Source organism: Nicoliella lavandulae (assembly GCF_037546185.1).
GTDB classification, from domain to species: domain Bacteria; phylum Bacillota; class Bacilli; order Lactobacillales; family Lactobacillaceae; genus Nicoliella; species Nicoliella lavandulae.
Window position 1 is genome coordinate 980414 of record NZ_JAWMWH010000001.1, and the last position, 115343, is coordinate 1095756.

Sequence of the window (115343 nt, forward strand, 5' to 3'; positions counted from 1 at the left end):
CGTTGGTCCAGTTGGTTATGACGCCGCCCTGTCACGGCGGAGATCACGAGTTCGAGTCTCGTACGGACCGTTTTTTGATAATATCAAAAATTAAATATTTACCCTAGCAATTTTTTTGGCTCGGTAGCTCAGTTGGTAGAGCAACGGATTGAAGCTCCGTGTGTCGGCAGTTCGATTCTGTCCCGCGCCATTTACGGAGGGGTAGCGAAGTCTGGCTAAACGCGGCGGACTGTAAATCCGCTCCTTCGGGTTCGGTGGTTCGAATCCACTCCCCTCCATTTTTAGGGATATAGTTCAAGGGCAGAATACCGGTCTCCAAAACCGTTGATGTGGGTTCGATTCCTACTATCCCTGTTTTAATGCTATGGCGGTATTGGTGAAGTGGTTAACACATCGGTTTGTGGATCCGACACGCGTGGGTTCGATTCCCACATACCGCCCTTTATTTTGGATTTATTGATTCAATTTAGATTAGGCTTATCCCATAATTATTTGCATTAAATAGTTTTACATGGCGGTATAGCCAAGTGGTAAGGCAGAGGTCTGCAAAACCTTTATCACCGGTTCAAATCCGGTTACCGCCTTTATTATTCATTTTGCCGGAGTGGCGGAATTGGCAGACGCGCTGGACTCAAAATCCAGTGACCGTTTAGGTCGTGTGGGTTCGAACCCCACCTCCGGTATAAATATAAAAAGATGACGACATCATTTATTGATGTCGTTTTTTTGTGTCTAAAAATTTAATTGATATATAATATAACTATAATTATTAAAAATCGTGGAGGGGTATTATGTCGCTTTTAAATCATGAATCAATTCCGCACCAAATTGAAGTGCGAGGAGCCAAGGTTAATAACTTAAAGAATATTAATGTTGATATCCAATTAAATGCCTTTACTGCAATTACTGGAGTGTCAGGATCTGGAAAATCATCATTAGCAATGGGGGTTTTATATGCAGAGGGGGCTCGGCGTTATTTAAATGCACTTTCGACTTATACGCGTCGGCGAATCTCACAAGTTGGTAAAGCAGATGTGACGGAAGTTAAATCGTTACCATCTGCGATTGCATTAAGACAACGACCGACCGTTCCTAATGGTCGATCTACCGTTGGAACAATGTCTGAAGCAATGAATGTGATTAGATTAATGTTTTCTCGATTAGGTTCGCACGTTTGTCCGAATGGGCATCGTCTTGCACCCACGATTAAAGTTTCACAGGTAATGGATTTAGTCGGTAGCGATGAAATGGGCAAACTAACCTGTCCAACGTGTGGCGTTAAATTTAAAGTTCCTAGTGCCGAAGACTACGCATTTAACTCAGCGGGAGCGTGTCCAAAGTGTGAAGGAACCGGGGTCGTTCGCAGCATTGTTAGTGATCAATTAGTTCCTGATCCCAATAAGACCATTTTAGACGGTGCTGTGGCATCGTGGCGGCTTCCAGGACGTAATTTCATGCAATGGGTAGCACAAGCAGCAGGGGTGCGAATTGATGTTCCCTTTAAATCATTGTCCGAACGTGAACGCGAGATTGTATTTCATGGTCCGGTAAAAACATATGCAATTAACATTCCGACTAAAACTGGTAAGGGATTTCATATGGATAACGCGAAGTACGAAAATGCATATGCAGCAGTGGAAGATAGCTTAAAAACAACTAAAAACGAAAAGGCCATTCAACGATTAAATCGTTTCTATGAATTTCAAACCTGTCCGTATTGTCATGGGCAACGGTTTAACCCTAAGTTGTTAACAACGTTACTAGTTGATAAAAATATTGCTCAAGTAGCCAATTTAACCATTGATGAATTAATGAAATTTATGCAATCAATAAAAGCATGGTTACCTAATGATATGGATACGTTAGCTAATAATTTAATTGGCGAGTTGAAAGATACTTTAACCCCACTAATCGAAATGGGATTAGACTACTTAACTTTAGCCCGTGCTGGTAATACCCTTTCCACTGGGGAACTACAAAGAATTCAACTTGGTCGTACTTTACGTAGTCAGACAACTGGTGTTTTATATGTATTAGATGAACCTTCAATCGGACTACATGCTGCTAATGTAACCGGCCTAATTAAAATTTTTCGGCGCCTAATATCGCAAGGTAATACATTAGTCGTTGTTGACCATAACACTCGTGTAATTGAGGCGGCAGATTATGTAGTTGAAATTGGTCCCGAGGCAGGACGGAATGGTGGTACAGTTGTTGATCATGGAACGGTTGCTGAAGTAAAACATGATAAGCATTCATTGATTGCGCCGTTTTTAAATGGAACTGCTAAGGATATTGTGCGAAAACAGGCATCAGCAGATACGATGTTTGACTTCGGGACATTAGAAATTGACATTGCCCACCGAAATAACTTAAAGCATGTGGATGTTAAAATTCCTAAACAACGGATGTCAGTAATTTCTGGCTTTTCTGGGGCCGGTAAATCAACGTTGGCGTTTGATGGCATTGTAACAGCAATGAACAAGCAAAAGCAGCATCAAGCACTACCAAGTTATATTACTAAATTTAATAATGCTGGGTTGACTAACTTAGTTCAAATTGACTCTACGCCGATTGGTAAAAATGTACGTTCAACAGTGGCCACTTATTCTGGTATTTTAGACATTATTAGACCTATTTTTGCGAAAACTGATTATGCTAAGCAACATCATTGGAATGCAGGCCGGTTTTCATATAATGTCAAAAGTGGAGCATGTCCTAATTGTGATGGAACTGGAGTAATTTCATTAGACATCCAATATTTACCCGATATGACAATGCAGTGTCCGGTCTGTCATGGCAAGCGTTATTCAGATGAAACATTGAAAGCTAAATGGAATGGCTATTCAATTGCTGATGTATTACAGCTTTCAGTTGAACAAGCACTACCAGTCTTTAAGACCGTGCCTAAGGTGGCATCAATTTTAAATGCGTTGATTGAAATGGGGTTAGGGTACCTTATTTTAGGTGAAAGTACCCCCATTTTATCTGGTGGTGAAGCGCAACGATTGAAGTTAGTTACTCAAATGGGTCAGGATCAAAGCGATACGTTATTTATTTTCGATGAACCATCAGTCGGTCTGCACCCGAAGGATGTACAAGTTTTAAACCATGTGTTTAGCCGCTTAATTGATAATGGCGCAACGGTATTAGTAATTGAACACGATTTAGATGTAATCATGAATGCGGATTATGTCATTGACCTGGGCCCTAAGGGTGGCTTATTAGGGGGAAAAGTGGTGGCTACTGGGACTCCTCAAGCGGTCGCTGATAATCCAAATAGTATCACTGGTAAGTATTTAAAACAGCATTTGGAATTGTTCGATTAAATCGCTCGCTGCTTTTAATTAGTTAACATTTGTGATAATCTAATATAGTTATGAGTCTATTCCCGATAGGATTCACATCTGTGAAGCTGCCTTGTAACCAAAATATTTAGGGGGAATTATTAATTATGAGAGAAAAACATTTATTTACTTCAGAATCCGTTTCTGAAGGCCATCCAGATAAAATTGCGGACCAAATTAGTGATGCAATCTTGGATGCACTTTTGGCTAAGGATCCAGATGCACGGGTGGCGTGTGAAACTTCCGTAACAACTGGATTAGTATTGGTATTTGGTGAAATTTCTACAACTGCTTATGTTAATATTCAAAAGGTAGTTCGTGATACGATTAGAAGAATTGGTTACACTGATTCTTCATTCGGTTTTGATGCTGATACCTGTGCAGTAATGGTAGCGATTGATGAACAATCACCTGATATTGCTCAAGGGGTCGATGATTCTTTAGAAACTAGAGAAGGGTCCGAAGATGACATTTTGAACCAAATCGGTGCTGGTGATCAAGGAATTATGTTCGGGTATGCAATCGATGAAACACCTGAATTAATGCCATTACCAATTGCGTTAAGCCATAAGTTAATGCGTAAAACCGCGGAACTCAGAAAAAATGGCTCAATATCATACCTACGGCCTGATGCTAAGGCGGAAGTAACGGTTGAATATGATGACGATAACCATCCCATTCATGTGGATACGGTGGTCATTAGTACTCAACACGATCCAGAAGTTAGCTTAGACCAAATTAGAACTGATATGATTAACAAAGTGATTAAAGAAGTAATTCCTAGCGAATTATTAGATGACACTACTAAGTACTTTATTAATCCTACTGGCCGTTTCGTAATCGGAGGTCCTCAAGGAGATGCCGGACTAACCGGCCGTAAGATCATTGTTGATACTTATGGTGGAGCTGCCCATCATGGTGGGGGTGCCTTTTCTGGTAAGGATGCTACTAAGGTGGACCGTTCTGCTAGTTATGCTGCTAGATACATTGCTAAGAACATCGTTGCTGCCGGGTTAGCACACAAACTTGAAATTCAATTAGCATATGCAATTGGTGTGGCCCAACCGGTATCTATTTCTATTGATACCTATGGGACTAGTGATATTTCAGAAGAAGCATTAACAGATGCGGTTAGAAAGATTTTCGACTTAAGACCAGCTGGAATTATTAAGATGTTGGACTTAAAACGACCAATCTATGAAGCAACTGCTGCTTATGGTCACTTTGGTAGAACTGATGTAGATCTACCATGGGAACATACCGATAAAGTTGATGAACTAAAAGCATTGTTTAATAAATAAGCGAATTATTAAAAAACTCCTAATTGAATTATCGATTAGGATGTTTTTTTATCGTTTTGGTTAGGTGAGTAAATGAATAACGGAAAAAAGAATGAAACAAATACGATGATTGTGACAACGTCATTGTTCGTAGCGACCTTTTTAAGTGCAATTGAGGGAACAATCGTGTCAACTGCAATGCCAACAATCGTGGGTGAATTACATGGCGTGTCCCTAATGAATTGGGTATTTTCAATTTATTTATTGACCAGTTCAATTGCCACCCCCATTTATGGTAAACTATCAGATTTATTAGGACGTAAACGGGTATTAGTGGCTGGATTATCAGTTTTTATAGTTGGTTCCCTACTGTCTGGGATTACCAGCAGCATGGAAGCCTTGATTGTTTGGCGTGCCCTGCAGGGACTGGGCGCGGGGGTAATTTTACCCGTTTCATATGCAATGATTGCAGATATTTATCCATTTGCTAAACGTTCTAAGATCATTGGACTAAATAGTGCTGGCTGGGGAATATCAGCAGTAATTGCGCCACTATTGGGTGGTTTTATTGTTGATACATTAGGGTGGCGTTGGATCTTTTTAATAAACATCCCAATCGGCTTGATCACAATGGGGCTGATTATTTATTACTTTAAAGAGACGATGGTCACTCGTAAACGAGTATCAATTGATTACTTAGGGACCATTTACTTAACGGTCGTTTTGTTATCGTTGATGTTAATGATTCAAATTCTAGGTGATAAGTCGGTGGGACTATCTAGACTGGCATTTTTATTTCTAATTTGTTTTGCTAGTATCGTTTTATTCATTCGACGTGAACATTCATTTATTGATCCAATTATTCCGATGGGGATGTTTAAACATGGCTCATTTGTGGCACAAAATGCAGTTGCATTTTTCATTAGTGGCTTTGTGATGTGTATTGAAGTATATGTTCCCAATTGGATTCAAGGAATTAAGGGTTTTAAGGCCTCAATTGCAGGATTAGCCCTGACGCCTAGTTCTGTTCTATGGGTGTTAGGATCATTTGCTTCGGGCTGGTTGATTACTAAAATTCATTCCAAGTATGTTACGACTGTCGGAATTGGCTTTGTCCTATTAGGGAGCATTATTTTTGTTCTAGCTAACCAAACCTTATCGTTAAGCTGGTTTTTTATCACCACGGCCCTTAGCGGGTTTGGATTTGGGATCGTAATGACGAACACGACGGTAATTGTGCAACAAAAGGTTTCTGATTATGACGTAGGCGCGGCTACGTCATTTAACGTCCTTTGTCGTACGTTAGGCCAAACATTATTTATTGCCATCTTTGGAATCTTCATGAACACCTCGTTACGTGTAGGGGTATTACAAATCGATGGAGCATCGATCAAAAAGGTCAATAAATTGATGAGTCCAGAAACGGCAGTTTTATTACCAGCTAAGTTAATTCCTAGTTTAAAAACCATTTTATTTAATGCATTGCATAACGTGTTTGTGGTAGGGATGGTAGTTGTCATGATTGCGTTGATCATTAATCTATCCTATCACCATCTAAAAAAAGATGAGGCCTAATTGATTGGCTTCATCTTTTTTGGATGGCAATTAAAATGGGTGGTTGATTCACTTGATTGATGAATTGATAGTTTAAAACGGTGTATTGTTTTTGATCCAGTTGTTCTACGAATTGAATTACGGTCTGCTTTTCTGCTGGGCCGCCGGGATGTCCATAGTATAGGACTAAGGCAACGATACCATTTTTTGTCAAGCGACTTAAGCATGCTTTAACGGCTGGAATCGTTGTATCAGCAGTAGTGATCTTTTGATGGTCACCACCTGGTAAGTATCCCAGATTAAAAATGGCAGCAGCAATTGGAGTATCAATTGGGACAACTTGATCGATATTTTCGTGGCCAGTTTGAAATAGTTCCACTGGCTGCATTAAATGTGCAGCGTTCAATCGCTTTTCTGTGTTATCGATGGCTAATGCTTGGATATCAAAGCCATAAACATGACCGTTTTTACCAACTTGATCGGCTAAAAAGGCGGTGTCATTGCCATTACCTACGGTACCATCAATAACGATATCACCGGATTGAATGACTTGTGATAGCAAGGTGTGGCTAAAGTATAATGCGGGTTGTAGCTTCATTGTCAGGCTCCTTTATGGATTAATAATTAGATTATGATTAAATTATGATTGCTTTTATGCTTCAACTTTGCTATTATAACATTAATTAAATAAATAATTGGATGCGAAATAGTAGCTATCCTAATTTTTTCAGAGACTAAATGGTTAGTGTGAATTTAGACTATTAGCTAGTGAACTCATCGCAGGTAATTTTAATTGAAATTGATAATTAGTAAATTAAAACGTTTTCCGCGTTATGGAATTAAGTGCTTTACAAATGTAAAGAATTTAGGTGGTACCGCGGAATGATCGTCCTATAGAAAGTTTTTTCTATGGGGCGATTTTTGTTTTAAATTTAAAAGGAGGAAGTTTTATATGCCTTACGATCATCTTGATATTGAAAAGAAGTGGCAACGTTACTGGGACAAACACCAAACTTTTGCAACCGGTGATGATGAAAATAAAGAAAAATACTATGTACTAGATATGTTCCCTTACCCATCTGGGAAAGGATTGCACGTTGGACATCCGGAAGGTTATACTGCGACTGATATTATGGCGCGGATGAAACGGATGCAAGGTAAGAACGTTTTACATCCAATGGGATGGGATGCGTTCGGACTTCCTGCTGAACAATATGCATTGAAGACTGGTCATCATCCAGGTAAGTTTACAGAAGAAAACATTGCGCATTTTAAAGATCAAATTAAGGCACTTGGCTTTTCGTATGATTGGAATCGAGAAGTTAATACAACTGATCCTAAGTATTACAAATGGACGCAATGGATTTTTGAACAACTATACAAGAAGGGCTTAGCTTACGAAGATAAAATCGAAGTTAACTGGGCCCCAGACTTAATGGGTGGAACCGTTGTGGCGAACGAAGAAGTTATCAATGGTAAAACTGAACGGGGTGGTTTCCCAGTTTATCGGGTTCCAATGCGTCAATGGGTCTTGAAAATTACTGCATATGCTGATCGTTTGATTGACGATCTAGATGACGTGGACTGGCCTGAAAGTATCAAGGAAATGCAACGGAACTGGATTGGTCGGTCCGTTGGGGCTAGTGTTGACTTTAAGGTCAAGGGCCATGATGGTAAGCAAGTAGAAGTCTTTACTACCCGTCCAGATACTTTATTTGGAGCTACTTACATGGTGTTAGCACCTGAACATGAGTTAGTGGATCAAATTACTACGCCTGACCAAAAAGCAGCCGTTGAGGCCTACAAGAAGGAAGTTTCCACTAAGTCTGACCTTGAAAGAACCGATTTAAATAAGAACAAGAGTGGGGTCTTCACCGGAGCTTATGGCATTAACCCAATCAACGGTGAAGCCATTCCAATTTGGATCGGTGATTACGTTCTTTCCTCATATGGAACTGGTGCGATTATGGCTGTACCAGCCCACGATGATCGTGATTACGAATTTGCTACTAAGTTTGACCTACCAATCAAGCCCGTAATTGAAGGTGGCGACATTGCTAAGGAAGCTTACACTGGTGATGGAGTTCACATTAACTCTGGATTCTTGGATGGAATGGATAAAAAGACTGCGATTAAAGCAGCTATTGATTGGTTAACTGAACATAAAGTCGGGCATAAGAAGGTCAACTACCGGCTTCGTGATTGGATTTTCTCCCGGCAAAGATACTGGGGTGAACCAATTCCAGTTATTCACTGGGAAGATGGTGAAACCACATTAGTGCCAGAAGATGAATTACCATTGAAGTTACCAAATACTGATAACTTGAAACCATCTGGAACTGGTGAAAGTCCATTAGCTAACGTTTCCGATTGGGTTAACGTGGTCGACAAGAATGGTCGGAAGGGTAAACGTGAAACGAACACCATGCCACAATGGGCTGGTAGTTCATGGTACTACCTTCGCTACATCGATCCACATAACGATAAAATGATTGCAGATCCTGAAAAACTAAAATACTGGCTACCAGTTGACCTATACGTTGGTGGTGCTGAACATGCGGTATTGCACTTACTATATGCTCGTTTCTGGCATAAAGTACTTTATGACCTTGGCGTCGTTCCAACTAAGGAACCATTCCAAAAGTTAGTTAACCAAGGAATGATTTTAGGAACGAACCATGAAAAGATGTCCAAATCAAAAGGGAATGTAATCAACCCTGATGACATTGTGCAAGAATATGGGGCCGATACATTACGTCTTTACGAAATGTTCATGGGTCCATTGACGGAAGCTAAGCCATGGAGTACTGAAGGAATTAATGGTTCTTATCGTTGGTTGAAGCGGGTATGGAGATTATTCATTGATGATAATAACCATCTTCGTGACCGGGTTACTACCATTAACGACGGAACGTTAGACAAGATTTACAATCAAACCGTTAAGACCGTCTCAAATGATATGGAACAAATGCGCTTTAACGTTGCAATTTCACAAATGATGGTCTTTATCAACGAAGCGTACAAAGCAGACAGTCTACCACTAGAATATGTTGAAGGATTCATTAAGATGCTTTCACCAATTGCGCCTCATATTGCTGAAGAATTATGGAGTAAGTGTGGTCATGATGAAACAATCGCATATGAACCATGGCCTACCTACGATGAAAGCAAACTAGTAGAATCAACCGTTCAAATGGTCGTTCAAGTGAATGGTAAGGTTCGGACTCACATTAAAACTGATTTAAAGGCTGATAAAGATGCAATTGAAAAACAAGCCTTAGCTGATCCAAAGGTGAAAGAATTTACTGATGGTAAGACGATTAGAAAGGTAATCGTAGTGCCAGGTAAGATTATTAATATTGTTGCTAACTAATGGATATATTTAGTTAATTTAAAAAGTTCGCTATTAAAGCGAGCTTTTTTTGTAATTAAATTTATCATTATTTATGGAGTAATGTATTGCTATCAATTTCTGGATTGATGTAAAATAGATTAGTTATTGTATCAAAACTAGAAATCGATTAGAAAGTAGGAAATTAAATATGCAAGAGAGTGAACGCGAAGATGAAGTAGAACTAGCAACGGGGGATGATAGTTCTAAAGATACGATGCTAAAGGGATCGGCCTGGATGACGGCCGGTAGTATCTTGTCTAGAATCCTAGGGGCCGTCTATATTATTCCATGGCGAATATGGTTCGCTTCATTCTTCTTTCAGGCCAATGCATTGTATGTTCAAGGATACAACGTATATGGCGTGCTATTGATTGCCGCCATTGCTGGAATTCCATCGGCTGTGGCCAAACAAGTGGCCCATTATAATACCTTAAACGAGTATGGGGTTGGCTTTAAGTTATATAAACGGGGCTTGCTATTATCGATCAGTACTGGAATTGTATTCGCGTTACTATTGTACTTTGGAGCGCCGCTGTTAGATAACGGTGATAAAAACGTTATCCCCGTAATGCGTGCGTTATCGTGGGCCATTTTAATCATTCCAACAATGAGTTTGACGCGTGGGTTCTTCCAAGGTTACCAGGATATGGCGCCTTCTGCTATTTCACAATTTGTGGAGCAATTAGTCCGGGTTGCATACATGTTGATTACGGCATTATTGATCATGCACCTAGGGGTCATTAAGGGCGATTGGATCACGGCGGTTTCTCAGTCTACGTTCGCAGCGTTCATGGGGGCTGTTGCCGGACTATTGATTTTAGGATATTACTACTTCAAACGTCGTCATTATTACCGCAATTTAGTGGCTAATAGTAATAATCAATTAGAAGTTAAAACGACCCAGCTATATAAAGAAATTATTCAACAGGCCGTTCCATTCATTATTTTGGGGGCCGGCGTTTTAATTTTTCAATTAATTGATCAATTTACGTTCTTTGATTTAATGCGGATTTTCCGTCACTATCCAGAAGTAGTATTACAAAAATTATTTGCTATTTATGCTGGAAATGCCAATAAGTTAGTTATGATTACGATCTCATTGGCATCCGCATTAGCAATTACGGTAGTGCCATTGTTATCTAAGGCCTACACAAGTAAGGACTATGAAGGAATTCGTCGTGAAATTATTAATGGATTGATTTTATTTGAATTTATTATGATTCCTTCTGCATTGGGGATGGCTGCCATTGCGGGACCGCTCAATCGCTTGTTTAACGGGACTGGCTATGGGCATTTATCTGCTAACATCCTTACATTTTACTCAGTGGTGTCAATTATTTTAGGATTATTTACGGTAATTTCTGCCATTATGCAGGGGATTTATCAAAATAAACTAGCGGTGAAATACTTCATCATTGGAACCATTGTTAAGGTAATCTGTCAAATTCCAGCCATTGCATTATTTGGGACTTTCGGCCCCTTAGTTTCCACTTCACTAGGGTTCATTGTTACCAACGGTCTAATCTTACGCTCATTGACTAAGCAGTTTAATATTCGTTACCACTTGGTCGTTAAGCGGACGAATCAAATTTTATTATTCTCCATTTTAACTTATTTAGCCGCTTTGATTGGTGTGTTCGCATTTAACTGGTTATTAGGGCATGTTATGGACATTAACGGAACGATTGGTAGTGGAATCGTAACCTTCATATCTGTAATGATGGGTGGCGGAGTTTACATCTACCTAGTTTTAAAAACCAGAGTTGCCGATCGCGTAATGGGCGCAAGAGTTGGTAGATTGCGTAATAAATTGCATATTAAATAAAAAAGAATCGACAGTTGTCGATTCTTTTTTATGCTTCATTTGCCTTCATAAATTCTGGAATGTGGTGAATAATTTGGTGAGGTAGGACTACGTATTGGTGTTGAGCTAACTCGTCGGCAATTGCACTGTGTGCATATACTGCGGATGCAACTGCTAGGTCAACATTGCTAAATTGAGCCACGAAACCACCAATCATCCCCGCTAGTGTATCCCCCATTCCACCAGTTGCTTGAGCTGGGGTCCCAGTTGTATTTTCAAATACATCATTGGCAGTGTAAACCTGGGTATGGCTAGATTTTAATACTACAGTGGCGTTCAGTTGATCACGGACTGCCTTATTTTTATCCACGTCTGCTTGATCTGGTAGTGAGATTCCAGAGAGTCGCTTCCATTCCATTTGATGAGGAGTAAAGATTAAATGCGCCTTGGGTAAGCTAAGGTGATGGGTTGCGATTAATGTAATTGCTGAACCATCAATGATAATCTTTTGGTCGGGTTGAACGGTATCTAATACGGTTTTTAAAATATTTAATGCATCATCATCAGTGCCTAGTCCACAGCCAATTACAATGACATCAGCGCCACTAACGCTACTTTTGAGCATTGCTTCGTCATGGTAATCAGCAACCATGGCTTCAGGCAATTGGGCGTGTAAACTAGTCCGATTGACGGGATCGGTTAAGGTGGTCACTAAGCCGGCCCCTGAGTAAACAGCAGCCATGGTCGCCATAATAATGGCCCCCCCAAAGTTTTGACTACCTCCGACTAGGGTAATGTGACCGTAAGTTCCCTTAAAGCTATCTGTTGGTCGAATTCGAATGGTTTGTTTTGCAGTTGCTTCTGTAATGTATTTCATCATTTCCACCTCTTAAAATTTATTATAGCATTCTAGTTTCACGACTTGAAACATGTTAACTTAGGTCAGTTATGCTAAAATTGAATATAGTTACATAAACTAAGGAGGTTGTTTAAATGACAATTGATTGGAAACAAAAAGCAAAGGATTATCAAGCTGATTACCTAGCTGATTTAAAGGCATTAGTCGCCATTGATAGTGAACGGGATGACGAACATGCTAGCGATGAATTTCCCCTAGGTCCTGGTCCTGCCGCTGCGTTAACTAAATACTTAGAAATTGGTAAACGAGATGGCTTTAAGACTAAGAACTATGATAATTTAGCTGGCTATATTGAATACGGTGAGGGTGATCAAACCCTAGGAATTTTAGTGCACGCTGATGTGATGCCTGCTGGTGAAGGTTGGAATACCGATCCGTTTGAATTAACCATTAAGGATAATGTTGCTTATGGTCGTGGTACCTCTGATGATAAAGGGCCTGGATTAGCAGCCTACTACGGTTTAAGAATGTTAAAGGATGCTGGCATTAAGCCTAAGTTCAAGATTCGGTTCTTAATTGGGACGGATGAAGAAAGTAATTGGACTGGCATCAAGCATTACTTAGACTTAGAACCAGCTCCTGACTTTGGGTTTTCACCTGATGCTGAATTCCCAGTAATTAACGGTGAAAAGGGTAATACGACGTTCATTACTAAATTTGTTGGTCATCAAAAGGGTGAAGAAGACACTGAATTTACGTTACGGAGCTTTAAGTCTGGATTACGTGATAACATGGTTCCACGGGATGCCGAAGCAGTGTTAGAATCCGATGATAATGAAAAGGTATCCGATGCATTTACTAAGTTCTTGGACCAATACCCAGTTAGTGGAGACTCCCAAGTAACCGATGAAGGCCTTCATTTACATGTGATTGGTAAATCGGCCCATGGAATGGAACCAGATGATGGATTAAATGCCGGGACTTATCTAGCATTATTCTTAAGCCAATATCAATATGCTGGAGATGCCCAAGCATTTATCTCATTTATAGCTAATAAGTTACACGATGATTCCAGAGCACATAAGTTAGGCATTAACAAAACTGATGATGTGATGGGTGACTTAACCATGAACGTCGGAATTATGCGTTTTGACATCAAAGATGGTGGAATGGTCAACACAAACTTTAGATATCCTAAGGGAATTGGACCTAAGGAAATTGAAGCCGGACTAGTTGCTGGTGCAAATGGTGGTTCTGTATCACAAGAAGATGACATGGCACCACACTATGTACCAAGTGATGATCCAATCGTGCAAAAATTAATTGCCGTATACAAAGATTTAAGTGGCGAAACTGAAGCGAAACCCCACGTTGTTGGTGGTGGTTCATTTGGTCGCTTAATGGATCGTGGAGTTGCGTTTGGGGCATTGTTCCCATGGACTAAGAACACGATGCACCAAGCTAATGAATTTCAACCAATTGATGATTTAACGTTAGCAATGGCCATTTATGGGAGCGCATTAGCTGCATTAAATGAATAATTAATAAATATGGGATGCAGAAGCATCCGTTAAGATACTATTGTGCTAGATAAAAGGGGCTTCGAATTTAATCGAAGCTCCTTTTAATATTTACGGTTTTAAACCACATTTAGTCATCAAAAAACACCCTAAGTTGATATTGATCTTCGGGTGTCATACATAATGATTAAATTTTATACTTGGTTACGGCAGCATCGATTTGGGATAATACAATGGGGAGATTATCAGGATCTGATAGGTCGTATGTTTGCAAGTCGATTTTAACTTTAGGACTTTTATCATATTCTGCAAACCACGTTTGATAGGCTTGCCAGAGTCGGTAGTAATAATCCTTTAGTTCCGGGTGGGCATCGATTTGTTCAAAGGCACGGCCCCGTTTCTTAATGCGCTTTAAAACTGTATCAAAGTCAGTATAAACATAGACTAATAGATTGGGATGTGCCTGGGGGATGGCATTTAAATCATCTAGCATGTTGTTTAGTAGCCCCTGATAAACATCCCATTCAGAATCTGAAATATTACCATCAAGATGATTTTGCTTGGTAAATAAAGCATCCTCATAAATTGAACGATCTAAGATGTTGTGGGGAGCATTTAATGCCCGTTTGATCATTTTAAAACGTTTATTTAGAAAAAAGATTTGGAGTAAGAATCCATAACGCTTAGGATCTGCATAATAAAGTGGTAGGACTGGATTATCACCTACTGGTTCGAAGAATGGTCGACTATTAAAATGCTTGGCCATTCGATCGGTAAGTGTAGTTTTACCGGATCCAATCATTCCAGATGTAATTATCAAAATTTAAACTTCCTTTACTAATATAGAAGGCATTTAACAAATTTGTTAAATGCCAACAGTGATTTTACTTATTTTGATTTGATTGATCATTTGAATTAGAACTATCGTTGCTTTGGTTAGTTGCTAATAATCCCTTGATGTCAGTTAGTAACTGATCAGTAGTACTCATCTTGGAACTGGTATCGCGTTTAGTAACGCGGTTAACGATTTTTACAATGATGAAGACTACGAAAGCAATGATTAAGAAATTAATTACAGAGTTGATAAATAAACCATATTTAAAGTGGGCTTTACCAACCGTTAATACTAATCCAGATAAGTCGATCTTTCCCAGAAAAATCCCAATTAATGGATTGATTAAATTAGCAGTTAATGATTGAACAATAGCAGTAAAGGCTGACCCAATAATAACCCCGACGGCTAAATCAATTACACTACCACGTGCAATAAATGCTTTAAAATCCTTTAGCATAATAACTCTCCTTTGTTTAGTATCGTTATATAATATATAATATATTCTAACAGAAAAAAAGCAAATCGAATAACTTTGCTTAGAAATGGTGATTATTTGAAGAAAAAAGACTACATTCGCTTGACAATATTTATTATAATTGCTGTTTTATTGACGTTTATAGTAACCTTAAATTTAAAATTAAGTGAGATGCAACTTTTTATCACTTGGTTGGTTATCTTCTTTATTTTACAGATAATCCTGACAACCGTAATTATTGTAAAAACTAAACGCAGGCTAAAGCAAGAACAAATAAAAGCTAAAGCCAAAGAAAGGATTGATGATGATTTATAATCAACGACCATTGATAAAATTAGTTAATTGGACCCTCAAGTTGAGTTTAGTTCTGATAGTTGGGGGCTTATCACTAACGTTAGCTACCAATACTAGCAACCAAGCAACGGCGATAGCTGCCACTAAGGCTAAAAAAACGGTCAAGGCAGTTAATCCCAAGCAACAACAAACGGTTAACTTAGTCTTACAGCCGAATAGCGCTAATCAATTAAATGAATATATTAATCAAACGGTAACCCCCGGTAATCCTAATTATCGAAAGTACTTAACTCCACAACAATTTGCTGATACTTATGGTCAATCTAATGATAATATTCAAACGATCAAAAACTATTTTGAGCAATATCAATTAAAAACTAAGGTATATGCTGGTAACATCGTTTTAAAACTTACGGGAACCACTAAAAATGTTGAACGCGCATTTCACGTTAAATTAAACAATGTTAAGGTAATTGGCAATAGTTATCAAAAGCCCAATCATAATTATAAGTTACCTGCGGCGATCAGTGCGAACGTATTAGGTGTTTTCGGATTAGCGAATAATACCTATGCTAATCCAGCCAAGGATTTATCAGCTCATTTAACTAAGACTGAAAATGAAATTAACACTAATCAAGGGGCCCCACAAAAGTTTATGGATCGGTATAATGCGGGAGCTTTATACAAGAATAATCACGTTGGAGCTGGACAAACGGTTGGAATCATATCGTTTGCTAAGTTCAAACCTAATGATGCGACCAAGTTTTGGAAGTACGTAGGGATCCCGGTGAAAAAGAACCGTATTAAGGTCTATCATGTGACAAAGACCGCATATAATGGTGAAGACGAAACGGCAATGGATGTTGAACAAGCTGGTGCAATGGCGCCCAAGGCTAACTTAAATGTATATGTGGGGAATCCATCTGCTTTGGGGATGCTTAATTCACTTGCAACAGCGTTAGCTCAAAATAAGGTCGATACGTTATCGATCAGCTGGGGCCAAAGTGAAAATCAAATTACTACCCAGTTGAAGCTAGGCATGTTACCTAAAAACTATAATCAAATTATGAACCTATTATTTCAACAAGCTGCGGTTCAAGGAATTAGTACTTTTGCATCGACTGGTGACAATGGTGCTTACGATGGAATGGGTGAAAATCGTTATCCTAAATTAACAGTTGATTCACCAGCTAGTTCTCCGTACGTTACTTCCGTGGGGGGCACGACCTTACCACGTAAATATACGATCAACGGTAAGAAGGTGGTCATCGAACACGAACGGGCATGGAGTACAGATTTTATGTATCCACGTTTTGATAATCAACCAACCATTAACCCTAGTATTAACCCGCAAAAGTGGGTCAGCAGCTACTTTGCGGGTGGCGGGGGTGGATTCAGTACCTTGAATTCAGTGCCAGACTACCAAGCTGGTTTTAGTGGTGTAGGGACTTATCGAGCTGCCCAAGTTTGGAAGTATAAAGATGGTTATCTGAGCCGCCTTAAAGTTCCACAAATTATAACTGGAACGAATAGTGGTCGAAACCTGCCTGATATTTCAGGGAATGCTGATCCAAATACCGGCTATGCTAGTTATCATAATGGTAATTTTTACACTACCGGTGGTACTAGTGTTGTAACGCCTCAAATGGCTGGGATGGCAGCGGTTATCAATAGCGCTCAAGGGAAACGAATGGGCTTTTGGAATCCTCAAATCTATCGCTTTGCCCAAACTAACTATTCTCCATTTACCCCACTCGAGAGTGCTAATAATAACAGTAATCTTTACTATACTGGTCAACCTGGTAAATTGTACAATCAAGCTACCGGGTTAGGAACCATTAATTTTGGTAAATTAAATGATGCTTTTTCAGCTCAGCAATAAAAGCAGCGTCCTAGATGGGCGCTGTTTTTTTACGTATTTTTTATTGATTTTTTACAATAACACGAACTTTAAATGAAAAAATAATATGTATTGTTCGTGATTTATATTGACGTTCGACCTAAGGATTGGTATTATAATAGTACCAAAACAACAAAGGAGACTTTTCGATGGAAGTTGCACTCGTAATGGGGTCAATATCTGATTGGCCAGTAGTAAAGCAAACCGCAGCAATGCTTGATAAATTAGGGGTTAGCTATGATAAGCATGTTATTTCAGCACATCGGATGCCCCAACAATTACAAGCATTCGGTAGCCAAGCAAAAGACGAACATTATCAATTGATTATCGCCGCTGCTGGTGGTGCTGCCCATTTACCTGGAATGATGGCTGCTAATACGACATTACCAGTAATTGGGATTCCAGTTAAAACCAAGGCCCTTAACGGTGTTGATTCATTACTATCAATGGTTCAAATGCCTTCTGGGGTTCCAGTTGCGACGGTTGCCATTGGTGATGCTGGTGCTAAAAATGCTGCCATTTTAGCGGCACAAATTATCGCCTTGCATAATGACACCGTTAACCAAAAATTAGTTCAATTCAGACAAACTCAAACTGAGGAGGCTATTAAGAGTAATGACGAACTCGATTAAGCAAATCTTACCACCAGCCACCATTGGCATTTTAGGTGGAGGCCAATTAGGCCAAATGATGGCACTATCAGCTAAGTCAATGGGCTACAAAGTGGGCATTTTAGATCCAACACCCCAAGCACCAGCGGCCCAAGTATCTGACTTTCAAATTGTTGCTGATTATGACGATGAAGATGCATTAAAAGAATTAGCGCAAAAATCAGATGTATTGACCTATGAGTTTGAAAATGTTGATCAAAAAGCCTTAGCTAAGGTGACTGATTATGTTGATGTCCCTCAAGCAATCGATGAACTAACCATTACTAGTCATCGACTTCATGAAAAAGATTTTCTATCGAAAAATGGCATTCCAGTAACTGAATATGCTGCTGTTAACACTGCTGATGACTTAAAACAAGCGGTTGCTAACATTGGATATCCTGGAATCGTAAAAACGTGTGAAGGTGGATATGATGGTCACGATCAAATTGATATTAATGATGAAAGTGATATCGATAAGGCAGCGGCTGAACTAAACCATCGCGAATGGATTTATGAAAAGAAACAACCATTTGAAAAGGAAGTTTCCATTATGGTAACGCGGGATGTTTCTGGAATGAACATTCCATTCCCATTGAGCGAAAACATCCATAAAAACCATATTTTACACACTAGTATTGTGCCAGCACGAGTTGATGATGCAGTTCACGAACAAGCAAGCGATATTGCCGTTAAAATTGCGGATCGTTTGGGCTTAGTTGGTGTATTAGGAATTGAATTTTTCTTAATGCCAAATGGTGAGTTATTAGTCAATGAATTAGCACCACGGCCTCATAATTCTGGCCACTACTCAATTGAAGCATGTAATATTTCCCAATTTGAAGCCCATATTCGAAGCATTTGTGGGTTAGAAATTCCAACGATTCGCCAAGATCACAAGGCAGTGATGGTCAACTTATTAGGGGATGATTTGACGACGGCTCGTCAAGCACTACCTACTAATCCATCATGGCATTTTCATGATTATGGTAAGGCAGAAATTAGACCTGGTCGTAAGATGGGCCACATTACCGTTATTGGTGATTCATTCGATCAATTATTAGAACAAGTTAATCAATTTAAATAAGGAGTTCATTATAATGTCAGCATTAGTTGCTTCAGGTAAAACCAAAGAATTATATACAACCGACGATCCAAAGGTACTAAGAGTTCACTATACTAACCACACCACTGCTGGTGATGGTGAACGTAATGAAATGATTCCAGACAAGGGTGCCGTTAATAACGAAATTTCCAGTTTGATTTTTGGCTATTTAAATCAAAAGGGTGTTGCAACGCACTTTGTAAAGCAATTGGATGCCACTGATCAATTGAACCTTAGTGTGAAGATGATTCCACTTGAAGTAGTAGTTAGAAACCTATCTTCTGGCCACTTCCAAAAGCGGTATGGAACTGAATATTTACAACCACTAAGTCGTCCCGTTGTTGAATACTTCTTTAAGAGCGATGAACTCCATGACCCAATGATCAATGATTCTGCTGCTGAAGCATTGAACATTGCAACTGAAGCGCAATTAAAGACGATGCGTGAAACCGCACTTAAGGTAAACGACTTAATGAAATCATTATTTAAGTCGATGAACATTATCTTGGTGGACTTTAAGATTGAATTTGGCATTACTGACGATGGTCAAGTAATCCTAGCTGATGAAATTTCACCAGATTCATGCCGGTTATTAGATGCTGATACTAAGCAGTCCTTAGATAAGGACGTGTTTAGAAAACAAACTGGTGATATGATGACCGGTTATCGCGAAATCTTAGACAAATTAAAAGCCACACTTAAATAAGGAGAGACGCTAGTCATGTATTTAGCTCAAATTTACGTTACCCATAAACCATCGATTTTAGATCCTCAAGGTGAAGCAGTTAAGAATGCATTACACCGTTTAAACTACACTTCAATTGAATCCATTTCACAAGGAAAGTTCTTTGAAGTTACGATTAATGCTGATAGTAAAGATGAAGCAGTTAAGACGATTGAATCCATTTGTAAAGATCTTTTGGTTAATCAAAATATGGAAACATATAGTTACGAAATAAAGGAAGGATAGATCCCAATGAAATTCGCTGTAATTAGTTTTCCCGGTTCTAATTGTGATTTAGATATGTATCACGCAATTAACGATGCTCTCGGTGAAGAAGCTGATATGGTTAGTTCTAATGAAACTAACCTTGATAAATATGATGGTGTTTTGATTCCTGGTGGATTTTCATATGGTGATTACTTACGGAGTGGTGCCATTGCTCGTTTTGCACCAGCAATGGCTGCCGTTAAGAAGTTAGCTGAAGCTGGCAAACCAGTCCTTGGGGTCTGCAACGGCTTCCAAATTTTAGTTGAAGCTGGTTTATTACCTGGCGCACTTCAAAACAACACTAGTATGGAATTTATTTCTGATTGGGCACCTTTAAAGGTGGTCAACAATCACACGATGTTTACTAATGAATATGCTAAGGACCAAGTGATCAAGGTCCCAATTGCCCATGGTGAAGGTAATTACTACTGTGATGATGAAACCCTTCAATCATTGAAGGACAACCACCAAATTGTCTTTACGTATGAAGATAATCCAAATGGTAGTCGGAATAACATTGCTGGGATTACTAATAAAGCTGGAAATGTCCTTGGCATGATGCCACATCCAGAAAGAGCAGTTGAATCCATTCTAGGTGGGACAGATGGCTTAACGCTTTTCAAATCAATCTTAAATCAGGTTAGGAGCTAATAACATTGCAAAAACAAGTGGAATTATCCCCCGAACAAATTAGAGACCAAAAAATCTACCGTGAATGGGGATTGACCGATGGTGAATATGATTTAATCGCAACTAAACTTTTAAAACGTTTACCTAACTTTACAGAAACCGGTTTATATTCTGGAATGTGGAGTGAACATTGTTCATACAAGAATTCCAAACCAATCTTACGTAAGTTTTGGACCAAGGGTTCCCGCGTCATTCAAGGACCTGGTGAAGGGGCTGGAGTGTTAGATATTAATGATGGGCAAGCCGTGGTATTTAAGGCTGAAAGTCATAATCACCCTAGTTTCGTGGAACCATATGAAGGAGCTGCAACTGGAGTTGGTGGAATCATCAGAGATATCTTCTCAATGGGTGCTAAGCCAATTGCATCATTAGATAGCTTACGGTTCGGTGAATTAAGTAACCCTAAAAACCGGTTCCTATTAGATAAAGTAGTTGCCGGGATTGCTGGTTATGGTAACTGTATCGGAATTCCAACCGTTGGTGGTGAAATCAGTTTCGATAAGTGTTATGACGGAAACCCACTTGTAAATGTAATGTGTGTTGGTTTGATGGATCAAGCTGACATTGAAGCAGGTCGTGCCCATGGAACTGGAAACTCAATCATTTATGTTGGGGCTAAAACTGGTCGGGATGGAATTAATGGGGCAACCTTTGCTTCTAGTCAATTCAGTAAGGAAGAAGAATCTGACCGCTCAGCCGTTCAAGTTGGGGATCCATTTATGGAAAAGTTATTAGTGGATGCTTGTTTAGAAATTACCCATCACCACAGTGACATCTTAATTGGGATTCAAGATATGGGTGCTGCAGGTTTGGTTTCATCATCTGCTGAAATGGCTGCCAAGGCTAACAGTGGGGTTGACTTAAACCTTGACTTAGTTCCACAACGTGAACAAGGGATGACCCCTTATGAAATCATGCTTTCTGAATCACAAGAAAGAATGTTACTTTGTGTTAAGAAGGGTGAAGAACAAACTGTCTTGGACGTTTTCGAACGGTATGGATTAGATGCCGTGGTCATTGGTCAAGTTAATGATGATGGTCAATACAGATTGTCACAACACGGGAAGTTAGTATGTGATATTCCAACTAAGACGCTAGTGGATGATGTTCCAGAATACACCCATCCATTGATTGAACCTAAGCGGCTTAAAGAACCAGCACCAGCATTCAAACCTGAATTTGATAGTTTGGATGAAATGTTGAAATCAATGCTTGGTGCTCCTACGATTGCTTCAAAGAAGTCAGTTTACCAACAATATGATAGCCGGGTACAAGCAAATACGGTCTTAGCACCTGGTAGTGATTCCGCAGTGGTACGGGTCCGTGGAACTAAGAAATCACTTGCTATGACCACTGACTGTAACGCACGTTACATCTACTTGGATCCATATCAAGGTGGTCAAATTGCAGTGGCCGAAGCGGCACGGAATATTGTAGCTAGTGGAGCACTACCAATTGGTATTACTGACTGTCTTAACTTCGGAAATCCAGATGATCCAGAAAGCTATTATGAAATGAGTAAGTCGGCCGAAGGAATCGCAAAGGCATGTGAAAAGTTTGATGCACCCGTGATTGGTGGGAACGTTTCGCTATATAACGAAACCGATAACCAAGCCATTTACCCAACTCCATTGATTGGAATGGTTGGTTTAATCGAAGACAATGATTATATTACAACTGCAAGCGCTAAGGATGCTGACGAATTAGTTTATGTTATCGGAAAGACTTATGATGACTACAGTGGTTCAGAAATTCAAAAGATGCTTGCTGATCAAATTAGTGGGAAGGTTGAACACTTTGACTTAGCAGTTGAAGCTGCCAACCAACAATTAGTGCATACCTTAATTGTTAACCACTTAGTAGATAGTGTCCATGATGTTAGTGAAGGTGGGTTAGCAGTTTCACTACTGGAAACGCTATTTGATAACTCACTTGGGTTTAAGGGTCAAACTGACTTAACCCGTGAACAACTATTTGCTGAAACTCAATCACGGTTTGTGGTTACGGTTCCTAAAGCTAACCAAGCCGCATTTGAAGGCAAGGCTGGCGACAAAGCAACCTTACTAGGTACGACCACTGATGATGGTGAAGTTGATTTACAACTAAGTAACGATCACTTAAATGCTGATGTTAAAGAATTGAAACAGATTTGGAAGGAAGGGCTCTCATGGCTAATGAAGTCAAAAGTTTAAATGATGAATGTGGAGTGTTTGGAATTTGGGGGACGGAAGATGCTACCCGCCTAACTTATGATGGATTACACGCACTTCAACACCGTGGTCAAGAAGGGGCAGGAATTGTCTCAAATGACCACAAAGAATTGCATCGTTATCGTGGATTAGGACTATTAGCGCAAGTCTTTGAAGATCCGCAAACCCTTGAAATTCTAAATGGAAATTCCGCATTAGGGCATATTCGTTATGCAACTGCCGGTAGCCATAGTATTAAGAATGTTCAACCATTCCTATTTGAAAATACTAGTAACCATTTTGCCATTTCACATAACGGGAACCTAACTAACGCTGATACGTTAAAGAAGGAACTTCGTGAAAAGGGCGTTAAGTTCCAATCAGATTCAGATAGTGAATTACTTGGGGACTTAATTGAAGTTAGTGACAAGCCTAACTTCATCGATAAGCTTAAGGAAGCTGCTAACCGCCTTAAAGGTGGCTTTGCGTACGTTTTAATGTCTACTGATGCTATGTATGCAATCTCAGATCCAAATGGTTTACGTCCATTGGTAATGGGGAAGCGTGATGATGGTAGTGTGGTTATTTGTAGTGAAACTTGTGCCTTAGATCAAGTTAAGGCTAAATTCATTCGCGACCTAGAACCTGGTGAATTAATTAAAGTTGATCAAGATGGCATTAAAATTGATCATTACACTACGGATACTCAACTAACCGTTTGTTCAATGGAATATATCTACTTTGCGCGCCCTGACTCAGTTATTCATGGAGTTAGTGTCCACGAAGCGCGTAAGCGCATGGGAGCACAAGTAGCCCGTGAACATCCCGTAAAGGCCGACGTTGTAATCGGTGTTCCTAATTCTTCACTATCTGCTGCCATTGGTTATGCTAATGAAAGCGGGATTCCTTATGATATGGGAATGATTAAGAACCAATACGTGGCACGGACGTTTATTGAACCCACCCAAAAGAAACGGGAACGGGGCGTATCAATGAAGTTATCAGTGGTAAAACCAGTGATTGAAGGTAAGGATATCGTCTTAGTTGATGATTCCATCGTACGGGGAACCACTAGTCGCTACATTGTTCAATTACTACGTGATGCTGGTGCAAAGTCCATTCACGTTCGGATTGCATCGCCTGACTTGAAATTCCCATGTTTCTACGGAATTGACATTCAAAAACCAAGTGAATTAATTGGGGCTAACTACAGTGTTGATGGCATCCGTGATCAAATTGGTGCTGATTCACTAGGGTACCTAAGTGTGGATGGCTTGATTGATTCAATTGGTTTGAAGTGTGACAACCAATACCATGGTTTATGTACAGCTTACTTTGATGGTAAGTACCCAACCCCACTTTACGATTACGAAGATATGTACAAGCGTGAAGCAAAACGTTTACACCTATATGAAGGGATGGATTAGTAAATGGCTGACCAATATAAAGAAGCCGGAGTTGATATTGAAAGCGGCGCCAAAGCAGTTGATCAAATTAAATCAATTGTTAAGGCTACCCAAGATGCCAATGTAATTGGTGGAATTGGCGGCTTTGGTGCTGAGTATAGCTTAAAGGATAGTTTTGCAAAGTTTAAAAATCCAGTATTGATCTCCGGAACTGATGGGGTCGGAACTAAGTTATTACTAGCGATTCAAGCGAACGTGCATGACACGATTGGGATTGATTTAGTTGCCATGTGTGCCAACGATATTTTAGCCCAAGGGGCCGAACCATTATTCTTCTTAGATTACGTTGGCATTGGTAAGTTGAATCCGGATCAAATGAAATCAATTGTCCAAGGAGTAGCGGATGGTTGTAAACAAGCTGGTCTATCATTAATTGGTGGTGAGATGGCTGAAATGCCAGGCATCTATACCAATGGTGACTATGACTTAAGCGGCTTTGCTGTTGGAATCGGGGATAAGGATCAATTACTAGGTGCCGATAAGGTTCAAGCAGGCGATGTCTTAATTGGACTAGCATCTAGTGGTGTTCATTCAAATGGTTTTTCCCTGGTACGGAAAATCATTAAAGATGCCGAACTTGACTTAAATAAGATCTATCCAGGATTTGATCAACCATTGATCAATGCGTTATTAGCGCCTACTAAGCTATATTACCATGCGGTCAATCCTTCAATTGAAGCGAATTTGATTCATTCGATCGCCCATATTACCGGTGGTGGAATTGCGGATAACCTTGCTAGAAGTATTCCAGATCATTTAACAGCTGAAATTGACCGGAGTGCCTGGCAAGTTCCACAATTATTTAAATCGTTACAAGAATGGGGCCATTTAGATACTGCGGATATGGACCAAGTCTTCAACCAAGGAATTGGAATGGTCCTAGTGGTACCTAAGGCCAACGTAGCAGCGGTTAAAGCAAACTTAGATGCTCAATCGCAAGCATACTATCAAATTGGTAAGGTGGTGAAGCGTGATGGCGCAGCAGTCAACATTAAATAAGAACCTTCCAGTCGCCATTTTTGCTTCTGGTAACGGAACTAATTTTGAAGCCATTGCTAAGGCGGATTTACCGATTGATATTAAATTATTAATTTGTGACCACCATGATGCATATGTGTTAACCCGGGCCGCTAAATTCGGGGTGCCAGCGCTAATTGTGGAAGCCAAAAAGGGCATTACGAAACAACAACGTGAATCCATTATGCTTACCCACTTAAGAGCAGCTGGAGTGCAGGCCATCTTTTTGGCTGGGTACATGCGAATTATTGGCCCCACGTTATTAGATGCATATCCTAAGAAAATTATTAATATTCATCCAGCATTATTACCTAACTTCCCAGGATTACACGGAATTGAAGATGCATACGCAGCTGAAGTCCCTGAAACTGGGGTTACGATTCACTATATCGATTCTGGAGTCGATACGGGCCAAATTATCGCCCAACAAGCGGTGGTGAGAAAACCTGACGACAGTATCGATGATTTAGCAACTAGAATTCATGATGTGGAACATCAATTATATCCAAACACGATTTTAGACTTAATTAAAAAAGGAGTTCTCTAAATTGAAAAAGTTAGCATTGTTAAGTGTATCTGATAAAACTGGAATTGTTGATTTTGCCAAGCAACTAGAAGCCAGAGGTTACGAAGTCGTTTCCACTGGGGGAACCCTAAAGGCACTACTTGATGGTGGCGTTGATGCCATCTCAGTTGAAAAGATTACCAACTTTGATGAAATGTTGGATGGTCGGGTTAAGACCTTACATCCACGGATTCACGGTGGAATTCTTGCTAAACGTGATAATAAAGAACATATGAAACAAATTGCGGACCAAGGCATCGCACCAATCGACTTAGTTTGTGTTAACTTATACCCATTTAAAGAAACGATTGAAAAGCCAAACGTAACTGATGAAGAAGCAATCGAAAACATTGATATTGGTGGTCCTTCCATGCTTAGAGCAGCTGCTAAGAATAGCCAAGACGTAATTGTAATTACCGATGTTAATGACTATGCTGAATTCATTAAACGTTATGACGATGATCAACTAGATGCTGATTATCACCGTCATTTAGCAGCAAAGGTATTTAGACACACCGCTGCTTATGATGCCTTGATTGCCAAGTACTTAACTAAAGAAGAATTCCCAGAAAAGCTAACTTTAACTTACGAAAAGGTTCAAGATATGCTTTATGGTGAAAACAGTCACCAAAAGGCAGCTTATTACAGTGAACCAATTCCAGAAAAATACTCACTAGCCAATGCAAAACAATTGCATGGTAAGGAATTATCATACAATAATGTCCGGGATGCTGATGCTGCATTAAGAATCATTGCTGAATTCCCAGACCAACCTGCCGTAGTTGCTCTTAAGCACATGAACCCATGTGGAATCGGGACTGCCGATGATTTATTAACGGCTTGGAACTTAGCATACGAATCAGATCCAATTTCCATTTTTGGTGGAATTATTGCTTTGAACCGCGAAGTGGACTTAGCAACTGCTGAAAAGATGCATGAAATCTTCCTAGAAATCGTGATTGCGCCTTCATTTACTGACGAAGCTTATGATGTATTAGCTAAAAAGAAGAACATTCGACTATTGACCCTACCATTTGGCCCAATTGATAAGCATGAAAAGGACGAAGTTAGTGTGCTTGGTGGAATGTTAGTTCAAGAACGGGACTTACTTCATGAAACACCAGCTAACTTTAAGGTCGTTTCCAAGGTTCAACCAACTGAAGCACAATTAAAGGCACTTGCCTTTGGTCAAAATGCAGTTAAACACGTTAAGAGTAATGCGATTGTGGTGACAACTGATAACCAAACTCTAGGGGTTGGTGCAGGTCAACCGAACCGGATTGATTCAACTAAGATTGCAATTGACAAAGCTAAGGATAAGCGCAACTATGATCAAGCAGTGCTTGCTTCCGATGCATTCTTCCCAATGGATGATTGTGTTGAATATGCTGCTAAACATGGAATTAAGGCCATTGTTGAACCAGGTGGTAGTATTAAGGATAAAGATTCAATTGCCAAGGCTGATGAATTAGGGATTGCCTTAGTATTCAGTGGCGCTCGTCACTTTAAACACTAATATTGGTTTAGGAGAGATTAGGATGGAAAATTGGCTGTTAGTTGGTTCTGGTGGTCGTGAATATTCAATGGCCCAAAAATTGGTGGAAAATGGGAACCGGAATGTATACGTTGCCCCAGGGAACCCAATGATGGACCAGATTCAAAACGTTGGGACCATTGACTTAGATGAAATGGATTTCGATGGATTAATTGAATTTGCTAAAAATAATCACATTGATTGGACCCTAGTTGGGCCAGAAGCACCACTATCCAAAGGAATCGTTGATGCGTTTAGAAATGCTGGCTTGAATATCTTTGGGCCATCTAAGGTTGCTGCTCAACTAGAAAGTTCTAAGGCATATGCTAAGCAGATTATGGCTAACCAAGGCGTTGCCACTGCTGCATACCAAGAATTTAATAATGCTGATGCTGCAATTGAGTATGTAAAAAAAGGGTCCTTTCCAGTGGTGATCAAGGCCAATGGATTAGCAGCTGGTAAGGGTGTGATCATTGCTGAAGATGAAGCTAAGGCAGTCGCCTCAATTAAGCATCTGTTTGAAACTAAACCTAATTCAGAAGTGTTAATCGAAGAATTTATGCAAGGCCAAGAGTTCTCATTCATCGTAATGGCAAATGGGACTCAAGTGGTTCCCATGCAAATTGCTCAAGATCATAAACGGCTTTTGAACGGTGATAAGGGTCCAAATACTGGTGGAATGGGTGCTTACAGCCCAGTACCTCAATTTGATCAATCAATTATTGATGGCGCGATGAATGACATCATTAAGCCCGTTTTATTGGAAATGCAAAATCAAGGCCATCCCTTTACGGGCTTCCTATATGCCGGGTTGATTCAAACTGCCCAGGGAACCAAAGTAATTGAATTTAACGTTCGGATGGGTGATCCAGAAACGCAAGTCATTTTACCACAAATGGAATCAGATTTTGGAACGGTCATTGAATCATTGATGGACGGTGATCCGATTGAACCAGTTTGGCAACATGGTCGGTTTTATCTTGGGGCAGTCATTGCTGCTGCTGGGTACCCAGGGCCCCATAAAGATCATTTACCACTACCCACGTTTGCTGACGACATTCACGTTAGTTATGCTGGGGTGGCAAACGTTGATGACCAATTGGTTAGTCATGGTGGTCGGGTCCTAATGGCAATTGCTAGTGATGCAGATTTAAAGCAAGCACAACGCAAAGTCAATCGAGCACTTCAAGAGTCAGTGAATACTGATGACTATGAATACCGAACCGATATTGGTAGTAAAGCATTTAAATAACATTAAATAGAGCTGGGTGAAAATAATCTGGCTCTATTTTTGTTGTCTTTTAATGTAAAACTTGGCATCATATAACTTATATACTTAAAGTTAGCGGGTGAAGAAATGGAAACGATTCGTTTAAATAATATGCAGTTTCACGCTCATATTGGGGTGTTACCCGAAGAGCGAGTAGTGGGGCAAGATATTCAAATTGATGTAATAATGAAGACTAATTTTTCAGACTTAATAACTTCTGATGACGTAGCCGATACGCTAAATTATGGGTTAGTATTTGATGAAGTAGCCGACGTAGTGGCTAATAGTCGGGTTCAATTAATTGAAACATTAGGTGCGAATATCATTAACGAAGTAAAAAAACACCATGGTGATCAATTAGCGCGATTGATCGTTAAAATTCGAAAACTAGGGCTACCAATTGATGGGGTCTTGGATAACGTTGAAATTGAATTAGAAGGGTAGAATAAATTGACAATTGCATACTTAAGTCTAGGCAGTAACCTAGGCGATAAATTAAGTGAGCTCCAAGCAGCCATTGATTTATTGAATCAAAATAAAGCGGTTCACGTTACTAAAGTTTCAGATGTTTATCAAACTTCACCCGTGGGTGGGGTAAAACAAGATGATTTCTATAACATTGCAGCCCAAATTGATACGACATTGTCGGCATCGTTGCTATTGGAATTAATTCATAAGATTGAACATCAATTACATCGGGTCCGTAAAATTCACTGGGGACCTCGGACATTGGATATTGATATTATTTTATTTGGTGATGCTCATATTCATACTGAAGATTTAATCATACCGCATCCGGAAATGAATAATCGCAAATTCGTTCTCCAACCGATCATCCAAATTTATGATGGCGATGATTCTAAAATGCAGTCGGCATTAAATCAGATCCACGGCCAAGAAATTGAAAGTATGGGGAGTTTGATCAAACTATGAATGAAGAAAATCAAAAAATAATTGAAGATTCCGTGAAAAATATTTTACGTGCGGTTGGTGAAGACCCAGAACGTGAGGGACTATTAGAAACCCCCAAACGAGTTGCTAAGATGTATGGGGAGGTCTTTTCATCCCTAAACAATAAATTTACCAACTATAAGGTCTTTAACTCTGATGTTGAAGATAATGGGACCGTTATCGTTAAGGACATCCCATTTTATTCAATGTGTGAACACCATCTATTACCATTTTTTGGCAAGGTCACAGTTGCATATGTACCCAAGGATGGGAAAATTATCGGCTTAAGTAAAATTCCACGGTTAGTAGACTTTGTTGCCAGTCGGCCAAGTGTTCAAGAAAATGTTACGCATCAAATCGGAGTAGAATTAGACCGGATCTTACATCCCCAAGGGATCGCCGTGATTGCTGATGCTAGACATATGTGTATGGAAATGCGGGGCGTTAAAAAGCAAGCCGGCAGCACCAGAACAACTTATTATCGAGGCGTATTTAAAGACCCGGTTAATAAGCGTGAATTGTTAGACGAAATCAGGTTGAGTTAATTGAAGTCAATTGATCAACAATACCAAGCCGAACTAAACAAGGTCCATACCGCGATGAAATACGATGGATTGAAGCGTGTGCAGTTCTTACAACAAATTGTAAAACAACAGGTCAAGAATTATCCTAAAGCAACAGTGATTCGAGTGAGCGGGACCAATGGAAAGGGTTCTACGATCACGATGATCAATAATGTGTTACTGGCAGCCGGCCATCGCGTTGGAATGTTTACTAGTCCATATTTAGTGGATCCACTATCCCAAGTGAAGGTTAATGGGCATCGGATTACCCAGCAGTTATTCTTACAAGCAGAACATACGGTCAAGACGATCGTTGATGCCTTAGGGTATGATTTTCACCGTGATGTTTCTGAATTTGAGAGTTGGTTTTTAATTGCCGTACAGGTATTTTTAGATCAACACGTTGAATTTATGCTATTAGAATGTGGAATGGGCGGACAACTCGATGCCACTAATGCAATCGATCATTCTGACTATAGTTTGTTCACACTAATTGGTTTGGATCATTTTAAGTTTTTAGGCAACACAATTGAAGCAATTGCTAATACGAAGGCGAAAATGATTCGGCCAGGTGAACAGGTAATTAGTTATCCGAATCAACGGCCAATCGTCCAACAAATCATTGACCAAATCGCCACTGCTCAACAAGCCATTGTCCATGTTGCTAATGAAATTAAAGTCGGCGCACCGCAAATTATTAAAACTCCTTTGCATTACCAATGCACCGTTCGAGTCGATGGGCAATCTATTCCTATTAACTTACCATTAATGGGGGCGTTTCAACTAGCGAACCTTCAAACGGTCGTTGAATGGTGGCGAGTGTTTAATACGACGGCTGAGACGCCAATTAGTGTCTCGGCATTGCAACAAGGAATTGCACAGACTAAAATAATAGGCCGGTTTAGTCGCCTATCAAATGGTTGGATCGTCGATGGGGCTCACAATCGTGATGCCATTAGGGCCTTTGTCAACACGGTCAATACCTATTTTGTTGACGCTCCTAAAGTCATCATGGTGGGGTTCTTAGCTGATAAGGAAGTGCAGTGGTGTGTACATGAGTTAAATGCTTTAGCCAACACAACGTTTATTACCGTGACCCCAGCTAATCATGACCGGGCCCTTACAGCTAGTGATTTAGCGGATTTATTTAAACGCGATCCAGCAATTCAAGCTGGCCGCAATCAAGTGCGTAACGCGGGCTCGATTGCCCACGGAATTGATATTTTTAATCGAACCACCCCCGATTCAGTTAAACTAGTAGTCGGTTCGTTTTATACCATTAGGGGAATTATCGAATCGTTAAGAGGAGCGAGTCATTCAAATGAAGATTAAAGAACGATCCATGCATAATCAAAATGATCTAATTAACATTGTGGTTGAAGATTTTGATCATGATGCTAAGCTATTGAGCAATTTAGACCAACTTTACATTAACTACCACGTAGCAGCGAATTTAGAAATGGTGCTTAGTAAGATTCAGTTAAAACAATTAATTGAGCTGTTAGGAGACCAAGCTTTTGATGCAGCCATTATTAAAGCCCTTGATACGATTTATCAACGGCATCAAATTATTCTTGCTGGGCGTGACTTTAAGTTAGATTTGACCACTGATCCAGCAATCATGGCGATTTTAAATACTAGTCCAGATTCATTTTTTGATGGGGATGCGACCTTAAATGATAAGAAGATTTTAAGTAAATTAGAATCATTTATGGCCAATAACACTAAGATTATTGACCTAGGTGGCCAATCCACCCGTCCTGGCTATGAAGAAATTACCCCAGAACTAGAAATTAAGCGGACCGTGCCATACATTAAAATGATTAAGCGCGCGTTTCCAGAAGCCATTATTTCGGTAGATTCATATAAGCCAGCGGTCATTAAGGCCGTATTGGATGCTGGTGCAGATATCATTAATGACATTAATGGGTTTGAAGATAATCAGGCTAAGTTAGATTTGGTGGCTGAATACCATCCAGCTTTGATTGCTATGTACAATAATCGAATCAGTAAGTGGTCCGTTGCCGAAATCCAATCATTCTTTACTAATCGGAAACAAGTGTTTGAACAAATCGGATTGACTGATCAAAACTGGGTCATTGATCCGGGCGTGGGCTTTTTAGATCAAAATGATCAAAATACTGACGTAGAACTAATTCGGACGTTACGCGGTCTTAGTGAAATGAACATTCCCACTTTAATCGCGATTTCACGAAAGAGCATGTTCAAACGGTTATTTGGCATTGACGCTTCTGAAAATATCTGGTCAACCTTAGTGGCTGAATTAATGATGGTTCACATGGGCGGCCAAATTATTCGGGTCCATGATTACAAGGAAACGAACTTAATGCTGAAGATGAGAAAACAACTTGAATTTCCAAAGGTGGCAGATTAAGTCATGGATGCAGCAACAACTTTAATTAATTTGTTGACGCGCTTAAATGCTTCCAATTATTCAATTGATGCTAAGGCTTATCAACAGGCACTTGCATTTATTAAGGCTAATCTAAACCACTTGGCAGATCGTAAGAATATGGCGGGCCATTTAAGTGCCAGTGCATATGCGTTTCAAGATGACCGAATTTGGTTCATTAAGCATCCCTATCTACACACGATCTTATTGCCCGCTGGCCACGTAGAACCAGGCGAAATGCCCTTACAAACTGCCCAACGTGAATATCGAGAGGAAACTGGGTTTGCTACCCATATGATCGACGACGGATTGTCCGGGCTACGGGATGTTAACATAATAAAAATTCCGGCTAACCCAATTAAAAACGAGGGTGCCCATATCCATGTTGATTTGCGATTTGAATTGAAGATTAGTGATCAAATTCGGCAAGCAGCAGAACTGCCTAATTTTTTGATCGGACGCACCGAGGCACCAGGTGAGTTTCATAAGTACTTCGACATGCATTAACGATAACAATAAAAAAGAAAGACATTTGTCTTTCTTTTTTAAGCGCTAATTAATGCCCCAAGCAGGATTCGAACCTGTACTTGATAAATCAAACAGCGACCTGAACGCTGCGCGTCTGCCAATTCCGCCATTGGGGCAATCTAAATTAGATTTTACTATAAATTACAATTAATTGAAAGTTTGTTTATGATTTTAGTTGCTAATTATTTAGAAATGTTTATTATGAATATATGGAGAAAATGGTTACTTACGAATGGCGATTTTGTTAAGAAATAGCAACGTTAGTAGTTAGTAATTAATTTTTTTGATACAATTAGTATTTAGACAATTGTTAAAAATAGATAAAGAATATGTAATTTTAATTAATAAAGGGGAAAATTAATATGTGTGGATTCACTGGTTATGTAAATCAAAAAGACATCCCTAGTAACACGATTGTGAATATGGCTAATCGGATTCGGCATCGTGGTCCTGATGATGAACAATACTTTCAAGATAATAATATTTCAATGGGATTCAGAAGACTCTCATTTCTTGATTTAGCTCATGGTGGGCAACCAATGTTTAGTGAAGATAATACTAAGGTCCTCACTTTTAATGGTGAAATTTATAATTATGAATCAATTCGCGAAGAACTAAAACAACTAGGATACCAATTTAACACGGACGTTGACTCTGAAGTATTAATTCGTGGTTATGAAGCTTGGGGTCCAGACCTGCTTAAAAAGCTTCGCGGTATGTACGCGTTTGTCATTTATGATAGCAAGAACCAAGAAGTGTTTGGAGTTCGTGATCATTTCGGAATCAAACCACTTTACTACTATGATGATGGCGATGCATTTATGTGGGGCTCTGAAATCAAAGCATTTTTAGATAACCCTAAGTTCAAGAAGGAATTAAATTTAGATCTCTTACCAATTCATTTGAGTTTTGAATTTATTCCATCTCGCGAAACTATGTTTAAGAATGTTTACAAGGTAATGCCTGGTCAGTACTTTATTCATAAAATTGGTGGTGAAACCGAAACCCACCGTTACTTCCAATTTAATTATGACCACATTGATGAAAACCAAACCATCGATGGGGATGCAAAGCAAATTAGTAAAATTGTGAAGGATTCCGTTGAAAAACACATGATTTCAGATGTACCGGTTGGTAGTTTCTTATCTAGTGGGGTAGATTCTAGTTACGTGTTGAACGAAGCTTCTAAGTTAAAGCCAATTCAATCATTCTCACTTGGGTTCAAGAACTCGAAGTATAGTGAATTGGAATGGTCCACTGAATTTGCTAAGGAAATTGGCCAAAAGAATACGCCAATTTACATTAACGGAGACGATTACTTCGACTTCCTTCCAACGATGATGTATTACATGGATGAACCTCTATCTAATCCATCTGCAGTTCAATTGTATTACTTATCTAAGCGGACTAGACAAGACGTTAAAGCAGCGTTATCTGGTGAAGGGGCCGATGAATTCTTTGGTGGATACAATACCTATCTAGAAGCCTTTCCATTTGAACGCTATCAAAAGTGGGTGCCAAGTCCAGTGCGGAAAGGGCTAGCATCAATTGCTGAAAAGCTACCACGGTTCCATGGCCGGCGGTTCTTAATTCGGGGCGCCCAACCACTAAGTGAACGTTATTACCGGGTTAATTACGTCTTTAATTATGATGACAGAAACCGGGTCTTAAAGGATCCATCGATCAATAAGGACTCTGGTCAATACACTAAGCACATCTTTGATGAAGTTAGTGATAAGGACGAAATGACTCAAATGCAATACTTTGATATCAACACGTGGTTGCCTTACGATATTTTGCACAAGGCTGATCGGATGAGTATGTGTAACTCACTTGAAGTTAGAACGCCATTGGTTGATAAAAAGGTGGCTGACTTTGCTGCTACCATGCCAATCAAGACTCGGATTCATAAAGGTGAAACCAAGGTTTCATTACGGCGGGCTGCATTAGCTGCACTTCCTGATAAAGTGGCCAATAAGGAAAAATTAGGATTCCCATCCCCAATTGCATCATGGATGAACATGCCTAAATTCCACCAACGCATTGAAGAAGCTTTCACATCAGATGTAGCACAACAATTCTTCAATGTGGATGAACTACAAAGAATTGTGAAGGAACATGCTGATGGTAAGTCCAATATGCAAAAGATCTTTACAATTTACACTTTCATTCTTTGGTACCAAGTATATTTCCCTGAAAATACTTCTGCTCACACCATCGATAAAGTGCATAAGACAAAATAATTTTGGGTTCGGAAGGATGAATTGCAGTTGGCTTTAAAAATTGCAGAAATTACGACACTATTAAAGGAACATGCGCTGTTGGAATCAGTTACCGTTGCCAATGAACAAACTCAATTTGCGGGGGTCGAATATGATTCGCGGGCCGTTACTGATAATGACCTATTCTTTTGTAAGGGAAATTTTAAACCAGCTTATTTGACCAGTGCGCAACAAAATGGGGCCACTGGTTATGTTGCTGAACATTCAATGGATAATGACGAAATGACCGCCATTATTGTTAATGATGTTCAAAAGGCAATGGCGTTATTAGGTGCAGCCTTTTATGATTATCCGCAAAACCAGTTATTTACGATTGCCTATACTGGAACCAAGGGGAAGACCACTTCGGCGTACTTTACCCATCAGATTTTGCAGCAATCAACTGCGGATAAAACAGCGTTATTTTCAACCATTGATACGGTGGTAGGGAACCAACCAGATCAACGGTTCAAATCCCACTTAACAACGCCTGAATCATTAGATATTTTTAAAAATATGCGTGCAGCCGTCGATAATGGGATGACCCATTTAGTCATGGAAGTTTCATCTCAGGCGTATAAAAAGAATCGGGTCTATGGATTGCACTTTGACGTCGGGATTTTCTTGAACATTTCACCTGACCATATTGGGCCAAATGAACATCCTACATTTGCTGATTACTTACACTGTAAGGAACAGCTACTGGTCAATTCCACGGTTTGTATCATCGATGCGCAAACTGATTATCTAAATGATGTATACCAAACCGCTAAGGCGACTTCGCAACCATCAGATATCTATTTATTTGCCCGGCGGAATGCGCCCATGCAATTAGCATTACCAATCGATGTTGAATTTGTTAGTACTTCGGATACATTGAACGATAATGAGATTGAAGTGACCGCTGATGATCGCTTATCATTAGCTGGACACTATCAAATCGCGATTGCTGGTGATTATAACGAAGCCAATGCTACTGCCGCTGCAATTGCTGCTAACATTGCTGGTGCTGATCGTGCACAGATTGCAAATGGGCTGGCCCATGTTTTGATTCCTGGTCGAATGGAGAGCTATCGTAGCCATTCTCACGGGACGGTATATGTTGATTACGCGCATAACTATGCTAGTATGCATGCGCTATTGAGTTTCTTAAAGCGTGAAAATCCGACTGGTAAGGTCATCGTTGTTGTTGGGAGTCCTGGTAACAAGGGTGAAGACCGTCGCGAAGGCTTTGGCCAAGCGTTGACTGAAAGTGCGGATGTTGCATTTTTAACCACTGATGATCCGGCTTTTGAAGATCCAAAGACAATTGCGATGGAAATCGATGCCCATATTGATCACCATCAAGTTCAGGTGCATATGGTAATGGATCGTGAGCAAGCCATTGCAGACGCCATTCAAATGGCGGGCCCAAATGATATGGTAGTCGTAGCCGGTAAGGGACGCGATCCGTATCAAAAGATTAATGGTGTCGACGTACCATATGCAACTGATTCAGTAGTGGTTAAAAATATCTTGAAGGGGTTCTAAATAATGAGTGAAACAACGTTTACGCCTATTTTACTGGGCAGTGATTTTAATTGTTACGGGATGGCCCGATCACTATATGAAAAATACGGTAAGCCAGTCAAAGCATATGCTGAAATTCAACTAGCGCCCACCCGATTTACTAAAATCGTTGATTTGGAATTAATTCCAGGCTTTAGTGAGGATCCAACTTGGATTGAATCGATGCGTAAACTAAAGCAAAAATATGCTGATCACGATGAACCAGTGATCTTGATTGGTTGTGGGGATGGTTATGCTGAATTAATTTCAAAACATAAGGATGAATTGTCCGATGTATTCGTATGTCCCTATGTTGACTATGATTTAATCCGGCAGTTGAACAGTAAGGAAAACTTTTACAAGACTTGTGATCGTTTTAATTTGCCATACCCTAAGACCAAAGTTATTACTAAGGCAATGTATGAAGATCACGAACCAATTGAGCAACCATTTGGTTATCCAGTGGCCTTAAAGCCAACTAACAGTGTTGAATGGTTAGACGTTCATTTTGAAGGTCGTAAAAAAGCCTTTGTAATCAAGTCTGAAGAAGAATTTAAATCAATTATTGGTAAGATTTATGATAATGGATATACTTCTGATCTAATCTTGCAGGACTTTATTCCAGGTGATGATAGTAACATGCGAGTACTGAATGCGTATGTGGATAAACACCACCATGTCAAGATGATGTGTTTAGGCCATCCACTCCTAGAGGATTGTGCACCATCTGCAATTGGAAATTATGTCGCGATCATTCCAGAGTATAATCAAGGCATTTATGATCAAATTCAAAAATTCTTAGAGGATATCCAATTTACTGGTTACGCTAATTTTGATATGAAATATGATGTACGTGATGGGTCGTTCAAATTGTTTGAAATTAACCTACGTCAGGGACGGAGTAGTTTCTTTGTAACGCTTAATGGGTACAATTTAGCCGATTGGGTAGTTCAAGACTATGCGTTCGACTCATTGAACCATCAAGCTACTGTATATGCCAATCAAGACCCAAGTAAGTATTATTTATGGCTAGGGGTCAGTGTCAATGTCTTTAAGCGATACGCAAAAGACAATGCTGATAAGCAAGCAGCACTACAATTAATTGATAAGCATCAATATGGAACGACTTTTTGGTACGCTAAGGACCGGAATTTAAAACGGTGGGCGTTAATGAAATGGATGTTCCATAACTACAGTAAGAACTTTGATCGTTACTTTGCCGTAAATAAGGAGTAATTCAAATGAAGCATTTCTTCACCATTATTGGAGGAATGGGGACCGAAGCGACGGAGAGTTACATTCATCTATTGAACCAAAGAACTCCAGCGCATCGTGATCAAGACTACTTGAACTATATTTTAGTTAATCATGCTACGGTTCCGGATCGGACGGCTTATATTTTAGACCATAGTCAACCAAGTCCCTTACCGGATTTAATTGATGATATTAAACAACAGTCGTTGATGAATCCCGATTTCTTTACGTTGCCATGTAATACGGCTCATTATTTTTATGATGAATTACAGGCACAGACCAAGGCGCCGATTTTGCATATGCCAAGAGAAGCCGTTCAAGAAATTAAACATCAATTTCCCCACGTTAAACGGGTGGGATTGATTGCAACTAATGGAACGCTTCATGATGGGGTTTACGATCATGAAATCAAGCAGGCGGGCTTTGAACTGGTTAAACCGACTGAAATGATAAAAGCTGAGACCATGGAATTAATATACAAGTATATTAAAGAACAGGGGACGGTCAATGCAGAATTGTACCATCGAATCCTGGATCAAATGGTTAATGAATTGAACAGTGAAATTGTTATTTTGGGGTGTACCGAGTTATCATTAGCCCAAGAAAAGGCGGGCAACCATGATTATCCAATTATGGATGCCCAATCAGTGCTAGTTGATCGAACCATTGAATTAGCAGAAGCAAATCGAAACCAATAATAAAAAAACAGTTAACGCCGGTTATGGTAGTTAACTGTTTTTTTACTTTAATGCGATGAATTGGGCAATGATTGCAGCGATGATGATCAATGCTAGGCCGAACTTATTTGCTCTAGTTAAAGTTTGCGCTTCAAACTTACGGTAGTTAATTTCAATTGCAATAACGGATGCAATGCATATCATATCACTGATGATAACCGCAGCAGCACTATGATGAAAAATTCGAATGCTAATCACAAATTGACTACTAATGATTAAAAAGTAAAATAATCGTGACCAAATCAATGATTGAATCACTCGTTTAGCATAGTTACGAGTAAAACCAGTAACTAATGAAATGATTAGAAATCCCCAGAGGGTAAAGTTTAATGTGACCCACATGTTGAGGCTCCTTTCTGATGATTGAATACCCTTATTTTACCATAATTAGCTATGGCAATATTTTATTTATGCAACTTTATTAAATTTATGTTAGAATAGTTCTAATCGTTACATAATTAAATAAATGAAGGAGCGATATTTATGACAAGAAAAATCGGTGTTATTGGTAGTGGACATGTTGGATCAACGGTGGCACATTATATTGTCGCAGCCGGCTTTGCGGATGAATTAGTGATGATTGATAAGAATGAAGCTAAGGTCGTCTCAGATGCAGTGGATCTACGGGATGCAATGCCTAATTTGCCTTTCCATACTAATATTACGGTTAATGATTATTCAGCATTAAAGGATGCTGATGTCATAATTTCAGCAATGGGGAACATTAAGTTACAAAGTAGTGAAGCATCTGATCGATTCGCTGAACTACCATTTACTAGCGAACAAGTTAAGTCAATTTCTGAAAAGATTAAGGAATCTGGCTTTAACGGTGTTATCGTTGATATTAGTAACCCATGTGATGTTATTACCTCCTTTTATCAAAAGTACACAGGACTACCTAAGAACCAAGTAATTGGAACTGGGACATTATTAGATTCTGCCCGGATGTTACGTGAAGTTAGTGAAGAATTACATGTTGATCCTAAGTCAGTTCATGGTTACAACTTAGGGGAACATGGGAATTCTCAATTTACCGCTTGGTCAACCGTTAGCGTCTTTGACAAACCAATCACTGAAATTGCTAAGGAAACTGATTTAGACTTAGCAGCATTAGATGATGGGGCTCGTAAGGGTGGTTTCAAAGTCTTCAGTGGTAAACAATACACTAACTATGGAGTTGCTACGGCAGCTGTTCGATTAGCTAACGTAGTTTTAAATAACTCATTGACCGTACTACCAGTTTCTAATTACCAACCAGACTTAGACGTTTACTTATCATACCCTGCTGTTGTTGGCCGGAAAGGAATTGTAAAACGGGTCCCATTGAGTTTAACCGATGAAGAACAAGCTAAATTACAAAATTCAGCTGACTTTATCAAGGCTAATTTAAAAAAATACAGTGAATAATCAAAAAACGCTTATTAACTACTGACTTTTCCGCAATCATATGCTATACTTGTTTGTGTATTGCGGGTATAGTTTAGTGGTAAAATATGAGCTTCCCAAGCTTAGGTCGCGAGTTCGATTCTCGTTACCCGCTTTTATCGGAGATCGATAAACTAGTTGATGATAAAAGAGTAGTACGAAATTAGCAGTGCCTAGCGAGTTCGGGAGGGTGAAAGCCGAATCATTGTTAGTTCGGAAAGCGTGCTTTTTAGACACTTAAATTAAAATATAAAGCGGATAATCATATCAATTAGAGTGGTACCGCGGATAACCAATCCGTCTCTTGCAAATTTTTATTTGCAGGAGACTTTTTAATTAGATGGAGGATCGAAAAAATGACTGATTACAAACAACAAGTTGCTGATACAATCAAGCAAGCCATTGGTGACGGTGTATTAGATGATGCCGTTATTTTTGATAAAATTGAACGACCTAAAAATTCGAAGATGGGGGATTTTGCGTTCCCAGCCTTCGTATTATCAAAGGTATTTAAGAAGGCCCCTCAAGCAATTGCTGAAGAATTAGTGGGCAAAATTAATGGTGATGGGTATGAAAAAGTAGTTGCGACTGGCCCATATGTAAACTTCTTCTTAAGCAAGCCTGAATACAGTAAGAATGTGTTAGAAACCGTTCTTGCTGAAAAGGGTAACTATGGTCAAAACCAAGATGGTCAAAATGGAAATGTTCCAATCGATATGTCATCACCAAATATTGCTAAGCCAATTTCAATGGGTCACTTACGTTCCACTGTAATTGGGAATTCAGTTGCCAATATTTTAGCTAAAAATGGATACCATCCAATTAAAGATAACCATTTAGGTGATTGGGGAACTCAATTTGGGAAGTTAATTACAGCTTACCTTAAATGGGGGAATGAAGAAGACGTTAAGCGTGATCCAATTAACTACTTAGTTAAATATTACGTTCGTTTCCACAAAGAAGACGTTGATCACCCTGAACTAGATGATGAAGCAAGAGAATGGTTCAGTAAGCTAGAACATGGTGATGAACAAGCAATCAACCTTTGGAAATGGTTCCGCTCCGTTTCACTAGAAGCCTTCAACCAAATCTACGCTAAACTAGGGGTTAGCTTTGATACTTACAATGGGGAAGCATTTTACAATGATAAGATGCCAGAAGTAATTGAATTATTAAAGCAAAAGCACTTGCTAAAGGAATCCCAAGGTGCGCAAATCGTAGACCTAAGTAAATATGATTTAAATCCAGCCTTGATTTTAAAGAGTGATGGGGCATCACTTTACATCACTCGTGATATTGCCACTGCCATTTACCGTGACCGTGAATATCATCCAGCAATGAACTTATACGTAGTTGGTTCTGAACAAACTTATTACTTTAAGCAATTAAAGGCCGTCTTAGAAGAAATGGGCGTTCCATCTGCCAAAAATCTACACCACATTCCATTCGGATTGATTACCGTGAATGGTAAGAAACTATCTACTAGATCTGGTCGCATCATCCTATTAGATGAGGTTTTAAATGACTCAATTGCCCTTGCTAAGAAGCAAATTGAAGAAAAGAACCCGAACTTACCAGATAAGGATAAGGTCGCTCAAGAAGTTGGGGTAGGTGCCATTATCTTTGGTGACTTGAAGAACGATAAGATGGATAGCATTAACTTCGTCTTAGAAGAACAACTACGCTTCGAAGGGGAAACTGGTCCATACGTTCAGTACTCCCGCGTTCGGGCTGAAAGTATTTTAAGAAAAGTGCCTGATTTCGACCCAGAAACAAGCAGTCGTGATTTAGATGATCCTGAAGCTTGGGAAATCGTGAAGTTATTAAATGACTTCCCTACGATCGTTAAAACAGCCTGTGCTGAATTTGAACCATCTGTAATTGCTAAATACTCATTGAGATTAGCTAAGGCGTTCAATAAATACTATGCTCATACTAGAATCTTGGATGACGTTGCCCAACGTGATGCTCGGTTATCATTAGTTAAGAGTGTATCGATCGTATTGAAGGAATCACTACGGTTACTTGGGGTTAAATCACCTGACGAAATGTAATGCTCATCAATTAAATTCTGAATTAACGTATAGCGTTGATTCAGAATTTTTTTATCTAAATTTTTAAATTTACCTTTAAATTAATAACCTAAATATTAAGTATGGTACAATTAAAACTAATATTTGAGGGGAGCGAGATGCCTTTAATGAAACAAAACCAATCGCGTCAATTTTGGGCGACGGTCAGTCCCTATTGGCGAAAGTTTAGAATCATTCGTAAACGTATTTGGCAACGGTATCATATTAACCGTTGGCTGATCGCAATCATTTTGGGAATTACATTCTCAATGAGTACCTATCTGACCTTTGTGGCGAAAACCATGGATGTACAAAACTTAAACTCATCTTTAAAGCGGTCGACCGTTATTTATGACGTTAGCAATAAAAAAGCGGGTGAGCTATATGCGCAAAAGGGAACGTATGTAGGAATGAAAAACATCTCCCAAAACGTACCCAACGCGATTTTATCGACTGAAGATCGCAATTTCTATAATGAGCATGGCTTTTCCTTGAAGGGCTTTGGCCGAGCCGGATTATTATGGTTCAAGAATAAACTCTTAGGTAATAATTACATTAGTGGTGGGGGTAGTACCATTACCCAACAACTAGTAAAAAATGCGTATCTATCCCAAGAGCAGACCTTTTCTCGAAAGTTGAAGGAATTATTCATTTCAATTCAAGTCGAAAACGTCTATTCTAAAAACCAAATTTTAACGATGTACATGAATAATGCTTACTTTGGTAATGGTGTATACGGGGTAAATGATGCTTCAGAGCGCTATTTTGGAACATCGGTTAAGAACTTACCGGTGCAAGACGCTGCCGTTTTAGCTGGGATGCTAACGAACCCTAGCGGCTACAACCCCGTTGATCATCCTAAATTAGCTCTGCAACGACGCAATACCGTGTTAGATTTAATGGCTGATAACGGTAAAATTACGCGGGCTGCGGCTAGTCGTTATAAGGCCATGCCAATTACGGTTAGTGATAATTATAGTTATAAAGATAGTTATCGCTATCCATATTATTTTGATGCTGTAATTGATGAAGCGATTAATAAATATGGCTTATCTGAAGCTGATATTATGAATCGCGGGTATAAAATTTATACCAACTTAGATCAAAACCAGCAGGCATCAATGCAAACGAACTTTAACGATGCAAGTATGTTCCCACAAAATGCTGCTGATGGCACGAAAGTTCAGGCAGCATCAATTGCAATGAATCCACAAACTGGTGGCGTCTCAGCTGTAATTGGGGGCCGCGGTAAACACGTCTTTCGGGGCTATAACCGCGCTACTCAAATGAAGCGCCAGCCTGGTTCAACGATGAAGCCATTGGCGGTGTACACGCCTGCGATTGAAAGTGGTTATAACTTTGATTCAGAATTAGTGAATGAGAAAAAATCATACGGTAAAAACCATTACACTCCTAAAAACTACAATGATCAATATACTGGAAAAGTGCCGATGTATGAAGCCCTATCGCAAAGTATGAATGCACCAGCAGTATGGTTGTTGAACAAGATTGGGGTGCAAAATGGTTATAATTCGGTCAAGAAGTTTGGCATTCCAATTACGAACAGTGATAAGAACCTATCATTAGCATTAGGAGGCTTATCAACTGGGGTGTCACCACAACAAATGGCTAGTGCCTATACGGCATTCGCAAATAATGGAGTGGCTACGAAACCGTTTTACATTCGTAAAATTGTTGATTCGGCTGGTAACGTCATCGTTGATAATACTAACCATGTTTCTAGTAAACGGGTGATGTCATCAGGGACCGCCAAAAAAATGACTAGTATGATGCTAGACGTCTTTAATAACGGGACGGGAGTTGATGCAAAACCATATGGTTATGAAGTTGCCGGTAAGACCGGAAGCACAGAAGCTGATGCTACGGGAGATACTGATGCTACTCGGGACAAATGGATCATTGGATATACCCCAAACGTTGTGGTAGCAACCTGGGAAGGTTTTGATGATACCAATGGTAATCATCATCTAGAAAACCTAAGTGGAACCGGAATTGGTCCATTGTTCAGAAGTGAAATGGCATCCATTATCCCAACGACTAAGCAAACCCAGTTTAATACTCAAGATGCCCAATCGATTGTTGATGCGCAAAATAATCAATCATCATCTAATAGTAACATTTGGGATAACGTTAAAAAGAGTGGTAACTCTGTTGGCAAGAGTATTGAAAATGGTTTTGATGCAGTTAAAAAACAAACTGGTAAGTGGTTTAATGACGCTAAGAGTTTCTTAGGTGGCAATTAAAATAACGAAAAAAGCATTGCAGCGATAATTCTGCAATGCTTTTTATATGTACAAAAAAAGCGCTAAACTGCACTGCACCCCAAAGTTTGTACAAAACTTTGGGGTGTTTTTTTGTGTCTAAATATAAAGTAGAAGATAAATTAAATGTAATTAACGCATACCTAAACGGTATGGGATCGCAAATGGTGGCTAGAAACTTTGGAGTTAAAAGTAGAAATACTGTTTTATGTTGGGTTAAGAGTTACAAAAAACATGGACTAAATGGTCTTAAAAAAAGAAAGAATATAATCGAATACTCTACCAAAGAGAAACAATATATATTAAACTGGATGAAAACGACTAAATCATCTTATCCAGAGGCAGCTTATCATTTTAATATTCCTTCTCCATCAACTATCTGGACTTGGGAAAAACGACTAGAGCAAAAAGGTATTGATGGTTTATTGTCCCGAAGGGAAAGAAAAGCCATGACAAAAAGGAAAACTAACAAAGCCGAATCAAACAATACTAATACCGATAAAGAAAAATTGAAGAAGATTGAAGAAGAAAATTTAATGTTGAGAATAGAGAATGACTTCTTAAAAAAATTGAGGGCCTTAGACGACGAAGAAGACCAGAAGTAATTATTAAAATAATCGACGAACTAAGGCTGAAATACCATACCACTAAAACATTAATACTAAAGGCATTAAGGATATCTAGAAGTACTTATTATTATATTAGATCAATCCAAAATAAGCCTGATAAGCACGCTGAAATCGCTAAAATTATCAAGGATATTAAAGATAAAAATAAATCCTACGGATATAGAAGAGTGTGTTTAGAATTAACTAATCGTGGATACCGTGTTAACCACAAACTAGTATTAAAGATAATGAAAAAGAATAATTTACTATCTTCATCATATTCAAGAAAAACACGTAAGTATAATTCCTATCGTGGTCAGGTTGGAAAACTTAAATCAAATCAATTAAATCGAAGATTTAATACTGACAGACCATATCAAAAGCTCTGTACTGATATCAGTGAATTCAGATATGGAAATTGTGATATTAATCATCGTATTTATCTTTCACCTATTATGGATTTATTTTCTGGTGAAATAATATCCTATAACATTAGCAGCCATCCAAATATGAACTGTGTTATGAAACCGTTGAAAGAAGTTATTCAATTAGTTAAGGATTTACCATACAGAACGACAATTCATAGTGATCAGGGAGCTCAGTATCAAAGTCATATCTGGCAAAAAGAGCTTAAGAAGAATAAGATATTTCAAAGTATGTCCCGTAAGGGGAATTGTATAGATAACTCACCTATGGAATCATTTTTCCATATTATGAAAGCTGAAATCATGGACTGTAATTATGACTTTAAAGAAGATTTAATGTCGTCAATGAAAATATGGATTGATTATTACAATAATCATCGTATTAAAACAAAACTAGGCGGAAAGTCACCGGTTCAATACCGGAAACTTTCCGCCTAGGAAAAACAATATAATAATGTACAACTTTTGGGGTGCACATCAAACGCGCTTTTTTATTATTTGCTTGATGATGAACTAGAAACGTTAATGTAGCTAGCAAGAATATCCTTTAATTGAGCATCCTTAATATCAACATTACCGTTCTTCAAGATCTTAGCAACGATATTGTGGAGCTTAGTGCTGTCTGACATTTCAGCAGTCACGATTTGATCCTTTAATTCACTGATGTGATCCTTGTAGTTACCCTTAGCTGGGTGGTTAACCATTTGGATAACTTGGTAACCGTAAGAAGTCTTAACCGGGGTCTTAGTGTAGTCACCCTTGTTCTTAAGTTCATAAGCAGCCTTCTTGAATGCGGAATCAAGTGAAGTTGAAGTGTTATCGAATGCAGCCATCCGACCACCATTGTTCTTAGTAGAAGTATCAGTAGAGTACTTCTTAGCTAAGCTAGCGAAGCTCTTACCACTCTTCAATTGACTAATTACAGTTTCAGCAGTTGACTTCTTAGCAACTAAGATAGTGTTAACCGTAATCTTTGGTTGGTAACTCTTGAATTGCTTCTTCAAAGTAGCATCTGAGAAGTTAGTGTTATCCTTAACGGCAGCTTCAAGAAGTAAATTATCTCTAATTTGACTCTTGAAGGAAGCGTTAGTTAATCCTTGTTGTTCAAGTACGGCACTAAATTGTGAACCGTATTGATTCTTGTATTGGTTAAATACAGAATTAACTTTGGAATCCTTAACTTGGCTACCATAGTTCTTTTCTAGAACCTTGTTTAAAATCATTTGTTGAAGGACTTGTTTACCATTAGAAGTTTCCTTCATACTACTGTAGTATTGGCTTTGAGTAATCTTACCACCATTAGTAGTAACAACTGCAGTGCTACCACAGGCTGCTAAGGTTAAACTCAAAAACAATCCGGCTACTCCGACTAGCCATTTTCTCATAAAAAAAACACATCCATTTCATACAAAATTGTAAGTATTTAATTATTTAACAAGTACCAATATAACATAATTAACCATAATGGTATAACTGTATTTGCTACCTTTAACAAAAATTAAATGAAACGACTACTTTAAACGGTTGATTGCGTCGTTGATCTTATCTAAATGGGGTTGAATTTCAAATGTATATTCGTCCATTCTAGATTGCATATCGCGAATAACTGGCTGGGCACGTTGTAATTCCACCTTGAATTTAGCTAGGGCATCGTTAAATTGAGCCTTATCACGGTTGAACTTTTGCACTTGCTCTGTTTTTTGCATGATGAATTGCTTACTATTTTCAAAGAAGTGTTGTGGAGATTCACGATTAGCGATTAAATAGACGGCTAATGCTCCCGTAGCACCGCCAGCTAGTTTTAATAAACCTTTCATTATGATTCCTCCATTTGTTCTTTAATTGCGTGGGCGATTGATTCGTACTTTGCATTGTCGTACTTACTAGAGTTATCAGTAAAGTGCATGCTAAAGCCATCGTCCTTAGTGTAGCGAGGAATGAGGTGGAAATGAGAGTGAAATACTGATTGATATGCTAATTCACCATTGTTATTAACAATGTTCATTCCCTTAATATCTGGGCTGAATTTACGGATTGCCCGTGCAATTTTAGGAATTCTAGCAAAGACTTGGCTCGCAAATTCACTATCGTATTCATAGATATTAGGAACATGCTTTTTAGGAATGACTAGGGTGTGGCCAGGGGTAGTTTGAGATATATCTAAAAAGGCCTTTACAACGTCATCTTCGTAAACGGTATAACTTGGGATATCGCCACTAATAATTTTACAAAAAATACAATCGTTCATATTCATTACCTGCCTTATCGTTTATTAATTTAATTATACACTATGCGAAAATGCTTTGGAAAACCAAAGGGTTATGATGTCATTATGCTATAATATAATTAGTAGAATATAAAGGAGGAATTAGCTTGTCCTTACAGGTAAAAAACGTTGTGGGAGGATATTCCCAAGTTCCAGTTTTAAAGGATATTTCATTCGACGTTCGTGATGGTGAATTAGTCGGATTAATTGGTTTGAACGGGGCTGGGAAATCAACGACAATTAATCATATTATCGGATTGTTGACCCCATTTTCTGGTACGATCGATATTAACGGCTACCAAATTGCAACAAACAATCAAGAATATAAAAAACAAATTGCATATATTCCTGAAATTCCAGTGTTGTATAACGAACTAACGTTAAAAGAACACATTGAGATGACCATTATGGCCTATCAACTAGATCATGAGAAAGCATGGCAAAAAGCACATTCATTATTAAAAACGTTTCGGTTGGATAATAAGTTAGATTGGTTTCCGGTGGATTTTTCTAAGGGGATGAAGCAAAAAGTCATGATCGTCTGTGCGTTTTTAACGGATGCTCAAATGTTTGTGATTGATGAACCGTTCTTAGGACTAGATCCATTGGCAGTTAATGACTTATTAGACCTAATTAACGACCGTAAAAAGCAGGGATGTAGCATTTTAATGTCGACCCATGTGTTAGATACGGCGGAACGATTCTGTGATCGATTTGTATTAATTGATGATGGCCACATTGAAATTGAGGGTAGCTTAGCAGAACTAAAAGCTAAGTTCCCAGATGCGGGTGATTCATTGAATAATATTTATCTTTCCTTAGCAAAGGGTGAGTTAAAATGATTGATCTATTTAAAACGCGATTGGGCCAACATCTTACAGAAATGGTTAAATACTTACGGTATGTGTTTAATGACTTCTTTGTTATTGCGTTGCTATTTTTAATTGGTGGATTGGGGTTATCTTATTCTAATTTACTAAAGCAACTGCACACCGGACTATGGTGGCCTGCTTGGATTGTGCTCATCGTTTTATTAGGAGCGCAGAGCTTTAACCATTTAGCTACGTTATTAAAACCCGCAGATCGCGTCTTTTTATTGCCACGTGAAGTGGAAATGAAACAGTATCTAAATCACGCGTTTAATTATAGCTTTATGGTAGCAGCTTTATCGCAAGCTGCGGTTTGGTTCGTGTTGATTCCGTTTATTCGAACCACGTTAGCATGGAACTGGACACAGTTATTGTTGCTATTAGTTACAATGGTGCTTCTTCGGGGTGTTGACTTTCAATTGGTCATTAACCAAGCGTACCCCGTAAAACACGTACGTGCTGGTTGGCATTTCACACTTTACCGCTGGATTGCAACCGTAGTGATTTTGGGTGCCTTTATGATGCAATTAGCTTGGTTCGGATTTGGATTAGGCCTGTTAAACTTGGTTGTCATTCTTTGGGTTAATGCCAAAATTGATAACCGCTCATTAAAATGGGACTTCTTAATTGAAGCTGAAGATGCCAGAATGCTATCACTTTATAAGTTCTTCAACCTATTTACTGATGTTCCAGATGTTAAACGGGCTACTAAACGGCGGCGCTATCTTGATTGGTTAGTTAATCGGATTCAAGCAACGCCTCAGAATATCTATTTATACTTGTATGGACATTCAATCGTTAGAAATGGTGAGTACAGTGGATTACATTTACGACTAACGTTAATCGGGGCGGTATTATTATTTGGAGTTAGCGGTCTATATCTCCCCATCTTAATTAGTTTATTGTTTATTTATCTAATTGGGTTCCAATTGATTCCGTTCTACTCTAATTTTGCTGGCAATGTGTTTACCCATATTTACCCCGTATCAGATGAGTTACAAATTAGTAGTTTCAAAAAAATTATTTCAATCTTATTGTTAGTTACAGCTGTAATTTTTGCGGTAATGGCATTCATTGGAAGTCATTCACTGCTGACCGGTGGGATTACTTTAGGATTTAATCTCATCGAAGTTTGGTTCTTAGTGAACCGAATGATTCCCAAACGAATTCAAAATAATTTAAATTAAAAGGAGCAAGTTATGCGCGTAAGACATAAATCATGGGCGAAACCATATATTGAATCCCATCCCGAATTAATCGTTACTAATCCCGAAGAATGGGTAGGTAAATGGGATAGTCGGTTTCCAAAACAACAACCATTAAACCTAGAAATTGGGATTGGTAAGGGTCAATTCATTATTGAAATGGCTAAAAAACATCCCGAAATTAACTTCATTGGAATCGAACTCCAAGAATCAGTGATTGCCGTCGCATTACGGAAGTTAGTGGATGAACAATTAACGAACGTTCAACTAGTGGAAACTGATGGGGCATTAGTAAATACACTATTTAAGCCCAATGAAATTGATAAAATGTATTTAAACTTTTCTGATCCATGGCCAAAAAAACGCCATGCTAAACGTCGTTTAACTTCATCTGCCTTTTTAGGTAGTTATAAGGACGTCCTAAAAGACGGTCATCAATTAGAATTTAAAACTGATAACCGGGGTTTGTTTGAATATTCATTGATTTCATTGAATCAATTTGGCACTAATTTCGAATATGTATCTCTTGATCTACACAATAGTCCAGAACAAGAGGATAATGTTGAAACTGAATATGAAGCTAAGTTTAGTCAAAACGGTCCCATCTATAAAATTGTGATTAATTTTAAAACCGAGTAGCGGGTTGACTACCGGCATGGTAGAGACTAGTGATAATACCGTTTTGATTAGCCCTAAATTGATATTGAACGATGGTGTTTTGATCTAAAATGTTAATGCCACCTAGATAGTAGTTCTCCGATAGGAGCATGTATTTGGGCGCCAGCCATGTGCCATAAATATTTTGATTGGCAAATCGCTGATTGATCTGACTGTAGATTCTCTTTTCAGTTCGAATCCGCCATTCTTTTCTAATTGATAGGGCCGTGCCGATCACAACGACCCCAGCGAGTACACTGAACTTCGTTTTGTTTTGCAAAAATTACACCTGATTTCTATTGAAATTAACGCTATATTATTATTATAATCAAAACGAACGAATTTGCCGATGAATTAAGTTATAATAATGATTACGATTAAAAATATGGGAGTGATAATCATGGAAGAATTAGCACCAATGAATTTAGAACAATTAACGACCAAGATCGCAAAAGGTAAGTACATCTTATTTTTCACTGCGACCTGGTGTCCTGATTGTACTGTAATTAAACCAGCAATGCCAGAAATCGTTGCTAACCATCCTGAATACACGTTCTTATCTGTTGATCGGGATGACAACATTGACTTGGCAGCTGAATTGAATATTTTTGGGATTCCAAGCTTCGTCGCATTTGAAGATGGTAAGGAAATCGGTCGCTATGTTAATAAGGAACGCAAGACCCAAGCCCAAGTAGAAAGTTTTATTGACTCACTAGACTAATAAAAGGAATGATAAATTAATGATTGCAAGTTATAACCCTTCTCAATTAGGTGACGTTTTAATCGTAGTATTACGTCCAGATGCAGCCGAACAAACGACTGAAGTAAAGGGAAATGTAGCTAAAATTGCTGATGCTAGTAATGGACAAGCCTTAGGGTTCAACATCTTTAATGTTAGCGAGGTCTTACCTGATATTAAGGACCATAATGGTCAAGTGTATTTAGATGCAGCTGACGTTGATAAATTAAACCAAGTACTACAGGAGAATGGTTTTAGTGATCAACTAACGGTTGATCATGACCCTAAATTTGTGGTGGGATACGTAAAATCAGTTGAAGCCCATCCTAAATCTGACCATCTAAAGATTACTGAAACTGAAGTTGATGGTGGTCAAACCCTTCAAATCGTCAGTGGTTCGCCTAATATGCAAGCCGACATTAAAGTCGTGGTTGCAAAGGTTGGAACTATGATGCCAAGTGGACTAATTATTTGGCCTGGTGAATTAAAGGGTGTTGAAAGTGATGGAATGATTTGTTCCGGACGGGAACTAAAGATTCCAAATGCCCCACAAAAGCCAGGAGCATTGATTTTACCTGATGACTATCAAGTCGGGACCAAATTTGATTTTGCAAAGGCACAGGGACTATTTTCATAAGGAGTTTTGGTCACTCCTTTTTTATACATAATCTATTATTTAAAGTGATTAAGGGTGAATAAAGATGAACCACTATGATGGACCAGCGTTTTACCGACGCTTTTTAAATAAAAATAAACAACTAAATGACCAAGCCAGTTATTCTAATAATAAAATGACCAACAGCAGTCGACGAACAGCAACTAGTGCGCCTGATTCACAGCAGGGCGGCAACTTTCGGACCAATGGTGAAAACATGATTGCTAAGATGACTAGTGCTTTTCAACCCAAGGGGAATTATGCCAAGCGCAAGTCAGCTGATAACTATCTGAATGAATCGAAATTAGGTCGTTATTATCTTCGGTTGATCAATGAATTAGCTAAGTCAGATGCAGATTGTACGCTATTTGATGATGGCATTGATACGCGGGCGAATTCTGATGTGATTCAATTTGGGGATGTTGATGAAACACCTGAGAGCATCGTTGCTAGTCAAACTCCATTAGCAGGGCCAAGTAGTGCTGAACGATCGAATCAATCATTTGAAGCAGCAGTAGCTAGTCACTATGCTCAATCCACTAGTGATGAGGAATATTATCAACGAATTCATAATGCTGATGTTACTGATGACTCTAAGGCTGAATCTGACGCGGCTACTCAAATTAATTCGGTTGCTCCTCGATCATCTGAATCGGGCCGGCATTTTAAATCAGCTGCGGTTAGTTCAGCGCCGATGGATGATACGAAGTCAGCGGATGAATCACACCACGCAGGATTCAGTTCACATGCTAGTGAACAAGCAGCTCAGTCTGATCATGATAATAACTCGAACGAATCGGCAGTTGTATCAAGTGAAGCTCCACAGTCAATGGATGAACACCCCCAAGTAAATAAAGCCGAACATAAGCCTAAACGAGGATTAGGGCATTCACTCTCATCGATTTTAGATAATGAAACAGATGCGCAAAAGGACGTTGAGTTTTTTAAAGATGAACTAGGGACCCCTAAGTCATCTGTTGCTGAATCAGTGGTTCAAGCGCCAGCGACCAAAAGTGATGTAGAACCTCATCAGGTAACTAGCGCTTCTCATGATGATGAAAATGCGCCAGGGGTCTTTCCGGTTGAGAATACTGATCATGAGACCCTCAGCAGTGGTACTGAATACGATCAAGGATATCAATTCCCCCAATTTTCACTATTGAACGAACCCCAACGCAGTGATGATGAAGACCTAGATGATTGGATTATTAAACAATCTGAAATCTTAGATCGGACCTTGCACGCATTTCATGTAAATGCTGAGGTGGTGGACTGGACGAACGGACCTACGGTAACTCAGTTCCAAGTTAAACTAGCACTAGGGGTTAAAGTTAGCAAGATTACGAACCTAAATGATGATTTGAAATTGGCACTAGCTGCCAAGGACATTCGAATTGAAGCACCCATTCCTGGTCGGACCACAGTCGGGGTTGAAATTCCGAATCCAAAGCCTAGACCAGTGATGTTATCTGAAGTATTAGATGATGATGCCTTTCGACAAGCTAAGTCTGATTTAACGATTGCACTAGGGGTGGACTTAACTGGTAAGCCCCAAGTTACTGATATTGCTAAGATGCCCCATGGCTTAATTGCTGGGGCGACTGGTTCTGGGAAGAGTGTGTTCATTAATAGTTTGTTGGTCTCACTATTGTATAAAGCCACGCCTGCTCAGTTAAGATTGTTATTGATTGATCCTAAAGCGGTTGAATTGGCTCCTTATAATAATATTCCACATCTATTAGCACCGGTCATTTCAGAACCGAATGAGGCTTCAGCTGCATTAAAATGGGCAGTTAAAGAAATGGATGAACGCTATGAAAAATTAGCAGCAGCCGGCGCCCGTAACATTGAACAGTTTAATGAAAAGGCGGATGAAAGTAACCAACCAGCATTAAAGATGCCATATATTGTTATTATCATTGATGAATTGGCTGACTTAATGATGGTCGCATCCACTGAAGTCCAAGATTACATTGTTCGAATTACACAAAAGGCACGGGCAGCTGGGATTCATTTAATCGTAGCGACCCAACGGCCAAGTGTTGATATCGTAACGGGAACCATCAAAAATAATATTCCGACCCGAATTGCGTTTATGGTTTCTAGTCAAGTTGACTCCCGCACGATTATTGATACTGCCGGAGCTGAACGGCTCTTGGGGAAAGGTGACATGCTCTACTTGGGTAACGGAAAGAGTCAGCCACTGCGGATTCAAGGAACGTTCGTTACTAACGATGAGATTGAACGCGTGACTGCTGCGGTACGGACTCAGGGAACGCCTAAGTATGCCTTTAACCCTAAGTCGTTACTAAAGAAGGTCAACATGGTTCAACAACAAGATGAAATTATGCCGGAAGTATTGGCATACATTGCTAAGGAAAAGACGGTTTCAACATCGAAATTACAACGCGTCTTTTCGATTGGGTACAATCGAGCGGCTAGTTTGATTGATGACTTAGAACAACAGAATTATATTTCAGGACAGCATGGTTCTAAGCCACGGGAAGTTTATCTGACCGAAGATGATTATAAAAAATTAAATCTTTAATTAAAAATCAAGTAAATTTTTAAAAATACTGCTATGATTAAAGTTGAAAAAATAGGGGGATTAAAAAATGGATAAAAACACAATTTATCATTTTGTAGGAATTAAGGGAACTGGGATGAGTGCAATGGCATTGATCTTGCATGATCAGGGCTATCAAGTGCAAGGATCAGATATTGATCAATACACATTTACCCAACGGGGATTAGAACAAGCAGGGATTAAAATCCTGCCATTTAATCCAGATAACATTCATGCTGGATTAACGGTGGTTGCTGGAAATGCCTTTAACGATGACCAACCAGAAATTGCCAAAGCACGTGAAATGGGCTTGACCATTTATCGTTACCATGAATTATTGGGTGAAATGATTAAGGGATACACTAGCATTGGAATTGCTGGAGCCCATGGTAAAACCAGTACAACTGGATTGCTAGCGCACGTTTTAAGTGGAATTTCACCAACTGATTACTTAATCGGTGATGGAAGCGGTAAGGGGGTTCCAGATGCCCGGTTCTTTGTTTATGAAGCCGATGAATACCGTCGTCACTTCTTAGCAACTAGTCCTGATTACGCAATCATGACTAACATTGACTTTGACCATCCTGATTACTACACCGGGATTGAAGACGTATTTGATGCATTTCAAACTTTTGCTAATCAAGTTAAAAAGGGTATCTTTATTTGGGGTGATGATAAAAACCTCAGAAGAATTAAGGCTTCAGTGCCGATTTACACTTATGGAACTAATGACGATGATGATTTTAGAGCAGTTAACATTAAGCGGACTACTGAAGGTTCACAATTTGATGTCGTTTACCATGATAAGAACCTGGGAACGTTTAAGATTCCATTGTTCGGTGAACACAATATCTTAAACTCATTGGCTGTAATTGCGGTATCATACTTTGAAGAAGTTAACTTAGATGAAATCCGGCGTGAATTATTAACCTTTAAGGGTGTTAAACGTCGTTTTGCTCAACGTAAGGTAGCTGATATGGTGATCATTGATGATTATGCTCACCACCCATCTGAAATTAATGCAACTTTAGATGCAGCCCGGCAAGAATATCCAAATAAGGAAATTGTCGCAGTGTTCCAACCCCATACGTTTAGTCGGACCATTGCATATTTAGATGATTTTGCTGCAAGTTTAAGTAAGGCGGACAAGGTATATGTCACAAAGATTTATGGTTCACCTCGTGAAAAGTCCGGTGCAGTTTCTAGCCAAGACTTAGTGGATAAAATTACTAAGGACGGTGGCTTGATCAAGGCTGAAAACGTATCACCACTACTTGATTATAAGAATGCGGTAATCATCTTTATGGGTGCAGGAGACATTCAAAAGTATGAAAAGATTTACGAAAACTTGTTAAATGATTTACGGCCAAATGTAAATTAATGGTTAAAATGATTTAGTCCTTGCAATCATTTTGATATAATAGTATAAACAATGAAATTGAATTAATGAAAAGAGGGATTATTTTGAACAATTTTGATCAACCGACCGAAAGAAGAAGTGTTAACAACGCAGTTGGCTTAAACACTTTCTTTTCTCGAGTATACGGCTGGATGGGTGCCTCAGTTTTGATTTCTGCCCTAGTTGCGTTCTTCGTAATTAATGCCGGCATTTCAATGTCTGGTGGTGCTGCCATCGTATTAATTATTGTATGGGCAGTGATTCCATTCCTGATCCAAGGTGCGGCAATGCGCTCAGCTGGATTAGGGTTAGCCCTGTTGTTTGTTTATTCGGCAATGACTGGCTTCGTATTTTCTAACATTTTGATGGTTTATACGAATACTTCAATTGTTGCAGCATTTGTTTCAAGTGCTAGTTTATTCATTACGATGAGTATCTATGGGTTTGTTACGAAACGTAGTTTAGCTAAAATGGGAACCATTTTAATTGCGGCATTGATTGCAATCATTGTGGCATCAGTTATTAATATCTTCTTGCATATAGGAGTATTATCATTGATCATTTCAATCATTTCAGTAATTATCTTTACTGGATTAACTGCATATGATACGCAAATCCTAAAGAATTTCTACAACCAAAATAGTGATGAAAGTACTGCAACTGCAATTGCTATTGGGGGCGCATTAACGCTCTACATTAACTTCATTAACTTATTCTTGAGTTTACTACAAATCTTTGGAATGGGTGACAATCGCAACTAAGCTTGCGTGATTCAAAAGAGACTACCGATTAATTTATCGGTGGTCTCTTTTTTAAATCATTCCAATTTGTTATATAATATTGAAAGGATAAAATTCGTTAAAAAATTAAGGAGATTTTACATGGCTGATAAGAGACTTCTATTAATCGACGGGAATAGCATTGCATTTAAGGCTTTTTATGCGCTCTTTCAATCTGTTGATCGATTTACTAATCATGAAGGGTTACACACAAGTGCTATCTATGGTTTTAACACCATGCTTGATAACATCTTAACGGCAGTGCAACCAACGGCAGCTTTAGCAGCATTTGATGCTGGCAAAGTGACTTTTAGAACTAAGTTATATGATGACTATAAGGGAGATCGTAAAAAGACCCCAACGGAACTAATTGAACAATTTCCATACATTAAGGAATTACTCAAAGATCGCGGAATTAAAAGTTATGAATTAGCTAACTATGAGGCTGATGACATTATTGGGACGTTATCGAAACAAGCAGAAGCAGCTGGCTATGAAGTGACAATTGTAACTGGTGATCGTGATTTAACCCAGTTGTGTTCTGATCATGTTACAGTTAGCGTTTCTAAAACGGGGGTCAGTGAAATTGACCATTATACTGCTGATTATGTAAAGGAACATTTGGGCATTACGCCTAAACAAATTATTGACTTAAAGGGGCTGCAAGGAGATACCTCTGATAATTATCCTGGGGTGACTAAGGTAGGTCCTAAGACCGCGGATAAGTTGATCAAACAATTTGGCTCCATTGAAAATTTATATGATCATATTGATGAAGTCACTGCTAAAAAATTAAAGGAACACTTAATTGAAGATCATGACCAAGCATTGTTATCTAAGCGATTAGCAACCATTGACTGCAATGCCCCTGTAACCATTGGCTTAGATGAATTAGAATATATGGGTAATCAAGACGAAGCCTTAATTGCATTTTATAAGCGCATGAATTTTAACAAGTTCTTGAGTCAAATGAACTTGCAATCTGAAATGCCAACGATTGAATATACAATGATTGATGCTGATCATTTAAATGATGTAAAGCTATCCGGTGCCGTGACCTTATACCTAGGAATGGACGGTGATAACTACCACCAAGCACCATTTGTTGGATTTGTTATTGGGGATGGCGATCATTGGTATGTGAGTCGGGATGTTGAATTACTTAAATCAGCACCATTAAAGGATCGCCTAACTGACGATCAAACGCCAATTAGCGTGTTTGATGCTAAGCGGGCATACGTAGGATTAAATCGGCTAGGCATTAAGTTGAACCACGTCGATTTTGATATGCTGTTAGTTTCTTATCTTCTCAATACCAATGATAATAGCAACGACCTTAGTAAGGTTGCTAGTAAACATGGCTACTATGGAGTTAAATCTGATGATGATGTCTATGGAAAAGGAGCTAAGCGTTCGATTCCAGAAGATGATCAAACGCTATTTGACCATTTAGCATCCAAAGCACTTGCGATTTCGGCATTAAAGGATAAAATGTTTAAAGAATTGGATGAACATGATCAAACTAGATTATACCAAGAAATTGAACTGCCAATTGCGTTCGTATTAGCTAGAATGGAAATTCAAGGGATTACTGTTAATCGAGATCAGCTGATTTCGATGGGCAGTAAGCTATCAGAACGAATTGCCGAGTATGAACAAGCCATCTATAATGATGCTGGTCAAGAATTCAATATTGGATCGCCAAAACAACTAGGTGAGATTCTATTTGAGAAGTTACACTTACCAGTGATCAAAAGAACCAAGACGGGATATTCCACCTCAGTGGATGTTCTAGAAAAATTAGCTCCCGAGGCACCGATTGTCGATAATATTTTAAAGTATCGTCAATTGTCTAAAATTGCTTCGACCTATGTAGATGGATTATTAAAGGTGATTTATCCTAGTGATAATAAGGTCCACACTCGTTACTTACAAACATTGACCCAAACGGGCCGGCTGTCATCTGTTGATCCTAATTTACAAAATATCCCAATTCGCACCGATGAAGGACGCCAAATTAGACGGGCGTTCGTACCTAGTCATCCGGGTTGGCAAATTTTTTCATCTGATTATTCACAAATTGAGTTGCGGGTCTTAGCTTCGATCAGTGGCGATACCAATATGCAAGATGAATTCAATCATAATGATGATATTCATGCGTCAACGGCGCGGCGAATCTTTGGGTTACAGTCTAACGATGAAGTTACACCTGAATTAAGAAGACAAGCTAAGGCAGTTAACTTTGGAATCGTGTATGGGATTAGTGACTTTGGTTTGGCTAAAAATACGGGAATTAGTCGTAAGGATGCCAAACAATTTATTGATAAATACTTTGCTGAATATCCAAAGGTCAATGAATACATGCAAAATGAAGTTAAATTTGCCCATGCTAACGGCTTCGTCGAAACGATTACCCACCGGAGACGTTATTTACCAGATATTCATTCCCGTAACTTCCACCAACGTTCGTTTGCAGAACGGACTGCTATGAATTCACCTATTCAAGGGAGTGCGGCCGATATTATCAAGATTGCCATGATCAATATGGAATCAGCATTGGCGGGGATGCAAGCGAAGATGCTATTGCAAATCCATGATGAATTAGTGTTCGAAGCTCCAGCAGAAGAAATTCCAGTATTAGAAAAACTGGTGCCAAAAGTAATGGATTCAGCTGTTAAATTACAAGTACCATTGCGTGTGGCCAGTCATCATGGGCCAACGTGGTACGATGCAAAATAAAAAAGATAAGAGGGTTAAACAATGCCAGAATTACCTGAAGTAGAAACCGTAAGAATCGGATTAACAGAATTAGTGCAAGGCGCTACCATTAACAATGTTGATGTTATCTATCCTAAGATGATCAATGTTTCATCAGCTCAATTTATTGATGCATTAACTGGGAGTACCATTGAAAAAATCGACCGGCGTGGAAAATACTTACTCTTTCGTTTGAACAATGGATACACCGTTGTTTCACACTTACGAATGGAAGGAAAGTACGATGTTGAAAAAGATGGGACTAAACCAGACAAACATACCCATATTATTTGGCATCTAACGGATGGTCGTGAACTTCGTTATAATGATAGTCGTAAGTTTGGGCGAATGTATTTAATTAAAAATGGTCAGGAAAATACATTGTCCGGGATTGGTACGATTGGACCGGAACCAACTAGTGATCAGCTTACTTTTGAATACATGAAACGAATCATGAACAAGAGCCGAGGCAAGATTAAACCGTTCCTATTGAATCAAGACCACATTGCAGGACTTGGTAACATTTATACCGATGAAGTGCTTTGGATGAGTAAGATTCATCCAGAACAAATCACGAATTTGATTACTGATGATCAAATTCGGGAATTACGGCAAAATATCATTGATGAAATTGCAGCAGCAATCAAGGGCCATGGAACTACGGTTCATTCATACTCCAATGCATTTGGTGAAGCTGGTCAATTTCAAAGTCAATTGCATGTTTACGGCAAGAAGGGCCAACCTTGTGAACGTTGTGGTACGCCGATCGAAAAGATTAAGGTGGCACAACGAGGAACTAGTTTTTGTCCTAATTGTCAACGAATCGTGACTGCTAATGACTAAGTTAGTTGGGCTCACTGGTAGCATTGGCACTGGCAAATCGACCGTTAGTAAGATGTTTGCGGAAGCTACGGTCCCGATTATTGATGCGGATTTAATTACTCATGATCTACAAAAGGCAGGGACTGATTGTTACCAGGCATTAGTGAATGCATTTGGGCCATCGATTGCTGGTGGGGATGCAATTGATCGGAAGGCGTTAGGCCAATTGGTGTTTAACGATGCGACCCAATTGCACCGCCTTAATCGGGTGATGGATCTTTATATTCGCCAAGCAATCTTAAATCAAATTAATGATTACGAACATAAAGCCGTGCCGTTGGCAATATTGGATGCGCCATTGTTATTCGAAGCAGGGTATGAAGGATATGTTGATACAACTGTCTTTGTGAGTTGTGATGTTGATAAACAAGTTCAACGCATTAAATTACGTAACCACGTTGATACTGAGACGGCAATGAATTTAATCGATCAACAATGGAGTCAACAAATTAAGCAATCATTATCTAAAGTAGTGATTAATAATTCTGGTTCGATTAGTCAAACTAAGCAACAAGTGTTAAAATTATTGGAAAACCTATGTTAAAAACGATGAGGTGATTAGTGATGAAATGTCCCCATTGTCATAAGAATAGTTCAAGAGTAGTCGATTCAAGACCTACCAATGATGGGACCGTCATCAGAAGAAGACGTGAATGCGAAAACTGTGGTTATCGTTACACCACGTTCGAACGAGTAGAATCAGCACCATTATTAGTGATTAAGCATAATGGTAATCGTGAAGAATTTAACCGTGATAAGATGTTACGCGGCATTATTCGCTCGGCTGAAAAACGGCCTGTTTCAATGGACTTAATGACGCAAATTGTTGATAAAGTAGAAAGTGAAGTTCGCTCGCGGGGTGAAAATGAAGTTTCTAGTCAACTAATTGGTGAGTACGTAATGAAAGAATTAGCTGATGTAGATGAGATTGCTTACATCCGGTTTGCGAGTGTTTACCGGCAGTTTAAAGATATGACAGTTTTTTATAATGAAATGAAGGAAGTTATGAACCGCGATCGCGGTAAAGATTCGAAGGATAATGATAAATAATGAACAATGATTGGAATCAAAATGATCCGAAAACAGGGTTTATTGTTACCAAGAACGAACGACTTTCAAACCTAGCAAGCGAATCGATCGATTGGTTGTACCAACCCGTAATTGGGGTCACAGCCACTGCGTTGATTCGCTTGCTTTGGCGATACAGTGAAGATCAAACGAATCCATACGTTCAACGGCAACACTATGAATTGTTTTCTTTTTTACAAATTGATGCAAAAAAATTCAATGAATGTCGAGGCCGCTTAGAAGGGGCTGGATTATTAAGAACGTTCGTTCAAAAAACGGACTCCAAACCAGTTTTAATTTACCAGTTAATCCCACCGCTGAGTAACCGGGCATTTTTTGACGATGACTTATTAAGTCTGGCATTATTGGAAAACGTAGGCGAAGCCACTTATCAAAAGCTTGCGCAACGGTTATTGATCAAGCCATTTGAGATGGATGATGCTGAAGAGATTACGCAAAATTTCTTAGATTCATTTCAAATTGATGCTGATCAAATTACTGATCAACCACAGTCAATCGTTAATTTAAAACATGATTATGATTTAAATAAACCAAACGATGATGATGATGTAAAACGACCATCGCCGAACTATGATCATCGTGATTTTAGTTTTCAATTAGTACTGGATTGTCTTAAGAGTTCCTACGTCAACGTTGAACAAGTTAAACGGCAATATCAATTAATCATTAACGAACACGAGTTATATGGTATCGATGAACTAAAAATGGCTCAACTTATCATGCGGGCCACTAATATTCGTAATAATGTGTTTTCTCCTGATAAGTTAAAATTATTGATTAGTCGCCAATACCAAACGAATAATCAGTCTGTTAAAACTGTTGTTGAAGAATCAAATAATGAAAAAAATAAGACTGATTTTGATGCCAATGACCGTAGTTTAATCAAGGCGGCTGATTATTATGCACCATTAGAGTTTATCAATCGTTTGAAGGAGTCTAAGAATGGCTTCGTTACCCAAAGCGAAGAAAATATGGTTGCAAATTTAGTTGATCAACGGATTATGTCGACGGGTGCGGTTAATATGTTGGTCTATCATATTATTGTCAATCAGGAAAAGCCCCAGTTATCAAAAAATTTATTTGACTTTATTGCTAATGATTGGGTTCAAAAATATCACGTTAAAGCGGCAACGGATGCAATGAATGCTATTAAAGCATATAATCGTAAGCAAAAAGAAAATAAAAAATTAGGTCATTATGGTCGTTCGAACTACCGTAAATCCAATGGTCAGCATAAAGATTTGCGGCCAACTTGGATGAAGGAAGGTTTGGATAACCAAGTTATTAAACCAGTAAGTGAAGAGGAACGTCGCGCAGTTATAGCTAAAATAGAAAAAATTAGAAACAAAAAATAGGAGGTGGCAAATTGAAGGATTTAAAAACTGAACTAAGGCATGCAATTAATGATAAGTTTGGTGATAAGTTTAATTATCAATCGTTAATGCGAGAAGCGTATAATGATCCAGATGTTCAAGCATTCGTAAAAGCACATTCAATTAGCAATGAATCCATCCGGCGCTCAGCGTCTAAAATTTATGAATATGTTCAACAAAAGAATAAATCAGCTAATCATGATGGATTAATTCCAGGTTATCATCCTAAATTAGTTTATAATGGGCAGATGATTGATGTTACTTATGTTCCGACATTAGCAACGATTGAAAAACAAAAGTCAAAGCAATTAAAGGAACGAGTTAAATCGATTGCGATGCCAAAGGTCATTCAGAATGCAAGTCTTAATGACTTTGACTACAAAAATAAATATTTTTCAACTCGTTCACCGATAATGGTATATGCTAGTAATTTCACTTCTGACTATCCGGAAACTGATCATTTTATCCCTGGAATGTATATTTCTGGTTCTTTTGGGATTGGGAAAACGTTTCTTATTGGTGCGATTGCTAATGAATTGGCTGAAGATGGAATTTCATCATTACTAGTTCATTTTCCCAGCTTCGCACATGAAATGAAGGAATCCATTAGCGATAATACTGGCGGTGCTAAATTAGATGCAGTAAAAAAAGCACCAATATTGATGTTAGATGACATTGGGGCAGACTCAATTTCTGATTGGGTTCGAGATGAAGTATTAGGATTGATTTTAGAATATCGAATGCAAAATGAGTTGCCAACGTTCTTTACCTCTAATTACACGATTGATGATTTAAAGGATGCTTACTTATCTGGTCGGAATAATGATGAGACCCGTGCAAATCGAATTGTTGAGCGAATTCGTTTTTTATCCCGTGAATTTCAGATGCAGGGTGATAATCGTCGCCGTAAATAAAAACGGTCTTTTGCTTGACATCCACCCTAAATGATAGTTTAATGATAAATGTAATCTTTATTAATGCAAAAGTGTTTGAAGACATGGTTTATGAATTTGAATTTATTAGGGAAGTGGTGCGTTTACTGGAAGTGCTACTAATTCAACCATAAGTTACCACTTCATTGACTGCTTAGTGGAAATGCTAAGTCGTTTGGTTAACGTTAGATACCGAATTAAGGGTTTACGGACTTATTTCCGTGAATATTTGGGTGGAACCGCGCTTATAAAAACGTCCCATGGTTACTGATATGATTTATCGGTGATCATGGGGCGTTTTTTCATTAATAAAGAAAATTAAAAATTAAGGGAGATCATAAATATGGCTCAACTTTCATTTGAATTTCCAGACGGTAGTGTAAAAGAATTCGACGCTGGAATTAATACAGAAGATATCGCAAAGTCAATTTCAATCAGTCTTGCTAAAAAAGCAGTGGCTGGTAAAGTTGATGGTGAAATGGTTGGATTAAACACCCCTCTTGAAAAGGGTGGCAAAATTGAAATTATTACTAAGGACTCTGCAGAAGCATTACCAGTGCTTCGTCGGACCGCTGCCCAATTACTAAAGGCTGCATTAGCAGATACATTTATGGGAATTCGTTTTGGTGAAAGTACTGCTGATGAAGATGGCTTCTTTGTTGATACTGACAAGGAAGATCGTCAAGTTAGTGCTGATGAATTAGATGGCTTAGCTGAAAAGATGGACGCATTAGTAAAGGCTGATGTTAAGTTAGAAACTAAGGTATTATCATTAGATGATGCTTTAAAGCAAGTTGATGGTGATCCATACCAAGCTAAACTAGTTCGTAAGTTAGCTAAGGATGATAAAGTGGTCTTCTACCAAATTGGTGATTACTTAGGCTTAGGCGAAGGGGTCGTACTACCAAGTGCTAAGCCACTTAAGTTCTTTAAGTTACTTTCAGTTGCGGGTGCATACTGGGAAGGTAAATCATCTAACCCAATGTTACAAAGAATCTTTGGAACTGCTTTCTTCAAGAAGGATGATTTAGAAGCAGACCTAAAGCAACGTCAAGAAGCCAGAGAACGTGACCACCGGGTAATTGGAAATCAACTTGATTTATTCTTTGTTGATCCAAAGGTCGGTGCTGGTTTAGCTTACTGGATGCCAAATGGGGCTACGGTTCGTCGAGTAATCGAACGCTACATTGTGGATAAAGAAGTTAACAGTGGTTACCAACACGTTGTTACGCCAGTGCTAATGAACTTAGATGTTTACAAGACATCTGGTCACTGGGCTCACTACCGTGAAGACATGTTCCCACCAATGGACATGGGTGATGGTGAAGAACTTGAATTACGGCCAATGAACTGTCCAAGTCATATTCAAATCTATAACCACCATATTCGTTCATACCGTGACTTACCAATGCGAATTGCTGAATTAGGGATGATGCACCGGTTTGAAAAGTCAGGTGCTTTAAGTGGTTTACAACGGGTTCGTGAAATGACATTAAATGATGGTCACACGTTCGTTGCTCCTGATCAAATTCAAGAAGAATTTAAGAAGATCTTGCACTTAATGATGGATGTTTACAATGACTTCGACATTAAGGAATACCACTTCCGGTTAAGTTACCGTGATCCTAAGAATACTGAAAAGTACTTCGCAGATGATGAAATGTGGAACAAGTCTCAATCAATGCTTAAGGGTGCCATGGACGAATTAGGCCTTGACTACGTTGAAGCTGAAGGGGAAGCTGCATTCTACGGCCCTAAGTTAGATGTTCAAACTTACACTGCATTAGGAAACGAAGAAACCCTATCAACGATTCAATTAGACTTTATGTTACCTGAACGGTTCGATCTACATTACGTTGGTGAAGATGGTAAGGAACACAGACCAGTTATGATTCACCGTGGAATTGTTTCTACGATGGAACGTTTCGTTGCTTACTTGATCGAACAATACAAGGGTGCCTTTCCAACTTGGTTAGCACCAAAGCAAGTTAAGATTATCCCCGTTAGTGAAGAAAAACACGGTGATTACGCTCGTAAGGTAAACGAACAACTACGTAAGTTAGGCATTCGTTCAGAAGTTGATGAACGGGCTGAAAAGATGGGTTACTTGATTCGGGATGCTCAAACTCACAAGATTCCTTACACATTAGTGGTTGGGGATGAAGAAGTTAAGAACAACAATGTGTCAGTTCGTCGTTACGGTCATGATGACAGTAACACAGCTTCTGTTGCCGATTTTGAAACTCAAATTAAGAACGATATTGATAACTACTCCCGTGAAAACTAATTCTTCCTTGACGAATTAGTTAAAAACTGGTATAGTTACCATATAAATAAAAAGCAGAAGCGTCCCGCTTCTCGCCTTAGTGATTTAAATCGCTGGGCAAATGTACGGTATAAAAATCTGATTTTAATCAGATTAAAAAGCGGGTGCCTTTGTGCGCCCGTTTTTTTCTGCTTTTTAAAATATTTGGAGGTGGATTACCATAGCAAACGATATGATGGTTAATGAAGGTATCCGGTCCCGCGATGTTCGTTTAATTGATGCTAATGGCGAACAACTTGGTGTTAAGACTAAGACTGATGCGTTAAAGTTAGCCGAAGATGCTAACCTTGATCTAGTTCTAGTTGCACCAAAAGCTAAGCCGCCAGTTGCGAAAATTTTAGATTACGGTAAATACCGTTTCGAACAACAAAAGAAGGCTCGCAAATCTCGCCAAAGTCAAAAGACGATTAGCGTAAAAGAAATTCGTTTGAGTCCAACTATTGATACGAACGACTTTAACACCAAATTAAAACGGGTTAAAACGTTCTTGAGCAAGGGTGCCAAAGTTCGGGTTTCAATTCGATTCAAAGGTCGTGCAATTACCCATAAGGAAATTGGTCGCGATGTTTTAAACCGGATGGCTGATGAAACCAAGGACGAAGCAGTAGTTACCCAAAGAGCTAAAATGGAAGGCCGGAGCATGTTCTTGATGCTTGCCCCAAACGATAATGAAAAGAAATAATTATTAATTTATAATTATTACTATTTTTTAAGGAGGAAATTCATAATGCCTAAGACTAAGACTAACCGCGCCGTGGCAAAACGTTTTAAGAAAACTGCTAAGGGTGGTTTAAAGAGTGCTCATGCTTTTACTAGTCACCGTTTCCACGGTAAGACTAAGAAGCAACGTCGTCACTTACGTGGAACTCGCGTAGTTTCTGAATCAAATGCAAAGAAGTACCTTAAGTTATTAAAATAATTTAATCTGAGAACCATTATTTAGGAGGAATTCAATATGCCACGAGTTAAAGGTGGAACCGTTACACATGCACGTCGTAAGCGCATGCTAAAAGCAGCAAAGGGATACCGCGGTGCTAAGAGCCGTTTATTCAAGACTGCTAAAGACCAAGTTATGAAGTCACGTACTTATGCTTTCCGTGACCGTCGTAATAACAAAATCAACTTCAGAAAGCTTTGGATCGCACGTATCAATGCTGCTGCAAGAATCAATGGTTTAAGTTACAGCAAACTTATGCACGGTTTGAAGTTAGCTAATATCGAAGTTAACCGTAAAATGTTAGCTGATTTAGCTGTTAACGATGCTGATGCATTTAAGGCATTAGCTGAAGCTGCTAAAAAAGCTTTAGCATAACAGAAACAAAAACTTTCACCAAACATTTTACTTGGTGGAAGTTTTTTTCATCTATTTAATAATCAACGTGTTCATTCACGTTGATTTACATAATTTTTTAACTATGAGGGGACGCTATGATAAAACAATTTAAACCAACGTGGATGGTCAATGCAATTTACGATTTACAACCAGCGAAGCTTAAATCGATGGGTATTAAAGCTGTTTTTACTGATCTGGATAATACGGTTATTCCGTGGAATAATCCAGATGGCACTCCTCAATTACGAACTTGGTTAGCTGAACTAGCTAAGTTCAATATTAGATTGGTTGTAATTTCCAATAATAAACACGCCCGCGTGGCTCGCGCAGTGCATAATCTCGAATTAGAATTTATTTCCCGGGCATTTAAGCCATCTCCAAGTGGGATTAACCGTGCGCTAAATCGTTATCATTTACGAAATGAAGATGTGATTATGGTCGGTGATCAAATTTTAACTGATGTTTGGGCTTCCAATAACGCCCACGTTCGAAGTGTGTTAGTAAAACCACTAGTTGATAGTGATGCTTGGGTAACTAAATTTAATCGAAAGTTAGAAATCATTATCATGAAGGCATTAAGAAAACGCTACCCTGATTTAAAATGGCAGGAGGAAATTAAATAATGGAAGATGAATTACGTTGTGTTGGTTGTGGAGCTTTAATTCAAACTACTGATCCAAATGGATTGGGTTATGTCCCAGCTTCCGCACTCAAAAAAGCATTGGATAATGATGAAGATATATATTGTAAACGGTGCTTTAGATTAAGACATTACAATGAAATTTCACCAGTTAGTTTGACAGATGATGATTTCAGAAAATTATTAAGTCAGATTCAAGATACGGATGCATTGATTGTGTACGTGGTTGATATCTTTGATTTTAATGGGAGCTTAATTCCAGGACTACATCGGTTCGTTGGTGCTAATCCAATTTTAATGGTTGGTAATAAGTCTGATTTGTTGCCAAGCTCATTTAAACGGAGTAAATTAACTGATTGGATTAGACAACAAGCTAATAAGAATGGAATCAGACCAATCGGAGTCCAATTAGTATCAGCTAAGACCAATGATTCAGTCGATGATTTATTGAAAACGATTGATGAAAAGCGCAAGGGCCGCGATGTATATGTGGTCGGTGTAACTAACGTGGGTAAATCAACGTTAATCAATCAAATTATTCGTCAAAGTACTGGAATTAAAGAATTGATTACTACTTCGAGATTCCCAGGAACTACGTTAGATAAGATTGAAATTCCATTGGATGATGGAAAGGCAATTATTGATACGCCCGGTATTATTCATGCGCAACAAATGGCGCATTACTTAAATGGTAAGGACTTAAAGATTGTTGCGCCCCAAAAGAAGATCAAACCCCGGTCTTATCAATTGAATCCAGAACAGACATTGTTCTTTGGTGGGGTGGCCCGTTTTGACTACGTAAGTGGTGACAAGAAGTACGGGTTCACCGCCTATGTAGAAAATAATTTATTGGTCCATCGGACGAAACTGATTAATGCTGACGCATTTTATGAAAAACACCTAGGTGATTTATTAACGCCGCCGAGTGGTGATGATTTAGCTGATTTTCCAGCACTAGTGCGCCATGAGTTTAAAACAACTGAAAAGAGCGACTTAGTGATCGAAGGATTAGGATGGGTAACTGTTCCAGCTGGGGTAGTAGTTGCTGGTTGGGCCCCTAAACAAGTGGCCGTTTTAATTCGACGTTCAATGATATAGGAGGATTTAAATGAATTTAAGAGGAAAGCAAAAACGTTTCTTAAGAGCAAAGGCCAACCGGATGCGGCCATTGTTCTCAATTGGTAAGGAAGGTTTAAGTGATACATGGTTAACGCAGGTTAACGATGCACTTAACCGTCGTGAATTGATGAAAGTTAATATTTTACAAAATTCAGCAGTTGAACCACAAGATGTTGAAGAATTTGTTGCTGCAAATAGTGAAATTCAAGTTGTACAAAAGATTGGTCGAACGGTACTCTTATTTAAGATTGCTGATCAAGCTAAGTACCGGCATGTATCTGAGGAAGTTAAACAGGTTTAGGGGTCTAAAATGAGTAAGGTCGTATATCAAAATAATGTTAAAACATTAACTCAATTAATTCACCGCCGTGAAGGTGGCCAAAATATTGGGCTGTTAGGTGGGACCTTTAATCCAGTGCATACGGGCCATTTAATTGTAGCTGATCAAGTGCGGAGTCAATTAGGGTTAGATCAAGTCCTATTAATGCCAGATGCGATTCCACCCCACGTTGATAAGAAGAGTGCTATTAATGCTACGGACCGGGTCAATATGTTGCGCCTGGCAACTGAAACGAACCCGCACTTAGGCATTGAATTAGCTGAAATTATTCGCGGTGGCAAGAGCTATAGCTACGATACCATTCGTGAATTGACTAATCACTTTCCAAATAATAATTATTACTTTATCATTGGTGGTGACATGGTTGAGTATTTACCGAAATGGCACAAAATTAATGAATTAATTAAGATGGTGCAATTTGTAGGGGTCAAGCGGAGTGGCTATCCTATTACTTCACACTATCCAATTGTGTGGGTCGACGTGCCAATGATTGATATTTCATCGACTCTCATTCGAAACAAAATTCGGCAAAACCAATCAGTTAAGTATTTAATTCCAGATGCGGTAGATCAATATATAAAGGAGAATCATCTTTATGGATAAGGTAATTTTGGACTATCATGAAAACATTGTTCCCTATGATCGAGACGAATTAGTGCATAAATTAAGCCAAGCATTGAAAACTAAGCGATTTGAACATGTTCAACGGGTGGAACAAATGGCAATTAAACTAGCTCGCTTGAACGGAGTGGATGAAGAATTAGCCAGTATTGCTGGATTAGTGCATGATTATGCTAAACAACGTCCGGATGAAGATTTCATCAATACGATCAAGCAATACCAATTGGACCCGGATTTATTGAACTACGGTAATGCAATTTGGCATGGGTACGTAGGTTGGATCTTAATTAAAAATGAACTAGGAATTAATAACATCGATGTTTTAGAAGCAGTGAAATATCACACGATTGGGGCCCCTTACATGAGTAAATTGGCTCAGGTAATTTACATGGCTGACTATATCGAAACTGGCCGCGATTTTCCAGGAGTTGAAGAAGCGCGCCAAATTACATTTGATAACTTAGCCAACGGGGTTGCCTATCAAACCTTTAATACCTTAAACTACCTAATTAACAAACATGCAGCAGTGTACCCTAAGACTATTGATACCTTTAATGCATGGGTACCAAACGCTGCCATATACAGAAAGGATTAATTTACAATATGAACAGTAAAGAAAAAGTAGAAATTGCAGTTAAGGCTGCTGATGATAAACGAGCTCATGATATTGTAGCTTTAAACGTGGAACAAATTAGTTTAATGGCCGATTATTTTGTTATTATGGATGCCTCATCAACTAGACAGGTTAAAGCCATTGCCGAAGCCATTGTTGAAGAAGCCGAAAAACATGATATTGCCATTAAACAAGTTGAAGGAAAAAATGAAGCCCAATGGATCCTAATTGATTTAGGGGATGTAATCGTGCACGTATTCCAAAAGGAACAACGTGAATTTTATGACTTGGAAAAATTATGGTCAGATGCAGCTGAACTAGACGTTAGTGCATGGGTAAATGAATAATGATTTATACTGAGTTCGCTGAACTATATGATGAACTGTTCGACCCTGAGATGTATCAACAATGGCTAGCGTTCGTCCAGGCGAATACGCGTCCCGGTTCATTATTAGACTTAGCATGTGGCAATGGTCGCTTGGCAATTTCATTAGCTCAAAATGGCTATCAAGCGGCCGGCTTAGATTTATCTGCCGATATGTTAGCCATTGCGAGCCAAAAGGCCACCACAGCCGGCGTTGAATTACCATTATATAATGGCAACATGTTGGATTTAGCCGGATTAGCAGCTCGGGATGTAATTACTTGCTTTGACGACTCGATTTGTTACTTGGCAAACGCAGCTGAAGTTGCCGAAATGATGAAGCAGGTGTTTGCAACGCTAAATTCTGGTGGAATATTCTTGTTTGACGTGATTACACCCTATCAAACGGATGTAGTGTATCCTGGTTATATGTATAATTATCATGATGAGGATCGAGCATTTATGTGGCGTTCATATGCGGGTGATGATGAACATTCAGTTGAACATGATTTATCATTTTTTAATTATAATCCGACTAAGGATGCCTATGATGAAGTATCAGAATTACATCGTGAGCGGACCTATCCACTTGATGTTTATCAAAAGGCATTAACGGACGCTGGCTTTACCGCAATTAACGTTAGTGCTGATTTTGGCAATGCAGAAATCAAACCAGATACAACCAGATGGTTTTTTACCGCAAAGAAGGGATAATTAATGTTATCAGCTGTTGGAATCATTGCAGAATATAATCCATTCCATAATGGCCATGCCTATCAACTACAACTAGCTAAACAGCGGACCAATGCAGACGTTGTAGTGGCGGTTATGAGTGGTAATTGGGTGCAACGTGGGGCGCCCGCAATTGTTGACAAATGGGTCCGCACTGAAATGGCATTGGCAATGGGCGTGGATTTAGTTGTTGAACTACCAGTTTTCGATGCAGTTCAACCGGCTGATTTATTTGCCCGGGGTGCCGTTCGTATTGTTGATCAACTACAATGTGATTCCTTAGCATTTGGTTGTGAACATGCTGATTATGATTTTGCTCAATTAGGCCGCATAGCAGTTGATGATGATCAAGCCCATTTTCGTGATTATCAACAACCATATCCAGCATTGATTCAGGCGGCAATAAACGAGCAATTTGGGATTAACATTAACCAACCAAATGATATTTTAGCGTTGAACTATGCTCAAGCTGTTCATCAATTAGATTCAAAAATGCAATTAGTTCCCATTGAACGGGTTGGCAGCCGCCATCATGATGCTGACTTTAATGGGGCATTAGCGAGTGCGAGTGCGATTCGAAAAGCGATTTTGAGTCGCTCCATTAAGACCGTACAACCGTACCTACCGGCACCGGTATACTCATTATTGCAAAATCATAATTATCTTGATTTATCTGCATTTTGGAGTATCATTCGATATCAATTGGTTATGACGCCATTAGATGAGTTGAATCAACGTTATCAAATGACGGAGGGACTCGAGTATCGGCTGAAGGAAGCAGCAATTAAGCACGCTAAATTCAAAGAATTTATGAGTGCTATCAAGACGAAACGATATACCTATTCTCGCCTACAACGATTATTAGTGTATGTCTTATTACAAGCAAATCAAGATGATTTTATTCACCATGATCCATATTTACGGGTCCTTGGGTTCAATCCAACCGGTCAACAATATTTAAACCAAGTAAAGAGTCAAATTGATTGGCCAATTATTTCAAAGATTGACCAATCAATGTTAAAATCAGTGATTAAAACAGAATTCAATGCCGGAATGCTGATCCAAATGAAAAATGGCCAATATCAAGATTTATATCGCCATCCAATCATTAAAAAGTGAGGCTATCAAGGAAATTACCTTGACATTGAAATTATGTATATGTATAATTAGTCACGTTGCATTAGGAGGAACAGTTAATGAAATGGTATTTAAGTGATTTAAAAGATTACAAAGACGTGCCACTTTCTGAACAAGAAACGTTAGATTTAAAGGATGACCTTTTATCTAGATACTCTGATCAAATTCTTGATGTTCAACCTATTGATGTTGAATCACATGTATTTTATGATCAAGGAAATGCAATTGTGAATGCACAGGTAAAGGGTGAGATTACGGTTCCGTCATCTCGTTCATTAACGCCTGTTAAATTCCCATTGAATTTCAGTATTAATGAAGTCTATGTTCCAGACGAAGCTGCTTTAAAGCGCTTCGAACAAGATGATAGTAATGACGATGAAATCGGTTTAATTGCCGATGAAGACGGTGCCATCGATTTTGATCGCGCTGTATCTGATAACATCATTCTACAAATTCCAATGCACGTTCTGTCGCCGAAAGAATCTGAATTTAATATCATGCCAGAAGGTAATGATTGGCAGGTTATTTCTGAAGATGAGTATAATCATCCCAAGACAGATGATAAACCAGTTGATCCACGTCTTACAAAGCTAAAGAATTTCTTTGGTGATGATCAGTAAGACTTAAAAATTTCACTAGTGGATATTTTAAAAAGAAGGAGGGGTTTACTTTGGCTGTACCAGCAAGAAAAACTTCTAAAGCTAAGAAGCGCATGCGTCGGGGTCACATTAAGTTAAATGTCCCTGGTTTAACTCCATGCCCAAATTGTGGTGAATTACGTAAGTCACACTTTGTTTGCCCAAGTTGTGGTTACTACGATGGTAAAGACGTTATCAGTAACACTAATAACTAATTATCAATTTAAAAAAGCTTTCAGAACACCATGGGTTCTGAAAGCTTTTTATTTTTATGCGAAAAAGATTAGACAGTGCTTAAAAAGGCTTAATCTATGTTAGAATAGAACATGGATATGAAAAAAATTGAAGGTGGAAAAAAGATGACCAATGTATTAATTGTTGAAGATGAAAAGAGCTTGGCTCGATTTGTCGAATTAGAATTAAAGCATGAGGGTTATGATGTCACCGTTGCAACTAATGGTCGGGATGGACTTGATGAAGCAATTAATGATGACTTTGATGTAATCCTATTGGACTTAATGTTACCCAAATTAAACGGAATGGAAGTTGCTCGTCGACTCCGTGAAAAGAAAGATACGCCAATCATTATGATGACGGCTCGGGACTCAGTTATTGATCGAGTTTCTGGATTTGATCATGGAGCTGATGACTATATTGTTAAGCCATTTGCGATTGAAGAATTATTAGCACGAATTCGGGCCCTATTACGGCGCATCAAGATTGAAGGTCACCAAAAAGCCCAAGAACAAAAAGTGGTTCATTTTAAGGACTTAACGATTGAAAAGGAAAGCCGCATTGTTCGTCGTGGTGATGAAGTGATTGACTTAACTAAGCGTGAATATGAATTACTACTTACGCTAATGGAAAATGTGAACGTAGTTTTAGCCAGAGACGTCCTATTAAATAAGGTATGGGGCTATGACTCTGATGCCGAAACTAACGTGGTCGATGTTTACATTCGTTACCTTAGAAATAAGATTGACCGTGAAGGTGAAAAGAGCTACATTCAAACTGTTCGTGGAACTGGATATGTGATGCGTTCATGATGTTAAACCAAGATAAGCAACCATCATTAACTGAATCATCTGATAGCGTTGGTAATGGGCACAGGTGGATTTCTCTAAAGTGGAAATGGTCTGTCGGGACTTCGGTTGTTGTTTTTCTGGTAACATCAATTTTCTCATTTTTGATTTATAATCGGTTTTCAGACGTCTTATTTAACCAAGAGGTCGATCACGTGCGGAGTACGTTAAATAGTACTGCCGGGCGTTTAGAAACCCTAAATCAATTTGATCGAAATAGTGTATATTCTGTTTTATCACCACGAGTGACCCCAAATGATCACAACAATCAATTAATTGCGCCCAATTCGGTGTTTAGTAATCTTTCCCGTAATAACACGTCTATTAATGTTTTGAATCAGGATGATAATTCAGTGTTTATGCTGGGGCAGACTTATTCTAAAAAGTTAAATCAACCGATTTTAAAGCAAAATATTTATGGTAAACGAATCAATCATTCTTTGATGTTAATTGGTGAGATGCCAATTCATGCCAAAAGTAATAATCAACGGATCGGTTCAGTCCGCATTGTTGATCAGTTAAATGATTATCATGCCACGACTAATAAACTGATCGTGATCTTAGTGTTACTACTAATCATCACGACATTGGTTTCATCCATTTTGGCCTATGCAATGGCAGCTTACTTCTTAAGGCCCATCAATAAAATTCGGCGCACCATCAATGAAGTGAACGAATCACCTAAAACGTCTAAACGGGTGCCAAAACTAAATCAAAATGATGAATTGACTGACCTAGGGACGTTGTTTAACGATATGTTAGATACGATGCAACGCTACATTAAGCAACAACAACAATTCGTAGAGGATGTATCGCATGAATTAAGAACCCCCGTTGCGGTGATTCAAGGTCATATTGACCTTTTAAAGCGGTGGGGTAAGGATGATCCAGAAGTGTTGGAGGAATCCATTAATTCATCAATTAGTGAAATTAATCGAATGAAGAGCTTAATTAATGAGATGTTAGATTTATCACGGGTCGAACAGGCGAGTTTGAATTATCGTGATCGAATTACTAACGTTGAAGAAGTCGTTGAACAAGAATTTAATGATTTCAAGATGATTCATCCAGATTTTCATTTTACGTTTGATAACGATGTGCGCAAGCCAGTCTATGCACAAATTTATCGAAACCACTTAGAACAAATTTTAGTAATCCTATTAGATAACGCCATTAAATACTCCACTGATCGTAAGATCGTGCATATTTCATTGTCTAGAAACATGCGAAGCGTTGAGTTATCGGTCCAAGATTTCGGGGAAGGGATTAGCCGTGAGAACATGCGGAATGTCTTTGATCGTTTCTATCGGGTCGATAAATCTAGAAGTCGTGAACAAGGTGGCAATGGGCTTGGCTTATCGATTGCAAAACGGCTAGTAGAAGCCTACCATGGCCGGATTGCAGTTGAAAGTTCAGTTGGTTCTGGTTCCATTTTCAGTGTTTCCCTACCAATCTTAAGTAAGGAACAACGACAAAAACTAATGGATAAGAATGAAGTTATTGATGATCAAGATAATGAGGACAAATAAAAAGGGTGTTGGAGCGATTCCAACATCCTTTTTATTTGATTATTTACGATTTTGTTTACCGGCATTGCGGTTGCGATTCTTATTTTCGGTCTTAGTCGTTGATGCTGGTTTAGCTTGATCAGCTGATTGATCAGCATCTGGATTTGGTAATTCATCAAAGTTAATTTGCTTTGGTGGGTTTTGCTTAGCTTGTTCAGCGACTTCTTGTCTAATCTTAGGACGGTAAAGATTAATGATCAAGGTTTGGATACATGCGAAGATTCCACCAATGAAGAAGTAAATGCCTAATCCGGCCGGAGCTTGGAAAGCAATTACTAAGATGAAGATGGGACTTAAGAATAACATTGCTTGCATTTGCTTTTGTTGTTCTTTTGGTAAGCCCTGTCTCGATAGTAGCGCTTGAATGATATAAGCAACAAATGATAGTAATGCCAATGCGATATTCTTATCACCTAACTTAATTCCGAAGAACACGGTCTTAGAAAGCTCTGGTGAGAATCGAATCGCTTCATACAGGGCTGCAAAGACGGGAAGTTGAATCAAGAATGGGAGACATCCGATTCCACCAGTCATACTAATTCCGTTGTCACGGTAAAGCGACATCATCGCTTGGCTAGTAGCAGCTTGTTCTTCAGGGGTCTTGGCAGCCTTTTGCCGCTTTTGTAGTTCTTTTAATTGGGGCTTGATCAAGTTCATCTTTTCTTGTTGAGTCGTTGATTTACGCATTTGATTGACCATTAATGGTAACAATACTAATCGAACTAACACGGTCAAGACGATTAACGCCCAACCATAGCCACCCACGAACTTAGCAATAAAGTTCATGACATTTTCACCGGTCTTACCAAATAGGTCATAATACCAACCATATGGCTTGCCGCTTTTATCGGTCTGCACACAACCGCTTAATAAGAGGACTAATGACCCCGTCATTGCGAGGGCACTTAGTCGTTTAATTGTTTTCATTTAAATCCAAAATCCTTCCTAATTATTAAATCAATCTAATTAAATATCCTAAATTAAATTAGGACGCTTTGCAAATTAAATTGTCTTAAAATCAGTAAATGCGGGTAGTTTAGTAAACTTAATGCTAGCATCGACGACTTCTGCTGATGGACTGGGGGCATCCTTGATTTTGGCCACTAGTTCATCTAGTTTTTTGTAGTCACCTTGGGCTAGAATTTTAACTGAGCCATCGGCTAGGTTTTCAACTGTCCCAACGATGCCTAATTGATCAGCAATCTGTTTAGTTGAGTAACGGAAGCCGACGCCTTGGACGGTCCCGTAAACGTGAATTTCTAAGGTGGGTTGCATATTGATTCTCCTTCAAATTTTAAAAATTGGTTATCAATAAAAGTATATCACAATAAGTATGTTAGAATATTAATTACGGACTATTATAGGAGCATAACATGGAGAAAATTACATCGAATCAAAATCGTCAGGTCAAAGCCTGGACTAAATTAAAAACTAAACATGGCCGTCAAAAAGCAGGCCAATATTTAATCGAAGGTTGGCATTTGGTGTCTGAAGCCATTAACTATGACCAACCAATTGTTACTATCATTACAACTGAAAAGCGACTTGCTAGTGATGGTGCAGCTTTCAAAGACCGCTTTGATTACGTGGTGGTCACCGATGAAGTTGCCAATCACATTGCAGATACTAAGACTACGCAAGGCATTTTTGCAGTGCTTTCCATCATCCCGACCAATCAAGTGGCTGCTAATTTTGCCAGTGGTGGTTGGCTATTGTTAGATCAAATTCAAGACCCTGGGAATATCGGGACCATGGTCCGCACGGCAGATGCAATGGGCCTATCTGGCGTAGTATTCGGTACTGGTACGGCTAGTCAATATGCTCCCAAGGTATCGCGTTCGATGCAAGGAAGCCAATTTCACATCCAAATTGCGGAAGCCGACTTAAGTGAATGGATTAATGAATACCATGAACAGGGCTATCCAGTTTATGGGACCGAATTAAATCCAGATGCAGTAGCCTTAGATGAAGTTCCTGCGCAAGCTAACTTTGCGTTAGTTATGGGGAATGAAGGTAATGGGATGCAGGCATCACTATTAGCATTGACTGATGCTAATTTATTCATCCCCATGAAGGGGAATGCTGAATCATTGAACGTTGCGATTGCGGCGGCCTTAGTTATGTTTCATTTGCAAAAGTAAACAAGGGGTGATCAAAAGTGGATGCATCTAATTGGCGTTCAGATAAGGAATATGTATCAATCGTTGCGGATCTTTTAAAGCAACCCATGGTCCAAAAGATGAGTACGATCGTTCAACACCATCATTCGACCCGCTTAAAACATTCCATTTATGTTTCATACGTTAGCTATCGAATTGCTAAGCGTCTTCATTTGAACTACCGCATGATTGCCCGGGGTGGATTATTGCATGATTTGTTTTTTTATGATTGGCGCACGACGAAGTTCAATCTGGGTTCCCATGCGTTCATTCACCCGCGGGTAGCTTTAAAAAATGCTGAAAAGATTACGGAATTATCACCAATGGAACGTGATATTATTTTAAAGCACATGTGGGGCTTTACATTAGCGCGGCCGAAGTATCGTGAAAGTATTATCGTTTCATTAGTGGATGATTATGCTGCCGTCCATGAATTTTTGACTCCGCTCAATCGACGAATTAAGCAAATGTTTGAAAAAATATAGAATGGCGCTAAAATAGTATTACATAATTATTAATTACAGGAGGGATTATAATGGATGAAGTTAGAGACAAACCATACACACCAGATTTTCATCTTTGCCCGAAGTTTCAAAAAACCTTTTCAATTTTGGGTAAAAAATGGAATGGATTGATTATCGAAACGTTACTCAATGAAGGTCCCCTACGGTTTAAGAATATTTCCAATACCATTGCCAAGTGTAGTGATCGAGTATTGGTAGAACGACTAAAGGAATTAGAAGTTGACGGGATTGTTGCTAGAAAGACGTTCCCTGATTCTTCATTAATTCAATACCAATTAACTGAAAAGGGCCAAGCATTGAAACCAATCATGGATTCAGTTCATGGTTGGGCCGATAAATGGTTTGACTAGTAAAAATAGACTTGATTAATTAACCATAATAGTTTACTATCATTTTAGATATGTTTTGATGAAAAAGTAGTAAATTGATCACTTTCAGAGAGGCTATAAATGCTGCGAGTAGCCATCGATCGATTGAATTCGTTTTCGGAACTGATATTGGGAGTTTACACAAACGAAAAATGTCCGGTCGTCACCGTTATTGATTTAAGAGTAGGTAGTGAATTAATACTACCTAAAGTAGGGTGGTACCGCGGAGCTTCGTCCCTTTTTGGGGACGGGGCTTTTTTTGTGGACTGAAGGAGGAAATTAAATGTCATTAAAAGATGAATTAAGTCAAATTCGTGATGAAGGACTTAAGAATATTCAATCAGCAGTTGATGTTAAATCAATTCGTGAAAACATTAAAGTGAAGTTATTAGGAAAAAAGGGGCCTATTACTAAGGCCCTACGGGGGATTAAAGATTTACCCGTTGAAGAACGACCTAAAGTAGGAAGTTATGCCAATAAGGTTCGTGATGAACTTCAAACAGCCTTGGACGCTAAAATTGATGAATTAGAAGCTGCTAAGTTAAACCAACAATTAGCAGCAGAAACCATTGATGTGACCCTACCTGGGACTCCTGTCAGTAGCGGGCATCCCCACGTGATTCAATCGATCGTAGATCAAATTACCGACTTGTTCTTGGGCATGGGATACGAAGTACTAAGTGGTCCCGAAGTAGAAGAAGATAAGTATAACTTTGAAATGATGAACCTACCTAAGGATCATCCCGCCCGTGATATGCAAGATACGTTCTACATTACTGATGAGATCTTAATGCGGACTCAAACCTCACCAATGCAGGCACGAACACTAGAAAAGCATGACTTTGCTAAGGGCCCATTAAAGATGATCTCACCCGGTGTGGTTTACCGTCGTGATACTGATGATCCTACCCATTCCCATCAATTCCACCAAATTGAAGGAATGGTCGTTGATGAAAACATCACTATGGCTGACTTAAAGGGAACTTTGGAACTATTGACCCACCAACTATTTGGTGACAAGTTCAACGTGCGGTTACGGCCAAGTTACTTCCCATTTACGGAACCTTCTGTGGAAGCTGATATTACTTGTTTCAACTGTATGGGGAAGGGCTGTAATGTATGTAAAGGATCCGGTTGGATCGAAGTATTAGGTGCTGGGATGGTCCATCCAAACGTATTGCAAAATGCAGGTGTGGATGCTGAAAAATACACTGGTTTCGCGTTTGGATTAGGACCTGACCGGTTAGCAATGCTTAAGTACGGGGTCAATGATATTCGTGATTTCTACTTGAACGATGTTCGTTTCCTATCACAATTTAACTAAGGAGGATTCTTAAATGCTTGTTTCTTATAAATGGCTAAAGGAATACTTGGACCTAACCGTTCCAGTTGATGAATTAGCCGAAAAAATCGAAAGAACCGCTGTCGAAGTTGATGGGGTGGTTAAACCAAGTGCTGGACTTAAAAAATTAGTGGTGGGAGAAGTTGTTTCAATGGAACCCCATCCAGATTCAGACCATTTGAATGTCTGTCAAGTAGACATTGGTGAAGATGAACCCATCCAAATTGTGTGTGGGGCGCCCAATGTTCAACCCGGCAAAAAGGTAATTACCGCAGTCCACGGAGCGCGGGTTGCTGGCAACATGAAGATCAAGCGTAGTAAGATGCGCGGGGTCCAATCTAATGGAATGCTATGTGCCTTAGATGAAATCGGCTTCGATAAGAGCGTGGTCCCAGCTGAATGGGCAGATGGAATTTACTTCCTGCCTGACGACGCTAAGTTAGGGGCTGACGTTTATCCTTATCTTGGGATGGACGATGAATTAATCGATCTAGATGTCACGCCAAACCGGGGTGATATGCTTAGTATTTATGGGACTGCTCATGAATTAGCTGCTATCTATGACTTACCATTGAACTTAGATCATCCCGATTTAAAGGAAAATGGGGATGCGCAAACGAGTGATTTAATTCAAGCTAGCGTTGATGATGCCATTGCACCTAACTATAATGTCCGGGTGCTTAGTAATGTAAAGGTACAACCAAGTCCCCTTTGGATTCAAATTCGGCTTTGGAATGCCGGAATTAAGCCCATTAACAACGTGGTGGATGCCACTAACTACATGATGCTTAAGTATGGTCAACCAATGCATGCTTATGACATGGATAAGTTAAATGGCCATCAACTAAACGTTCGCTATGCTAAAGCCGGCGAACAACTTAAGACGCTAAATGAAAATGACAATGAATTAACTACCGATGACATTATTGTTGCTGACGCTGAACGACCAGTGGCACTAGCAGGGGTCATGGGTGGCTTTGATAGCCAAGTTACTGCTGATACGAAAAATGTCGTATTAGAAAGCGCAACGTTTGATTCCGTGAAGGTTAGAAAAACGGCTCAACGGCACTTGATTCATACTGACGCCTCACAACGGTTTGAACGGGGCGTTGACCACGCAACCGTTCGGGAAGCAATGGATGCAGCTGCTGAAATGATTAGCCATGATGGGGATGCTGAGGTTGCTAAGGGTATTGTAACGGCCAGTGATGACCACTTAGCACCAGTTAAGGTAATGACCACCACTGCTCGAATCAATCAAGTATTAGGGACTGCTTTATCCACCGCTGAGATCACAAATATCTTTGAACGGCTTGGCTTTAGCGTTGCCGAACAAGGAACTGAACTAGTGGTAACCGTTCCAGTTCGGCGCTTAGACATCCAAATTCAGGCGGACTTATTTGAAGAAGTAGCACGAATTTATGGCTATGATAACTTACCAAGCACCCTCCCAGTTAGTCGGACGACGGTGGGGAGTTTAACTGAAAAGCAACATTTGATCAGAAAAACTCGGCATACCTTAGAAGCAGCTGGATTGACCCATGCAATTTCATATGCATTGACATCAGCTGATAAGGCTGCTTCATTTATGATGCGAGAAAGTGCATCAACTAGTTTGAGTTTCCCAATGAGTAGTGATCATACGACCCTTCGGATGAACTTAATTAGTGGCTTATTGAATGACATTGCTTATAACCAAGCAAGAAGCGTGAACGACGTGGCACTTTATGAACAAGGACGGGTCTTTTACAAGGATTCTGCTGACCAAGACCGTCCAGTTGAAGTGGAACACGTTGCCGGTGCAATTACCGGGACGTTGACTAACGCTAGTTGGAATCACCGGCCCAGTGCAGTTGATTTCTATCAATTAAAGGGCATCGTGGACTTGTTCTTAGCCGAATTAAGCGTAGCTGGGGACGTTGAATACCAAGCTACTGATCAATACCCAGATATGCATCCTGGTCGGACAGCCAACGTATTGATTCACGGACATCAAGTTGGTTTTATTGGTCAAGTTCACCCGAACGTGGCTAAGGAATACAAGATTAAACCAACCTATGTATTTGAATTCGACCTTCAACAATTAATCGACATGCCAAAACAAGAACAACAATATCACGTAATTTCTAAGTACCCATCAGTTAGTCGTGACATTGCGATGTTAGTTGATAAATCAGTTACCAACGAACAAATTGTAGCCGTAATTAAAAAACGGGGTGGGGCCTTCTTAACGAATGTGCATCTATTTGATTTGTTCGAAGGTAAGGGCATCCCTGAAGGTAAGAAGTCAATTGCTTACTCCCTCACTTATCAAAATCCAAATGACACCATGGTTGACGATGATGTAAATAAGGCCTTCGAAAAGGTTACCAAAGCCTTAGTAAATGAATTTGATGTTACAATTCGTTAATTACGGGGTTCAATTAAAAGTGAATGGAGGCAGTAGCATTGAGTGAACATTCTTCTGATTCAAAACCAACTTCACAGGTGCCTACTAAATTTGGTAGAAAGATAATCCTCTGGATCGTCTCAATTTTGATTATTTTATTTTGCTTCATCATTTTTCTGGGCCATAATTACATTAAAACCTCGCTCAAGCCATTGAATCCATCGGATCAACAAACCAAGGAAATTAACATTCCAATGGGAGCTTCCGATAAACGAATTGGCTCGATTTTACAAGACAGTGGAATCGTTAAAAGTGGAATCGTCTTTGATTATTATGTCAAAGCCCATAACATCACTAATTTTCGTTCCGGGTACTATGAATTTGCGCCATCAATGAGTTTAGATGAAATTGCTAAGCTATTGAAAAAAGGTGGTTCACCAGAGTCACTTCGGGCCCTTCGGGGTAAAGTCGTGGTCAGAGAAGGTGATGACATTGATGCCATCGCTGATATGGTTGCCCAACGGACTAACTACACGCGCAATGAATTTTATCAATTAGTCAACGATAAACAATTTGTTAAGCAACTTGCTAAGCGCTACCCGAAATTACTCGGGGGTGTGGCAAAGGATAGTTCTGCCCGGTATCTGTTAGAAGGGTATTTGTATCCGGCAACTTATAGTGCTAATGGGACTAGTAATTTAAAGCAATTAGTGGCCCAAATGGTTGCTAAGACTGACACAGAGCTAAAACCATATTATAATGAAATCAAGAAGCGTAATTTAACCGTTCAACAACTTTTAACTGTGGCTTCATTAGTTGAAGGTGAAAATGTGAATGCTAAAAACGGTGCAATTATTGCTGGAGTTTTATATAATAAGTTTAATAGTGGTCTGCCTTTGAATTCTACGGTGGCGATTGCATATGCATCCAATAACCATTCTAGTAAGTTAACTAGTAAGGACTATGCAGTAAAATCACCTTATAATTTAACGCTGAACCTTGGATTTGGGCCGGGCCCAGTTAACAACCCTAGTTTAGAGTTTATTCAAGTCGCATTGTATCCAAAGGATCGATCTAAAGGCTATTTATACTATTTAAATGATATGGCTAATAAGCGGGTCTTTTATTCGCAAAATAAGATTAGCTCATTAAAGAGTATTGGTACTGATACGACCAAGCAAAACGATTAAGGAGATTATCATTATGACAGAAAAAAGAAAACGGCCAGTTGTAATTGGTGTTACCGGTGGTTCTGGAAGTGGGAAGACGACGGTTAGTCGCTCGATTTTTAACCATCTCCTTGGTAATTCATTAATGATCTTACAACAAGATGCTTACTATAAGGACCAATCACACAAGACCATGGCAGAACGGGAATTAACTAACTATGACCATCCCCTTGCGTTTGATACCGATCTATTAATTAAACAATTAAACCAATTACTCGACTATAAGGCAATTGAAAAGCCAGTTTATGACTACACGAAGCTTACTCGAAGCAGTGAGACTGTACATCAAGAACCAATGGATGTTATCATCTTGGAAGGGATTTTAGTCTTAGATGATAAGCGCCTGCGGGACTTGATGGATATTAAGGTCTTCGTTGATACGGATGATGATATCCGATTGATTAGACGCATTCGTCGTGATACTCAAGAACGGGGCCGCACGGTTGATGAAGTAATCCAACAATATCTAGATACAGTGCGCCCAATGTATCATGAATTTATCGAACCTACCAAACGGAATGCTGATATTATCATTCCTGAAGGTGGGAAGAACGAAGTGGCGATTGATCTATTGACCACTAAGATTAAATCAATTTTAATCCAACACGGGAATCACCGGGTTGAAAACAACATTGATACGTCAATTTAAAAATACTTTAAGTGAAAGGAAGAATTATAATGCCAAAAGATGAAAAATTTCCAATGACCGCCGAAGGGAAAGAAAACCTTCAAAAAGAATTAGAAAACTTACGGTTAAACGAACGTCCTAAGATTATTGAACGAATTAAGATTGCCAGAAGTTATGGTGATTTATCTGAAAACTCAGAATATGAATCCGCTAAGAACGAACAAAGTATGCTAGAAGGCCGGATTTCCACCATTGAACACATGCTTCAATACGCTGAAGTGGTGGACAATGCTGAAACTGATTCAGACCTAGTTAACGTTGGTAAAAAGGTAACGTTTGAAGAACAACCAGATGGTGAACCAGAAACTTACCAAATCGTTGGGGCCGCAGAAGCCGATCCAATGGCTGGTAAAATTTCCAATGATTCCCCAATTGCTAAGGGCTTGTTAGGAAACAAGTTAAATGACATCGTTACCATTAAGATTCCAGCTGGTGACATGATCGTAAAGATTACTAAGGTTGAATAAACTTAATATGGATAATAAAAAAACGACCAATTTTTGGTCGTTTTTTTATTATCTTGATTTACGCTTTTTAAGCCATTGCCACCCAACGATGGTAATTATGATGGAACTAAGACTAATAATGATGCCAGGGGTCAATAATGGTGGCCAGTAGTATAATTTAATCGAATAGTGGCCGGGTTTTAAGTCTGCCCCTACGAACATCTTAGACCACTCTTTAATTGGATGGGGCTTGCCGTTCACTAATAAGTGCCAACCCTTGGCGTACGGGATGGTAGTAGCCAGAGCTTGGTGTTTTTGATGAATGTTGATCGTTCCAATAAACTCCCGGCTGTTAAAGTGCGTAATCTTAAGTGGATTTTGTTGTAACTTCTTGACCTGGGTCTCGAAGTCCTGATTATGGAATTGATAAAGCGTGAAGTTTTGCAATAACACGCTAGACTTCGTTAGTTCTACATTGATCGTAATTGGTTTACCCTTGTCCTTAGAAGCCACGTTCACAATGACCGTATTTCGATAGGTAGGGTATTGATTCAACGGCACCCCATTACGATAGATTTTAACGTTTTGGCTATTTTGAGAACTGCCCAAATTGATTGCATTGCCCAGGGTTAGGTAGTAAGAATCATTTGTTTGAGGGGTAAACGTTAGCATCATGTGGGCGGGTTTTAACAGGTTCTTCTTTTGTAAGAAGGCCCCGGTCAGATTCGATTGTCTAGGAACATTGACGAACGTCGAACTGTCAAAGTTGATTGGTGTGAACATGCGATGTTGATATGTCCGCCCAATTAAATTGTTGAAGATCGTTGATTGGTAAGTAGTTGGATCAACAGCTCTATTTTGGTTAAAGATTTGATTGCTACTTGCGAATGCAATCGGTAGGGCATATTGATTGCGATACGTTTGAACGTTGTGTTGAGTTCGCATTAGATTGTATTGATTTAAGTCCGGTTTAGTGGTTAGTGCCTGCAAGTATTGATTGCTGTCCGGATTACTAGCGTTTAAGAAATACTTCATTGATAGGAATGAATCACTTAACAACGTTCCATTGGAATATTCGGTGAATCCATCACCATCTGGTTGACCAATGTTTTCCATAAATTGCGGCATGGTTTTTTCAAACGTCGATGAGAAATGATCGCCGCCGTTATAATTGGCTTCGAATGGATCGTCCTTGGTTCGATAGAACGTTTTACCAATCCGATAGAATGAGTCATCACTAGCTTTAATTTGATCCACCGGTCGTTTAAGATTGGTAGTGTAATTGACGTAGTTAGGATTAGTAACGTAGGAAATGTTGTTTAGCGAACTAAAGACGTTATAGCCCATTTCACCAATTACTAAAACAATCATGGCGGCGGAAAAGGCCTTGGATGGTTGTCCAAAGAATACTAACACGATTGCGGCAATCATTAATACCGTTCCAATTACGATGTTTTCAGTCGTCAAAAAGTTATTGAATTGCTTTAGGTTTAACGTAATGTAAATGATTCCAGCGGCAATGATGGCAATGATGATCATTTTGGCCCACTGCTTTAATTCATGAATTTGATTAAAAGCGCGGTTACCGAGAAGAATAACCCAAAAACAGAAGATAAATGAGAATCGGTATGGATACCAGATTGGAAATTGCATCGCATGCCAGAATAAATCCAGCGGCTTTAAGCACATCGATAGGAGCAAGAAGGCCGTTACTAGCCCGGCGGCAATCTTTTGGCTGGGTTTGATCGTCCGCAGGAAAAAGAATGCGACGAATGTAATGATTGCCACACTACCGATGAACACATTGGGCGTTCCGTTCGGCATTTGATCAAAGTTAAACGCCCCGTTAAAGAACTTACCGATCAAGTTGATCGGATTATATTCAAACTGCCATTTGACGTTAGTAACGGTGTATTCGGCTTTACTGGTCAGTAGCGCTGAATAAGTAGGTAATAGGAAAAAAGCACTTAATCCACCAGCTAGTAGGGATGTTCCAGCAAATCGACCGATATTTTGGCTAGTGGCTTTTAAGCCCTGCCAATTGACCACTGCGTAGTAGGCAAAGTACAGTACGGCAAAAATACAAATCATGTATGCCATGTAGTAATTAATGATCAACATGGCAGTTAAACTAATTAAATATGTGCGGATGCGATGGGTATCAACAATGCGCTCAATTCCTAGCACGATTAACGGTAACCAGATCATCCCATCTAACCAAATTAAATTTAATTGATTAGCGATGATCCAGCCGTTGAGTGCATACATTGTGGCCCACGCAGGAATTAAATGGACCTGCGTGTTCGATTTACGGTATAATAAATAGGCAAAGCTAAGTCCAGCTAATCCATATTTTAAAACGGTGACCAATAGGATGCCTGAAGCTAGCTGCTTAAGTGGAAATAATAAAAGGACTAAGTTAACCGGGCTCATTAAGTAATAAGCCCATAGTCCCACCATTTCACCACCCAATGCTTTTGAAAATGAATAAAAAAAGCTACTGGGGTTGCTAGTGACCGCGTGCTTAAAGTAGGCAAAAAAGTCAACATATTGTTGGCCCATGTCGACCGTTAGGATACTTTGGTCACCAAATGGTGCCATGTTGCGGTACCAAAAGTAACATGTCATAATAACAAATGGAATTAAGAAGCTAAGGATTAAATACCATCTGCTTTTTAAAAAACGAATCATTAATTCTGCACCTCAAATATAAAATAAATTAAAAAATAGATATTTTCATTGTACATTCTTTACGAAGTAAATAAAATATCATTATATAGTTAATTAAGAATTGCATAAGGAGATTTGCTAGTTTTGAAGAATTTTTTAAGTGGCCTCTTTAAGTCCCATAAAGATAATGGGGAATCTAAAATCTCGTTTCGACTCAACTTCGTGTTCGTGATCGTCGGGATTTTATTTGCAGCGCTAATTGGTAAGTTAGCGTATTTGCAAGTGATTGAAGGTAACCAATATAAGGCCGAAGTTAATCGTTCTGATACGACGATTAAGACTGATAACGTTCAACGGGGGATGATTTATGATTCCACTGGGAAGCTATTGGTCGGCAATAATACCCACCGAGCGGTTACATACACCAAGGGGATTAACGTATTACCAGCGAAAATGTATGATATTGCAACAAAGCTTAGTCAATATATTAAAGTACCAACTGATTCATTGACCAAGCGTCAAATGGCAACGTATTATATTGCCAGTCCAACTAATGCCGAACAGGTCAAAAATAAGTTAAATGGTAATTATACGAGTGATAACCTAGATCAAAAAGAATTGGACTATGTTGTCGATCACATCGATTTACCAAGTAGCATGAAGAATGCAGCTACCATTTATACTAAGATGAATGGTGCCTATCAACTTTCAACGACCTACATCAAGACTAGTAACGTCAGCAATAAAGAAGTTGCCGAAGTGGGTGAACACCTATCTGAAATGCCTGGCATTGAGATTGGGACTAGTTGGTCCCGTGAATACCCACAAGGGAATGCCATCCAAAGTATTATTGGGACGGTATCATCCGAAAAGATCGGGTTACCTAGTGACCGTTTGAATCAATTACTTTCCGAAGGCTATTCTAGAAATGATAGTGTGGGGCAAAGTTACCTAGAAGAACAATATGAACCAACCCTTAAGGGAACTAAGGCGCAAACGCAAGTTGAAGTAACGCGGGGCACTAGCGTTACTAAGGAAATCAAGAAATACGGTGGTCAAAAGGGTGATAACCTACAATTGACCATTAACGATAAGTTCCAAAACAAACTGCAAAGCTTAGTTCGGGATTCTGTGAGCGGCAGTGTTGGTGATTCGACCGGTGCATATGCCGTAGTTATGAATCCACATACTGGAGCCATTGTCGGGATTGCCGGGGTGAACCGGAATCCTAAGACTGGTAAATTAACTGATAACGAATTAGGTGCAATCAATAACTCAATCGTTATGGGGTCTGTGGTTAAGGGAGCGACTGTTTCCGGAGCATTGATGGATGGTGTGATTACGCCTACTAACAACGTCTTGACTGAAAAGCCAATTATTACCGGAGGAACTAAGAAGACATCTTGGTTCAATAAAAACGGTGAAGCGAATATGAACATTGATGCCTCTACCGCCCTAGAAGTTTCTTCTAACTCTTATATGATGCAATTAGCCATGAAAGAAGCCCACTTCAAGTATGTTGAAGGTGGACCATTAACAATGAATCCAAACGTCTTTAATATTATGCGTGGTTACTTTAGTCAGTTTGGATTAGGGGTTAAGACCGGAATCGATATCCCGGGTGAATCAGCCGGGATTCAAGGACTGGGTGGTTCTGCTAACATTGGGCATGCATTAGACTTATCATTTGGGAACTACGATGCCTACACGACATTACAAGTTGCTCAATACATGTCTACGATTGCAAATGGTGGTTACCGTCTTCAACCACACATTGTTCAAGCCATTCGTGGTACTACGTCTACTGGAAAACTAGGTCGGGTTAAGTATGAGTTCCAACCTAAGGTTTTAAATGAAATCAACATGACTCAGGCCCAAAAGAAAGTGGTTACCGATGGATTGTATGACGTGGTTCACGGAACGAACACTTATCGGACTGGAATCAATTTAAATACGATTAAACCTGAAATTTCTGCTAAGACTGGGACTGCTCAAACTTTCTATGGTGGTAAGCATGGAACTGAAACGGTTACCTTAAGTTTAGCTTCATATGCACCATCCAAGGATCCACAAGTTGTGGTTGCTTTAGCCATTCCTAATTTACCAACTGATGCAGAATCAAATAATACTAATTTAGCTAAATCAATTTATGATGCATATTGGAAATATGTCCAATCAGCAACGACAGTTAGTGATGATAATTAGCTGTTAAGTAATTTTCCTTAACATTCTTTTTGAAATTACTAGCATAGTTGCTAAAAAAATGATAAAATGATTTAGTCAATAGTTGTTAAACTCAATTAAAAAACTAATTAAAGTTTGGGGGGATAATAATGCGCGTACACATTACCTTAGAATGTACTAATTGTCACGAACGTAACTACTTATCTAGTAAAAACCGTCGGAACAACCCCGATCGTCTAGAATTAAAGAAGTATTGTCCACGTGACCGTAAAGTTACTTTACACCGTGAAACAAAATAAGGCTTGGGGTTTAACCCAAACCTTTTTTATTATGTAGGATAATAAAAATGAATAAAAAGATACTTCGTAATCAAATTATTAACGAATTAAAATTATCGAAACATTTAGATCAACACTTATATCAACAACTATTTGCGCATCCAGATTGGCAAGCGGCTGATACGGTAGCCATTACTTTGAGCTCAGCCATTGAGTTAGATACGGCTCCGTTAATATCAGCAGCCCACGCCGCTCATAAGCAAGTGGTAGTGCCACGGACATTACCCGGATTTCAAATGGAATTTGTGGTTTATGACAACGACACCCAGCTAGCTCAAACTAAATTTGGAATCATGGAGCCTCAAAATGGCACCGTGGTTCCTAAAACAGCCATTGATTTAATCATTGTGCCGGGGTTATGCTTTGCAACCCAGACAAATGATCGGCTGGGCTTTGGCGGTGGGTTTTATGACCGTTATTTAGCCGATTATCAGGGCCATACGATTAGTTTAGCTTTACCCGCTCAATTATGTGCTACACCCAATTGGGACGTGGATAAGTATGATATCAAGGTACAAACAATCATTAGCTAATGAGGTGGATTTTTGAAAAATAAAGTGGCTCAAATCAATTCACGACCGTTTGTTACCTATACTTTATTATCATTAATGGTATTAGTATTTGTGATAATGACCATTGATGGTGGGACCAACAACGCTGCTAATTTAGTCCGATTCGGGGCTAAATACAACCCCTTGATTCAAGCCGGGCAGTGGTGGAGATTGATTACGCCATTATTTATCCATCTAAGTATTACCCACATTCTGTTTAATGGAATTGCGTTTTACTACATGGGAATTCAACTAGAGTCATTATTTGGGCATTCGCGGTTTTTATTGATTTTCTTTATCTCAGGAATTGTTGGTAATTTAGCTAGTTTTGCGTTTAATGATGATCTGTCTGCTGGTGCAAGTACTGCAATCTTTGGCCTCTTTGGGGCATTTATGATGATTGGGGAAACCTTCTGGGAAAACCCATACGTTAAGCAGATGACCAAGTCATTTGTTCTTTTCATCATTTTAAACTTAGCTTTTGATCTGTTTTCTGCTAATATTGATATTGCAGGACACCTTGGTGGCTTAGTAGGTGGGTTTTTATCCGCCTATTTTGTTGGGCTACCAAGAAAGCGCTTTATTTCGTTACCCAGACAGATAATTGCGACAATTACACTAGTTATCATCGCTCTCGCCTTATTCCACCTTGGATATGTTGGAAAGTACTAAAATTATTTAGTGCATTTTGTGTAAGGATGTGGGACAATGAAAACGTTGTATGATGTTCAACAATTACTAAAACAATTTGGAATTTATGTTTACGTTGGAAAACGCCTTTGGGATATTGAAGTGATGGCTTTAGAGCTAGATCACTTACATGATGCCCACGTGGTTTCCGATAAAGAATTTATTAACGCTAAGTTGGTTCTTAATCACGAACACCGGATTGAAGAACAAAAAGAAGCGAAGAAACACGATTTAGGAGGAATTTAGTAATGGCAGCAAATAAATTAATTGGAATTGACTTAGGTGGAACTACCACAAAGATGGCTTTTTTGACTACCGATGGTCAAGTATTAGAAAAATGGAAGATTGATACTGACATTAGTGATAACGGTAGTCACATTGTGCCAAACATCATTAAGTCAATCAATGAAACCATGGACAACGCTAATCACGTTAAAAGTGATTTTATTGGAATTGGGATGGGTACTCCAGGAACGGTTAACCGTGAAAAAGGAACGGTTACTGGTGCATACAACTTAAACTGGACGACTCCTCAACCAATTAAAGCAGAAATTGAAAAGGGTGTTGGCCTACCATTCGTTGCTGATAACGATGCCAATGCCGCTTCATTAGGTGAATCATGGCGTGGTGCCGGTAGTAAGGAATCAGACGTTGTATTCGTTACCCTTGGTACTGGTGTCGGTGGTGGAGTAATCGTTGATGGTGACTTAGTTCACGGAATCAATGGTGCTGCCGGTGAAATCGGTCACATCACAGTTGTGCCTGATGGGTACCTATGTACTTGTGGTAAGCGTGGTTGTCTAGAACAATACGCTTCAGCTACTGGAATTGTGCATGTTGCTAAGGACTTAGCTGCTGACTTTACTGGAACTTCTCGTTTGAAAGAATTAGAAGATGCTAGAGAAGAAATCACTTCTAAGATTATTTTCTACTTAGCTGATAATGGTGATATTTTAGCTAACCAAGTTGTAGATCGTGTATGTTCTTACTTAGGATTAGCATTAGGTAACATTGGTAATATCTTCAACCCAGGTAGTATCGTTATTGGTGGTGGGGTTTCTAATGCCGGAAACACATTATTACAACCAACCACTAGATACTTCCAAGAAAACGCATTTAAGCCTGTTCGTGACTCTACTCGGATCCGGTTAGCTCAATTAGGAAACGATGCTGGAGTGATGGGTGCTGCTCAATTAGCATACAAGGCATTTGAAAGCAATAAATAATTTTTACTGAGAGGATTGATTAGACCTTGACGTTTCTTATTACCCTAATTTTAATTTTAATCGTATGGGGTGCCTGGTTCTTATTTAATCGTTATCGACTTAAACAAGTCGCTAATGTAATTGATGCTGACCAGTTCAATGAAGTGAAACGACGTGCACAAATTATCGATGTTCGTGAACGCCGTGACTTTAACGCAGGCCATATTTTGGGCGCGCGGAGCATTCCATATTCTACCTTCCGCCAATTTTACGGCGAAATTAGACCGGATTTGCCAGTTATTTTATATGACCAAGGCCAAACCGTTAGTGCAAGAGCAGCAATGTTCTTACATAAAAAGGGTTACCGGAAAATTTTCGTGTTAAAGAGTGGTTATCGTAATTGGAATGGTAAAACCAAAAAAAGAGATGCTTAACTAACATAAGCATCTCTTTTTATTTATGATTAGTATTAACCTTGGTGAGCGGAACGGCTCTTTCTTAAAGAGCGTTTTCTGTTTTCTTCATACTTAGCTTCTTGATCTTCAATGGGATCAACAACTGCCTTTTTGAAGGAGAAAAGTGCTCCAGCAGCACAGCCTAAAGTGGCGAATACTCCTGCAAGAAATCCCTTACTAAAATTACGCATAACATTGCCTCCTTTTAGATAAGCTTTCTATTACATTATGCTTTATTTGCGTTAAATTATCCAGTAACATGAGTGTAAAATATTAAATAATTATGTGAAGGATGCTGTTGAAAATGATTACTAAAATCTTTGCTCACCGTGGCGATAAGCATAACGCGCCAGAAAATACTTTAATTGCGTTTCAAAAGGCAATTGCCGATGGTGTCGATGGCATCGAAACCGATGTACACTTAACTAAGGATGGACACTTAGTCATTATTCATGATGAAGATGTCAGTCGAACTACTGACCATCGTGGGTTAGTTAAAGACTATACACTAGCAGAATTAAAGCAAATGAATGCGAATCCAACCTTTCCAAAGTTAGGCGTTCAACGAATCCCAACGTTAGATGAGCTGGTTCAATTATTAAATCAATTCCACTTTACTGGGGCTTTAAATTTAGAGATTAAGACGGATCATATTCACTATCCGGGCATTGAGCAACGGGTAGCTGATTATTTTCACACCCATTCGTACGGGTTTCAATTAATTTATTCTAGTTTTAACCTAGCCACTACTAATCAGATGATTAAATTAGCTCCTGATGTGGAGACGGCTGGTTTAATGATCTATCATTACCATGCTTTAAAACAGCTCCACGCGCAAAACTTAATCCAAGTTTACCATCCAGAAATTAGGGTGTTACGATTACACCCATTATTCAACCGTCAAACCAATTTTCGACCATGGACGGTTAATTCTAAGTCAGAAATCGCATTCTGTTTAAAACGGCACTATATGGGCTTAATTACCGATGACCCGGTGGTCGCACTGCAGATGCGAACCCAAATTCAAAAGGAAGGTTAACCATGCAAAAAGTATTAGGAATTGTCGGCCCCACCGCAGTGGGTAAGACGAAGCTATCCATTCAGCTAGCCAAACAATTTAACGGTGAAATTATTTCGGGGGATTCGATGCAAGTTTATCGTCACTTAGACGTTGGAACGGCTAAGGTCACACCAACTGAAATGGATGGGATCCCCCATCATTTGATCAATATTTTAGACGTGCACCAACGGTATTCAGCTGCGGATTTTGTAGCCGATGCCAAACAACTGATTATTGAAATTACTAACCGGGGAAAACTGCCGATCATTGCTGGGGGGACTGGCTTTTATCTTCAGGCCCTATTAGCGAACCTAAACCTCGGTGGCGATAGTGAATCTGATGGCCAAGTGCGCCAACAATTACACCAAACGGCACAATCAATTGGCCCAGAAGCAATGTGGCAACGTTTGAACCATGTTGACCCCGATGCGGCGGCTAAAATTCCAGTAAGCAATTTACGACGGGTCATTCGTGCCCTTGAGGTTATTCAAGTGACTGGTAATTTGTTTTCAGCACAACCACAGCTAACGGCTGCGCCATACGATTCATTGCTAATTGGATTGAACACAGATCGGGCTTTATTATACCAACGGATTAACCACCGGGTTGATTTAATGTTAGACCACGGATTATTGAACGAAGCTAAGTGGCTGTTTAATCAAGGTGGCGATGATGTCCCAGCTGGAAAGGGAATTGGCTATCGTGAACTATATCCATATTTAAATGGTCAATGTGATATAGCTAGTGCCGTTGATAAGATCAAACAGGATTCTCGCCACTATGCCAAGCGGCAGTTGACCTGGTTCCGTAATAAAATGAATGTGGCTTGGTTTGACGTTATTCAGCACCCCGCAGCCGTAAATGACGTTAAAAAGCTAACATCAGATTGGCTAAATTAGGTAAATTAATTACTTTATGTTATATTTTATAACATAAAGTGTTGACTCAGATAAAAAAGATGATATTATTATAGATGTTGGAGGGAAACATTATGGGCGAAAAAGAACTACGTCGTTCGTTATCAGTCCTACCGATTGGGACTGTGATGAAATTAACCAACTTAACTGCAAGGCAAATTCGATATTATGAAGAACAAGGCCTGGTACTACCCAAACGTAATGAGGGGAACCGGCGGATGTATTCATTGAATGATATCGACCGTATCTTGGAGATTAAAGATTATTTAAGTGAAGGCATGAACATCGCAGATATTCAATCTGTATTTGCCAAGCGGGAAGCAAAACGCAAGCGTGAACAAGCAGCGCTATCAAAATCGATATCAGATGATGAAGCACGGCGCTTGTTGCACAAAGAGTTTTTGAACCTGGGTGGATTGGCTGGTAACAATAATGATCCTTTTAACAATCGGCTTTAAAATTTGATTTTCATACGTGAGGAGCGATTTATTTATGGCAACACGACACGATTACACTAAAGACGACATTAGAAACATGGTGGAACAAGAAAACGTTAACTTTTTACGGTTAATGTTTACGGATTTATTTGGTACGGTGAAAAACGTTGAACTACCAATTAGTCAATTAGATGAACTACTAGATAATAAGATTATGTTCGATGGTTCATCCATCGAAGGATTCGTTCGAATCGAAGAAAGTGATATGTACCTATTCCCAGATCTTTCTACTTGGATGACATTCCCATGGAGTGCCGAACACGGTAAGATCGCAGGTGTAATTTGTTCTGTTAGAAAACCAAACGGTGAATACTTTGAAGGGGATCCTAGAAATAATTTAATTCGGGTCCTCGATGATATGAAGAAGGCTGGCTTTACATCCTTCAACATTGGACCAGAACCAGAATTCTTCTTGTTCAAGATGGATGCGGATGGCAACCCAACTACTAAGTTAAACGACTCCGGTAGTTACTTTGACCGCGCTCCAATGGATCAAGGAGAAGATTGTCGTCGTGAAATTGTGCTTACGTTAGAAAAGATGGGCTTTGAAGTCGAAGCTGCCCATCACGAAGTTGCTCCTGGTCAACACGAAGTTGACTTTAAGTATGCTGATGCGCTTGAAACCGCAGATAAGATTCAAAACTTTAAAATCGTAGTTAAGACGATTGCTAAACGCCATGGCTTATACGCAACCTTCATGCCAAAACCACTTAGTGGAATTAATGGTTCAGGGATGCACATGAACATGTCATTATTCCATGATAAGGGAAATGCGTTCTTTGATAAGAATGGTGCATTAGAACTATCAGAAGATGCATACCACTTCTTAGGTGGATTATTGAAGCATGCTAAGGCAATTACTGCTATTGGTGATCCAACCGTTAACTCATACAAGCGGTTAGTGCCTGGTTATGAAGCTCCTGTATACATTGCATGGTCTGCTTCTAACCGTTCACCACTAGTTCGGATTCCAGCATCACGGGGCTTAGGAACCCGGTTGGAATTACGGAGTGGTGACCCAACTGCTAACCCATACATGTTCATTGCCGCTTTACTTGAAGCTGGTTTAGATGGGCTTAAGAACAAGATTAAACCAATGGAAGAAACTAGTCGTAACATCTACAAGATGGATTCAGAAGAACGAGTAGATAATGATATCGAAAGCTTACCTGAAACATTAAAGGATGCCTTAGATGAATTAGCTAAGGACGACGTAATTAAAAATGCTTTAGGCGAACGGTTATTGAAGGGCTTCAATACTGCTAAGCGCCTCGAATATGATTCATACAAGCTTCAAGTTTCTGAATGGGAACGTAAGCAATATATGGAACATTACTAAAATTTAAATATTTTAAGGGCAGTCATTCATTAACTTGGATGGCTGTTTTTTTAGTTACATTGTTCGCGACTAAATTTATTGCCAGTGAATTTAACTGTGGTAAAATTAACCTAGGTGTATTTAGGCAATACTTTACATACATACTCTTACATAATTAGCTAAATTTAAAGCGAAGGGATGATCGATAATGCTTTATAACAAATATAAATATAATAAACTAAACGATAAAAAAATATTAAAAAAGGTGAAGAAACAATGGATCGTAGTGTCAGTATCCATGCTAACAGCACTTGGTGGTGCAACGATTCTTTCACAACACATCGCTCATGCTGATACAACAGAAAATGCTAATCATACTAGTGATGATACTAGTAGTACCACTATTCAATCGAGTAGCAATATAGTAACTAGTGCTGCTAATGTTTCAAATTCTGCAGCTTATACCAGTGCGACTTCAACGGCACCATCAGCATCAGCCACGGAAAGTGTTGAATCCACTACAACTAGTAGTAGTGTAACTACTACTCAAGACAGTAGTGCCAGCCAAACTACCTCTTCTTCAAGTACTGATAATAGCAGTCAAAATAGTAGTAGCAATAATGATGCTACTACTACAAGCAGTAATGCTTCTGATAGTGGCAGTTCATCAGCCAGTGCAGATAGTAAAACTAGTGACAGTAACGATAGTGGCAATAGTAAGGCTAGTGATAGTAACACAGGTAGTGAAAGTGCCTCCAATAGTACCACTAGTAGTGCCAGTGCTTCTAATTCCAATCGTGATCAAACATCTGCCACTAACAGTAGCGACGCCAAGAGCAATACAAACACTAATTCTACCCAATCCAGCACAGTAAGTAGCGCTTCAAGTGAAACTGCCTCCAGTAGTACTAATAGTGGGAATAGTAGTGCTAGTGATTCTAAGTCAACAACGAATAGTTCCAGCAGTAGCTCAACGAGTGGCAGCAGTAGTAGTTCTAACGAACAAGTTTTGACTACCGATGTTCAATCCCTAGGATCAACTTCAATCGCTTATCGTGATGGGGTTTTATTAGCAGCTACTAATACTCAATCTTCAGGCAGTAGTTCGGCTACTTATGATCAAGTGATGGCTTCATTAGCGGCAATTCGTTCGAATGCTTCTTTAATTGCGAACTCTGCTAGTTCTTTTTCTGCATTTTTCAATAGTGTTGCCAGCGCAATGAGCTATGCTAACTCAAATAGTGCATACATCGATTCATATTACGCAATGAGCAGTAGTGCTAGTGCAATGTCATCTGCATATTCGCAATATACATCCATTAGCTCAGCTGCATCATCTCAAAATAATTACGTTAATAAAACGGCCAACTCCATCACTAGTTCTAACTTCAATAGTTATGTCTTTGATATTAGTTTGATGGCGATTGCTAATGATAGTTATGCTAGCCAAGCCAGCAATAACTTTACTGTAGCTAGTAGTGCGGTTACTTCCATTAATTCCGAGTATAGTGCTACCTCTAGTTACTATGCCTTAGCAGATTCTGCCGGGGCTAACGCTGCCAATACTACTAATACTACTGTTAATGTTACTACCGCTCAGCAATTTAATGCCGCTGTGCTAAATCCATACGTATATCAAATTAACGTCTTAAACAATATGAGTTTAAAGGATGCTGGGTACAGTGATACTGACGTTACTAAAACAGTTACTAAGAATACGCCTGGTAAGGATTTTGTAATTAATGGGTTGCAAAAGGACGGTAGCACTTGGTCAACGATTAACTACGTCGGTGTTGGTTATGATGTCCAAAACGTCAATACGTACAGAGCACAAAATCAAAATGTTTATGGGACCAGTGGATTTGGATTTATTTCTGATAATGGAAGCACTACGCTTGCTAGTATACCTATTTATTTGAACAATATTAACTATACTGGTGGACAAGCAATTTATGCTAACAACAGTAGTGTGTTTATTGATAATAAGGTTACTATCTCATCTGTTAATAATTATACTGCCCAAAACATCCCTGGTGATACTGGGCAACATGCTGGTGTTAGTAGTGCTGATCAAAATCAACGGAACATGCAGGTTAATTCTTTAACAGTTAACGATGGTGCTACGTATACAGGGAATACTTATAATGGGAACGTTATAGAACTTAATGGTAGCTTTACGGTTGCTAAAACGGCTACCGTTAATTTGAATCCTAATGGTCAATCTAACCATACCGATTTTAGTTCTAACCCGAACAATGGGAATGGGCTACAGAGTACTGCGGCTCAAGCATTGTCTTCCAAAGGTAATGTTTATGTGTATGGAAATATCAATATTAGTAATGGGACTAGCCGTCAAGGTTCATATGGGACCACTGCATTGAACATTAGTGCCGGCGCCAATGTATACGTTGATGGTGGTAAAATCAACGTTAATATTCAGGGGATGCCATCCGCATATCCAGTTTATATTGCTGGGAATTTAACCGTCCAAAATAATGGTCAGTTAAATGTAATTGGTCAAAATGTTGGTGGTTATGGTAATATTCTTTCCTATGTTCGTGGTTCTTTAACTTCACAAACGGGTGGTCTAATTCACTTATCACTTAATGGTATTACTGGTAATGGGCAGCCTTACTTACTTCAAGTTGGTAGTGGATCAAGCGTTAACATTATTAACCAAGGGAACATTCAAATTGATAGTGATGGTAATTATCTTGATAGTAGAGTTAATCCGGTCCTACTTTATGTTCAAGACTCAACAGCTAAGGTTAATATTAATAATCCTGGGAATACGGTTGTATTTGATATGGATACTACTCAATCTGATCCATCAAAGAAGAGCACAGCTGGAGACATCACAAACGCAGACATTACTGCTTATTCCGTTGGGATTAACAACATGGGTAATACGCAGGGGAGTTATTATAAAATTGTTGTGCCAAATAGTAAGAGTGGTAGTGCAATTACCTATTACAACGCTCAAACTGGAACCATGAATAATTTGCAGGGTAGTTATACGACTTTATCTGGTTCTAAGTACCTATCCTTTACCCCATCACCATCATTTGACTTCCAATCCCCACTTAGTGTTAGAGCCATTTCTACTGGTGGGTATCAAGTTAGTGGAACGTTATCACTAAAGAACTATAGTCAAAGTGTAATTAATGGTAATAAGTATCTTTACGTTGATGTTAAGGTTAATAACAATCGATTGCCATCCCTTCAATCTAATGGACAAGCCTACGTTGATTCTACTAGCGCTGATAGTAACGGGGATAATCAATCCTATATCGATAGGATTGATGTTAGTCAAATTAGTTCAGATGGCACGGTGCCGTTTAGTTACTTTATCCCAGCATCTTATTTGAATTCTAATGGTCGATTCGACACCATTAGTGTTATTGCGCACTACTATGTTTCTACAGTTGAAAGTCGTTTAGACAATCCACAAACTAGTAACAACAGTACGACTAACGTAAATAGTTCAACATATATTGATAACCCCACCACTAACCAAATGTTAGCCAATAGTCAAAGCTTGATCTACCAAGATATTAAAACTCAAGCGAACAATAATCCAATCCAAATTGTTGATACCGCTTCTGTTAACTCGGCTACAGCTGCCCAATCAAGTGCCAGTGATATCAGTAGTCAGTTATCTAGTGTGGCAACAGCGATCAATGCTAATGTTGCCAGTGCCAGCAGTAGTGCAGCCGCGCTGAATACTGCCTATCAAAGTGCCTCCTCTGCTTATTCATTAGCACAAAGTCAAGCTAGTGTTGCTAGTAGTTTAAACAGTAGCGCTAGTTCTAGCATGAGTGCTAGTGTCAGTCAACTTAGTTCAGCATTTGCAGCAGCTACTATTCAGTCAAGTTCAGCAGCTGTTTCTTTAAGTGTGGCTATTTCGACCCAAGGTTCGTTTAATAGTTTGGCTACTGCAATTAGTGGAAACGTTTATTTAGCAAATTCACATGCTAGTCGAGTTCTTGCAAATGACAATGCAGAAGCTAAATTAGCTGATTTTAGTTCTGCCCAATCTGACGCCAGTAATGCAGTTGCATATGCTAATTTAGCATCGAGTGGATTAGCAACAGCCTTAACTTACAATACGACAATTGCATCAGCGTCAGCATCCATCGCAACTGAGAGTAATGCAATCGCTAGTGCGGTAACTAGTGATAGCTTTACAAGTTCAGTAAAGCAGGTAGCTAATGCCTACCAAAGTACCACTTCGTCTAATTACAATTCATAAGTGGCTGCTGCTGGTAGCTTAGTTAATAGTATGGCTAATAGCTATCTTGCTTCGACCGTTAATATTGGACGAAGTTCTGCTGATAGTTTAGTTAATAGCACTAATAGTGCTAATAGTGTTGTTCAAAGCACTTTCGCTTCTGCTAATGGTCTAACTAAGAGTAATATGGATGCTTATTATTCAGCTTATCCTAGTAATGCGGTGGTTAGTAGCGCACATAGTGCATTTTATAATGACTTAGGTTCATTAAGTGCGCTTAGTACGGATGCAAATACTCAAAGTGCATATATGAGTTCTGCCTATTTAACTATGATGAGCTTAGGAAATTCTGCCAGTGCAACTAGTTCGCAAAATGCATCTCTACTAAGTAATGTGACTAGTTATGCTTCATTAGCTTCATCAGCATATGCTAATAACGACTTTGCTAGTGGGAGTTCAAATAACTCACTAGCTAATTCATACCTAGCATTATTAAATGCTAATACTAGTAGTGCGTCGGGTTATTTTGATCAAATTAGTAGTTTGCAAACGAGTGCAACTAGTGCCCGGAGTAAGGCGATTAGCGATGCCAGTGCTGCTAGTTCAATTGCAACTGATGTTAATAACCAATTAACGAGTGCTAGTGCTGCTTATGTTGCTCAAAGTAATGCTGATGAAACTAGTATTGAAGCTTCTATCACTAGCCAAAAAGCATCTGAAGCCGGAATTAAGAGTAATACCGCTAATGCGGCTTCTTTTGCAGCTAGTAATGTTGCCCAAGGGGCTGGTTCAAATGCATCAACTGCGATTTCAGCAGCAAGTACTGCTAATAGTAACTTCCAACAAGTTTCATCTGCGGCTTCTAGTGCCGAAGAATTAGCTAATCAAAATAAGGGTAATGCTACGGTCAATAGTGCTAATAATGTTATTAAGTCTAACCTTTCGGTGGCTTCGAATGCTGCATCGCAAGCTAGTCAAGCTGCCAGTCATGCTAATGAACAAAGTTCCATTGCGAGTGTTGCTAGTCAAGCTGCTAGTACGGCAGCAGCTTCAGCTAATGCAGCAAATTCAACAGCAGCTTCAGCTAATGCAGCGGCTAGTACGGCTGCTAAGAACGGGGATGCGAATGCAGCTAGTGCTGCCCATTCGGCTGCATCAGCTGCGGCTGCAGTAGCATCATCTCAAGACAGTATAGCTTCAAGTGCAGCTAGTGCCGCCCAAGCAGCCGCTGCCGCTGCGGCTGCTGATTCAACTGCAATTGATAATTATAAGAGTGTAGCAGTATCAGCTAATGATGCTGTTACATCAGCTGCAGCTGTATTGAGCAGTGCGGCTTCACAGGCACTTAATGGTAGTTCTTCAGTTGCAAATGCGGAAACAGATATTAGTACTAACGCAGCACAAGTCATTAGTACGGCTAATTCGATGATTGGGGTTGCTAACCAAACTAGCAGTTCTAACACCACTACATCAAGCTATGCTAATGCTACTAATACCTATACTCAATCTACTGCCACTAATGCTGCCTCAGCTAGTGCAATTGCTGCTAACAACCCTAGTAATTCTTACATCCAAACGCAAAATAGTGATATTATAGCTGCTTCACAGGCTGCTTCAACTGCTAATCTAGATGCAGCGGCTCAAAGTACTAATGCTGTTAACTATTCTATAGCGGCTAGTAGTGCAATTAGTGCAGCTAATAGTTATATTGCTGCTGCTAATTATATTTCGAGTGCTGCTAGTTCCAATGCTTCATCTGCATACATTGCTTATAATGCCGGAAGCGCTACTAATGGAGACGCATTTAGGGATGCAGTACTTAGCAGTCAAAGTTCAATGAAAGCATTATTGCAATCTGCATCAAATGCATTGATTAATGCCCAAAATAACAGTACGGCGGCTTCAGCTGCAAACAGTAAAGCAATTAATGATCAATCAATTGCTAGTTCGGCTGCACAATTAGCCGCTAGTAAGTATGCATTGATCAGCTCAGCGGCTAATGGATCCGCAAACGTTGCCAAGAATAGTAGCGTCGCTTCAGCAGCATTAAGTATGATTAGTAGTGGGGTGAGTCTAGTTAGTTCCCATTCTAATGATACTAGCTCATATGCAGCCATTACTGGTTCTGCTGTCAAGACCATGAGTGGCTATTATCAACAAACATCATCTGCTAGTTCATCCATTAAGAACTTATTTAGTCAATACAGTAATAATGCCATCGTTAGCTCATATGCTAGTGCGGTTGGATATGATTACTCCGGTGTAAGCAGCTATAGTGATGATGCTTCATCCCAAAATAGTGCAGCTAATCAAGCAAGCAGTCAAGCTAGTGCGTTAGTACCATCTTTGAACAGTAATATTAGTTTAGTTAATTCACAAGCGGCTTCAGTTGCTAATTATAATTCATTGGCCATTTCATACTACAATGAGGGTAATCTAGCTAGTGGTGATAGTTATGCCAACTTAGCATCTGGAATCGCCTCTGCAGCTTCTTCAGAAGCTAGTACGGTTGCCACGCAATCCACGCAATTGAGTCAATATAATCAAACTGCTTCTCAAGCTGCAAGTAACGTTCAAAATGACGTTTCCAATGCTTCTGTATTGGCTAGTTTAGCAGCATCTAATTATGCTGCGGCTAGCAATGCTATTGCTGATTCGAATGCAGCACAGTCTTCTGCTGCCTCAAATGTGAGTTCAGCAAACAATAATAGTAGTGAGGCTAGTGCAATTAGTAGCCAAGCCAATAGTTACTATGCTGGGGCAGTTAATGCTACTTCAAGTGCTTCTAGTTATTCGGTAGCTGCTAGTTCTGCTAGTGTTGTGGTCAATAGTAATTCTAATCATGCCCAACAAGTTTCATTGGTTGTTAGTGGATACTTGAATCAATACTCAAGTAACGCTGCATTGATCAATGATAATAGCCTTATCAATAGTAATATTGCTCAGTTAAGCCAGCTTAATAGTGATGCTTATAATCAATCTTCCGCTGCAAGTTCAGCATATCAAGCAACCGTTAGTGCCGCTTCGGCTACTTCTACTCAAGCTAGTATCGTAAGTAGTGCTGCTCTACAAGCATCAATAAACGCTAGTTTAGCGCTATTTAATGTGGGTAAAAATAACTACGATATTGCAAGTATGTATAATTCATATGCCGCTAGTTATGCTGCTATTGCATCGCAAAATGTGGATAATGTTAAACAGGCATCTGTTGCTACAGACAGTCAATTATCATCTGCTGCTTCGGCTGCTAGCCAAGCTAAATCAGATGAACAAGCTGCTTCTTCAATTAATGATAGTATTAATAGCTTATTTACTGCGGCATCCAATGCGGCAATTGCTGCCAGTGAAGCAGCAGTGGCAAGTAGTGCTGCGCAAAACGCTTCAGCTGGGAATAGTAATGCTATTATTTCTAGCTCTCAAGCTAGTTCTGCCGCTAATGACGCCCAAAGTGCCAACCATGTAGCTCAATCAGCATCTGCTTCAACTAGTTTAAATGCATCTAAAGCTAATGCTAGTGCGGCATCTGCTTCAGCTGCCGCTAGTTATGCTGCTAGTATTGCTGCAAGTGCGCCTAATAATTCACTTGCTCAGTCGGCTGCTGAACAAGCATCAATTGCTGCTAGTGATGCGCAAAATCAAAATTCAATTGTTGCTAGTGCTGCTTCGGCTGCTAATAGTGCAAAGGATTTAGCTGATAAGGCTAATCAAGCAGCAGTAATTGCTAACCAACATGCCTCCAGTGCGAACCAAGCTGCCCAATCTGCAGCTCAATCTGCAAGTAGTGCTGCTCAAGCGGGGGATAGTTCAGCTGCTGGATCATTTAGAGCAATTGCTAATAGTACAGCAACGATTGCCGATAATGCAGCTAAAGATGCTAGTTCAGCTGCATCAGCTGCCATTGCTGCTGCTAATAATGCCAAAAATGCGGCTGATGCTGCCACTAATGCTAGTCAAGCAGCCGAAAAGGATAATAATATCGCTAATGATGCCCTTAATTCAGCCGGAAGTGTCGCTAGTGCTAATTCTGGTTCTGCGGCTGGTAATAGTTCTGCAAATAGCATTAATGCCCAGGGTGACACCGCTAGTGCTCAAACTTCATCATATAACGCTCTAGTTAAAAACGAATCAGTTAGCCAATATGTAAGTATTGCTAGTTCTGCATCTTCCGCTGCTAGTGGGTACAATGGATCGACTCAAACGATTGCGAGCCAAATTAGTGGAATGGCCAGTGCTAATTCTGATAATCACGTCGTAGCTTCTGCCAATAATTCTGCCCAATCGCTAGCAATCGTTGCTAGTGCAGCTGCCAGTCTAGCTAGTTCACTATCTTCAGTCGTTAACACTAATTCTGATTATTTAACTGATGCTCAAAGTCAAGCTAGTGCTAATAACATGAATGCTGCTAGTGCAAATTCCAACGTGCATAATCTAACTAGTCAAGCCGTTAGTGCGTACAATACTGGTAATAATACGCTAGGGACGATCCTAAACCAACAAGCATCTAGTGCTGCGAGTGCCATGCAAAGTTATGTTAATGAGGCTATTAAGCAATCATCATTGGCTTCTACTGCCATTAATGCTGCTTCTAATGCGGCAGCATCTGCAGTTACTCAACAATCAATTGCTAGTTCAGCTGCTAGTCTTGCTGCAACTTTATTAAGTAGTGCAAGTGACTCAGTCAAGCGGACTCAAAACACGTCTAACAATAACAATGCTGCTGCACAGTACAGTAATGCCATTAACCAATCGATTAGTAGTGCAAACATTAATTCAGATTCTGCCAACCAATACGCTAGTCAAGCCGCAAGCTATGCAAGCCTATTGAGTAGTTCTGCTGGCTCTGCTACGCAAACGACGAATTCATTGGTAGACTTAGCTAATTCACATTCTAGTAATGCGTCCTTAACTAGCTATGCTTCTGCAGCCAGTGCTGCTAATTTATCAATTAATAGCTACAACAGTGATGCTGCTAGTCAATCTAGTCTTGCTAATAGTGCCGCAGCTACTGTAACTGCTTTAAGTAATGCGAACCAATCATTACTTAGTTCATTTGCCAGTGCATCGATTGCGGTAACTTCAAACAATAGCTTAGCCAATTCAGCTTATAATAATGGAGACGATAGTGACGGTGATATATACTCTGCTCAAGCAATAGTTGCCTTAAACAGTGCTAAAGGATATAATCAATCAATTACTGCCAATAGCAATAGTATCCAAACGCTTACTAGTACTGCTAGTCAAGCTGCCAGTCAAGCATCTGCTGATTCTCATCAAGCTAGTTTCCAAATTAGCTTAGTGGATAGTATTGCTAGTGCGGTAGCTACTCTATCCACAGCAAGTAATAACGGAAGTGGTTCAGCAAGTAATAATAACCAATCTGCAAGTAGTATCGCTAGTGTTACTTCTAATGTTAATAATGCGGTGTCAGTAACTGCTGGTTCTGCCCAATCTTATGCTTCAGTAGCTAGTTCTGCTACCGTTGCGGTCTCTGGATACAGTAAGAACACTAGTAGCATTGCTGATATGCTTAATTCATTGATTGCTGCTAATGCTAATAACAGTATTGCTGCTGGAAATAGCAGTGTAATTAGTTCAGCAGCCAAAGTAATTCAACAAGCATTAAGTGATGTTAACAATCAATCGGCGATTGCAAGCAGTGCTTATTCAGTAGCCAGTTCTGCTGCTAACCAAGCTAGTGAGGATAATCGGCTTACTAGCCAAGGGGTTCAAACGATTAACAATTTAACGAGTCAAGCGGTTGCTGCTTATAATTCTGGTAACGTTATTTTAGGGAGCATTTTAAATTCCCAAGCTGCCGAATCAGCGGCTAATTTGACGAGTTATCAAACTGATGTTAACAATCAAAAGACAAGTGCCGAAACAGTAACTACATCGGCTAGTTCTGCTGCTGCACAAGCGTTAATCGATCAAAGCAATGCTGCTAATGCTGCTAATGCAGCACTAGCTGCTTTCAGTGCGGCTAGCAGCGCTACTAGCAATGCGAATAAAGCGGCTTCAAACGGTGCTGACAATAATTCTGCAACCACTAGTGCCCAGTCCTTGATGAGTAGTTTATTAGCAAGTAGTGATACTAACTTGAGCAGTGTTAATTCATATGCTGCAATTACTTCGGCCGATTCATCGAATGCGGTCCAATCATCAAATGCGGCTAGTGATACTAATTCATCGGTTGCTCAATTATCTTCACAACGGCCGAATGATAAATCGATCGCTAGTTATGCAACCCTAGTTAGTTCTGCTAACCAAGCCATTAATTCATACAATGGTGACGCTAGCTTACAGAATAGTATCGCTACCAGTGCCGCCAGTTCAGCTGCTAGCGCGCATAGCGCATTGAATGATTTGAACAATAGTATTACTAGCTATGCAATTGCTGTATCTAGTTATGACAGTTTGGCTAAGTCTGCTTATCTAGCTGGTGATCAATCACAAGGTGATAGTTATGCTAGCTCAGCTAAGGCTACGGTTGCGAGTGCTTCTACTGCTGCGCAAAGTGCAGTTTCAAATGCTAATGCAATCAAGTCATTAACGAATGTAGCCAGTCAAGCCGCTAGTCAAGCTAACTTAGATATTAACCAAATCAATGCTCAAAGTGGTGCCATTTCAAGTATTACAAGTGCCATAACTAACATGAACAATACTGCGAATAGTGGTAGTGCAGCCATTAGTTCTGCCACTAGCAGTGCTAATTCTGCCAGTGACGCTACTAAGGTGGCCGCTAATACGGCTAATGGTGACTCCACAACTGCTCAATCTGCAAATACTGCGGCATCATCAGCTGCAGTGGTTACATCTGGTGATGTGAACACTGCTAGTTCGATCAATAGCCAAATTAATAGTTACTATGCTAATGATCCAGCCAACAGTACGTTCAAACAAAACTCTGCAGCTGCATCCAGTGCGGTCGTTACGATCACAAACGCGAATAGTGATGCTCAAGTCCAAAGCAGTATTGCTAATAGTGCTTACAAACAAGTTTCTTCTCAAGCGGCATTAATCAATGCTGCTAACGCTAGTGCCATCAGTGCGGTTTCAAGTGCTAACAATGATTACGTGCAAGCAAGTAGTGCATTTGCTGCTGGGGATGTTAATACCGGGAGCTCCTATGCTAGTGATGCATCATTAGTAGCCATAGCAGCTAGTACCCAGGCTTCTATTGCTGCGAGTGCTGCTGCCACGACTGGTAGCTGGACCAACTCAGCTGTTGTAGCCGCATCACAAGCTAAAGTTGATCAATCACTTGCTAGTCAAGCGTTGATTGCAATGAGTAATGGGTTGAGTTCAATTGTTGCTGCTGCTAATTCTGCGAATACGCAAAATAGTAACAGTGCAACGAGTGCTAATAATTCAGCAAATAGTGCATTAACCAGTGCTAATGGTTTTGCTAGTGGTGCTAATGTTGACGTTAATAATGCTAATGATGCTAATCGGAATGCTAGCATCGCTGATAGCTACGTTAACTCAGATGCTAATAATGCTACGCAACAAAGTAGTATCATTACTAGTTATGCTAATACCGTTGCTAATTCTGGTAATCCAGTGATTAGTAGTGCTAGTTCGTTTATCAATAGTGCCAGTGCAACACTATCAACATTAAAGAGCAGTGCCGATGCTGATAGCCAAGCTGCTAGTTCACAAGCGCAATTAGCTAGTTCAGCTGCATCTGTTGCTAATAGTCAAAATACGTTGACTAGTATTAATGCTAGTTTAGCTATCTATAATGCTTCCCAGGCTAACTCTGCGAATAGTGCTCAAAACTATACGCAAGCTAGTCAATTTAATAGTGCCGCCGCTAGCTATGCTAGCCTAGCTAGCCAAAATGCTACTGCTGCTCAAACTGCCAGTCAAAATGCATATAATGCTACTAGTTCCGCTCAACAAGCTGCTAGTCTAGCTGCTAATGCCCAAGCCAGTGCTAATCAGATCACCAATTCCATCACTAGTGCGATGAGTGCTGCGAATGATGCGAGTGTAGCCGTTAGTCACGCGGTAGTAGCTAAGAGCTATGCTGATCAAGCCAGTGCAGATAATAATAGTGCCAATAGTGCTCAAACCAGTGCTAGCTCATATGCCAACCAAGCAAGCAGTAATGCCAATAATGCTACTAGTGATGCCAACTCTGCTGCTGGATTTGCTAGTGCAACTAAAGCGTTAGCTAGTTCAGCTAGTTCTATTGCCAGCGCTAATCCAAATAACTCCAACATTAGTTCATTGGCTAATAGTGCCAATGCTGCAGTAAGTTCAGCTAACTCTGCAGCAAGTGCAGCTGCTGATGCCCAAAGCAAGGCACATGATAATTACAATACTGCAAGTAGTAATGCAGTTATCGCGAGTTCAGCTGCTACTGATGCATCTAACGCTAATAATCGTGCTAGTGCTGCTGCGAGCGAAGCTAATAGTTTTGCCAGTGCCGGGAATAGTAGTGCTGCTAATTCATCACGGATCGTTGCTAGTCAAGCAGCATCTGATGCTGATGCAGCATTGAGTAAAGCATCAGCTGCCAATCAAGCGGCCTCAATCGCAGCCTCAAATGCGGCTGTTAATAGTTTAATTGCCAATAGTGCTAATACGGCTGCCAGCTTAGCTAATAGTATAGCTAACAGTGCCAATAGTGCTGCTAATTCAGCTTCTACGGCAACGGCATCTGCTACTGGTGGTAATACCAGTGTTGCTAGTTCAGCTAACAATTGTGCTACTAATATTAATACCAATGCCAGTGCTGCCAATGCAGACGCCAATTCAGCTGCTAATTATAGTGCAATTGCTAGTTCTGCTTCAGTAGCAGTTAGTGGTAATAATAATGATGTTAAATCAGTGGCTACTTCTGCTAATAGCTTATCAACTGCTAACTCGGGTAATGTTGTAATCAGTGCCAAGACATCAATTGTTAATTCAGCTGCTCAAACGATTGCAAGTGCTTCTTCGACCGTAAATACGCAGTCTTCGATCGCTAATAGTGCTTACCAAGTGGCTAGTCAAGCTGCATCCAATGCTAATTTAGATTCTTATAATGCTAGTTTAACCGTAAGTAATGTTAATAGCTTGATATCACAGGCTAATAGCGCTTATTCAAATGGGGACATTGCTGATGGAAACATTTACGCTCAGCAAGCATCGACTGCTGCTAGTGGGATGGCTAAGCAACAAGCGGATGCATCTAGCCAAAGCTCAACTGCTGCTTCAGCAGCTTTAGTAGGGAAGAGTGCTGCTCAACTCGCTACTGATGCTCAATCATCTGCTAATCAGGCTTCGATTGCTGCTAGTGTGGCCTTTAGTGAGGCTCAATCAGTAGCAAATGCAACTAGCAATGCTAATTCAAATGCAAGTAACAACCAATCTGCTATTAATAGTGCTAATTCAATTGCCAATAGTGCAATGAGTGGAAATGCTACCAATGTTAGTGCTGCAAATAGTTATGCATCTGTGGCTTCTACTAATGCTTCTAGTGCAGTTTCTAATGCCAATAGTATCAATACCCTTAATAATGGAATTGCTAGTTTAGCCAGTGCGAATGCATCAGACGCATCATTAGCTAGCTATGCAACTTTAGCTAGTTCTGCTAATGCTAAATTATCTTCATTTGCAAGTGATGCTAGTTCACAAGCTGCATTAGCTCAAAGTGCTGCTAATACGGCTAATACCATTCATGGTTCTGATGATGGCTTAAATACGAACATTAAGAATGCTGCCAGTGCTGTTCAATCTAACAATTCTTTGGCAAATTCAGCATATATGACTGGTAATAATAGTGATGGTGATAGTTATGCTAAATTAGCAACTTCTGCCGTTACGGTTGCTAGTCAAAATGCGCAACAATTATCGAACAATGCGAGTGCTATTCAATCATTAACTGCAGTGGCAAGTACGGCTGCTTCTAATGCTGTACAAGATGTTCAAAATATGGCAGTGCAAATGAGCGCCTTTAACCAGGCCTCAAGCAATGCAAATAGTGCTAATTCTGCTGCTCACAGTGGAGCTAGTGATGCAAGTAATGCAAATAGTCAAGTTAGCTCTGCTTCTGATGTAATTAGTGACGCTAGTTTACATGCACCAGGTAGTCAAAGTGCAACTAATTCTTATAGCATTGTTGCCAGTTCAGCTGCTAGTGTGGTTAGTTCTAATGCTATTCTGAATAGTCAAACGGCTAGTTCCGTTAATAGTTATTACAACCTTGATCCAAGTAATAGTACCTTTAAGCAAGCGTCAAGTGCTGCCAATAGTGCGATGACGGTTATTAATAGTGCAAATACTGATGCACAAAATCAAAAGGTGATTGCAAGTACTGCTAATAGCAATGTAGGTTCAAATATAGCTGTAATTAATTCTGCGATTTCGGCAATTGCAACTATTAATGCTACAACTTCAATCTATTACTCACAGGCTGCTTCTGCGTATGCAATTGGTAACTTACACGATGCTAGTGCAGCAACTGTCGCAGCTAAATCCAATGCAGCATTGGCAAATACAAATGCTCAATTAGCGCAAAGCGCGAGTGCAGCAATCACTAGTTTAACTAATGTTGCTAGTTCCGCAGCTGCTCAAGCCGTTCAAGATGAAAGTAATGCATCCAATGCAGCGACTGCATTAAATGCTGTTAATAGTAATGCTGCTAGTGCAGCTGCATCAGCAACGCAAGGTGGGAATAATAGTGCTACTTCAAATAGTAGTGCTGCTGCTAGTGCCTCTCAACAAACTAGTAGCTTTGCTAGTGCAGCCAATGCTAACGCCAATGGTGCTTCATTGTCTGCTAGTCAAGCTGCCAGTGCTGATAGTGCAATTAACAGTGCGTCAGCTCAAGTAGATCAACAAAGTGCTCAAATGAGTAACGTAGTAACGAATAACCCAAGTAATGCAGCAATTAGTGCGGCTAATTCCTTAGTCAATAGTGCTAGTTCCGCTATTACTAGTCTCAAAACTGCTGCTGATTCCCAAAGCAGCGACGCTGCTTCTGATTACGCAACTGCTAGTTCAGCTGCTAGTGTGGCTAATGCAACGAGTGTTGCAGCTAGTTCGAATGCGAACTTAGCTAGTCTCTTTGCTAGTCAAGCTATCTCAGCTAATAATGCGGGTAACTACACTCAAGCGAGTGCTTTGAACCAAAGTGCGGCTAATTATGCTAGTGCAGCTACGAACTTGATTAGCCAAGCAAGTACGGCAAGTCAAAATGCTGCAACTGCAAGTACAAACGCTAGTACAGCAGCTAGTGCCGCCATTGCCAACCAAGCCAAGGTTAATGGGTTAACTAGTCAAATTAATAGTGCCATGAGTGCGGCCAATACTGCGAGTGCGGCTGCCAGTTACGCATCTACTGCTTCGAGTGCAGCCAATACTGCTAACCAAGCTAGTGCTGCTACTAGTGGAATCAATTCTAATACCAGTTCTAATGCATCCTTAGCCACGTCCAATTCGACTACAGCTAATACGAATGCACAGACTGCCCATAGCTTTGCTAGCTCCGCTAGCCAAAGTGCCAGTGCTTTGAATAGTCTCTACAGTAGTAATAGTAGCAATAGTGTCATTAGTTCAGCTGCGAGTGTTGCTGATAGTGCTGCTAGTGTTGCTAGTTCAGCTGCTAGTGATGCAGATGCTGCTAATAGTTTGGCTTCTAATGCCGCCAGTGCTGCTAATAGTAATGCTGTAATCGCAAGCAGCGCTAATTCGATTGCGCACTCCAATAGTGCAGATGCCGCTAATGATGCTTCATTAGCTAGTCAAGCTGCCAATAGTGGTGATCAATCAGCTGCATCATCATATGCCCAACGGGCATCGAGTGCTGCAGCACAAGCCCAAAGTGCTAATAGTGATGCCATCAATGCTTCGAACGCGGCAAGTCAAAATGCATCGATTGCAAGTTCTGCTGCCGCAAAGGCTTCATTAGCTAATAGTACGGCTAGTTCAGCTAACAACGTAGTTAGTTCTGCCTCTACAACGGCTTCCAATGCTATTAGTAATAATCAGGCTGGTAGTGATAGCACTAATAGTGCTAACCAATCTGCTAATAGTATTAACACCCAAACTTCTAGTCTAGCTAATAGTACTAGTGCCGATGCTCAAAAGGCCATTTCATATGCTAACGATGCTAGTTCTGCTGCTGTTGCTACTAGTGGTTACAATAGTGGAGCAAGTAGTAATGCTAATGCTGTTTCCAGCGTGGCCGCTGCTAATAGTGGTAATACGATTGTTCAAAGTGCAAATACCGTTGCGAGTCAAAATGCATCGATCGCATCTTCAGCTAATGGAGTTGCCCAATCACAAGCTAGTGTGGCTGCCAGTGCTGCTAGTGTAGCCAGTGCCGCTAATAGTAAGGCAATCGCAGATAGTCAAGCTGCTAGTTCTGGTGCTAGTCTAGTTAATAGCATGACCAGTCAAGCTATGTCAGCTTATCAAGCCGGCAATTCAATTGCCGGTTCCATCTGGAACTCACAAGCAGCTAGTGCGGCAACTAGCTTAGCTAGTTACCAAAGTGATGCTGCTAGTCAATCAAGCATTGCTAATGCGGCTAAGATTACGGCTAGTTCAGCGGCTATTGATGCCATTAAGGCACAATCAGCTGCTAATAGTGCTTCCATAGCTATCAGTAATGCCAACTCAACTGCACAATCAGCTGCAACGGTGGCTCACAATGCCAATACCAATGCTAGTGGTAACCAAAGCACGGTAAGTAGTGCAACATCGATTGCCAATAGTGCAATCAGTGCTGATAAGACTAACGTTAGTGCTGTTAACCAATATGCTAGTGATGCCGATGCTAGTGCTAAGCAAGCTAATAGTAGTGCAACGAGTGCTAATGATACGAATAATAGTATCGCTAGTTTAGCTAGTGCTAATTCAGCAAATGCTTCTCTTGCTAGTTATGCCACGGCTGCAAGTATGGCTAATGCTAACATTAGTTCATTTGCGGCAATTGCTAGTTCGCAAGCTACGCTTGCAAGTAGCGCGGCTAGCGTAGCTAACTCGATTCAATCAACTGATAATAGTCTAAACTCTAATATCCAAACTGCATCTAGTGTAGTTGCATCCAATAATGCAGCCGCTAATGCCGCTTACCTATCCGGTAACTCTAGTGATGGAGATAGTTATGCTAAGGTCGCTAGTACTGCTGCATCTACAGCTAGTCAAAATGCACAACAACTAACTAATCACGCTAGTGATATTCAATCATTGACGAGCGTAGCAAGTACTGCAGCAAGTACCGCAAGTCAAGCCGTTCAAAATATGGGAGTTCAACTAAGTGCCTTTAACCAAGCTTCTAGCAATGCCGCTAGTGCTAACTCTGCTGCTCATAGTGGAGCTAGTGCGGCTAATGATGCTAATAGTCAATTTAGTTCGGCTTCAGGCGTTACAAGTGCGGCATTAAGTGACGCTGTTAAAGCTCAAGGCAATACTAGCCAAGCAGCATTTACAGCTAGTTCGGCTGCAAGTGTAGTTAGTTCTAATGCTATTCTGAATAGTCAAACGGCTAGTTCAATCAATAGTTACTACAATTCTGATCCAAAGAACAGTGCCTTTAGTCAAGCAGCTAGCGCTGCTAATAGTGCGATGAGTGTTATTAATAGTGCTAATTCAGATGCTCA

Annotated in this window: 97 protein-coding genes, 9 tRNA genes, 1 pseudogene, 1 riboswitch and 3 other annotated features (2 of these 111 running past the window's edge); of the genes and pseudogenes, 93 read left to right on the forward strand and 14 right to left on the reverse strand. The window is 39.5% G+C overall.

From position 1 onward, the window contains the following. The 10 genes from R4146_RS04620 to R4146_RS04665 all read left to right on the forward strand — a co-directional run. Positions 1–70: transfer RNA gene (locus R4146_RS04620), tRNA-Asp, on the forward strand; it begins 4 nt to the left of the window's first position. Positions 71–117: 47 nt separating this feature from the next. Further along, positions 118–190: transfer RNA gene (locus tag R4146_RS04625), tRNA-Phe, on the forward strand. Positions 191–195: 5 nt separating this feature from the next. Beyond that, positions 196–278: transfer RNA gene (locus R4146_RS04630), tRNA-Tyr, on the forward strand. Between the two features lie 5 nt (positions 279–283). Then, positions 284–354 (forward strand) — tRNA-Trp (locus tag R4146_RS04635). Positions 355–367: 13 nt separating this feature from the next. Beyond that, positions 368–440: transfer RNA gene (locus tag R4146_RS04640), tRNA-His, on the forward strand. A gap of 73 nt (positions 441–513) precedes the next feature. Then, a tRNA-Cys gene (locus R4146_RS04645) sits at positions 514–584 on the forward strand. A 14-nt stretch (positions 585–598) separates the two neighbouring features. Then, positions 599–683, forward strand: a tRNA-Leu gene (locus R4146_RS04650). Between the two features lie 108 nt (positions 684–791). Further along, entirely contained in the window at positions 792–3329 is a 2538-nt protein-coding gene (locus R4146_RS04655) for an excinuclease ABC subunit UvrA (RefSeq protein ID WP_339960257.1), read from the forward strand. Between the two features lie 43 nt (positions 3330–3372). Then, positions 3373–3457: riboswitch (SMK box riboswitch) on the forward strand. Next, entirely contained in the window at positions 3455–4648 is a 1194-nt protein-coding gene (gene metK, locus R4146_RS04660; RefSeq protein ID WP_339960258.1) for a methionine adenosyltransferase, read from the forward strand. (Overlaps the previous riboswitch by 3 nt.) 72 nt (positions 4649–4720) lie before the next feature. Next, positions 4721–6202, forward strand: coding sequence for an MDR family MFS transporter (locus tag R4146_RS04665; protein WP_339960259.1), 1482 nt, complete (start codon positions 4721–4723; stop codon positions 6200–6202). Positions 6203–6212: 10 nt separating this feature from the next. Here R4146_RS04665 and mnmM read toward each other — a convergent pair whose 3' ends face one another. Next, positions 6213–6779, reverse strand: a complete 567-nt coding sequence (gene mnmM, locus R4146_RS04670) for a tRNA 5-(aminomethyl)-2-thiouridylate-methyltransferase MnmM (protein WP_339960260.1) — start codon at positions 6777–6779, stop codon at positions 6213–6215. 89 nt (positions 6780–6868) lie between these two features. Next, positions 6869–7078: a binding site (T-box leader), on the forward strand. Between the two features lie 55 nt (positions 7079–7133). Here mnmM and leuS point away from each other — a divergent pair. After that, positions 7134–9554: a leucine--tRNA ligase gene (gene leuS, locus R4146_RS04675; protein WP_339960261.1), complete on the forward strand. Its 2421-nt coding sequence runs from the start codon at positions 7134–7136 to the stop codon at positions 9552–9554. A 169-nt stretch (positions 9555–9723) separates the two neighbouring features. Then, on the forward strand, positions 9724–11400 hold the full coding sequence (locus tag R4146_RS04680; RefSeq protein WP_339960262.1) for a putative polysaccharide biosynthesis protein: 1677 nt from the start codon (positions 9724–9726) through the stop codon (positions 11398–11400). A gap of 28 nt (positions 11401–11428) precedes the next feature. On the opposite strand, the gene R4146_RS04685 is transcribed toward R4146_RS04680, so the two are convergent. Next, entirely contained in the window at positions 11429–12256 is an 828-nt protein-coding gene (locus R4146_RS04685; protein ID WP_373695348.1) for an NAD(P)H-hydrate dehydratase, read from the reverse strand. Between the two features lie 116 nt (positions 12257–12372). Between R4146_RS04685 and pepV the strand changes: the two genes are divergently transcribed. After that, a complete protein-coding gene (gene pepV, locus R4146_RS04690) occupies positions 12373–13779 on the forward strand; it encodes a dipeptidase PepV (RefSeq protein WP_339960264.1) in 1407 nt (468 codons plus the stop codon). A gap of 166 nt (positions 13780–13945) precedes the next feature. On the opposite strand, the gene R4146_RS04695 is transcribed toward pepV, so the two are convergent. Both R4146_RS04695 and mscL read right to left on the reverse strand, forming a co-directional pair. After that, positions 13946–14581: a deoxynucleoside kinase gene (locus R4146_RS04695; protein ID WP_339960658.1), complete on the reverse strand. Its 636-nt coding sequence runs from the start codon at positions 14579–14581 to the stop codon at positions 13946–13948. A 61-nt stretch (positions 14582–14642) separates the two neighbouring features. After that, on the reverse strand, positions 14643–15050 hold the full coding sequence (gene mscL, locus R4146_RS04700; protein ID WP_339960265.1) for a large-conductance mechanosensitive channel protein MscL: 408 nt from the start codon (positions 15048–15050) through the stop codon (positions 14643–14645). A gap of 96 nt (positions 15051–15146) precedes the next feature. Here mscL and R4146_RS04705 point away from each other — a divergent pair, with 96 nt between their 5' ends. The 19 genes and pseudogenes from R4146_RS04705 (at position 15147) to R4146_RS04795 (ending at position 33173) form a co-directional block, all read left to right on the forward strand. Continuing rightward, entirely contained in the window at positions 15147–15383 is a 237-nt protein-coding gene (locus tag R4146_RS04705; protein ID WP_339960266.1) for a hypothetical protein, read from the forward strand. Next, complete coding sequence (locus R4146_RS04710; protein ID WP_339960267.1) at positions 15370–17244, forward strand: S53 family peptidase; 1875 nt, start codon at positions 15370–15372, stop codon at positions 17242–17244. The genes R4146_RS04705 and R4146_RS04710 overlap by 14 nt, the downstream gene beginning before the upstream one ends. 164 nt (positions 17245–17408) lie before the next feature. Next, positions 17409–17894: pseudogene (gene purE, locus R4146_RS04715) on the forward strand (5-(carboxyamino)imidazole ribonucleotide mutase); the annotation flags it as partial. After that, positions 17878–18999: a 5-(carboxyamino)imidazole ribonucleotide synthase gene (gene purK, locus R4146_RS04720; RefSeq protein ID WP_339960268.1), complete on the forward strand. Its 1122-nt coding sequence runs from the start codon at positions 17878–17880 to the stop codon at positions 18997–18999. The pseudogene purE and the gene purK, both read left to right, overlap by 17 nt. A gap of 13 nt (positions 19000–19012) precedes the next feature. Continuing rightward, entirely contained in the window at positions 19013–19723 is a 711-nt protein-coding gene (gene purC / locus R4146_RS04725) for a phosphoribosylaminoimidazolesuccinocarboxamide synthase (RefSeq protein WP_339960270.1), read from the forward strand. Positions 19724–19738: 15 nt separating this feature from the next. Beyond that, positions 19739–19987, forward strand: a complete 249-nt coding sequence (gene purS / locus R4146_RS04730) for a phosphoribosylformylglycinamidine synthase subunit PurS (protein WP_339960271.1) — start codon at positions 19739–19741, stop codon at positions 19985–19987. A gap of 6 nt (positions 19988–19993) precedes the next feature. Further along, positions 19994–20659 carry a phosphoribosylformylglycinamidine synthase subunit PurQ gene (gene purQ / locus R4146_RS04735; protein ID WP_339960272.1) on the forward strand — a complete coding sequence of 222 codons (666 nt, stop codon included), beginning with the start codon at positions 19994–19996 and terminating at the stop codon, positions 20657–20659. 5 nt (positions 20660–20664) lie between these two features. After that, entirely contained in the window at positions 20665–22890 is a 2226-nt protein-coding gene (purL, locus tag R4146_RS04740; RefSeq protein ID WP_339960273.1) for a phosphoribosylformylglycinamidine synthase subunit PurL, read from the forward strand. Beyond that, positions 22866–24314 carry an amidophosphoribosyltransferase gene (gene purF / locus R4146_RS04745; protein WP_339960274.1) on the forward strand — a complete coding sequence of 483 codons (1449 nt, stop codon included), beginning with the start codon at positions 22866–22868 and terminating at the stop codon, positions 24312–24314. Before purL ends, purF begins: the two co-directional genes overlap by 25 nt. 3 nt (positions 24315–24317) lie before the next feature. Further along, on the forward strand, positions 24318–25352 hold the full coding sequence (gene purM / locus R4146_RS04750) for a phosphoribosylformylglycinamidine cyclo-ligase (RefSeq protein WP_339960275.1): 1035 nt from the start codon (positions 24318–24320) through the stop codon (positions 25350–25352). Continuing rightward, the gene (gene purN / locus R4146_RS04755) at positions 25327–25917 is read left to right on the forward strand and encodes a phosphoribosylglycinamide formyltransferase (RefSeq protein ID WP_339960276.1); all 591 of its coding nucleotides are present in this window, start codon (positions 25327–25329) and stop codon (positions 25915–25917) included. The genes purM and purN overlap by 26 nt, the downstream gene beginning before the upstream one ends. A 1-nt stretch (position 25918) precedes the next feature. Continuing rightward, positions 25919–27451, forward strand: a complete 1533-nt coding sequence (purH, locus tag R4146_RS04760; protein ID WP_339960277.1) for a bifunctional phosphoribosylaminoimidazolecarboxamide formyltransferase/IMP cyclohydrolase — start codon at positions 25919–25921, stop codon at positions 27449–27451. A 22-nt stretch (positions 27452–27473) separates the two neighbouring features. Then, entirely contained in the window at positions 27474–28721 is a 1248-nt protein-coding gene (gene purD, locus R4146_RS04765) for a phosphoribosylamine--glycine ligase (RefSeq protein ID WP_339960278.1), read from the forward strand. A 105-nt stretch (positions 28722–28826) separates the two neighbouring features. Further along, positions 28827–29183: a dihydroneopterin aldolase gene (folB, locus tag R4146_RS04770; protein ID WP_339960279.1), complete on the forward strand. Its 357-nt coding sequence runs from the start codon at positions 28827–28829 to the stop codon at positions 29181–29183. Between the two features lie 6 nt (positions 29184–29189). Then, positions 29190–29672, forward strand: a complete 483-nt coding sequence (gene folK, locus R4146_RS04775; RefSeq protein WP_339960280.1) for a 2-amino-4-hydroxy-6-hydroxymethyldihydropteridine diphosphokinase — start codon at positions 29190–29192, stop codon at positions 29670–29672. After that, positions 29669–30235 (forward strand): GTP cyclohydrolase I FolE, encoded by a 567-nt coding sequence (gene folE / locus R4146_RS04780; RefSeq protein WP_339960281.1) that lies wholly within the window; start codon positions 29669–29671, stop codon positions 30233–30235. The genes folK and folE overlap by 4 nt, the downstream gene beginning before the upstream one ends. Then, on the forward strand, positions 30236–31585 hold the full coding sequence (locus R4146_RS04785; protein ID WP_339960282.1) for a bifunctional folylpolyglutamate synthase/dihydrofolate synthase: 1350 nt from the start codon (positions 30236–30238) through the stop codon (positions 31583–31585). After that, a complete protein-coding gene (gene folP / locus R4146_RS04790; protein WP_339960283.1) occupies positions 31575–32648 on the forward strand; it encodes a dihydropteroate synthase in 1074 nt (357 codons plus the stop codon). Before R4146_RS04785 ends, folP begins: the two co-directional genes overlap by 11 nt. A gap of 3 nt (positions 32649–32651) precedes the next feature. Next, the gene (locus tag R4146_RS04795) at positions 32652–33173 is read left to right on the forward strand and encodes an NUDIX domain-containing protein (RefSeq protein WP_339960284.1); all 522 of its coding nucleotides are present in this window, start codon (positions 32652–32654) and stop codon (positions 33171–33173) included. Positions 33174–33226: 53 nt separating this feature from the next. Here the strand turns inward: R4146_RS04795 and R4146_RS04800 are convergent. Continuing rightward, a tRNA-Leu gene (locus R4146_RS04800) sits at positions 33227–33310 on the reverse strand. Between the two features lie 246 nt (positions 33311–33556). Between R4146_RS04800 and asnB the strand changes: the two genes are divergently transcribed. From asnB to R4146_RS04820, 4 genes are read left to right on the forward strand one after another with little or no spacing between them, the layout of a single operon-like run. Next, positions 33557–35437 (forward strand): asparagine synthase (glutamine-hydrolyzing), encoded by a 1881-nt coding sequence (gene asnB, locus R4146_RS04805; RefSeq protein WP_339960285.1) that lies wholly within the window; start codon positions 33557–33559, stop codon positions 35435–35437. A 27-nt stretch (positions 35438–35464) separates the two neighbouring features. Further along, a complete protein-coding gene (locus R4146_RS04810) occupies positions 35465–36985 on the forward strand; it encodes a UDP-N-acetylmuramoyl-L-alanyl-D-glutamate--2,6-diaminopimelate ligase (RefSeq protein ID WP_339960286.1) in 1521 nt (506 codons plus the stop codon). Between the two features lie 3 nt (positions 36986–36988). Then, a complete protein-coding gene (locus R4146_RS04815) occupies positions 36989–38239 on the forward strand; it encodes a carboxylate--amine ligase (RefSeq protein ID WP_339960287.1) in 1251 nt (416 codons plus the stop codon). 5 nt (positions 38240–38244) lie between these two features. Further along, complete coding sequence (locus tag R4146_RS04820) at positions 38245–38955, forward strand: aspartate/glutamate racemase family protein (RefSeq protein ID WP_339960288.1); 711 nt, start codon at positions 38245–38247, stop codon at positions 38953–38955. A gap of 42 nt (positions 38956–38997) precedes the next feature. Here the strand turns inward: R4146_RS04820 and R4146_RS04825 are convergent, their stop codons facing one another. Further along, complete coding sequence (locus R4146_RS04825) at positions 38998–39336, reverse strand: DUF1516 family protein (RefSeq protein ID WP_339960289.1); 339 nt, start codon at positions 39334–39336, stop codon at positions 38998–39000. 141 nt (positions 39337–39477) lie between these two features. On the opposite strand from R4146_RS04825, the gene R4146_RS04830 reads away from it, so the two are divergent. From R4146_RS04830 to R4146_RS04855, 6 genes are all read left to right on the forward strand, one after another. Then, entirely contained in the window at positions 39478–40401 is a 924-nt protein-coding gene (locus R4146_RS04830; RefSeq protein WP_339960290.1) for an L-lactate dehydrogenase, read from the forward strand. A gap of 62 nt (positions 40402–40463) precedes the next feature. Beyond that, positions 40464–40534, forward strand: a tRNA-Gly gene (locus tag R4146_RS04835). A 241-nt stretch (positions 40535–40775) separates the two neighbouring features. Then, positions 40776–42473 carry an arginine--tRNA ligase gene (argS, locus tag R4146_RS04840; protein ID WP_339960291.1) on the forward strand — a complete coding sequence of 566 codons (1698 nt, stop codon included), beginning with the start codon at positions 40776–40778 and terminating at the stop codon, positions 42471–42473. 146 nt (positions 42474–42619) lie between these two features. Next, on the forward strand, positions 42620–44755 hold the full coding sequence (locus R4146_RS04845) for a transglycosylase domain-containing protein (RefSeq protein WP_339960659.1): 2136 nt from the start codon (positions 42620–42622) through the stop codon (positions 44753–44755). Positions 44756–44868: 113 nt separating this feature from the next. Further along, positions 44869–45378, forward strand: a complete 510-nt coding sequence (locus R4146_RS04850) for a helix-turn-helix domain-containing protein (RefSeq protein WP_339959675.1) — start codon at positions 44869–44871, stop codon at positions 45376–45378. An 11-nt stretch (positions 45379–45389) separates the two neighbouring features. After that, positions 45390–46244 carry an IS3 family transposase gene (locus R4146_RS04855; protein ID WP_339960627.1) on the forward strand — a complete coding sequence of 285 codons (855 nt, stop codon included), beginning with the start codon at positions 45390–45392 and terminating at the stop codon, positions 46242–46244. A 56-nt stretch (positions 46245–46300) separates the two neighbouring features. Here the strand turns inward: R4146_RS04855 and R4146_RS04860 are convergent, their stop codons facing one another. The 3 genes from R4146_RS04860 to R4146_RS04870 form a co-directional block, all read right to left on the reverse strand. Next, the gene (locus tag R4146_RS04860; RefSeq protein WP_339960292.1) at positions 46301–47191 is read right to left on the reverse strand and encodes a peptidylprolyl isomerase PrsA; all 891 of its coding nucleotides are present in this window, start codon (positions 47189–47191) and stop codon (positions 46301–46303) included. 126 nt (positions 47192–47317) lie between these two features. Continuing rightward, positions 47318–47623, reverse strand: coding sequence for a hypothetical protein (locus R4146_RS04865; protein WP_339960293.1), 306 nt, complete (start codon positions 47621–47623; stop codon positions 47318–47320). Continuing rightward, positions 47623–48054 carry an HIT family protein gene (locus tag R4146_RS04870; protein ID WP_339960294.1) on the reverse strand — a complete coding sequence of 144 codons (432 nt, stop codon included), beginning with the start codon at positions 48052–48054 and terminating at the stop codon, positions 47623–47625. Before R4146_RS04870 ends, R4146_RS04865 begins: the two co-directional genes overlap by 1 nt. A 125-nt stretch (positions 48055–48179) precedes the next feature. Between R4146_RS04870 and R4146_RS04875 the strand changes: the two genes are divergently transcribed. The 3 genes from R4146_RS04875 to trmB are packed head-to-tail and all read left to right on the forward strand — an operon-like array spanning position 48180 to position 50785. Next, positions 48180–48914 (forward strand): ABC transporter ATP-binding protein, encoded by a 735-nt coding sequence (locus tag R4146_RS04875; RefSeq protein WP_339960295.1) that lies wholly within the window; start codon positions 48180–48182, stop codon positions 48912–48914. Continuing rightward, positions 48911–50128 (forward strand): ABC transporter permease, encoded by a 1218-nt coding sequence (locus R4146_RS04880; protein WP_339960296.1) that lies wholly within the window; start codon positions 48911–48913, stop codon positions 50126–50128. Before R4146_RS04875 ends, R4146_RS04880 begins: the two co-directional genes overlap by 4 nt. A gap of 12 nt (positions 50129–50140) precedes the next feature. Continuing rightward, positions 50141–50785, forward strand: a complete 645-nt coding sequence (trmB, locus tag R4146_RS04885) for a tRNA (guanosine(46)-N7)-methyltransferase TrmB (RefSeq protein ID WP_339960297.1) — start codon at positions 50141–50143, stop codon at positions 50783–50785. On the opposite strand, the gene R4146_RS04890 is transcribed toward trmB, so the two are convergent. After that, positions 50772–51083, reverse strand: coding sequence for a hypothetical protein (locus tag R4146_RS04890; protein WP_339960298.1), 312 nt, complete (start codon positions 51081–51083; stop codon positions 50772–50774). The two genes, trmB and R4146_RS04890, sit on opposite strands and share 14 nt — an antisense overlap. A gap of 120 nt (positions 51084–51203) precedes the next feature. Here R4146_RS04890 and R4146_RS04895 point away from each other — a divergent pair, with 120 nt between their 5' ends. From R4146_RS04895 to R4146_RS05025, 27 genes are all read left to right on the forward strand, one after another. Continuing rightward, entirely contained in the window at positions 51204–51524 is a 321-nt protein-coding gene (locus tag R4146_RS04895; RefSeq protein ID WP_339960299.1) for a thioredoxin family protein, read from the forward strand. A 19-nt stretch (positions 51525–51543) separates the two neighbouring features. Continuing rightward, the gene (gene ytpR / locus R4146_RS04900) at positions 51544–52179 is read left to right on the forward strand and encodes a YtpR family tRNA-binding protein (protein ID WP_339960300.1); all 636 of its coding nucleotides are present in this window, start codon (positions 51544–51546) and stop codon (positions 52177–52179) included. A gap of 64 nt (positions 52180–52243) precedes the next feature. After that, positions 52244–54745 carry a DNA translocase FtsK gene (locus R4146_RS04905; protein WP_339960301.1) on the forward strand — a complete coding sequence of 834 codons (2502 nt, stop codon included), beginning with the start codon at positions 52244–52246 and terminating at the stop codon, positions 54743–54745. Between the two features lie 67 nt (positions 54746–54812). Next, a complete protein-coding gene (gene murC, locus R4146_RS04910) occupies positions 54813–56144 on the forward strand; it encodes a UDP-N-acetylmuramate--L-alanine ligase (RefSeq protein WP_339960302.1) in 1332 nt (443 codons plus the stop codon). An 83-nt stretch (positions 56145–56227) separates the two neighbouring features. Further along, positions 56228–56923: a Bax inhibitor-1/YccA family protein gene (locus R4146_RS04915; RefSeq protein WP_339960303.1), complete on the forward strand. Its 696-nt coding sequence runs from the start codon at positions 56228–56230 to the stop codon at positions 56921–56923. A gap of 120 nt (positions 56924–57043) precedes the next feature. After that, positions 57044–59680 carry a DNA polymerase I gene (gene polA, locus R4146_RS04920; RefSeq protein WP_339960304.1) on the forward strand — a complete coding sequence of 879 codons (2637 nt, stop codon included), beginning with the start codon at positions 57044–57046 and terminating at the stop codon, positions 59678–59680. A gap of 21 nt (positions 59681–59701) precedes the next feature. Beyond that, a complete protein-coding gene (mutM, locus tag R4146_RS04925; protein WP_339960305.1) occupies positions 59702–60541 on the forward strand; it encodes a DNA-formamidopyrimidine glycosylase in 840 nt (279 codons plus the stop codon). After that, positions 60534–61124: a dephospho-CoA kinase gene (coaE, locus tag R4146_RS04930; RefSeq protein WP_339960306.1), complete on the forward strand. Its 591-nt coding sequence runs from the start codon at positions 60534–60536 to the stop codon at positions 61122–61124. Before mutM ends, coaE begins: the two co-directional genes overlap by 8 nt. 20 nt (positions 61125–61144) lie before the next feature. Continuing rightward, complete coding sequence (nrdR, locus tag R4146_RS04935; RefSeq protein ID WP_339960307.1) at positions 61145–61630, forward strand: transcriptional regulator NrdR; 486 nt, start codon at positions 61145–61147, stop codon at positions 61628–61630. After that, positions 61630–63024 carry a DnaD domain protein gene (locus tag R4146_RS04940; RefSeq protein WP_339960308.1) on the forward strand — a complete coding sequence of 465 codons (1395 nt, stop codon included), beginning with the start codon at positions 61630–61632 and terminating at the stop codon, positions 63022–63024. The genes nrdR and R4146_RS04940 overlap by 1 nt, the downstream gene beginning before the upstream one ends. Positions 63025–63035: 11 nt before the next feature. Continuing rightward, a complete protein-coding gene (dnaI, locus tag R4146_RS04945) occupies positions 63036–63956 on the forward strand; it encodes a primosomal protein DnaI (RefSeq protein ID WP_339960309.1) in 921 nt (306 codons plus the stop codon). A gap of 361 nt (positions 63957–64317) precedes the next feature. Continuing rightward, complete coding sequence (gene thrS / locus R4146_RS04950) at positions 64318–66261, forward strand: threonine--tRNA ligase (RefSeq protein WP_339960310.1); 1944 nt, start codon at positions 64318–64320, stop codon at positions 66259–66261. 45 nt (positions 66262–66306) lie between these two features. After that, positions 66307–66436, forward strand: a sequence feature (ribosomal protein L20 leader region). Positions 66437–66472: 36 nt separating this feature from the next. Continuing rightward, a complete protein-coding gene (gene infC / locus R4146_RS04955) occupies positions 66473–66982 on the forward strand; it encodes a translation initiation factor IF-3 (RefSeq protein ID WP_339960311.1) in 510 nt (169 codons plus the stop codon). A gap of 45 nt (positions 66983–67027) precedes the next feature. After that, a complete protein-coding gene (gene rpmI / locus R4146_RS04960) occupies positions 67028–67219 on the forward strand; it encodes a 50S ribosomal protein L35 (protein ID WP_339960312.1) in 192 nt (63 codons plus the stop codon). A gap of 36 nt (positions 67220–67255) precedes the next feature. Beyond that, positions 67256–67612 carry a 50S ribosomal protein L20 gene (gene rplT, locus R4146_RS04965; RefSeq protein WP_339960313.1) on the forward strand — a complete coding sequence of 119 codons (357 nt, stop codon included), beginning with the start codon at positions 67256–67258 and terminating at the stop codon, positions 67610–67612. A gap of 116 nt (positions 67613–67728) precedes the next feature. Further along, entirely contained in the window at positions 67729–68256 is a 528-nt protein-coding gene (locus tag R4146_RS04970) for a YqeG family HAD IIIA-type phosphatase (RefSeq protein ID WP_339960314.1), read from the forward strand. Further along, a complete protein-coding gene (gene yqeH, locus R4146_RS04975) occupies positions 68256–69371 on the forward strand; it encodes a ribosome biogenesis GTPase YqeH (RefSeq protein ID WP_339960315.1) in 1116 nt (371 codons plus the stop codon). Before R4146_RS04970 ends, yqeH begins: the two co-directional genes overlap by 1 nt. A gap of 10 nt (positions 69372–69381) precedes the next feature. Continuing rightward, positions 69382–69693 (forward strand): ribosome assembly RNA-binding protein YhbY, encoded by a 312-nt coding sequence (gene yhbY, locus R4146_RS04980; RefSeq protein ID WP_339960316.1) that lies wholly within the window; start codon positions 69382–69384, stop codon positions 69691–69693. Between the two features lie 9 nt (positions 69694–69702). After that, positions 69703–70335, forward strand: coding sequence for a nicotinate-nucleotide adenylyltransferase (locus R4146_RS04985; protein ID WP_339960317.1), 633 nt, complete (start codon positions 69703–69705; stop codon positions 70333–70335). Then, on the forward strand, positions 70328–70948 hold the full coding sequence (gene yqeK / locus R4146_RS04990) for a bis(5'-nucleosyl)-tetraphosphatase (symmetrical) YqeK (protein WP_339960318.1): 621 nt from the start codon (positions 70328–70330) through the stop codon (positions 70946–70948). Before R4146_RS04985 ends, yqeK begins: the two co-directional genes overlap by 8 nt. An 8-nt stretch (positions 70949–70956) precedes the next feature. Beyond that, positions 70957–71313: a ribosome silencing factor gene (gene rsfS, locus R4146_RS04995; RefSeq protein ID WP_339960319.1), complete on the forward strand. Its 357-nt coding sequence runs from the start codon at positions 70957–70959 to the stop codon at positions 71311–71313. Beyond that, positions 71313–72044 (forward strand): class I SAM-dependent DNA methyltransferase, encoded by a 732-nt coding sequence (locus R4146_RS05000; RefSeq protein ID WP_339960320.1) that lies wholly within the window; start codon positions 71313–71315, stop codon positions 72042–72044. Before rsfS ends, R4146_RS05000 begins: the two co-directional genes overlap by 1 nt. Positions 72045–72047: 3 nt before the next feature. Beyond that, positions 72048–73181: a nucleotidyltransferase gene (locus R4146_RS05005; protein ID WP_339960321.1), complete on the forward strand. Its 1134-nt coding sequence runs from the start codon at positions 72048–72050 to the stop codon at positions 73179–73181. A 77-nt stretch (positions 73182–73258) separates the two neighbouring features. Beyond that, complete coding sequence (locus tag R4146_RS05010) at positions 73259–73819, forward strand: DUF177 domain-containing protein (protein WP_339960322.1); 561 nt, start codon at positions 73259–73261, stop codon at positions 73817–73819. Positions 73820–73869: 50 nt separating this feature from the next. Next, positions 73870–74052 carry a 50S ribosomal protein L32 gene (gene rpmF, locus R4146_RS05015; protein ID WP_219054546.1) on the forward strand — a complete coding sequence of 61 codons (183 nt, stop codon included), beginning with the start codon at positions 73870–73872 and terminating at the stop codon, positions 74050–74052. 144 nt (positions 74053–74196) lie between these two features. Further along, entirely contained in the window at positions 74197–74883 is a 687-nt protein-coding gene (locus tag R4146_RS05020) for a response regulator transcription factor (protein WP_339960660.1), read from the forward strand. Next, positions 74880–76448, forward strand: a complete 1569-nt coding sequence (locus R4146_RS05025) for a HAMP domain-containing sensor histidine kinase (protein WP_339960324.1) — start codon at positions 74880–74882, stop codon at positions 76446–76448. Before R4146_RS05020 ends, R4146_RS05025 begins: the two co-directional genes overlap by 4 nt. Before the next feature lie 39 nt (positions 76449–76487). On the opposite strand, the gene yidC is transcribed toward R4146_RS05025, so the two are convergent. Further along, complete coding sequence (gene yidC, locus R4146_RS05030; protein WP_339960325.1) at positions 76488–77414, reverse strand: membrane protein insertase YidC; 927 nt, start codon at positions 77412–77414, stop codon at positions 76488–76490. Positions 77415–77489: 75 nt separating this feature from the next. Continuing rightward, positions 77490–77762, reverse strand: coding sequence for an acylphosphatase (locus tag R4146_RS05035; protein WP_339960326.1), 273 nt, complete (start codon positions 77760–77762; stop codon positions 77490–77492). A 98-nt stretch (positions 77763–77860) separates the two neighbouring features. Between R4146_RS05035 and R4146_RS05040 the strand changes: the two genes are divergently transcribed. The 8 genes from R4146_RS05040 to greA all read left to right on the forward strand — a co-directional run bounded on the left by R4146_RS05040 (position 77861) and on the right by greA (position 85653). After that, positions 77861–78628 carry a TrmH family RNA methyltransferase gene (locus tag R4146_RS05040; RefSeq protein WP_339960327.1) on the forward strand — a complete coding sequence of 256 codons (768 nt, stop codon included), beginning with the start codon at positions 77861–77863 and terminating at the stop codon, positions 78626–78628. Between the two features lie 17 nt (positions 78629–78645). Continuing rightward, positions 78646–79131: an HD domain-containing protein gene (locus R4146_RS05045; RefSeq protein ID WP_339960328.1), complete on the forward strand. Its 486-nt coding sequence runs from the start codon at positions 78646–78648 to the stop codon at positions 79129–79131. Positions 79132–79181: 50 nt separating this feature from the next. Continuing rightward, complete coding sequence (locus R4146_RS05050; protein ID WP_339960329.1) at positions 79182–79520, forward strand: winged helix-turn-helix transcriptional regulator; 339 nt, start codon at positions 79182–79184, stop codon at positions 79518–79520. Between the two features lie 46 nt (positions 79521–79566). After that, positions 79567–79780, forward strand: a binding site (T-box leader). A 41-nt stretch (positions 79781–79821) separates the two neighbouring features. Continuing rightward, positions 79822–80862, forward strand: a complete 1041-nt coding sequence (gene pheS / locus R4146_RS05055) for a phenylalanine--tRNA ligase subunit alpha (protein WP_339960330.1) — start codon at positions 79822–79824, stop codon at positions 80860–80862. 13 nt (positions 80863–80875) lie between these two features. Continuing rightward, the gene (pheT, locus tag R4146_RS05060; RefSeq protein ID WP_339960331.1) at positions 80876–83290 is read left to right on the forward strand and encodes a phenylalanine--tRNA ligase subunit beta; all 2415 of its coding nucleotides are present in this window, start codon (positions 80876–80878) and stop codon (positions 83288–83290) included. Positions 83291–83328: 38 nt separating this feature from the next. Next, positions 83329–84459, forward strand: coding sequence for an endolytic transglycosylase MltG (mltG, locus tag R4146_RS05065; RefSeq protein WP_339960332.1), 1131 nt, complete (start codon positions 83329–83331; stop codon positions 84457–84459). 13 nt (positions 84460–84472) lie between these two features. Next, positions 84473–85147 (forward strand): uridine kinase, encoded by a 675-nt coding sequence (gene udk, locus R4146_RS05070; protein ID WP_339960333.1) that lies wholly within the window; start codon positions 84473–84475, stop codon positions 85145–85147. A 29-nt stretch (positions 85148–85176) separates the two neighbouring features. Further along, positions 85177–85653, forward strand: a complete 477-nt coding sequence (gene greA, locus R4146_RS05075; RefSeq protein WP_339960334.1) for a transcription elongation factor GreA — start codon at positions 85177–85179, stop codon at positions 85651–85653. A gap of 48 nt (positions 85654–85701) precedes the next feature. Here the strand turns inward: greA and R4146_RS05080 are convergent, their stop codons facing one another. Then, positions 85702–88323 carry a YfhO family protein gene (locus R4146_RS05080; RefSeq protein WP_339960335.1) on the reverse strand — a complete coding sequence of 874 codons (2622 nt, stop codon included), beginning with the start codon at positions 88321–88323 and terminating at the stop codon, positions 85702–85704. A gap of 123 nt (positions 88324–88446) precedes the next feature. Here R4146_RS05080 and R4146_RS05085 point away from each other — a divergent pair, with 123 nt between their 5' ends. From R4146_RS05085 to R4146_RS05115, 7 genes are all read left to right on the forward strand, one after another. Continuing rightward, positions 88447–90507 (forward strand): peptidoglycan D,D-transpeptidase FtsI family protein, encoded by a 2061-nt coding sequence (locus R4146_RS05085; RefSeq protein ID WP_339960336.1) that lies wholly within the window; start codon positions 88447–88449, stop codon positions 90505–90507. A 128-nt stretch (positions 90508–90635) separates the two neighbouring features. Continuing rightward, complete coding sequence (gene rpmG / locus R4146_RS05090) at positions 90636–90785, forward strand: 50S ribosomal protein L33 (protein ID WP_339960338.1); 150 nt, start codon at positions 90636–90638, stop codon at positions 90783–90785. 47 nt (positions 90786–90832) lie between these two features. Beyond that, positions 90833–91357, forward strand: coding sequence for a 5-formyltetrahydrofolate cyclo-ligase (locus R4146_RS05095; protein ID WP_339960339.1), 525 nt, complete (start codon positions 90833–90835; stop codon positions 91355–91357). A 12-nt stretch (positions 91358–91369) separates the two neighbouring features. Next, positions 91370–92047, forward strand: coding sequence for a rhomboid family intramembrane serine protease (locus R4146_RS05100; RefSeq protein ID WP_373695339.1), 678 nt, complete (start codon positions 91370–91372; stop codon positions 92045–92047). 36 nt (positions 92048–92083) lie between these two features. Beyond that, positions 92084–92311, forward strand: a complete 228-nt coding sequence (locus R4146_RS05105; protein ID WP_339960340.1) for a YqgQ family protein — start codon at positions 92084–92086, stop codon at positions 92309–92311. 2 nt (positions 92312–92313) lie between these two features. Next, a complete protein-coding gene (locus R4146_RS05110; protein ID WP_339960341.1) occupies positions 92314–93291 on the forward strand; it encodes an ROK family glucokinase in 978 nt (325 codons plus the stop codon). Between the two features lie 26 nt (positions 93292–93317). Continuing rightward, positions 93318–93704, forward strand: coding sequence for a rhodanese-like domain-containing protein (locus R4146_RS05115; protein WP_339960342.1), 387 nt, complete (start codon positions 93318–93320; stop codon positions 93702–93704). Between the two features lie 35 nt (positions 93705–93739). On the opposite strand, the gene R4146_RS05120 is transcribed toward R4146_RS05115, so the two are convergent. Continuing rightward, positions 93740–93916: a DUF3042 family protein gene (locus R4146_RS05120; protein ID WP_339960344.1), complete on the reverse strand. Its 177-nt coding sequence runs from the start codon at positions 93914–93916 to the stop codon at positions 93740–93742. Positions 93917–94029: 113 nt separating this feature from the next. Here R4146_RS05120 and R4146_RS05125 point away from each other — a divergent pair, with 113 nt between their 5' ends. The 6 genes from R4146_RS05125 to R4146_RS05150 all read left to right on the forward strand — a co-directional run. Beyond that, complete coding sequence (locus R4146_RS05125; RefSeq protein WP_339960346.1) at positions 94030–94764, forward strand: glycerophosphodiester phosphodiesterase family protein; 735 nt, start codon at positions 94030–94032, stop codon at positions 94762–94764. A 2-nt stretch (positions 94765–94766) separates the two neighbouring features. After that, positions 94767–95684, forward strand: coding sequence for a tRNA (adenosine(37)-N6)-dimethylallyltransferase MiaA (gene miaA, locus R4146_RS05130; protein ID WP_339960347.1), 918 nt, complete (start codon positions 94767–94769; stop codon positions 95682–95684). Positions 95685–95776: 92 nt separating this feature from the next. After that, complete coding sequence (locus tag R4146_RS05135; RefSeq protein WP_339960348.1) at positions 95777–96160, forward strand: MerR family transcriptional regulator; 384 nt, start codon at positions 95777–95779, stop codon at positions 96158–96160. A 34-nt stretch (positions 96161–96194) separates the two neighbouring features. After that, a complete protein-coding gene (gene glnA / locus R4146_RS05140; RefSeq protein WP_339960349.1) occupies positions 96195–97538 on the forward strand; it encodes a type I glutamate--ammonia ligase in 1344 nt (447 codons plus the stop codon). Between the two features lie 187 nt (positions 97539–97725). Next, positions 97726–101769 carry a beta strand repeat-containing protein gene (locus R4146_RS05145; protein WP_339960350.1) on the forward strand — a complete coding sequence of 1348 codons (4044 nt, stop codon included), beginning with the start codon at positions 97726–97728 and terminating at the stop codon, positions 101767–101769. A gap of 30 nt (positions 101770–101799) precedes the next feature. Beyond that, positions 101800–115343 carry the 5' portion of a hypothetical protein gene (locus R4146_RS05150; RefSeq protein WP_339960352.1) on the forward strand. 9817 nt of this gene lie beyond the right edge of the window, so 13544 of the gene's 23361 nt are visible here — the first part of the coding sequence; its start codon is at positions 101800–101802; its stop codon lies beyond the right edge, outside the window.

Excerpts from the sequence above, each read along its gene's own strand:
- R4146_RS04655 (WP_339960257.1), top strand. The coding sequence starts at position 792 with ATGTCGCTTTTAAATCATGAATCAATTCCGCACCAAATTGAAGTGCGA.
- R4146_RS04940 (WP_339960308.1), top strand. The coding sequence starts at position 61,630 with ATGAACAATGATTGGAATCAAAATGATCCGAAAACAGGGTTTATTGTT.
- rpmI (WP_339960312.1), top strand. The coding sequence starts at position 67,028 with ATGCCTAAGACTAAGACTAACCGCGCCGTGGCAAAACGTTTTAAGAAA.
- rpmG (WP_339960338.1), top strand. The coding sequence starts at position 90,636 with ATGCGCGTACACATTACCTTAGAATGTACTAATTGTCACGAACGTAAC.
- purK (WP_339960268.1), top strand. The coding sequence starts at position 17,878 with ATGACGAACTCGATTAAGCAAATCTTACCACCAGCCACCATTGGCATT.
- R4146_RS04865 (WP_339960293.1), bottom strand. The coding sequence starts at position 47,623 with ATGAAAGGTTTATTAAAACTAGCTGGCGGTGCTACGGGAGCATTAGCC.
- R4146_RS04845 (WP_339960659.1), top strand. The coding sequence starts at position 42,620 with ATGAAACAAAACCAATCGCGTCAATTTTGGGCGACGGTCAGTCCCTAT.
- folE (WP_339960281.1), top strand. The coding sequence starts at position 29,669 with ATGAATGAAGAAAATCAAAAAATAATTGAAGATTCCGTGAAAAATATT.
- coaE (WP_339960306.1), top strand. The coding sequence starts at position 60,534 with ATGACTAAGTTAGTTGGGCTCACTGGTAGCATTGGCACTGGCAAATCG.
- R4146_RS05095 (WP_339960339.1), top strand. The coding sequence starts at position 90,833 with ATGAATAAAAAGATACTTCGTAATCAAATTATTAACGAATTAAAATTA.
- murC (WP_339960302.1), top strand. The coding sequence starts at position 54,813 with ATGGATAAAAACACAATTTATCATTTTGTAGGAATTAAGGGAACTGGG.
- pepV (WP_339960264.1), top strand. The coding sequence starts at position 12,373 with ATGACAATTGATTGGAAACAAAAAGCAAAGGATTATCAAGCTGATTAC.
- ytpR (WP_339960300.1), top strand. The coding sequence starts at position 51,544 with ATGATTGCAAGTTATAACCCTTCTCAATTAGGTGACGTTTTAATCGTA.
- R4146_RS04830 (WP_339960290.1), top strand. The coding sequence starts at position 39,478 with ATGACAAGAAAAATCGGTGTTATTGGTAGTGGACATGTTGGATCAACG.
- purN (WP_339960276.1), top strand. The coding sequence starts at position 25,327 with ATGGCGCAGCAGTCAACATTAAATAAGAACCTTCCAGTCGCCATTTTT.
- R4146_RS05035 (WP_339960326.1), bottom strand. The coding sequence starts at position 77,762 with ATGCAACCCACCTTAGAAATTCACGTTTACGGGACCGTCCAAGGCGTC.
- R4146_RS05010 (WP_339960322.1), top strand. The coding sequence starts at position 73,259 with ATGAAATGGTATTTAAGTGATTTAAAAGATTACAAAGACGTGCCACTT.
- R4146_RS05000 (WP_339960320.1), top strand. The coding sequence starts at position 71,313 with ATGATTTATACTGAGTTCGCTGAACTATATGATGAACTGTTCGACCCT.
- R4146_RS04815 (WP_339960287.1), top strand. The coding sequence starts at position 36,989 with ATGAGTGAAACAACGTTTACGCCTATTTTACTGGGCAGTGATTTTAAT.
- R4146_RS04710 (WP_339960267.1), top strand. The coding sequence starts at position 15,370 with ATGATGATTTATAATCAACGACCATTGATAAAATTAGTTAATTGGACC.
- mutM (WP_339960305.1), top strand. The coding sequence starts at position 59,702 with ATGCCAGAATTACCTGAAGTAGAAACCGTAAGAATCGGATTAACAGAA.
- polA (WP_339960304.1), top strand. The coding sequence starts at position 57,044 with ATGGCTGATAAGAGACTTCTATTAATCGACGGGAATAGCATTGCATTT.
- R4146_RS04905 (WP_339960301.1), top strand. The coding sequence starts at position 52,244 with ATGAACCACTATGATGGACCAGCGTTTTACCGACGCTTTTTAAATAAA.
- R4146_RS05135 (WP_339960348.1), top strand. The coding sequence starts at position 95,777 with ATGGGCGAAAAAGAACTACGTCGTTCGTTATCAGTCCTACCGATTGGG.
- purQ (WP_339960272.1), top strand. The coding sequence starts at position 19,994 with ATGAAATTCGCTGTAATTAGTTTTCCCGGTTCTAATTGTGATTTAGAT.
- R4146_RS05040 (WP_339960327.1), top strand. The coding sequence starts at position 77,861 with ATGGAGAAAATTACATCGAATCAAAATCGTCAGGTCAAAGCCTGGACT.
- purF (WP_339960274.1), top strand. The coding sequence starts at position 22,866 with ATGGCTAATGAAGTCAAAAGTTTAAATGATGAATGTGGAGTGTTTGGA.
- argS (WP_339960291.1), top strand. The coding sequence starts at position 40,776 with ATGACTGATTACAAACAACAAGTTGCTGATACAATCAAGCAAGCCATT.
- asnB (WP_339960285.1), top strand. The coding sequence starts at position 33,557 with ATGTGTGGATTCACTGGTTATGTAAATCAAAAAGACATCCCTAGTAAC.
- R4146_RS05020 (WP_339960660.1), top strand. The coding sequence starts at position 74,197 with ATGACCAATGTATTAATTGTTGAAGATGAAAAGAGCTTGGCTCGATTT.
- R4146_RS04970 (WP_339960314.1), top strand. The coding sequence starts at position 67,729 with ATGATAAAACAATTTAAACCAACGTGGATGGTCAATGCAATTTACGAT.
- R4146_RS04795 (WP_339960284.1), top strand. The coding sequence starts at position 32,652 with ATGGATGCAGCAACAACTTTAATTAATTTGTTGACGCGCTTAAATGCT.
- R4146_RS04985 (WP_339960317.1), top strand. The coding sequence starts at position 69,703 with ATGAGTAAGGTCGTATATCAAAATAATGTTAAAACATTAACTCAATTA.
- R4146_RS05125 (WP_339960346.1), top strand. The coding sequence starts at position 94,030 with ATGATTACTAAAATCTTTGCTCACCGTGGCGATAAGCATAACGCGCCA.
- R4146_RS05120 (WP_339960344.1), bottom strand. The coding sequence starts at position 93,916 with ATGCGTAATTTTAGTAAGGGATTTCTTGCAGGAGTATTCGCCACTTTA.
- purM (WP_339960275.1), top strand. The coding sequence starts at position 24,318 with ATGGCTGACCAATATAAAGAAGCCGGAGTTGATATTGAAAGCGGCGCC.
- R4146_RS05105 (WP_339960340.1), top strand. The coding sequence starts at position 92,084 with ATGAAAACGTTGTATGATGTTCAACAATTACTAAAACAATTTGGAATT.
- R4146_RS04680 (WP_339960262.1), top strand. The coding sequence starts at position 9,724 with ATGCAAGAGAGTGAACGCGAAGATGAAGTAGAACTAGCAACGGGGGAT.
- yhbY (WP_339960316.1), top strand. The coding sequence starts at position 69,382 with ATGAATTTAAGAGGAAAGCAAAAACGTTTCTTAAGAGCAAAGGCCAAC.
- folP (WP_339960283.1), top strand. The coding sequence starts at position 31,575 with ATGAAGATTAAAGAACGATCCATGCATAATCAAAATGATCTAATTAAC.
- glnA (WP_339960349.1), top strand. The coding sequence starts at position 96,195 with ATGGCAACACGACACGATTACACTAAAGACGACATTAGAAACATGGTG.
- R4146_RS04685 (WP_373695348.1), bottom strand. The coding sequence starts at position 12,256 with ATGAAATACATTACAGAAGCAACTGCAAAACAAACCATTCGAATTCGA.
- purC (WP_339960270.1), top strand. The coding sequence starts at position 19,013 with ATGTCAGCATTAGTTGCTTCAGGTAAAACCAAAGAATTATATACAACC.
- pheT (WP_339960331.1), top strand. The coding sequence starts at position 80,876 with ATGCTTGTTTCTTATAAATGGCTAAAGGAATACTTGGACCTAACCGTT.
- rplT (WP_339960313.1), top strand. The coding sequence starts at position 67,256 with ATGCCACGAGTTAAAGGTGGAACCGTTACACATGCACGTCGTAAGCGC.
- infC (WP_339960311.1), top strand. The coding sequence starts at position 66,473 with ATGATGGTTAATGAAGGTATCCGGTCCCGCGATGTTCGTTTAATTGAT.
- nrdR (WP_339960307.1), top strand. The coding sequence starts at position 61,145 with ATGAAATGTCCCCATTGTCATAAGAATAGTTCAAGAGTAGTCGATTCA.
- R4146_RS04820 (WP_339960288.1), top strand. The coding sequence starts at position 38,245 with ATGAAGCATTTCTTCACCATTATTGGAGGAATGGGGACCGAAGCGACG.
- R4146_RS04870 (WP_339960294.1), bottom strand. The coding sequence starts at position 48,054 with ATGAACGATTGTATTTTTTGTAAAATTATTAGTGGCGATATCCCAAGT.
- purD (WP_339960278.1), top strand. The coding sequence starts at position 27,474 with ATGGAAAATTGGCTGTTAGTTGGTTCTGGTGGTCGTGAATATTCAATG.
- R4146_RS04825 (WP_339960289.1), bottom strand. The coding sequence starts at position 39,336 with ATGTGGGTCACATTAAACTTTACCCTCTGGGGATTTCTAATCATTTCA.
- miaA (WP_339960347.1), top strand. The coding sequence starts at position 94,767 with ATGCAAAAAGTATTAGGAATTGTCGGCCCCACCGCAGTGGGTAAGACG.
- R4146_RS04860 (WP_339960292.1), bottom strand. The coding sequence starts at position 47,191 with ATGAGAAAATGGCTAGTCGGAGTAGCCGGATTGTTTTTGAGTTTAACC.
- thrS (WP_339960310.1), top strand. The coding sequence starts at position 64,318 with ATGGCTCAACTTTCATTTGAATTTCCAGACGGTAGTGTAAAAGAATTC.
- R4146_RS04895 (WP_339960299.1), top strand. The coding sequence starts at position 51,204 with ATGGAAGAATTAGCACCAATGAATTTAGAACAATTAACGACCAAGATC.
- pheS (WP_339960330.1), top strand. The coding sequence starts at position 79,822 with ATGTCATTAAAAGATGAATTAAGTCAAATTCGTGATGAAGGACTTAAG.
- trmB (WP_339960297.1), top strand. The coding sequence starts at position 50,141 with ATGCGCGTAAGACATAAATCATGGGCGAAACCATATATTGAATCCCAT.
- R4146_RS05025 (WP_339960324.1), top strand. The coding sequence starts at position 74,880 with ATGATGTTAAACCAAGATAAGCAACCATCATTAACTGAATCATCTGAT.
- R4146_RS04880 (WP_339960296.1), top strand. The coding sequence starts at position 48,911 with ATGATTGATCTATTTAAAACGCGATTGGGCCAACATCTTACAGAAATG.
- mnmM (WP_339960260.1), bottom strand. The coding sequence starts at position 6,779 with ATGAAGCTACAACCCGCATTATACTTTAGCCACACCTTGCTATCACAA.
- yqeK (WP_339960318.1), top strand. The coding sequence starts at position 70,328 with ATGGATAAGGTAATTTTGGACTATCATGAAAACATTGTTCCCTATGAT.
- mscL (WP_339960265.1), bottom strand. The coding sequence starts at position 15,050 with ATGCTAAAGGATTTTAAAGCATTTATTGCACGTGGTAGTGTAATTGAT.
- R4146_RS05145 (WP_339960350.1), top strand. The coding sequence starts at position 97,726 with ATGCTTTATAACAAATATAAATATAATAAACTAAACGATAAAAAAATA.
- rsfS (WP_339960319.1), top strand. The coding sequence starts at position 70,957 with ATGAACAGTAAAGAAAAAGTAGAAATTGCAGTTAAGGCTGCTGATGAT.
- yqeH (WP_339960315.1), top strand. The coding sequence starts at position 68,256 with ATGGAAGATGAATTACGTTGTGTTGGTTGTGGAGCTTTAATTCAAACT.
- purS (WP_339960271.1), top strand. The coding sequence starts at position 19,739 with ATGTATTTAGCTCAAATTTACGTTACCCATAAACCATCGATTTTAGAT.
- folB (WP_339960279.1), top strand. The coding sequence starts at position 28,827 with ATGGAAACGATTCGTTTAAATAATATGCAGTTTCACGCTCATATTGGG.
- R4146_RS04665 (WP_339960259.1), top strand. The coding sequence starts at position 4,721 with ATGAATAACGGAAAAAAGAATGAAACAAATACGATGATTGTGACAACG.
- greA (WP_339960334.1), top strand. The coding sequence starts at position 85,177 with ATGCCAAAAGATGAAAAATTTCCAATGACCGCCGAAGGGAAAGAAAAC.
- yidC (WP_339960325.1), bottom strand. The coding sequence starts at position 77,414 with ATGAAAACAATTAAACGACTAAGTGCCCTCGCAATGACGGGGTCATTA.
- R4146_RS05005 (WP_339960321.1), top strand. The coding sequence starts at position 72,048 with ATGTTATCAGCTGTTGGAATCATTGCAGAATATAATCCATTCCATAAT.
- R4146_RS05050 (WP_339960329.1), top strand. The coding sequence starts at position 79,182 with ATGGATGAAGTTAGAGACAAACCATACACACCAGATTTTCATCTTTGC.
- metK (WP_339960258.1), top strand. The coding sequence starts at position 3,455 with ATGAGAGAAAAACATTTATTTACTTCAGAATCCGTTTCTGAAGGCCAT.
- R4146_RS05110 (WP_339960341.1), top strand. The coding sequence starts at position 92,314 with ATGGCAGCAAATAAATTAATTGGAATTGACTTAGGTGGAACTACCACA.
- R4146_RS05080 (WP_339960335.1), bottom strand. The coding sequence starts at position 88,323 with ATGATTCGTTTTTTAAAAAGCAGATGGTATTTAATCCTTAGCTTCTTA.
- udk (WP_339960333.1), top strand. The coding sequence starts at position 84,473 with ATGACAGAAAAAAGAAAACGGCCAGTTGTAATTGGTGTTACCGGTGGT.
- leuS (WP_339960261.1), top strand. The coding sequence starts at position 7,134 with ATGCCTTACGATCATCTTGATATTGAAAAGAAGTGGCAACGTTACTGG.